The organism is Pseudomonas sp. FYR_2, assembly GCF_043106425.1.
GTDB classification, from domain to species: domain Bacteria; phylum Pseudomonadota; class Gammaproteobacteria; order Pseudomonadales; family Pseudomonadaceae; genus Aquipseudomonas; species Aquipseudomonas monteilii.
On the sequence record NZ_JBICMM010000019.1, the window covers coordinates 1 to 111987 of the forward strand.

General features: G+C 62.9%; 106 protein-coding genes (1 of these 106 only partly in view). 70 read left to right on the plus strand and 36 right to left on the minus strand.

Annotated features, from left to right (window positions below):
• Positions 1–8: 8 nt before the first annotated feature.
• Positions 9–650, minus strand: a complete 642-nt coding sequence (locus ACF8R4_RS09390; protein ID WP_060497355.1) for a TetR/AcrR family transcriptional regulator — start codon at positions 648–650, stop codon at positions 9–11.
• A gap of 239 nt (positions 651–889) precedes the next feature.
• Between ACF8R4_RS09390 and ACF8R4_RS09395 the strand changes: the two genes are divergently transcribed.
• From ACF8R4_RS09395 to ACF8R4_RS09440, 10 genes are all read left to right on the plus strand, one after another.
• On the plus strand, positions 890–2293 hold the full coding sequence (locus tag ACF8R4_RS09395; RefSeq protein WP_392492294.1) for an LLM class flavin-dependent oxidoreductase: 1404 nt from the start codon (positions 890–892) through the stop codon (positions 2291–2293).
• A gap of 19 nt (positions 2294–2312) precedes the next feature.
• On the plus strand, positions 2313–3275 hold the full coding sequence (locus ACF8R4_RS09400; RefSeq protein ID WP_060497353.1) for an AMP-binding protein: 963 nt from the start codon (positions 2313–2315) through the stop codon (positions 3273–3275).
• Positions 3272–4039, plus strand: a complete 768-nt coding sequence (locus ACF8R4_RS09405) for an ABC transporter ATP-binding protein (protein WP_392492296.1) — start codon at positions 3272–3274, stop codon at positions 4037–4039. Before ACF8R4_RS09400 ends, ACF8R4_RS09405 begins: the two co-directional genes overlap by 4 nt.
• Positions 4039–4920 (plus strand): branched-chain amino acid ABC transporter permease, encoded by an 882-nt coding sequence (locus tag ACF8R4_RS09410; protein ID WP_060497351.1) that lies wholly within the window; start codon positions 4039–4041, stop codon positions 4918–4920. The genes ACF8R4_RS09405 and ACF8R4_RS09410 overlap by 1 nt, the downstream gene beginning before the upstream one ends.
• Positions 4921–4924: 4 nt before the next feature.
• Complete coding sequence (locus tag ACF8R4_RS09415) at positions 4925–5989, plus strand: branched-chain amino acid ABC transporter permease (protein ID WP_060497350.1); 1065 nt, start codon at positions 4925–4927, stop codon at positions 5987–5989.
• An 80-nt stretch (positions 5990–6069) separates the two neighbouring features.
• Complete coding sequence (locus tag ACF8R4_RS09420; RefSeq protein WP_392492297.1) at positions 6070–7434, plus strand: ABC transporter substrate-binding protein; 1365 nt, start codon at positions 6070–6072, stop codon at positions 7432–7434.
• Entirely contained in the window at positions 7431–8210 is a 780-nt protein-coding gene (locus ACF8R4_RS09425) for an ABC transporter ATP-binding protein (protein ID WP_060497348.1), read from the plus strand. Before ACF8R4_RS09420 ends, ACF8R4_RS09425 begins: the two co-directional genes overlap by 4 nt.
• Positions 8211–8521: 311 nt before the next feature.
• Complete coding sequence (locus ACF8R4_RS09430) at positions 8522–9865, plus strand: OprD family porin (RefSeq protein WP_392492299.1); 1344 nt, start codon at positions 8522–8524, stop codon at positions 9863–9865.
• A 168-nt stretch (positions 9866–10033) separates the two neighbouring features.
• The gene (locus ACF8R4_RS09435; RefSeq protein WP_060497346.1) at positions 10034–11269 is read left to right on the plus strand and encodes an SfnB family sulfur acquisition oxidoreductase; all 1236 of its coding nucleotides are present in this window, start codon (positions 10034–10036) and stop codon (positions 11267–11269) included.
• A 10-nt stretch (positions 11270–11279) separates the two neighbouring features.
• Positions 11280–11657 (plus strand): hypothetical protein, encoded by a 378-nt coding sequence (locus ACF8R4_RS09440; RefSeq protein ID WP_060497345.1) that lies wholly within the window; start codon positions 11280–11282, stop codon positions 11655–11657.
• A gap of 44 nt (positions 11658–11701) precedes the next feature.
• Here the strand turns inward: ACF8R4_RS09440 and ACF8R4_RS09445 are convergent, their stop codons facing one another.
• Positions 11702–12943 carry an acyl-CoA dehydrogenase family protein gene (locus ACF8R4_RS09445; protein WP_060497344.1) on the minus strand — a complete coding sequence of 414 codons (1242 nt, stop codon included), beginning with the start codon at positions 12941–12943 and terminating at the stop codon, positions 11702–11704.
• Positions 12944–13225: 282 nt separating this feature from the next.
• Between ACF8R4_RS09445 and ACF8R4_RS09450 the strand changes: the two genes are divergently transcribed.
• Both ACF8R4_RS09450 and ACF8R4_RS09455 read left to right on the plus strand, forming a co-directional pair.
• Positions 13226–14326 (plus strand): efflux RND transporter periplasmic adaptor subunit, encoded by a 1101-nt coding sequence (locus ACF8R4_RS09450; protein ID WP_060497343.1) that lies wholly within the window; start codon positions 13226–13228, stop codon positions 14324–14326.
• 6 nt (positions 14327–14332) lie between these two features.
• The gene (locus ACF8R4_RS09455; protein WP_060497342.1) at positions 14333–17398 is read left to right on the plus strand and encodes an efflux RND transporter permease subunit; all 3066 of its coding nucleotides are present in this window, start codon (positions 14333–14335) and stop codon (positions 17396–17398) included.
• Positions 17399–17537: 139 nt separating this feature from the next.
• Here the strand turns inward: ACF8R4_RS09455 and ACF8R4_RS09460 are convergent, their stop codons facing one another.
• The 3 genes from ACF8R4_RS09460 to plsB all read right to left on the minus strand — a co-directional run bounded on the left by ACF8R4_RS09460 (position 17538) and on the right by plsB (position 21219).
• A complete protein-coding gene (locus tag ACF8R4_RS09460; protein ID WP_060497341.1) occupies positions 17538–18224 on the minus strand; it encodes a DUF4197 domain-containing protein in 687 nt (228 codons plus the stop codon).
• Between the two features lie 33 nt (positions 18225–18257).
• Positions 18258–18656 (minus strand): YbaY family lipoprotein, encoded by a 399-nt coding sequence (locus tag ACF8R4_RS09465; protein ID WP_060497340.1) that lies wholly within the window; start codon positions 18654–18656, stop codon positions 18258–18260.
• Positions 18657–18732: 76 nt separating this feature from the next.
• Positions 18733–21219: a glycerol-3-phosphate 1-O-acyltransferase PlsB gene (plsB, locus tag ACF8R4_RS09470; RefSeq protein ID WP_392492301.1), complete on the minus strand. Its 2487-nt coding sequence runs from the start codon at positions 21217–21219 to the stop codon at positions 18733–18735.
• A 232-nt stretch (positions 21220–21451) separates the two neighbouring features.
• On the opposite strand from plsB, the gene ACF8R4_RS09475 reads away from it, so the two are divergent.
• A complete protein-coding gene (locus ACF8R4_RS09475; protein ID WP_003252255.1) occupies positions 21452–21661 on the plus strand; it encodes a cold-shock protein in 210 nt (69 codons plus the stop codon).
• 76 nt (positions 21662–21737) lie between these two features.
• Here ACF8R4_RS09475 and ACF8R4_RS09480 read toward each other — a convergent pair whose 3' ends face one another.
• From ACF8R4_RS09480 to ACF8R4_RS09495, 4 genes are all read right to left on the minus strand, one after another.
• The gene (locus ACF8R4_RS09480) at positions 21738–22115 is read right to left on the minus strand and encodes a hypothetical protein (protein ID WP_016712948.1); all 378 of its coding nucleotides are present in this window, start codon (positions 22113–22115) and stop codon (positions 21738–21740) included.
• A gap of 17 nt (positions 22116–22132) precedes the next feature.
• Entirely contained in the window at positions 22133–22945 is an 813-nt protein-coding gene (locus ACF8R4_RS09485; protein WP_060497338.1) for a putative RNA methyltransferase, read from the minus strand.
• On the minus strand, positions 22945–24096 hold the full coding sequence (gene dapE / locus ACF8R4_RS09490) for a succinyl-diaminopimelate desuccinylase (protein WP_060497337.1): 1152 nt from the start codon (positions 24094–24096) through the stop codon (positions 22945–22947). Before dapE ends, ACF8R4_RS09485 begins: the two co-directional genes overlap by 1 nt.
• 97 nt (positions 24097–24193) lie before the next feature.
• A complete protein-coding gene (locus tag ACF8R4_RS09495) occupies positions 24194–26785 on the minus strand; it encodes a glycosyltransferase (protein ID WP_392492304.1) in 2592 nt (863 codons plus the stop codon).
• A gap of 119 nt (positions 26786–26904) precedes the next feature.
• Here ACF8R4_RS09495 and tcdA point away from each other — a divergent pair, with 119 nt between their 5' ends.
• Entirely contained in the window at positions 26905–27714 is an 810-nt protein-coding gene (gene tcdA, locus ACF8R4_RS09500) for a tRNA cyclic N6-threonylcarbamoyladenosine(37) synthase TcdA (protein ID WP_164524974.1), read from the plus strand.
• A 49-nt stretch (positions 27715–27763) separates the two neighbouring features.
• Here the strand turns inward: tcdA and ACF8R4_RS09505 are convergent, their stop codons facing one another.
• The 4 genes from ACF8R4_RS09505 to ACF8R4_RS09520 form a co-directional block, all read right to left on the minus strand.
• Positions 27764–28174, minus strand: a complete 411-nt coding sequence (locus ACF8R4_RS09505) for a SufE family protein (RefSeq protein ID WP_060497334.1) — start codon at positions 28172–28174, stop codon at positions 27764–27766.
• Complete coding sequence (locus ACF8R4_RS09510) at positions 28171–29376, minus strand: cysteine desulfurase (protein ID WP_060497333.1); 1206 nt, start codon at positions 29374–29376, stop codon at positions 28171–28173. The genes ACF8R4_RS09505 and ACF8R4_RS09510 overlap by 4 nt, the downstream gene beginning before the upstream one ends.
• A gap of 81 nt (positions 29377–29457) precedes the next feature.
• Entirely contained in the window at positions 29458–30492 is a 1035-nt protein-coding gene (gene dapD / locus ACF8R4_RS09515; RefSeq protein ID WP_164524973.1) for a 2,3,4,5-tetrahydropyridine-2,6-dicarboxylate N-succinyltransferase, read from the minus strand.
• 31 nt (positions 30493–30523) lie between these two features.
• Positions 30524–30871: an ArsC family reductase gene (locus tag ACF8R4_RS09520; protein WP_060497331.1), complete on the minus strand. Its 348-nt coding sequence runs from the start codon at positions 30869–30871 to the stop codon at positions 30524–30526.
• A 309-nt stretch (positions 30872–31180) separates the two neighbouring features.
• Between ACF8R4_RS09520 and ACF8R4_RS09525 the strand changes: the two genes are divergently transcribed.
• Positions 31181–32827, plus strand: a complete 1647-nt coding sequence (locus ACF8R4_RS09525) for a Na+/H+ antiporter (RefSeq protein ID WP_016712939.1) — start codon at positions 31181–31183, stop codon at positions 32825–32827.
• A 105-nt stretch (positions 32828–32932) separates the two neighbouring features.
• On the opposite strand, the gene dapC is transcribed toward ACF8R4_RS09525, so the two are convergent.
• Genes dapC through map form a run of 3 tightly spaced genes read right to left on the minus strand, consistent with a single transcriptional unit; the run spans position 32933 to position 37686 of the window.
• A complete protein-coding gene (gene dapC / locus ACF8R4_RS09530) occupies positions 32933–34129 on the minus strand; it encodes a succinyldiaminopimelate transaminase (protein ID WP_060497330.1) in 1197 nt (398 codons plus the stop codon).
• Between the two features lie 30 nt (positions 34130–34159).
• Positions 34160–36862, minus strand: coding sequence for a [protein-PII] uridylyltransferase (locus tag ACF8R4_RS09535; RefSeq protein WP_060497329.1), 2703 nt, complete (start codon positions 36860–36862; stop codon positions 34160–34162).
• 41 nt (positions 36863–36903) lie between these two features.
• Entirely contained in the window at positions 36904–37686 is a 783-nt protein-coding gene (gene map / locus ACF8R4_RS09540; protein WP_060497328.1) for a type I methionyl aminopeptidase, read from the minus strand.
• Positions 37687–38021: 335 nt separating this feature from the next.
• On the opposite strand from map, the gene rpsB reads away from it, so the two are divergent.
• The 23 genes from rpsB to ispD all read left to right on the plus strand — a co-directional run bounded on the left by rpsB (position 38022) and on the right by ispD (position 64002).
• Positions 38022–38759, plus strand: coding sequence for a 30S ribosomal protein S2 (gene rpsB / locus ACF8R4_RS09545; protein WP_003252287.1), 738 nt, complete (start codon positions 38022–38024; stop codon positions 38757–38759).
• A 185-nt stretch (positions 38760–38944) separates the two neighbouring features.
• Positions 38945–39808 (plus strand): translation elongation factor Ts, encoded by an 864-nt coding sequence (tsf, locus tag ACF8R4_RS09550; protein ID WP_104834100.1) that lies wholly within the window; start codon positions 38945–38947, stop codon positions 39806–39808.
• 180 nt (positions 39809–39988) lie between these two features.
• Positions 39989–40732 (plus strand): UMP kinase, encoded by a 744-nt coding sequence (gene pyrH, locus ACF8R4_RS09555; protein WP_003252294.1) that lies wholly within the window; start codon positions 39989–39991, stop codon positions 40730–40732.
• Positions 40729–41286, plus strand: a complete 558-nt coding sequence (frr, locus tag ACF8R4_RS09560) for a ribosome recycling factor (RefSeq protein WP_060497326.1) — start codon at positions 40729–40731, stop codon at positions 41284–41286. The genes pyrH and frr overlap by 4 nt, the downstream gene beginning before the upstream one ends.
• Before the next feature lie 15 nt (positions 41287–41301).
• Positions 41302–42057: a polyprenyl diphosphate synthase gene (gene uppS / locus ACF8R4_RS09565; protein WP_016712933.1), complete on the plus strand. Its 756-nt coding sequence runs from the start codon at positions 41302–41304 to the stop codon at positions 42055–42057.
• Positions 42057–42872: a phosphatidate cytidylyltransferase gene (locus ACF8R4_RS09570; RefSeq protein ID WP_016712932.1), complete on the plus strand. Its 816-nt coding sequence runs from the start codon at positions 42057–42059 to the stop codon at positions 42870–42872. The genes uppS and ACF8R4_RS09570 overlap by 1 nt, the downstream gene beginning before the upstream one ends.
• Positions 42869–44059 (plus strand): 1-deoxy-D-xylulose-5-phosphate reductoisomerase, encoded by a 1191-nt coding sequence (gene ispC / locus ACF8R4_RS09575; protein ID WP_060497325.1) that lies wholly within the window; start codon positions 42869–42871, stop codon positions 44057–44059. Before ACF8R4_RS09570 ends, ispC begins: the two co-directional genes overlap by 4 nt.
• Positions 44060–44092: 33 nt before the next feature.
• Complete coding sequence (gene rseP / locus ACF8R4_RS09580) at positions 44093–45445, plus strand: RIP metalloprotease RseP (RefSeq protein ID WP_223623133.1); 1353 nt, start codon at positions 44093–44095, stop codon at positions 45443–45445.
• A 73-nt stretch (positions 45446–45518) separates the two neighbouring features.
• Positions 45519–47879: an outer membrane protein assembly factor BamA gene (bamA, locus tag ACF8R4_RS09585; protein ID WP_060497323.1), complete on the plus strand. Its 2361-nt coding sequence runs from the start codon at positions 45519–45521 to the stop codon at positions 47877–47879.
• A 44-nt stretch (positions 47880–47923) separates the two neighbouring features.
• A complete protein-coding gene (locus tag ACF8R4_RS09590; RefSeq protein ID WP_003252311.1) occupies positions 47924–48427 on the plus strand; it encodes an OmpH family outer membrane protein in 504 nt (167 codons plus the stop codon).
• Between the two features lies 1 nt (position 48428).
• Entirely contained in the window at positions 48429–49484 is a 1056-nt protein-coding gene (lpxD, locus tag ACF8R4_RS09595; protein WP_060497322.1) for a UDP-3-O-(3-hydroxymyristoyl)glucosamine N-acyltransferase, read from the plus strand.
• Positions 49485–49598: 114 nt separating this feature from the next.
• The gene (gene fabZ / locus ACF8R4_RS09600) at positions 49599–50039 is read left to right on the plus strand and encodes a 3-hydroxyacyl-ACP dehydratase FabZ (RefSeq protein ID WP_003252314.1); all 441 of its coding nucleotides are present in this window, start codon (positions 49599–49601) and stop codon (positions 50037–50039) included.
• Entirely contained in the window at positions 50036–50812 is a 777-nt protein-coding gene (gene lpxA / locus ACF8R4_RS09605) for an acyl-ACP--UDP-N-acetylglucosamine O-acyltransferase (protein ID WP_016712927.1), read from the plus strand. The genes fabZ and lpxA overlap by 4 nt, the downstream gene beginning before the upstream one ends.
• A 1-nt stretch (position 50813) precedes the next feature.
• Positions 50814–51941 carry a lipid-A-disaccharide synthase gene (gene lpxB, locus ACF8R4_RS09610; RefSeq protein ID WP_156867814.1) on the plus strand — a complete coding sequence of 376 codons (1128 nt, stop codon included), beginning with the start codon at positions 50814–50816 and terminating at the stop codon, positions 51939–51941.
• A 1-nt stretch (position 51942) separates the two neighbouring features.
• Entirely contained in the window at positions 51943–52566 is a 624-nt protein-coding gene (gene rnhB, locus ACF8R4_RS09615; protein WP_060497320.1) for a ribonuclease HII, read from the plus strand.
• Between the two features lie 89 nt (positions 52567–52655).
• Positions 52656–56180 carry a DNA polymerase III subunit alpha gene (gene dnaE / locus ACF8R4_RS09620; protein ID WP_104834104.1) on the plus strand — a complete coding sequence of 1175 codons (3525 nt, stop codon included), beginning with the start codon at positions 52656–52658 and terminating at the stop codon, positions 56178–56180.
• A 106-nt stretch (positions 56181–56286) separates the two neighbouring features.
• Positions 56287–57234 (plus strand): acetyl-CoA carboxylase carboxyltransferase subunit alpha, encoded by a 948-nt coding sequence (locus ACF8R4_RS09625; protein WP_028698702.1) that lies wholly within the window; start codon positions 56287–56289, stop codon positions 57232–57234.
• Between the two features lie 140 nt (positions 57235–57374).
• Positions 57375–58658: a tRNA lysidine(34) synthetase TilS gene (gene tilS / locus ACF8R4_RS09630; RefSeq protein WP_104834105.1), complete on the plus strand. Its 1284-nt coding sequence runs from the start codon at positions 57375–57377 to the stop codon at positions 58656–58658.
• 269 nt (positions 58659–58927) lie between these two features.
• The gene (locus ACF8R4_RS09635; RefSeq protein WP_060497317.1) at positions 58928–60556 is read left to right on the plus strand and encodes a CTP synthase; all 1629 of its coding nucleotides are present in this window, start codon (positions 58928–58930) and stop codon (positions 60554–60556) included.
• 3 nt (positions 60557–60559) lie between these two features.
• Positions 60560–61405 carry a 3-deoxy-8-phosphooctulonate synthase gene (kdsA, locus tag ACF8R4_RS09640; RefSeq protein WP_060497316.1) on the plus strand — a complete coding sequence of 282 codons (846 nt, stop codon included), beginning with the start codon at positions 60560–60562 and terminating at the stop codon, positions 61403–61405.
• Between the two features lie 153 nt (positions 61406–61558).
• The gene (gene eno / locus ACF8R4_RS09645; RefSeq protein ID WP_060497315.1) at positions 61559–62848 is read left to right on the plus strand and encodes a phosphopyruvate hydratase; all 1290 of its coding nucleotides are present in this window, start codon (positions 61559–61561) and stop codon (positions 62846–62848) included.
• 168 nt (positions 62849–63016) lie between these two features.
• Complete coding sequence (gene ftsB, locus ACF8R4_RS09650) at positions 63017–63298, plus strand: cell division protein FtsB (RefSeq protein ID WP_016712918.1); 282 nt, start codon at positions 63017–63019, stop codon at positions 63296–63298.
• Positions 63295–64002, plus strand: coding sequence for a 2-C-methyl-D-erythritol 4-phosphate cytidylyltransferase (ispD, locus tag ACF8R4_RS09655; protein WP_060497314.1), 708 nt, complete (start codon positions 63295–63297; stop codon positions 64000–64002). Before ftsB ends, ispD begins: the two co-directional genes overlap by 4 nt.
• A gap of 57 nt (positions 64003–64059) precedes the next feature.
• On the opposite strand, the gene ACF8R4_RS09660 is transcribed toward ispD, so the two are convergent.
• Positions 64060–64956 carry a LysR substrate-binding domain-containing protein gene (locus tag ACF8R4_RS09660; RefSeq protein WP_156867812.1) on the minus strand — a complete coding sequence of 299 codons (897 nt, stop codon included), beginning with the start codon at positions 64954–64956 and terminating at the stop codon, positions 64060–64062.
• A gap of 107 nt (positions 64957–65063) precedes the next feature.
• Here ACF8R4_RS09660 and ACF8R4_RS09665 point away from each other — a divergent pair, with 107 nt between their 5' ends.
• The 8 genes from ACF8R4_RS09665 to rpoS all read left to right on the plus strand — a co-directional run bounded on the left by ACF8R4_RS09665 (position 65064) and on the right by rpoS (position 72510).
• Positions 65064–66176 (plus strand): S-(hydroxymethyl)glutathione dehydrogenase/class III alcohol dehydrogenase, encoded by a 1113-nt coding sequence (locus tag ACF8R4_RS09665; RefSeq protein WP_016712915.1) that lies wholly within the window; start codon positions 65064–65066, stop codon positions 66174–66176.
• 8 nt (positions 66177–66184) lie between these two features.
• Positions 66185–67039 (plus strand): S-formylglutathione hydrolase, encoded by an 855-nt coding sequence (gene fghA / locus ACF8R4_RS09670; RefSeq protein ID WP_060497312.1) that lies wholly within the window; start codon positions 66185–66187, stop codon positions 67037–67039.
• A gap of 341 nt (positions 67040–67380) precedes the next feature.
• Positions 67381–67854 (plus strand): 2-C-methyl-D-erythritol 2,4-cyclodiphosphate synthase, encoded by a 474-nt coding sequence (ispF, locus tag ACF8R4_RS09675; protein ID WP_164524967.1) that lies wholly within the window; start codon positions 67381–67383, stop codon positions 67852–67854.
• Positions 67851–68909: a tRNA pseudouridine(13) synthase TruD gene (gene truD / locus ACF8R4_RS09680; RefSeq protein WP_060501905.1), complete on the plus strand. Its 1059-nt coding sequence runs from the start codon at positions 67851–67853 to the stop codon at positions 68907–68909. The genes ispF and truD overlap by 4 nt, the downstream gene beginning before the upstream one ends.
• On the plus strand, positions 68897–69646 hold the full coding sequence (gene surE / locus ACF8R4_RS09685; protein ID WP_016712911.1) for a 5'/3'-nucleotidase SurE: 750 nt from the start codon (positions 68897–68899) through the stop codon (positions 69644–69646). Before truD ends, surE begins: the two co-directional genes overlap by 13 nt.
• 35 nt (positions 69647–69681) lie before the next feature.
• Positions 69682–70320: a protein-L-isoaspartate(D-aspartate) O-methyltransferase gene (locus tag ACF8R4_RS09690; protein ID WP_164525271.1), complete on the plus strand. Its 639-nt coding sequence runs from the start codon at positions 69682–69684 to the stop codon at positions 70318–70320.
• A 213-nt stretch (positions 70321–70533) separates the two neighbouring features.
• Positions 70534–71394, plus strand: coding sequence for a peptidoglycan DD-metalloendopeptidase family protein (locus tag ACF8R4_RS09695; RefSeq protein ID WP_060501901.1), 861 nt, complete (start codon positions 70534–70536; stop codon positions 71392–71394).
• Between the two features lie 108 nt (positions 71395–71502).
• Positions 71503–72510: an RNA polymerase sigma factor RpoS gene (rpoS, locus tag ACF8R4_RS09700; protein ID WP_003252351.1), complete on the plus strand. Its 1008-nt coding sequence runs from the start codon at positions 71503–71505 to the stop codon at positions 72508–72510.
• A 514-nt stretch (positions 72511–73024) separates the two neighbouring features.
• On the opposite strand, the gene fdxA is transcribed toward rpoS, so the two are convergent.
• Positions 73025–73348 (minus strand): ferredoxin FdxA, encoded by a 324-nt coding sequence (gene fdxA, locus ACF8R4_RS09705; protein WP_012270863.1) that lies wholly within the window; start codon positions 73346–73348, stop codon positions 73025–73027.
• Between the two features lie 140 nt (positions 73349–73488).
• Positions 73489–76062 (minus strand): DNA mismatch repair protein MutS, encoded by a 2574-nt coding sequence (gene mutS, locus ACF8R4_RS09710; RefSeq protein ID WP_060501900.1) that lies wholly within the window; start codon positions 76060–76062, stop codon positions 73489–73491.
• 186 nt (positions 76063–76248) lie between these two features.
• On the opposite strand from mutS, the gene ACF8R4_RS09715 reads away from it, so the two are divergent.
• The 4 genes from ACF8R4_RS09715 to recX all read left to right on the plus strand — a co-directional run bounded on the left by ACF8R4_RS09715 (position 76249) and on the right by recX (position 79517).
• Complete coding sequence (locus ACF8R4_RS09715; RefSeq protein WP_164524966.1) at positions 76249–77316, plus strand: hypothetical protein; 1068 nt, start codon at positions 76249–76251, stop codon at positions 77314–77316.
• Between the two features lie 55 nt (positions 77317–77371).
• Complete coding sequence (locus tag ACF8R4_RS09720) at positions 77372–77854, plus strand: CinA family protein (RefSeq protein WP_060501896.1); 483 nt, start codon at positions 77372–77374, stop codon at positions 77852–77854.
• 103 nt (positions 77855–77957) lie between these two features.
• Positions 77958–79025 (plus strand): recombinase RecA, encoded by a 1068-nt coding sequence (recA, locus tag ACF8R4_RS09725; protein WP_060501894.1) that lies wholly within the window; start codon positions 77958–77960, stop codon positions 79023–79025.
• Positions 79026–79046: 21 nt separating this feature from the next.
• Positions 79047–79517, plus strand: coding sequence for a recombination regulator RecX (gene recX, locus ACF8R4_RS09730; RefSeq protein WP_016715436.1), 471 nt, complete (start codon positions 79047–79049; stop codon positions 79515–79517).
• Between the two features lie 51 nt (positions 79518–79568).
• Here recX and ACF8R4_RS09735 read toward each other — a convergent pair whose 3' ends face one another.
• The gene (locus ACF8R4_RS09735; protein ID WP_060501893.1) at positions 79569–80687 is read right to left on the minus strand and encodes an LOG family protein; all 1119 of its coding nucleotides are present in this window, start codon (positions 80685–80687) and stop codon (positions 79569–79571) included.
• Between the two features lie 160 nt (positions 80688–80847).
• Here ACF8R4_RS09735 and ACF8R4_RS09740 point away from each other — a divergent pair, with 160 nt between their 5' ends.
• Complete coding sequence (locus ACF8R4_RS09740; protein ID WP_060501891.1) at positions 80848–81057, plus strand: hypothetical protein; 210 nt, start codon at positions 80848–80850, stop codon at positions 81055–81057.
• Between the two features lie 15 nt (positions 81058–81072).
• Here ACF8R4_RS09740 and ACF8R4_RS09745 read toward each other — a convergent pair whose 3' ends face one another.
• Positions 81073–81492 carry a quorum-sensing-regulated virulence factor family protein gene (locus ACF8R4_RS09745; RefSeq protein ID WP_104834109.1) on the minus strand — a complete coding sequence of 140 codons (420 nt, stop codon included), beginning with the start codon at positions 81490–81492 and terminating at the stop codon, positions 81073–81075.
• A 217-nt stretch (positions 81493–81709) separates the two neighbouring features.
• Here ACF8R4_RS09745 and ACF8R4_RS09750 point away from each other — a divergent pair, with 217 nt between their 5' ends.
• The 3 genes from ACF8R4_RS09750 to ACF8R4_RS09760 all read left to right on the plus strand — a co-directional run bounded on the left by ACF8R4_RS09750 (position 81710) and on the right by ACF8R4_RS09760 (position 83689).
• A complete protein-coding gene (locus tag ACF8R4_RS09750) occupies positions 81710–82420 on the plus strand; it encodes a tRNA-uridine aminocarboxypropyltransferase (RefSeq protein WP_392492320.1) in 711 nt (236 codons plus the stop codon).
• A gap of 179 nt (positions 82421–82599) precedes the next feature.
• Positions 82600–83250, plus strand: a complete 651-nt coding sequence (gene erdR, locus ACF8R4_RS09755) for a response regulator transcription factor ErdR (protein ID WP_392492321.1) — start codon at positions 82600–82602, stop codon at positions 83248–83250.
• Positions 83251–83323: 73 nt separating this feature from the next.
• Positions 83324–83689, plus strand: coding sequence for a diacylglycerol kinase (locus ACF8R4_RS09760; RefSeq protein ID WP_010952700.1), 366 nt, complete (start codon positions 83324–83326; stop codon positions 83687–83689).
• On the opposite strand, the gene finR is transcribed toward ACF8R4_RS09760, so the two are convergent.
• On the minus strand, positions 83686–84612 hold the full coding sequence (gene finR / locus ACF8R4_RS09765; RefSeq protein WP_016715443.1) for a LysR family transcriptional regulator FinR: 927 nt from the start codon (positions 84610–84612) through the stop codon (positions 83686–83688). The genes ACF8R4_RS09760 and finR overlap by 4 nt on opposite strands.
• A gap of 118 nt (positions 84613–84730) precedes the next feature.
• Here finR and fpr point away from each other — a divergent pair, with 118 nt between their 5' ends.
• The gene (gene fpr, locus ACF8R4_RS09770; protein WP_004375483.1) at positions 84731–85510 is read left to right on the plus strand and encodes a ferredoxin-NADP reductase; all 780 of its coding nucleotides are present in this window, start codon (positions 84731–84733) and stop codon (positions 85508–85510) included.
• 123 nt (positions 85511–85633) lie between these two features.
• Here fpr and ACF8R4_RS09775 read toward each other — a convergent pair whose 3' ends face one another.
• Positions 85634–86128 carry a SprT family zinc-dependent metalloprotease gene (locus tag ACF8R4_RS09775; protein WP_060501886.1) on the minus strand — a complete coding sequence of 165 codons (495 nt, stop codon included), beginning with the start codon at positions 86126–86128 and terminating at the stop codon, positions 85634–85636.
• Between the two features lie 131 nt (positions 86129–86259).
• Positions 86260–86859 (minus strand): Yip1 family protein, encoded by a 600-nt coding sequence (locus tag ACF8R4_RS09780; protein ID WP_003252385.1) that lies wholly within the window; start codon positions 86857–86859, stop codon positions 86260–86262.
• Positions 86860–87120: 261 nt separating this feature from the next.
• On the opposite strand from ACF8R4_RS09780, the gene ttcA reads away from it, so the two are divergent.
• Entirely contained in the window at positions 87121–87945 is an 825-nt protein-coding gene (gene ttcA / locus ACF8R4_RS09785) for a tRNA 2-thiocytidine(32) synthetase TtcA (RefSeq protein ID WP_060501884.1), read from the plus strand.
• Positions 87946–87948: 3 nt separating this feature from the next.
• Entirely contained in the window at positions 87949–88620 is a 672-nt protein-coding gene (locus ACF8R4_RS09790) for a DNA-3-methyladenine glycosylase I (protein WP_200928744.1), read from the plus strand.
• A gap of 30 nt (positions 88621–88650) precedes the next feature.
• Here the strand turns inward: ACF8R4_RS09790 and ACF8R4_RS09795 are convergent, their stop codons facing one another.
• From ACF8R4_RS09795 to arsC, 3 genes are read right to left on the minus strand one after another with little or no spacing between them, the layout of a single operon-like run.
• Entirely contained in the window at positions 88651–89064 is a 414-nt protein-coding gene (locus ACF8R4_RS09795) for a DUF2069 domain-containing protein (RefSeq protein WP_016715447.1), read from the minus strand.
• Positions 89057–89662 (minus strand): NAD(P)H:quinone oxidoreductase, encoded by a 606-nt coding sequence (gene wrbA / locus ACF8R4_RS09800; protein ID WP_060501880.1) that lies wholly within the window; start codon positions 89660–89662, stop codon positions 89057–89059. Before wrbA ends, ACF8R4_RS09795 begins: the two co-directional genes overlap by 8 nt.
• Positions 89659–90012: an arsenate reductase (glutaredoxin) gene (arsC, locus tag ACF8R4_RS09805; protein ID WP_060501877.1), complete on the minus strand. Its 354-nt coding sequence runs from the start codon at positions 90010–90012 to the stop codon at positions 89659–89661. Before arsC ends, wrbA begins: the two co-directional genes overlap by 4 nt.
• Before the next feature lie 85 nt (positions 90013–90097).
• Here arsC and ACF8R4_RS09810 point away from each other — a divergent pair, with 85 nt between their 5' ends.
• The gene (locus tag ACF8R4_RS09810; RefSeq protein ID WP_060501875.1) at positions 90098–90562 is read left to right on the plus strand and encodes a TlpA disulfide reductase family protein; all 465 of its coding nucleotides are present in this window, start codon (positions 90098–90100) and stop codon (positions 90560–90562) included.
• An 87-nt stretch (positions 90563–90649) separates the two neighbouring features.
• On the opposite strand, the gene ACF8R4_RS09815 is transcribed toward ACF8R4_RS09810, so the two are convergent.
• From ACF8R4_RS09815 to ACF8R4_RS09830, 4 genes are all read right to left on the minus strand, one after another.
• A complete protein-coding gene (locus ACF8R4_RS09815) occupies positions 90650–91054 on the minus strand; it encodes an META domain-containing protein (RefSeq protein WP_016715450.1) in 405 nt (134 codons plus the stop codon).
• Entirely contained in the window at positions 91051–91488 is a 438-nt protein-coding gene (locus ACF8R4_RS09820) for a hypothetical protein (RefSeq protein WP_060501873.1), read from the minus strand. Before ACF8R4_RS09820 ends, ACF8R4_RS09815 begins: the two co-directional genes overlap by 4 nt.
• A gap of 31 nt (positions 91489–91519) precedes the next feature.
• On the minus strand, positions 91520–92509 hold the full coding sequence (locus tag ACF8R4_RS09825; protein ID WP_060501872.1) for a 2-hydroxyacid dehydrogenase: 990 nt from the start codon (positions 92507–92509) through the stop codon (positions 91520–91522).
• Positions 92510–92795: 286 nt separating this feature from the next.
• A complete protein-coding gene (locus ACF8R4_RS09830; RefSeq protein ID WP_104834111.1) occupies positions 92796–95549 on the minus strand; it encodes a response regulator in 2754 nt (917 codons plus the stop codon).
• A gap of 193 nt (positions 95550–95742) precedes the next feature.
• On the opposite strand from ACF8R4_RS09830, the gene ACF8R4_RS09835 reads away from it, so the two are divergent.
• From ACF8R4_RS09835 to ACF8R4_RS09865, 7 genes are all read left to right on the plus strand, one after another.
• Complete coding sequence (locus ACF8R4_RS09835; RefSeq protein WP_060501868.1) at positions 95743–96462, plus strand: response regulator transcription factor; 720 nt, start codon at positions 95743–95745, stop codon at positions 96460–96462.
• Positions 96463–96465: 3 nt separating this feature from the next.
• On the plus strand, positions 96466–97851 hold the full coding sequence (locus ACF8R4_RS09840; protein ID WP_060501865.1) for a cell wall metabolism sensor histidine kinase WalK: 1386 nt from the start codon (positions 96466–96468) through the stop codon (positions 97849–97851).
• A 102-nt stretch (positions 97852–97953) separates the two neighbouring features.
• A complete protein-coding gene (gene cysM / locus ACF8R4_RS09845) occupies positions 97954–98853 on the plus strand; it encodes a cysteine synthase CysM (protein WP_060501863.1) in 900 nt (299 codons plus the stop codon).
• Positions 98854–100212 (plus strand): 23S rRNA (uracil(1939)-C(5))-methyltransferase RlmD, encoded by a 1359-nt coding sequence (gene rlmD / locus ACF8R4_RS09850; protein ID WP_060501861.1) that lies wholly within the window; start codon positions 98854–98856, stop codon positions 100210–100212. It abuts the gene before it with no gap.
• Positions 100213–100308: 96 nt separating this feature from the next.
• Complete coding sequence (gene relA, locus ACF8R4_RS09855; RefSeq protein WP_016715458.1) at positions 100309–102549, plus strand: GTP diphosphokinase; 2241 nt, start codon at positions 100309–100311, stop codon at positions 102547–102549.
• Between the two features lie 64 nt (positions 102550–102613).
• A complete protein-coding gene (mazG, locus tag ACF8R4_RS09860; protein ID WP_060501859.1) occupies positions 102614–103447 on the plus strand; it encodes a nucleoside triphosphate pyrophosphohydrolase in 834 nt (277 codons plus the stop codon).
• Positions 103448–103473: 26 nt separating this feature from the next.
• On the plus strand, positions 103474–104013 hold the full coding sequence (locus ACF8R4_RS09865; protein WP_060501857.1) for a DUF2058 domain-containing protein: 540 nt from the start codon (positions 103474–103476) through the stop codon (positions 104011–104013).
• Between the two features lie 46 nt (positions 104014–104059).
• Here ACF8R4_RS09865 and ACF8R4_RS09870 read toward each other — a convergent pair whose 3' ends face one another.
• The 4 genes from ACF8R4_RS09870 to purM all read right to left on the minus strand — a co-directional run bounded on the left by ACF8R4_RS09870 (position 104060) and on the right by purM (position 106856).
• The gene (locus ACF8R4_RS09870) at positions 104060–104242 is read right to left on the minus strand and encodes a hypothetical protein (protein ID WP_016715461.1); all 183 of its coding nucleotides are present in this window, start codon (positions 104240–104242) and stop codon (positions 104060–104062) included.
• Positions 104243–104425: 183 nt separating this feature from the next.
• On the minus strand, positions 104426–105136 hold the full coding sequence (locus ACF8R4_RS09875) for a DUF3108 domain-containing protein (RefSeq protein WP_016715462.1): 711 nt from the start codon (positions 105134–105136) through the stop codon (positions 104426–104428).
• An 8-nt stretch (positions 105137–105144) separates the two neighbouring features.
• Positions 105145–105798, minus strand: a complete 654-nt coding sequence (gene purN, locus ACF8R4_RS09880; RefSeq protein WP_060500788.1) for a phosphoribosylglycinamide formyltransferase — start codon at positions 105796–105798, stop codon at positions 105145–105147.
• On the minus strand, positions 105798–106856 hold the full coding sequence (purM, locus tag ACF8R4_RS09885; RefSeq protein ID WP_003252437.1) for a phosphoribosylformylglycinamidine cyclo-ligase: 1059 nt from the start codon (positions 106854–106856) through the stop codon (positions 105798–105800). The genes purN and purM overlap by 1 nt, the downstream gene beginning before the upstream one ends.
• Before the next feature lie 321 nt (positions 106857–107177).
• Between purM and ACF8R4_RS09890 the strand changes: the two genes are divergently transcribed.
• The 5 genes from ACF8R4_RS09890 to ACF8R4_RS09910 all read left to right on the plus strand — a co-directional run bounded on the left by ACF8R4_RS09890 (position 107178) and on the right by ACF8R4_RS09910 (position 111624).
• On the plus strand, positions 107178–108236 hold the full coding sequence (locus ACF8R4_RS09890) for a DUF2066 domain-containing protein (RefSeq protein WP_392492322.1): 1059 nt from the start codon (positions 107178–107180) through the stop codon (positions 108234–108236).
• Positions 108237–108248: 12 nt separating this feature from the next.
• Positions 108249–109322, plus strand: coding sequence for an AI-2E family transporter (locus ACF8R4_RS09895; RefSeq protein WP_019099297.1), 1074 nt, complete (start codon positions 108249–108251; stop codon positions 109320–109322).
• Between the two features lie 152 nt (positions 109323–109474).
• The gene (gene hda / locus ACF8R4_RS09900; RefSeq protein WP_003252443.1) at positions 109475–110182 is read left to right on the plus strand and encodes a DnaA regulatory inactivator Hda; all 708 of its coding nucleotides are present in this window, start codon (positions 109475–109477) and stop codon (positions 110180–110182) included.
• 127 nt (positions 110183–110309) lie between these two features.
• Positions 110310–110951 carry a C40 family peptidase gene (locus ACF8R4_RS09905; protein WP_392492323.1) on the plus strand — a complete coding sequence of 214 codons (642 nt, stop codon included), beginning with the start codon at positions 110310–110312 and terminating at the stop codon, positions 110949–110951.
• A gap of 139 nt (positions 110952–111090) precedes the next feature.
• On the plus strand, positions 111091–111624 hold the full coding sequence (locus tag ACF8R4_RS09910; RefSeq protein ID WP_104834115.1) for a C40 family peptidase: 534 nt from the start codon (positions 111091–111093) through the stop codon (positions 111622–111624).
• Positions 111625–111688: 64 nt separating this feature from the next.
• Here ACF8R4_RS09910 and ACF8R4_RS09915 read toward each other — a convergent pair whose 3' ends face one another.
• A protein-coding gene (locus ACF8R4_RS09915; protein WP_060500781.1) for a hypothetical protein crosses the window boundary here: on the minus strand, positions 111689–111987 show its 3' portion. It continues 280 nt past the right edge of the window; the window shows 299 of its 579 coding nt (coding positions 281–579); its start codon lies beyond the right edge, outside the window — the gene reads right to left on this strand; the stop codon is at positions 111689–111691.

Consider the following 111987-nt stretch of genomic DNA (forward strand, 5'->3'; position numbering starts at 1 on the left):
CCCGAATTTCAGGGTTTGAACGCCCGCACAAACACCCCCACCACCTCCCGCACATGCGCCTCGGCCTCTTCGCCTTCCAGCGGCCCCGCACAGCCCAGCAGCAAGCGATAATCCGGCGCGCCTTTCACCAGGCAGAAGAAGTGCTCCGCCGCCCGCAGCGTGTCGTCAATGCGCAGCAGCCCACGTTCATTCGCCCCGCGCAGCAGCGCTTCCATCCCCGCCAGCACACGCTTGGGCCCGGCCTCGTAGAAATACTCGCCAAAACTCGGGTCCAGGCTGCCCTGAGCCATGATCAGGCGGCTGAGCTTGACCGCTTCGTCACTGCTGATCAGTGCCTGGAAACCACGGGCAATGGTCAGCAGTACCTCTTCTATTGGTACACCTTCGGGGTACTCGAACAACAGGTCAGGCAGCTGGATCTGGCAGGTGGCCATGACCGCCGAGCAGAACAAGGTCTGCTTGTCGGTGAAGTGGCTGTACACGGTGAGCTTTGAAACACCTGCCGCCGCAGCGACCGCATCCATGCTGGTGTTGGCATAGCCAAGGCTAAGGAACAGCGCCTTGGCCGCTTCGAGAATCGCTTCGCGCTTGGCCAGGTCCTTTGGCCGGCCTGGGCCGATGGGTGCGTCGTTGGGCATTGTGGTCTGCATCTGGTTGAAGAGTCGTTCATCTTAACGGGTCAGGCGCCATCCGGCTAAAACCAACCCGCAAAACCTGCTGTTCGCCAGTAGACAGTTGATCGACACTGGTGTCGTCACGCAGGCATTGGACGTGTTGCTTTGTTTTGTAAAGTACTGATTTTTAACGACTAATTTGTTGGCATGAATCGTGTTGATAGAGCAGTAAGGGCACCTTGCAAGGGTGCCGAGCCTATCGAACAGGAGTCCCCATGCCACGTGAAATTCGTTTGAACGCCTTCGAAATGAACTGTGTCGGCCACCAGTCGCCCGGCTTGTGGCGCCACCCCAAGGACCGTGCCTGGCAGTACAAGGACCTGGACTACTGGACCGACCTGGCCAAGCTGCTGGAGCGCGGCAAGTTCGACGGCATCTTCATCGCCGACGTGATCGGCATCTACGATGTGCTGGGCGGCAATGGCGACGCGGCCATCCGCCAGGCGGCCCAGGTGCCGGTGAACGACCCGCTGGCACTGATCACACCCATGGCGCTGGTCACCGAGCACCTCGGCTTCGGCCTGACGGCCTCGCTTACCTTCGAGCACCCGTACCCGTTCGCCCGTCGGCTATCGACCCTCGACCACCTGACCAAGGGCCGCATCGGCTGGAACATCGTCACCTCCTACCTCGACAGCGGTGCGCGCAACCTGGGGCAAAAGGCGCTGAGTGACCATGACGCCCGTTACGACTACGCCGACGAGTACCTGGAGGTGCTGTACAAGCTGTTCGAAGGCAGCTGGGAAGACGGTGCGGTGGTGCGCGACCGCGAAACCGGGCTGTTCACCGACCCGCGCAAAGTCCACGAGATCCGCCATCAGGGCAAACACTTCCAGGTCCCGGGCATCCACCTGAGCGAACCGTCGCCGCAGCGCACACCGGTGTTGTACCAGGCCGGAGCGTCCAGCCGTGGCAAGCACTTCGCCGCTGGCCATGCCGAATGCGTGTTTGTCGCCGCGCCGTCCAAGGTCATTCTGAAAAAGACCGTGGCCGATATTCGCCGCCGCGCCGCCGAAGCCGGGCGCGACCCGCGCAAGGTGCTGATCTTCAACATGCAGACAGTGATCGTCGACGATACCGATGCCAAGGCCCAGGCCAAATGGCAGGAGCTGAAAAGCTACGCCAGCTATGAAGGCGCCCTGGCGCTGATTTCCGGCTGGACCGGCATCGACTTCAGCAAGTACCAGCCCGACCAGGTGCTGGAGCATATCCACACCAATGCCATCCAGTCGGCTGTCGAGGCGTTTTCCACCGCCGACCCGAACAAGCGCTGGACCGTGCAGGAGCTGGCCGACTGGGTCGGCATCGGCGGCTTTGGCCCCCTGATCGTCGGCAGTGCGCAGACCGTAGCGGACGAGTTGCAGGCCTGGGTTGAAGAAACCGATGTCGACGGCTTCAACCTGACCTATGCCCTGGCCCACGAAACCTTCCGCGATGTGGTCGAGCTGCTGGTGCCCGAACTGCAGCAACGGGGGGCCTACAAGACCGAATACCGCCCCGGCACCCTGCGCGAGAAGCTGTTCGGTGACGGCCCACGGCTGCCGGCCACGCACCCGGCTGCCGGTTACCGCGACCTGAGCCGCCAACCCACCCCGGCCAGCATTACCGAGCCGGCCTGAGCCGACAGGGAGCCACGCGATGAATGTGCATGAATTTACCCCGCCGCAGGCTGATGCCGTGGCCGACAGCCACTTGCAGGCCCTGCAGCGCTGGGCCCGGGAGCGCCCAACCCGGGTCGCCCTGCGCCATCGGCGCCTGGGCGTGTGGAAGGCCTGGCGCTGGATCGACGTACAGCGAGAGGTCGAACGCCTGGCCGATGGTTTGAGCCAGCAGGGTTTTGTGGCAGGCGCGCGGCTTGCCTTGAGCGGTGCCTACGAGCCCAGCCTGGTGTTGCTTGCGTTGGCCGCACGGCGCCTGAATGGCCATACCCTGCTGATCCCCGCCAACAGCCGTGGTGAAGACTTGCAACGCCAGCTGCGCCTGGCCCACCCGGGGTTCGCCTTTGTCCAGCGCCGCGAACAAGTGGCGCAATGGCTACAAACGGGGTTGCACGGCCAATGGCCGCTGCAGTTGTTTGTGCCGCAAGCCGACGCCGTGCTCACAGGCCAATGGCAGGTTCAGCCGCTGTCGGCGCTGTTTGTCGGTGCTGCACCTGCAGCGCAGCGTTTGGGGTGGGCACAGGTCACCCGGGACGAGGTGCTCTGGGTCGATGAAGGCAGTGAATGGCGCGAAGGCCTGACACACCTGCTCGACCGCTGGCTGGAGCGGGGTGAAGGCCTGGCGTTTCCGGAAACGGCCGAGTCGGCCAGCCGCGATCGCCGCGAAATCGCCCCGACGGCGTTGCTGCTGTCTGCTGAACGGGTGCAGGCACTGGCCGATGAAATAGAGGCACGGCTGCCGCCTGCTGGCAGTTGGCAACGGCGGCTGTGCGACTGGGTGCAGCAAGATCCGCAACGCGGCTTGCGGCGCTGGCTGAAAACCCGCGTGCGGCAATTGCTCGGCTTCCAGCGCCTGCAACGCATCGATGTGCCCAGCGCCCCTGTTGCCTCGGGCACGGCGCGGCCGGCCTGGCTGCGTGATTACCTGGAGCGTGCGGCATGAGCGCCTTGCTGGAGGTGCGCAACGTGTCGCTGTCGTTCAAGGGCGTCAAGGCAATATCAGACCTGTCATTCAGTGTAAGGCGTGGGGAGATCTGCGCCCTCATCGGGCCCAATGGCGCGGGCAAAAGCTCGCTGCTGAACATCCTCAACGGCGTCTATCGCGCTGATGCCGGCCAGCTGTTTTTCGCCGAACAGCCGCTGCGCCGCCCGCACCCGCTGACCGCCGCACGGCTGGGCATTGGCCGCACGTTCCAGAACAACGCGTTGTTCAAGAAGATGAGCGTGCTCGACAACCTGCTGACCGGGCTGTCGCGTTTTCAGCGCAGTTTCTTCCTGGAGCAGGCGCTGGGGTTGCCGCGTGCCCGCCGCGAGGCGCGGGCGTTTGCCGAACGCGCCGAGCAGGTGCTGGAGTTTCTGGAATTGCAGGCCTGGCGCGAGGTGGCCGTTGGCAGCCTGCCCTATGGCCTGCAGAAACGCGTGGAGCTGGGCCGTGCGCTGATCGCCCATCCGACGCTCTTGCTGCTCGACGAACCGATGGCCGGCATGAACACCGAAGAGAAGCAGGAAATGAGCCGCTTCATCGCCGATATCAATCTTGACCTTGGCACCACGGTGATCCTGATCGAGCACGACATTCAAGTGGTGATGGGCCTGTCCAGCCATGTGGTGGTGCTGGATTACGGGCGCAAGGTGGGGGATGGCTCGCCCGCCGACGTGCAGGCCAACCCCGATGTAATCGCCGCGTACCTGGGGGCCGCACACTGATGAACTTCTTCCTCGAAACCCTGATCGGCGGCCTGCTCGCCGGCACCATGTATTCGCTGGTGGCGATCGGCTTCGTGCTGATTTACAAGGCCAGCGGCGTGTTCAACTTTGCCCAGGGCGCCATGCTGCTGTTTGCTGCACTGACCTTCGTCAGCCTGCACCAGCAAGGCCTGCCGTTTGCCGTGGCGCTGGCCATTACCGTGGTGGTGATGATCATCGGCGCACTGCTGATCGAACGGCTGGTGCTGCGGCCACTGGTCAACCGCTCACAGATCACCTTGTTCATGGCCACGCTGGGCCTGTCGTTCATCATCGAAGGGTTGGCCCAAGGGCTGATGGGGGCTCAGGTGCGCGCGCTGGACCTGGGCATCGAAGACGTGCCGCTGTTCGTCGGCGACATCATGATCAGCCAGTTCGACCTGGTGGCCGCTGGTGTTTCCGCTGCACTGGTAGCGCTGCTGGCCGTGCTGTTCAACCGCACCCGTATCGGCCTGGCCTTGCGCGCGGTGGCCGACGATACCCGTGCGGCGTTATCGCTGGGCATCAACCTCAACCGCATCTGGCAGGTGGTGTGGGCCGTGGCGGGCGTGGTCGGGCTGGTGGCCGGGCTGCTGTGGGGCGCACGCCAAGGTGTGCAGTTCTCATTGTCGCTGGTGGTGCTCAAGGCGCTGCCGGTACTGATCATCGGTGGGTTCACCTCGATTGGCGGGGCGATTGTCGGCGGCCTGATCGTGGGTGCCGCAGAGAACCTGGCCGAAGCCTACATCGGGCCGTTGATCGGCGGTGGCATCACCCCTTGGTTCGCCTACTTCCTGGCGCTGATCTTCCTTTACATCCGCCCGGCCGGCCTGTTCGGCGACCGAGCCATCGAACGGGTATGACCGCATGACCACGACTGCCGCGCGCCTGACAGCGCGCTTCGACGATGCACCGCTGACCCTGGTGGCACGCCACCGCCCGTTGGGCCTGGCCCTGTTGCTGCTGGTGGCCTTTGTCGTGCTGCCCTGGTTGGGCAGCGACTACTGGCTGAATGCGATTCTCATCCCGTTCCTGGTGCTGTCGCTGGCCGGCCTTGGCCTGAACCTGCTGACCGGCTACACCGGGCAGACCTCGGTGGGGGCGGCGGGCTTCATGGCGGTGGGGGCCTTTGCCACCTACGGCTTGCTGCTGCGTGTGCCGGGGCTGCCATTGCCGCTGGCGCTGCTGGGCGGCGGCCTGATCGCCGGGGTGGTAGGGCTGGTGTTCGGCCTGCCCAGTTCGCGCATCAAGGGTTTCTACCTGATGGTCACCACCCTGGCCGCGCAGTTCTTCCTGGAGTGGGTGTTCGCCAAGTTCCCGTGGTTCTACAACTACGCCTCGTCCGGCACCATCAGCGCACCGCGCCTGGAACTGTTCGGGCATAACCTGGCCACGCCAGCAGGGCGCTACCTGCTGACCCTCAGTTGCGTGGTGGTACTGACCTGGGTGGCGGTCAACCTGGTGCGTAGCCAGGTGGGCCGTAACTGGATGGCGATCCGCGACATGGACACCGCCGCCGCTGTCATCGGCATCCAGGTGGAGCGCTACAAGCGCCTGGCCTTTGCCGTCAGCGCGTTCTACCTGGGCATTGCCGGGGCGTTGTGGGCCTTTGCCTACCTGGGCACGGCCAGCGCCGGCAGCTTCGACATCAACCGCTCATTCCAGATCCTGTTCATCATCATTATCGGCGGCATGGGCAGCATTGCCGGCAACTTCATTGGCGCGGCCTTCATCAGCCTTACGCCGATCTTGCTCAGCCATGCCGGGCAGTGGCTGTTCAACGGCCATGTCGATGCCGGGCAATTGCAGAACCTGCAGAAAATCCTGTTCGGCAGCCTGATCATCTGGTTCCTGATCAAGGAGCCCGAGGGTCTGGTGCGCCTGCTGGGCAACCTGCGTGAACGCATTCGCGTCTGGCCGCTGCGCTTCTGAGCGATCCCACACCCATCGACAGCACCTTGACCCGGCCACGGGAGAGGGGGTTCACAACCCTTCACCTAAAAGTATCGACCATGCGAAAAACCATCACTCACGTACCTTTCAAACGTCACGCCGCTGCCCTGGGGCTTGCTCTGGGCCTTGCCTCGGCCTGGCAGCCGGTGGCCCAGGCCGCCAGCAACGAACAGTTCTTCCCGTTGGCCACCTACCGGGTTGGCGCTTACGCCTCCAGTGGCATTCCGGTATGGGCCGGGATGATCGACTACCTGCGCTACATCAACGAGGTCGAAGGCGGTATCAACGGCGTAAAGCTGGTCTGGCAGGAATGCGAAACCGAATGGACGGCCGAGAAGGGCATCGAATGCTATGAGCGCTTAAAGAATGGCCTGAACGGTGCGCCGGTGGCGTTGTATCAGCCTAACGGCGCACCGGCAGCCTACGCCCTGGCGGAAAAGGCCGAGGCCGACAAGATTCCGCTGATCACCCTGGGCTATGGCCGCACCGAAGCCACCGACGGCCGGGTGTTTCCCTACAACTTCCCGGTGATGCTGACGTTCTACAGCGAGGCCTCGGCGTTCATCAACTACGTGGCCGAGCGCGAAGGCGGGCTGGACAAGCTCAAGGGTAAAAAGATTGCCACTGTCTACCACGACTCCGCCTATGGCCGCGAAACCCAAGGGCCAATGGCACTGCTGGCGCAGAAATACGGCTTCGAGAACATCCAGATACCGGTGGCCGACCCGGGCAACGAACAGGCCGGCCAATGGCGCCAGGTGCGCCAGCAGAAGCCGGACTGGGTGTTCTTGCGTACCTGGGGTGTGTCCACGCCGGTAGCGATCAAGACGGCGGCACGTTTCGGCTTCCCGGTAGACCGCATCGTCGGCGACATCTGGGCCAGCTCCAACGAAGACGTGCTGCCGGCGGGCGAGGCTGGCAAGGGTTACCTGGCATTGACGCCCTATCCCGGCGGCGCCGATTTCGACATTCACCAGCGTATCCGCAAGTACATCGTCGACACCGGCAAGAGCGACCTCAAAGACCCGAAAAGCTTCGGCAGCGTGTACTACAACTCTGGCCTGGTGAACGCGGCCATCGCCGTCGAGGCCATCCGCACCGGGCAGAAGAAGTTCGGCAGCCGCCCACTGACTGGTGAGGAAGGGCGCTGGGGCCTGGAGCACCTGGACCTGGGCGATGCCCGTCTGAAGGAAATCGGCTTCCTTGGCCTGATGCAGCCGCTGAAGCTGTCGTGCAGCGACCATGAAGGGGGGGGCGCGGCCAAGGTGCAGCAATGGGATGGCCAGAAGTGGACGCTGGTGACCGATTGGGTACAGGCCGACCGCGCCACCCTGCGCCCGCTGATCGATGCCAAGGCAGGCGAGTTTGCCCGTGAGAAAGGTGTTACCCCCCGCGAATGCGCCAAAGACGAGGCCACCCCATGACCCACAGCCCGCTTGCTGCCGAGCATGCCCACCCGCTGTTGGGCGTGCAGGATATCGAAGTGATCTACGACGGCGCGATCCTGGCCGTGGCCGGGGTTTCCCTGCGGGTCGGGCAGGGCGACATCGTCGCCTTGCTGGGTGCCAATGGCGCAGGCAAGAGCACCACGCTCAAGGCCATTTCCGGGTTGCTGCAAGCCGACCGTGCGCGGGTCAGCCGTGGCCACATCCTCTTCCAGGGCCAGGACACCGCCGGCATCGCTGCCAACCGCCTGGCGGCCCAAGGCATTGTGCATGTGCTGGAGGGGCGGCACGTGTTTGCTCACCTCACGATCGAGGAAAACCTGCGTACCGGGGGCTTTCTGCGCAAGCCGGCACGGCGCGAACTGGAACAGGCGCTGGAGCGCATCTATGCCTGGTTCCCGCGTTTGAAAACCAAGCGCAAGACCCAGGCCGGGCTGACCTCGGGTGGCGAGCAGCAGATGCTGGCCATCGGCCGTGCGCTGATGACCCAGCCACGGCTGGTGCTGCTGGACGAGCCCTCGATGGGGCTGGCGCCGATCATCGTCGAAGAAATTTTCGACATCGTCGCCCAGCTCAATGCCAAGGAAGGCATGAGTTTTCTGGTGGCCGAACAGAACATCAACGTTGCCCTGCGCCATGCCGACTATGCCTACATCCTGGAGAACGGCCGGGTGGCGGGTCAGGGGGCTGCTACGGAGTTGGCTGCGCGCGAAGACCTGCGGCATTTCTACCTGGGGGGGCAACTGAAAGGGTAATGCCGGTGGTTTATCGGCGCCTGTGCGATCGAGCGCCGCCCGCGCGGCGCATCGCGAGCTGCGCTCGCTCCTACGTTTGTTTCCGACCAGTAACGCCTGTGGCTGGCGTGCGCGACCGCTTGGTTAATACGACGCGATATCGCGCCATGCGCCAAGGCGTACGCGCACAAATCCCACAGGAATAACTGGCCCGAAACAAACGTAGGAGCGAGCGCAGCTCGCGATGCGCCGTGCGGGCGGCGCTCGATATCCGGCTCACCACAAAACTCCCCGCCCCGGCGGGGTTATCCAACTCATAAGGACGTTCTGCCATGCGCTCGCGCAACTACCCATCCGTCACCCTCGCCCTGGCCATCGGCTTGACCACGCCGGCATTCGCCGAAGACGAAGGTTTTCTCGGCGGCACTCAACTGCAAATCATCAACCGCAACTATTACTTCAGCCAGGACTACCGCAACGGCGATTTCACCCGTAACCCCAACACCGGCGAACGCCAGAGCCAGCACCGCGAATGGGGCCACGGCATCATCGCCAACCTGCAGTCGGGGTTCACCCAGGGCACGGTCGGCCTTGGCCTGGACGTGCAAGGCCTGGTCGGGCTGAAGCTGGACGGTGGCAATGGCACGGTGGGCAATGGTGTAGGGGGGCCGGGCATAGTCTCGCGCTCGGGCAGCAACTTCGATGGCGAGCCCAAGGATGCCTATGGCAAGGTCGGCGTAGCGCTGAAGGCGCGCGTGCGGGACACCGAACTGCGCTACGGCGATGTCAGCCCGACCAGCCCGGTGCTGCATGCCAGTGACATCCGCCTGCTGCCGCAGACCCTGCGCGGTTTCATGTTCAATGACCACTCACTGCAAGGCCTGAGCCTGCAGGGCGGCAAGCTGGAGTCCAGCAGCGACCGCAACGCCAGCAACCACCGTGGCGACCTTGGCACCGTGTACGCCGGGCGGCTGAAGGGCGCCAATGACGTGGTGTACCTGGGTGGCGACTACCGCTTCAACGACCAGCTGAACCTGCGCCTGCACGCCAGCCGGCTGGACGATGTGTGGAACCAACAGTTCTTCAACGTTGACTACGTACAGCCGCTGGTCGACAGCCTGACCCTGAAAACAGGCCTGGATTACTACCGCACCCGCGACAGCGGCCAGGCGCTGGCCGGCAAGATCGACAACGACTCATGGAGCGTGCATGCCGGGGTCAACGCAGGCGGGCATGGCTTCAAGCTGTCGTATACGCGCATCGACGGCGACACGCCGTTCGACTATGTGTGGAACACCTACGACATCCAGCTGGACGAGGCATCGCAGGTGTCCGACTTCAACAACCCCAATGAACGGGCCTGGGAAGCGCGCTACGACTACAACTTTGCTGTGCTCGGGCTGCCTGGCCTGTCGCTTACCGCCCGCTATGTGCGTGGCAGCGATATCGATGGTACCCGCGCAGGCGGCGCCTACAGCTACTACAACGGCATCGAGGATGGTCGCCACTGGGAGCGCAACCTGTGGGTGCGCTACGTGGTGCAGGGCGGGCCGGCCAGGAACCTGTCGTTCAACGTGATGCAAGCCACCCATCGGGTAGGCGGCGGCCATACCGCCGAGGCCAACGTCGACGAGTTGCGGGTGATCGTCGAGTACCCGCTGGACATCAGCCTTTGAGTGGCCCCGGCGAACTGTTTGCGGGGCAACAGACAATCTGCAGTTTGTCGGCCTCGGGGCTTTTCGAATGTCAGGATAATTCGCCTAACTATCTGAATTAAAAGAATTTTTAAGGTTGGCACAGGTTCTGCTCAACAACTGTGGAACCTGTTACGCATGGAGCAGCACATGACGACCTTTTCACCCGCATCCAGCCTGCCTGGGCAGGCCCGTTCGGCGCCACGGCGCGCCGCCCATGTCATCCGCAGCGATGCCGAAGCCATCGAAGTCGCGCAGCGCCTGGCCGAGGAATTTGCCCAGGAAGCTGCCCTTCGCGACCGTGAGCGGCGCTTGCCGTGGGATGAGCTTGACCGCTTTTCCGACAGCGGCCTTTGGGCAATCACCGTGCCCAAGGAGTACGGTGGCGCGGGCGTGTCCTACGCCACGCTCAGCGAAGTGATTGCAACCATTTCGGCGGCCGATTCGTCCCTCGGCCAGCTGCCGCAAAACCACTTTGGTGTACTCAGCAACCTGCGCCTGACCGGCAGCGAAACGCAGAAGCGTGACTACTTCGCCAAGGTGCTGCAGGGCTACCGCTTCGGCAATGCGTTTTCTGAGTCGCGTGGCCAGTATGTGACCACCTTCCAGACGCAAATCCGCTTCAACGGCGACAGCGCCGTGGTCGACGGCGAGAAGGCGTACTGCACCGGCGCCTTGTTTGCCCATATCGTTCCTGTTGCTGGCGTTGATGAAGAAGGGCGGCCGCATATCGCCTTTGTCCCGCGTGATGCCGCAGGCCTCACCGTGATCGACAGTTGGGACGGCTTTGGCCAGCGCATTACCGCCAGTGGCCAGGTGCGCCTCGATGGCGTGCGGGTTCCGGCGGGCGATGTGATACCGGCCTGGAAGGCCTACGACCAGCCCACCGCCGATGGCCCGATCTCGCAGATCATCCAGGCCGCTGTGGACACCGGTATCGCCCGTGGCGCTTTCGCCGCGACCTTGCAGGTGGCCCGCCAGGCAAGGCCATGGGCCGACAGTGGCCTGCAGCATGGCTGGCAGGACCCGTTGAGCCAGGCGCTGATCGGCGAACTGGCCTGGCGCCTGCAGGCAGCCGAAGCCATCTTGCGTCGTGCGGCGCAGGCCGTGGACCTGGCGGTTGCCCAGCCTGACGAAGCGCACGTGGCGCAAGCCTCGGTGATAGTCGGCCAGGCCAAGGTGCTGTCAACGGCCATTTCGCTGGAGGCTTCCAGCCGCCTGCTGGAACTGGGTGGTACGCGCAGTGTTTCGGCCAGCCGGGGGCTGGACCGCTTCTGGCGCAATGCCCGCACGCACACCCTGCATGACCCGGTGCGCTGGAAGTACCACTTGGTCGGTAACCAGTTGCTTAACGGCATCAAGCCGCAACGTCACGCCTGGAACTGAGGAGGCGCACATGTCCAATACACATTCCCACGGCCGGAACGATCTGGTCTATGCCCGTCAGGTGGAAGCGGCCCTGCTTGAGTTCTTGCGTGACCGCGATGCCCGCCACGAAACCCTGGTGATTGCCACGGTGGGTGAGGTGCGCATTGCAATTGATGCGGCCGATGCATTGCTGGAGCGGGCCGATGATTCGCAGGCATCGGCAATTGCGTTTCGCCTGGCGGCTGCCGAGGGCGCTCGGCTTGCTGGCGAGGCGTATTTCGAGTTGGCCGGTCGCAGCGTGGCGCGGCCAGAGGTGAGCGGTGGTGAGCCTGTGCTGGCAACCCAACGGCGGTTGTTGGGGGATCACTACCTCAACGGTGCGGCGTTGGCCGATGGCCTGGAGTAAACGCTGATATTGTCGGGGCTGCAAAGCAGCCCCAATCCGGCCATTCAGGACTGCTTGGCCCCCCCACCAATCTGCCACACATACGGCGGTTCAGTACCGTTCACATGCCAGTCGCCGACAATGCGCTCCTTGTAGATTACCGGGTTGTGCGAAGCCGCCGTGCGGGCGTTGCGCCAGTGGCGGTCGAGCTGGCGGCTGGTGCTGGTGGTGGACGCACCCAAGGCATTGAACAGGTCGCTGGTGGCGCGCAGTACCAGGTCGATGGCTGCCACCTGAGCCTGGGCCGACTCCAGTTCGGCCAGCACATTGGCCTGCTGCTCTGCGGCCGGGTCATTGGCAAAACGTGCCAGGTAAGCCTGTTGGCTAGCCTCGGCGGCGCGCAAGGTCGCGGCTTCGGCGGCATACACCTGGCCCGAGGCCTTGCCGATCACTTGCAATACCTGTGGGTCCTCACTGACTGCCGCGCCGTTGCCATGGCTGAACACCCGGGTGCGCTTGCGAGTCTCGTGGCTGAAGTCGCGCACGGCGGCACGCCCGGAACCGGTGATCACCGCCAGCAGCACCAGCTGGTAGAACGCGGTCTGGTATTTGAAGCGGGTGGCGAAGTCGATGATGTTCTCTTCCTCGACCACGGCATTTTCGAACACCGAGGTACCGCTGCCGGTGGTGCGCTGTCCGAATCCGTCCCAATCGTCGCTCTGGCGGATGCCGGGTTGTCGGGTGCGAATGGCGGCGATCACGTCGGCCCCGGTGTCGTCGCGGCGGGCGAACAGGTCGATCCAGTCGGAGAAAAGGCTGCCGGTGCTGTAGTACTTGGTGCCGTTGACCACCCACTGTTCGCCCTGACGCGAGACGCGGGTGATGACATCGCCAATCTTCACCGCGCCTATCTCGGTCCAGGCGCAGCCCACCAGGTCACCCGCAACGAAGCGCTTGAACCACACATTTTGTGGCGCGCTGGCATGGGCGTTGAGGCGGTCCTCGACGAAGGCGAAATGGCCGCGCAGGGCCTGGGGCACGTTGGAGTCGGCTTCGGCCAGTTCGATCAACAACTGGAACAGCTGTGGCAACGAAGCGCCGCCACCGCCGTGCTCGACCGGTACGCGCACGGCACCAAAGCCGGCCTCCTTCAGCCAGCGGATCGGGTCGTGGGGCAGGGTGCGGTTGCGTTCGCGTTCCACGCTGCTTTCGGCAATGCGCGTGAAGATGGGCCTGAAGCGTGCCGCGAGCGTGGCGTAGTCGGCGCCGTTGGCGGGGACGGGCAGGTGTTGTTCGAGGGCAGTCATCGGAGTACTCCAAGTACATGAAGGAGGGGGTGTACCTTTGATTGCACAGGTCGTGCCGGTTGGTGGAACGCCCGTGATACGGGGCTTTCGGCGTATACAAAGGATTTCTGGCTGTGGCGGGGCGGGGCAAGTTGTTGATTGGCTGTGGGCTGTGCAACAGCTGGCGGCCGTTGAAAATCCGTCTGGATTTCTTTGTAACGCCAGCTTCCCGGCACCGACTGCCTGATTTAATATACTTGCCAGTATAAATATTCGATGTGCACCTCTGCGAAAGGATTCATCATGTTGCGCCATGCCTTGTCCATCGCTCTGCCCGCCGTTGCCGTGCTGTTACTGGCGGCGTGCGGTCAGGAAGCCACACCACCTGCAGCGCCGCGCCCGGCGCTGGTGGTGCAGCCGCAGCCGGCTGAAGCCGCTGCCGACAGTTACCCCGGTGAAGTGCGTGCGCGCTTCGAGCCGGAGCTGGCTTTCCGCATTGGCGGCAAGGTCAGCAAACGTCTGGTCGAGGAAGGGCAGCGGGTCAAGGCCGACCAGCCGCTGGCTGAACTGGACCCGCAGGACGTGCGCCTGCAACTGGAAGCCAACCGCGCCCAACTGGCAGCCGCCGAGGCCAACCTGGCACTGGTGCGCGCCGAGCGCGACCGCTACCAGAAACTGCTGGACCGGCAGATGGTCAGCCATTCCCAGTTCGATAACGCTGAAAACCTCTACCGTGCCGGCCTCGCCCGCTTGAAGCAGGCCAAGGCCGAATTCGATGTGGCCGGCAACCAGGCCGAATATGCCGTGCTGCGTGCCCCACAGGCCGGGGTGATCGCCAAGCGCCAGGTTGAAGTGGGCCAGGTGGTCGCCGCCGGGCAGACCGTGTTCACCCTGGCCGCCGATGGCGAACGGGAAGTGGCTATCGGCCTGCCAGAGCAGCAGTTCGCCCGCTTTGCCGTGGGCGAGCCGGTGAGTGTGGAGCTGTGGTCGCACCCACGGGAGCGCTTCCAGGGCCGTATCCGCGAGTTGTCGCCGGCCGCCGACCCGCGTTCGCGCACTTTCGCGGCGCGCATCGCTTTTACTTCGGCGGCTGCACCGGCCGAACTGGGCCAGAGCGCCCGGGTGTTCATCGCTCATGATGGGCTGATTCCGTTGGCAGTGCCGTTGTCGGCGGTGACGGCCGAAAACGGGGAGGCCTATGTCTGGCGGGTTACCAAGGACAGCCGCTTGGAGCGGGCCGTGGTGCGCCTTGGCGCCTATGGCAGCGACAGCGTGCCAGTGCTCGAAGGCCTTGCCCCGGGCGACTGGGTGGTCGCCGCCGGCGGTCATGTGCTGCGCGAGGGCCAGGAGGTTCGCCCTGTGGACCGCAGCAACCGTGTAGTGAACCTGACGGCCAAGGAGTAAGTCCCGATGGGTTTCAACCTTTCTGCATGGGCGCTGCGCAACCGCCAGATCGTCCTGTTCCTGATGATCCTGCTGGCGGCCATTGGCGCCATGTCCTACACCAAGCTGGGCCAGAGCGAAGACCCGCCGTTCACTTTCAAGGCCATGGTCATCCGTACCCTGTGGCACGGTGCCAGCGCCGAGGAAGTGTCGCGCCAGGTTACCGAGCGCATCGAGAAGAAGCTGATGGAAACCGGCGAGTACGAGAGGATCGTCTCGTTTTCACGCCCCGGCGAATCGCAGGTCACCTTCATGGCCCGCGACTCGCTGCATTCCAAGGACATCCCCGAGCTGTGGTACCAGATCCGCAAGAAGGTCGCGGACATCCGTCACACCTTGCCACCGGAAATCCAGGGCCCGTTCTTCAACGACGAGTTCGGCACCACCTTCGGTAACATCTATGCGCTGACCGGTGAGGGCTTCGACTACGCGGTGCTCAAGGATTACGCCGATCGCATCCAGATCCAGCTGCAGCGGGTCAAGGATGTGGGCAAGGTCGAGCTGGTCGGCCTGCAGGATGAGAAAATCTGGATCGAGCTGTCCAACCTCAAGCTGGCCACCCTTGGCGTGCCACTGCAGGCGGTGCAACAGGCCCTGCAGGAGCAGAACGCGGTGAGCACCGCCGGCTTCTTCGAAACACCCAGCGAGCGCCTGCAACTGCGGGTGAGCGGGCGCTTCGACAGTGTCGAGCAGATTCGCCAGTTCCCCATCCGCGTGGGTGACCGCACCTTCCGCATCGGCGATGTCGCCGAAGTGCACCGCGGCTTCAACGATCCGCCCGCGCCGCGCATGCGCTTCATGGGTGAGGATGCCATTGGCCTGGCCGTGTCGATGAAGGACGGCGGCGACATTCTGGTGCTGGGCAAGGCCTTGGAAGGCGAATTCGAGCGCCTGGCGCGCAGCCTGCCGGCCGGCATGGAGCTGCGCAAGGTGTCGGACCAGCCAGCGGCGGTCAAGGCCGGCGTGGGTGAGTTCGTGCAGGTGCTGGTCGAGGCCCTGGTCATCGTGCTGCTGGTGAGCTTCTTCTCGCTGGGCCTGCGCACCGGCCTGGTGGTGGCGCTGGCCATCCCGCTGGTGCTGGCCATGACCTTCGCCGCCATGCATTACTTCGGCATCGGCCTGCACAAGATCTCCCTCGGCGCTTTGGTGCTGGCGCTGGGCTTGCTGGTGGACGATGCGATCATTGCGGTAGAGATGATGGCGATCAAGATGGAGCAGGGCTACGACCGCCTCAAGGCGGCCAGCTATGCCTGGAGCAGTACTGCCTTCCCGATGCTCACCGGCACCCTGATTACCGCAGCGGGCTTCCTGCCCATCGCCACGGCTGCGTCCAGCACCGGCGAATACACCCGCTCGATCTTCCAGGTGGTGACCATCGCCCTGCTGACTTCATGGGTGGCGGCGGTGGTGTTCGTGCCTTACCTGGGCGAGCGCCTGCTTCCAGATCTGGCCAAGTTGCATGCCGCACGCCACGGCAAGGACGGCCACGCGCCAGACCCTTACACCACGCCGTTCTACCAGCGTGTGCGGCGAGTGGTGGAGTGGTGCGTGCGGCGGCGCAAGACCGTGATTCTGCTGACCATCGCCGCCTTTGTCGGCAGCATCCTGCTGTTCCGTTTTGTGCCCCAGCAGTTCTTCCCGGCCTCCGGGCGCCCGGAACTGATGGTTGACCTGAAGCTGGCTGAAGGGGCCTCGCTGACCAATACCGCCGAGCGGGTCAAACAGTTGGAGGCGCTGCTCAAGCAGCAGGACGGTATCGACAACTACGTGGCCTATGTAGGCACTGGCTCGCCACGCTTCTACCTGCCGCTGGACCAGCAGTTGCCGGCCGCCAGCTTTGCCCAGTTCGTGGTGCTGGCCAAGTCGATGGAAGACCGCGAGCGCCTGCGCAGCTGGTTGATCAGCACCGTGGACCAGCAATTCCCCGACCTGCGCGCCCGCGTTACGCGCCTGGAAAACGGCCCGCCCGTGGGCTACCCGGTGCAGTTCCGGGTGACCGGCGAACACATCGAGAAGGCCCGCGCGCTGGCGCGTGAAGTGGCTGACAAGGTGCGGGAGAACCCGCATGTGGTCAACGTGCACCTGGACTGGGAAGAACCGAGCAAGGCGGTGTTCCTGGAGATTGACCAGGACCGCGCCCGTGCCCTGGGCGTGAGCACCGCGCAATTGTCCAGCTTCCTGCAAAGCTCGCTAACCGGTACTACGGTCAGCCAGTACCGCGAAGACAACGAACTGATCGAGATTCTGCTGCGCGGTACACAACAGGAACGCGGCGAACTGGGCAACCTCGGTAGCCTGGCATTGCCCACCGATAACGGCCAGAGCGTGGCGCTGTCGCAGGTAGCCACCCTGGAATACGGCTTCGAGGAGGGCATTATCTGGCACCGCAACCGCTTGCCGACCGTGACCGTGCGTGCCGATATCTACGACAAGGAGCAACCGGCCACGCTGGTGAAGCAGATCGAGCCTACCCTGCGTGACATCCGCGCCAAGCTGCCGGATGGCTACCTGCTGGAGGTCGGCGGCACGGTAGAGGACTCCGAGCGCGGTCAGAAGTCGGTCAACGCCGGCATGCCGCTGTTCGTGGTGGTGGTGCTGAGTTTGCTGATGATCCAGCTGCGCAGCTTCTCGCGCACGGTGATGGTGTTCCTCACCGCGCCGCTTGGGCTGATTGGCGTCACCCTGTTCCTGCTGGTGTTCCGCCAGCCGTTCGGCTTTGTCGCCATGCTCGGCACCATTGCCCTGGCGGGGATGATCATGCGCAACTCGGTGATTCTGGTGGACCAGATCGAGCAGGACATCGCAGCGGGCATGGAGCGCTGGCAGGCAATCATCGAAGCCACGGTGCGGCGCTTCCGCCCGATTGTGCTGACCGCGCTGGCGGCGGTGCTGGCGATGATTCCGTTGTCACGTAGCGTGTTCTACGGGCCGATGGCGGTGGCGATCATGGGTGGGTTGATCGTGGCCACGGTGTTGACCCTATTGTTCCTGCCGGCGTTGTATGCGGCGTGGTTCAGGGTGAAGAAAACCTGAAGACCGCAGGGGAGGGCTTTGCCCTCCTTTCGCAACACAAGGCCGCTCCTACAGACGATCGCATACCCATGAAGTATCGCGTTCCGGTGTAGGAGCGGCCTTGCGTCGCGAGAGGGCTGCAAAGCAGCCCCCGGGGCTATCACAGGGCGCCGAATACCTTCTTGGCCAGGCTGGTAGCTGCCTGGGCCGGGTTCTGGCGAATGCTCTGCTCCTGCTTGCCGATCATCTCGAACAGGCCATCCAGCGCCTTCTCGGTCACGTAGTTCTCGATGTTGGCGTCATCTTTGACCAGCCCAAGGCCTTTGGCCTGTGCGGCAAAGGCATTGTACTGCTGCGCCACGCCAACCTTGTCGGTAGCTTGCTTCACAATCGGCAGGAACTTGGCGCGGATCTGCTCGCGGCTGCTCTTGTTCAGGTACTGGGTGGCCGAGTCGTCACCGCCGCTGAGGATGCCTTTGGCATCGGTCACGCTCATGTTCTTCACAGCATCCACCAGAATTGCCTGGGCCTGCGGCACGGCAGCTTCGGCGGCCTTGTTCATGCTGGTTTCCAGGGCTTCGACCTGTTCACCTTTGCCGAACATTTTCATTGCCTTGGCGGCTTTGCCCAGGTTGCCCGGCAATTCGATGCGCACGTCCGGGTTGTTGCTGAAACCGCCCGGGGTGCTCAGTTGCTTGACGGCCAGTTGCGCGCCTTGGGTCAGGGCATCTTTCAGGCCGCCGGTGGCGTCTTTCTGGGTCAGGTCACCCAGCGACAGGGCCAGGGCACTGGCCGACAGCAGCAGGCCGGCGCACAGGGTGGTGAAACGCAGGGAGGTGCGGATCATGAAGCTTTCCTTGTAAACAGATAGAGGCGGGTATCAGCGAACCGGGTCGACCTTGATGCGTACAGATTTCGGGTCGCTGCCGTCGAGCGTCACACCATGGTGCTCGGTACTGATAAACAGCAGTTTGCCATCCAGCTCGATGCGCGCACTCACCGAGTAGCGGTGGCCGGGCTTGACTTGCGCAGGGTCGTAGGTGAGGTGGAACGGCAGCGGCACGTTGCCTTTGACCGGGCCGGCCTGGCGGGCCAGGGTCACGGCAGGGGCGTCCATCAGCGAAACATCCTGCAGTTCCACGCTTAGGGTAGCGGCAGGTGGCAGGGCAATACGTTGCAGGTAGAAGACTTCACCGTCCAGGCTGGCCTGGGTGGATGGGGTTTGGCTGGAACAGGCTGCGAGCAGTGATGCGCAACACAGCATAAAGAGTTTTTTCATGGAGTCTCCGGTGTCCTTGGCGTTGGCTTGTGGCCAACCCCAGGGACTTTAGCGGATTTTCCCGGCAGATAAAGCGTTAGAGGGTCGAAGTTTCCAGGCCATCGTCACGGTGCAGGGCCACTTGGCGGATCGACAGGCGTAGCTCCGCAGACAGCACACGCTTGGCCACGCCCTCGGCCAGTTCGCCGAGCTTGTCGTGGTAACCCAGCTTGCCTTGAGCGTCGGCATGCAGCACGCCTTGCTCAAGCAGGGTCTGGATGAAGTGGCGGAACAGCGTTTTGTCGAAGAACTCCGGTGCATTCAGGCCATGCAGGATCGACAGGCGTTGGGCCATCATCACGCACAGGTCCTCCAGCGCCTCGGCGCTGAGGCTGTTCTGCCCGTTGTTGAGCAGCAGCGAAGTGGCCATGTAGAAGCGCTGCAGGGTCTGGGTGATGGTGCGGGCGAGCAGGGTCAGCAACACGAACTGCCGCGAGCTGGGCGCCGGGCGTACATACACCTCGCCGTCCAGACGCAGCAGGCCTTGCTCCACCAGCGCGGCCAGCCACTGGTCGATCACTTCCTCCAGCTGCTCTGGCGTCCAGCGCAAGAACAGTTCGGCCTGCAGGTACGGGTACAGCGCCTGTACATACTGGCCCAGCAATTCGCGGCTCATGCGCGAGCTGCTGAGGAAGAAGCTGGCCAGCAGCGCCGGCAGGGCGAAGATGTGCAGCACGTTGTTGCGGTAGTAGGTCATCAGGACCGCATTGCCTTCATCCAGGTACAGGATGCGGCCCAGGGCGTCCTTCTGTTCGGCCACCAGGTTCATGCTGCGCACATGTTCGATCAGTGCCTGGCCGTCGCCGTCGGGCAGGGTGGTATGGGGCGAGTAAGGCACTTGGCGCAGCAGCGCCAGGTACAGGTCCAGTACGCGGGTCAGGGCACGTTCGTCCAGGGCCATGCGGCTGGTGGACAGCAGCGCCAGGGCCACCAGGTTGACCGGGTTGATGGCAGCCGCCTCGTTCAGATGACGGGCCACGGTTTCACCCAGGCGGGTGGTGGCAGCGTTGAGCCATTCCGGGCGGTACTGCGGGCCATGGTCTTGCTCACGCCAGCCGGGCTGTTGTTCGTCGAGGAAGCCGGCCAGGCGGATCGGCTCGCCGAAGTTGACGTAAACCTGGCCAAAGCGCTGCTTGAGCGCGCCAAACACCTTGAAAATGTCGAACACCGACTCCTTCTTCTTGCTGGCGCCGCGCAGTTCGCCCAGGTAGGTGCGGCCTTCGAGTACGCGCTCGTAGCCGATGTACACCGGCACGAATACGATCGGCGTGCGCGACGAGCGCAGGAAACTGCGTAGGCTAATGGCCAGCATCCCGGTACGTGGTTGCAGCATGCGCCCGGTGCGCGAGCGACCGCCTTCAACAAAGTACTCGACCGGGAAACCCTTGGTGTACAGGGTGTGCAGGTACTCGTTGAACACGGCGGTGTACAGCGGGTTGCCCTTGAACGTGCGGCGCATGAAGAACGCACCGCCACGGCGCAGCAGGTTGCCCACTACCGGCATGTTGAGGTTGATGCCCGCGGCCACGTGCGGCGGGGTGAGGCCGTTGCGGAACAGCAGGTATGACAGCAGCAGGTAGTCGATGTGGCTGCGGTGGCACGGCACGTAGATCACTTCGTGGCCGGGGGCGATGCCCTGCACGTGCTCGATGTGGTTGACCTTGATGCCGTCGTAGATCTTGTTCCAGAACCAGCTCAGCACCACTTCAAGGAAGCGGATGGCGGTGTAGGTGTAGTCCGAGGCGATCTCGTTGCCGTAGCGCAGCGCCTGGGCTTCGGCCTTGGCCAGTGGCAGGTTTTCGCGCTGCGCCTCGTCGACGATGGCCTGGCGCACCTGCGGTGCGTGCACCAGGCCTTTGACCAGGTTGCGCCGGTGCGAGATGTCCGGGCCGATGACCGCCGTCTTGAGGTTGCGAAAATGCACGCGCATCAGGCGTTGGGCCATGCGCACGGTGCGCTCGTGCCCCTTGTTGTGCTGCACCAGTTCGCGCAGGTGGATAGGCGCGGAGAACTGCACCCGGGTCTTGCGCCCCAGAATCAATACGGTCAGCAGCCGGCGCAGGCGCCCGGTAACCGCCCAGCTGTCGGCGAACAGCAGCTTCCACGGGCTGGATTCACTGGCCGGGGTCTGGCCCCAGAACACACTGACGGGAATGATCTGCGCATCTTCCTCGGCATGCTGGGTGACGGCAGCGACCAGGCGCTCAAGCGTTGGTGGCGCGCCGCGTTTGTCCTGGCGGCCCAGCCAGTCCGGGTCGGGGGTGAGGTAGAAGAACCCGGCCGGCTCCTGCAGTGGGCCCACGGCTACCGGCAATACCGGGCGCGGCAGCCCCGCTTTGGTGCATTCGTGGTCGAGCACGGCCAGGTCGGTGAGCGCGGGCGACGGCAGCGCATAGAACACCGGCCGACTGCGGTCGAGGTTGAGGGACATGGACGACTGGTTGATGGTCTCGGAGCGCACCCACAGGTACAACAGGCGACGCAGGCCGCCGAAGATCAGGCGGTGCAGGGGGGAACGGGTCATGGGGTGTGTGCCCTGGGTGTGATGTTCAGGTGAGTATCCAGCTAATTAGTCTGCCGTATCGGCGTAAGTTCAGCAAAAATCGGCCAACTGCGGGACCGTCATCAATTTTTTTTGTTCTGTGTCATATACTCGGCCTGCCACTTGCAGGATATTTCGGCAAGCGGCGTTGGCACGGGGCCGTGAGCTCATGCCTACAAGGCGATCTTCACAATAAAAATCCGGAGTAGTTCAGATGTCGTCTCGTGAGACTGGGAATGTAAAGTGGTTCAACGATGCCAAGGGTTATGGCTTCATTCAGCGCGAAGGTGGAGCGGATGTATTCGTCCACTATCGGGCGATCCGCGGTGAGGGGCATCGTACCCTGGTCGAAGGGCAGCGCGTGGAATACGCCTGCGTGCAGGGCCAGAAAGGCCTGCAAGCCGAAGACGTAGTAGGGCTCTGAGCCTCAAGCTGTAAGCCTCAAGCTGCAAGTGACCGTGTACTTGCAGCCTGATGCGATCCCTCTTGTAGCTTGCTGCTCAAGAAGTACGCCAGGTGATTTCCTCTTCACCGTCGGCGCTGATGCGGACCCAGCGGTCGGCATCTTCTTCCCCGTCTTCCTCCACCCAGCCACCCGGCGCACAGCGCACTTCCACACCCAGTGCGGCGAAGGCGGCGCGGGCACAGGCGACATCATCCGCCCATGGCGTCTGGTCGCTTTCCAGGTACAGGCTGTTCCATTTCCCTACAGCCTTGGGTAACCAGGTGACCGGAATGTTACCGGCCTGGCATTTGAAGGTATGACCTTTCTGCTTCCATTCGCTGCACGGGCCGATTGCCTGGGCGAGCCACTCGGCAATCTGCTTGTGGTCGACGTCGGCGTCCTTCAGGTAGATCTCGATATCAGGTTGGCGCATAAGGGCTCCGGGTGTGCTCAGTCTTGGCGCACGAAATAGTCATAACGCATGGAAACCGTAACCTCGAACGGCTCGGCCTGGTCGATGACCCGCGCGCGTTTTTCGGCGCTGGCGCGCCAGCCGTGCGGGGTCATGGCCAGCAGGTCGGCGCGGGCCTTGGGTTCGGCCAGGCTCAGGCGGAACTCAAGGGTTTCGCTGTGGGCATGGGCCATCCCGTCGGGGACCAGGACCAGGTGTTTGTCGTCGGCGTAAGGGCGTACTTCATCGTAGAGCACTTCGCGCAGTTCCATCAGGTGGCCGCTGGTAGGGCCGACCCGCATCAGGCCGCCGCCGGGGCTGAGCAGGCGCTTGGCCTCGGCCCAGTCCAGTGGGCTGAATACACTGGCGATGAACTGGCAACTGGCGTCGGCCAGGGGCACGCGGGCCATGCTGGCGACCATCCAGGTGACTTCCGGTGCACGACGGCAGGCACGCTTGACCGCCTCGCGGGAAATGTCCAGCGCGTAACCGTCGGCGGCCGGCAGGGCCTGGGCGATCTGCGCGGTGTAGTAACCCTCGCCGCAGCCGATGTCCAGCCAGGCGCCGGGCTGGCGCTCGGCGGCAAGCTCGGCCAGGCGACTGGCCACCGGGGCATAGTGCCCGGCATCGAGGAAGTCGCGACGGGCCTCGACCATGGCCTGGTTGTCACCCGGGTCGCGGCTGTTCTTGTGCTGTACCGGCAGCAGGTTCAGGTAACCCTGGCGGGCGCGGTCGAAGTGGTGGCCGGCCGGGCACACCACACCGTTGTCGAGCCGGCTCAGCGGCGCCTGGCAAAGGGGACAGGCGAGCATCAGGCGAGCAACCGGACCAGGGTCTGGTAGTAGATTTCGGTCAGCAGGTCGAGGTCGCTGGCCAGAATCCGCTCGTCCACCTGGTGAATGGTGGCGTTGACCGGGCCCAGCTCGACCACCTGCGTACCCATGGTGGCGATGAAGCGGCCATCGGAGGTACCGCCGCTGGTGGACGGCTGGGTGTCGCGGCCGGTGACGCCCTTGATGCTGGCCGCCACAGCGTCCAGCAGTTCGCCCGGTTCGGTGAGGAATGGCAGGCCAGACAGCGCCCAGTCGATCGACCAGTCCAGTTCATGCTTGTCGAGAATCGCCGAGACGCGCGCCTGCAGGCCTTCGACGGTGGACTCGGTAGAGAAGCGGAAGTTGAACAGTGCAGTCAGCTCGCCCGGGACCACGTTGGTGGCGCCGGTGCCGGAATTGAGGTTGGAGATCTGGAAGCTGGTCGGCGGGAAGAACGCGTTGCCTTCGTCCCAGTGCTCGGCTGCCAGCTCCGCCAGGGCCGGGGCGGCCAGGTGGATCGGGTTGCGTGCCAGGTGCGGGTAGGCCACGTGGCCTTGCTTGCCGCGCACGGTCAGTTTGGCACCCAGCGAACCGCGACGGCCGTTCTTGACCACGTCACCCAGCAGGGTGGTGCTGGAGGGTTCGCCGACGATGCACCAGTCCAGGCGTTCGTTGCGCGCTTTCAGGCGTTCGACCACCGCCTTGGTGCCGTGGTGAGCCGGGCCTTCCTCGTCGCTGGTGATCAGGAAGGCGACCTTGCCACGGTGGTTCGGGTAGTCGTGCACGAAGCGCTCGCTGGCGATCACCATGCAGGCCAGGCTGCCCTTCATGTCGGCAGCGCCACGGCCGCAGAGCATGCCGTCGGCGTCGATCAGCGCTTCGAACGGTTCATGCTGCCATTGCTGCACCGGGCCGGTCGGCACCACGTCGGTGTGGCCGGCAAAGCACAGCACCGGGCCCTCCTGGGTGCCGTGGGTGGCCCAGAAATTGTCGACGTCTTCAATGCGCATCGGCTCCAGCTGGAAGCCCACAGCGCCTAGACGGTTCATCATCTGCGCCTGGCAATCGGCGTCGACGGGGGTGACCGAGGGGCGACGGATCAGGTCGCAGGCCAGTTGAAGGGTAGGCGAGAGCTCGGCAGGGGCCGTCATGGGGGACTCCGGGGCAAGGCAAGGCGGGGAAATCTGAGGGGCGTTATCTTATATCAAACAGACAGTCCAGTGGGGCCGCTTTGCGGCCCCACTAGTCTCAAGCTTGTTGCGGTTCCGCAGCCTTTTCCACCGGCTTGGGCAGCGAAGACAGCAAGGCCATCACCAACGCCGCGACATACGGCAATGACTGTACCAGCAGCATCGCCACCCAGAAGCGCATGTCCGAACTCGGCAGCCCCTGCACCAGGTAGATGCCCAGCGCCGCGCCCCACAGCAGCAACATGATGAACAGCTCTTCGCGCGCTTCGGAAAGCGCCACCAGCAACCCATGGCTGTCGGCATTCTTCGGTGTGCGGAAGAACGGCATGCTGCTGGTGAAGAACCCGTACAGCACCGCCTTGGCGATGGTGTGCGACAGCGCCAGGCCAGCCAGCGCTGCGGCGAAGGCGTCTTTCAAGTTCACGCCTACTGCACGGCGATACAGGAAGATGATCTTGCCCACCTTGAAGAAAAACAGCGCCAGCGGCGGGATGGCGAAGATCATCAGCGGCGGGTCCACGCGGTGCGGGACGATGATCATCGCCGCCGACCACAGCAGCGCGCCGATGGTGAAGAAGATGTTCATGCCATCGGCGATCCATGGCAACCAGCCGGCCAGGAAGTGATAACGCTGGCCCCGGGTCAGCTCGCTGTCCTTGCCGCGCAGCAGGGCGCTGGCGTGGTGCTTGATGATCTGGATGGCGCCATAGGCCCAGCGGAAGCGTTGCTTCTTGAAGTCGATGAAGGTGTCAGGCATCAGGCCCTTGCCGTAGCTGTTGTGGGCGTAGGCCGCCGACAGGCCTTTTTCGAACACACGCAGGCCCAGTTCGGCGTCTTCGCAGATGCACCATTCGGCCCAGCCCAGCTCTTCTAGCACCGTGCGCCGGGTCATGGTCATGGTGCCGTGCTGGATGATCGCGTCACGGTCGTTGCGGGTGACCATGCCAATGTGGAAAAAGCCCTTGTACTCGCTGTAGCACAGCTTCTTGAACGCGCTTTCGTGCTGGTCGCGGTAGTCCTGCGGCGACTGCACCACGGCAATTTTCGAGTCGGCGAAGTGCGGCACCATGTGCTTGAGCCAGTTGCGGTCGACGCAGTAGTCCGAGTCGATCACCGCGATCACTTCGGCGTCCTTGGCGGTGTGCGGGATCAGGTAGTTCAGCGCGCCACCCTTGAAACCGGCCAGGGGCGCGACGTGGAAGAACTTGAAGCGCTCGCCGAGCTTCTCGCAGTGGGCCTTCAGCGGCTCCCATACGGCTGGGTCCTTGGTGTTGTTGTCGATCACCAGCACTTCGTAGTCGGGGTAGTCCAGTGCGGCCAGGGCATCGAGGGTCTGCTTGACCATCTCGGGTGGCTCGTTGTAGCACGGCACATGCACCGACACCTTGGGCCGGTAAGCGCTGTCGGCCTGCACCGGCAGGAATTCGCGGCGGCGCTTGTGTATCCATACCGCCTCGGCCAGTTCGTGGGCTTCGGTCAGCAGCACAATGAACACGCCCAGCGCGCCAAGGGCCAGCAGCACGCCCACGGTCAGGCTGAACCAGGTGCTGTATTGCTGGCTGTAGTCGTAGGCGATCCACACCAGCACCGACCCGCACAGGAAGGTGATGAAGGTGAGGAAGGTGCGGCCGCGCTGACGCAGGGCCGAGCCGTCGATGAACAGCACCATCAGGGCGATCATGGCCAGCACGACCGACGCCACGGCCAAAGCACGCCACTGCGGGATCGCCACCACCGGGCCGTCGAAGTTGAACTTTTGCTGGCGCTCGGCGTTGTACACGCCCCAGTAGGCCCCTACCGAGCCTTCATCGCTGGCCTTCCACGGCTGGTCATAGGCTTCGATGACGAAGTAGTTGTAGCCACGGCGGTTGAGGGTGTTGACCAGCGTTCGCAGGTAGATGGCCTGGTCGGCCTGGGTGGCATCGGCACCTCCGCGCATGCGGCCGTTGCTCGGCCAGCCGACCTCTGACAGCAGCAGGGGTTTACGCGGGAACTGGTGCCGCAGTTCACGGGCACGGTCGAGCACGAACTCGACCGAATCCTTCATTGGCACGAACTCCCAGTAGGGCAGGATGTGCGCAGCAATCAGGTCGACGTGCTTGGCAATTTCCGGGTTTTCCTTCCAGATGTGCCATTGCTCACTGGTGGTCACGGGCACCTTCACCGCTGCACGCACCCGGTCCAGGTACTTGATGAGGTTTTCCGGGGTAACCTCTTCACGGAACAGCGCCTCGTTGCCGACCACGACCCGCACCACACTGCGAGAGGTGTTGGCCAACTGGATGGCGGTGGCGATTTCGCGCTCGTTGCGTTCCAGGTCCGGGCTGATCCAGATGCCCAGCGTTACCCGCAGGCCGAACTCCTCGGCCAGGCGCGGGATGTCGGCCTGGGTGCCCTCCACGGTGTAGATGCGGATGCTGTCGGTCAGTTTGCTCAACTGCTCCAGGTCCTGGCGCATCTCGTCGTCCGTGGGGTACTGGCCTTTTTGCGGGCTTTCACCCAGGCGGAACGGCGAATACGAAAAGCCAGAGATCTGCTCTGGCCAGGCGGGGGCGGAAACCGGGCGGTTGATCAGCGCCCAGAACCCGGTGAACAACGCGGCGATGGCCAGGACCACGACCAGGTTCAGGCCAAATTTACGTGAAGACATTGTCGTCCATTTGTGTCGAAGTGATAGGACATTAAAGCAGGGTTGGCAGTGTCTTTCCTAACGATGCAGGCGATGGGCCGGCTGGCATATAATGCGCGCCGGTTTTTTGGGGTATGAAGATGAGCACAGAAGATCCACGCTTCGCCGGCGTTGCCCGGTTATACGGCGACCAAGGGCTGCAGCGCCTGGGCCAGGCCCACGTGGCTGTGGTCGGGATTGGCGGGGTAGGCTCGTGGGTGGCTGAAGCGCTGGCCCGCAGCGGCGTAGGGGAAATCACCCTGTTCGACCTGGACGATGTGTGCGTCAGCAACACCAACCGCCAGGCCCATGCCCTGGAAGGCCAGGTGGGGCGGCCCAAGGTCGAGGTCATGGCCGAGCGCCTGCGGGCGATCAACCCGGCATGCACGGTGCATGCGGTGGCCGACTTCGTTACCCGCGAGACCATGGTTGAGTACATTACCGAAAACCTCGACTGCGTGATCGACTGCATCGACAGCGTCATGGCCAAGGCGGCGCTGATCGCCTGGTGCCGTCGGCGCAAGATCGCCATCGTCACCACCGGGGGTGCCGGTGGGCAGATCGACCCCACGCAAATCCAGATTGCCGACCTGAACAAGACCTTCAACGACCCGCTGGCTTCGCGGGTGCGTTCCACCTTGCGTCGCGATTACAACTTCTCGCGCAATGTCAGCCGCAACTATGGCGTGCCATGCGTGTTCTCCAGCGAACAGCTGCGCTACCCCAAGGGCGATGGCAGCGTTTGTCTGCAGAAGAGTTTCGTGGGTGAGGGGGTGCGGCTGGACTGCTCGGGTGGCTTTGGTGCGGTGATGATGGTGACCGCGACCTTTGGCATGGTGGCGGCGAGCAAGGCGATCGAGAAGCTGGTGGCCGGTGCGCGGCGGCCTTCGGAGCGGGTCAAAGCTGAATAAATTGCGTGGGCTTCTTCGCGGGCGAGCCCGCGAAGAAGCCAGCGCCGATTTAGCGGTTGGACGCCAACTCCGCCATCCGCTGCAGCACTGCATGCAGCCCATTACTGCGCGATGGCGACAGCTGACGCTCCAACCCCAGCTGGGTGAACCAATCGCGCAAGTCGAGCCCAACCAGCTCTTCACTGGGCAAGCCTTGCACTCGCACCAGCAACAACGCCAGCAAGCCGCGTAATAAGCGCGCATCGCTACTGGCCTTGAACCGCCAAAGCCCGTCAACGTGCTCGGCCACCAGCCAAACCAGGCTTTCGCAGCCATGCACCCGGTTGGCGTCGGTCTTCTCGGCATCATCCAGCGGTTCCAGCCGCTCTCCCCACTGCATCAGCAGCCGCGCCCGCTGTTCCCAACCCTTGCCCTGTTCAAAAGCCTCCAGCGCCTGACGTGCTTGCTCCGGCATGCTCATCGCAGCAGCTCCAGGCACTGATCCAGCGCAGCGAAGAAGCGCTGAAGGTCATCGCTGTCGTTGTACACGCCCAGCGACACTCGAATTGCGCCTTCAAGGCCCAAGCCTTTCAGTAGTGGCATGGCGCAATGGTGCCCGGCTCGTACGGCAATGCCTTGCTCGGTGAGCAGGTGGGCGATATCGGCATTGTGCACCCCCTCGATGACGAAGCTGGCCAAGGCCGCTTGTGGCGCACCGAGCACCCGCACGCCCTCGCGGTCGGCCAGCCCACGGAGCAGGTGCTGGTGCAGGCTGGTTTCGTGGGCTTCGAGCGCCTGGGCGTCGAGGCTGGCCAGATAGTCCAGGGTTGCGCCCAGACCAATCACCCCGGCGATTGGCGGCGTACCCGCCTCGAAGCCCAGCGGGGCCGGGCGGAAGCTGGCGCTCTGGTACTCGGCCAGTTGCACCATCTCGCCCCCGAACTGCCAGTGGCGCAACAGTTCCAGTGCCTGAGGGCGGCCATACAGCACGCCAACCCCGTCCGGGCCATACAGTTTGTGGCTGGAGAACACATAGAAGTCGCAACCCAGGTGCTGCACATCATGGCGACCATGCACCACCCCCTGGGCACCGTCGACCACGGTCAGTGTGCCCTGGGCGCGGGCATGGGCCAGTAGCGCCGGCAGTGGCTGCCAGGTGCCCAGCACGTTGGACAGCTGGCTGACCGCCAGCACCCGGGTGCGGGGGCCGATCAGTTGCAGCGCCTGCTCCAGGTCGATGCGGCCTTGGGTATCCAGCGGCAGCACCACAAGGCGCAGGTTGCGCCGACGCGCCAGCTGTTGCCAGGGCAGCAGGTTGGCATGGTGCTCCAGCGCGCTGACGGCGATTTCGTCACCGGCTTCGAAGCGATGTTCCAGGCCGTAGGCCAGAAGGTTCAGCGCCGAGGTGGCGCCGTGGGTGAACACGATCTGCCGGGAGTCCGCGGCATTCAGCCAGGCGGCGACCTTGTCGCGGCTGGTCTCGAACGCCTGGGTTGCCAGTGCGCCGGGCAAGTGCTGGGCACGGTGCACGTTGGCCGCGCCATGGCCGTAATAATGGCTCAGGGCGTCAAGCAGGGCTTGCGGCTTCTGGGTGGTGGCGGCACTGTCCAGGTAGGTCTGGTGCTGCCGTTGCAGGGCGGCGATGGCGGGGAAGTCGGCACGCCAGGGGGAGGGCTGGAACATGTTCACGGGGCCTGGAATGAAAATCGGGTCTGGCGCGGTGGCGCCAGACCCGATCTTAACACCTCAAACCCGGGAAGGTTCTCAGTTGTGGGCGTGCAGCGCTTCGTTCAGCTCGATGGCCGACTTGTGGGTCTTGCACTCCACGGCGCCGTTCAGCGAGTTGCGGCGGAACAGCAGGTCGGTCTGGCCAGCCAGGTCGCGGGCCTTGACCACTTTGACCAGCTCGTTGTTCTCGTCCAGCAGGTTCACCTTGGTGCCCGCGGTGATGTACAGGCCGGCTTCGACGGTGTTGCGGTCGCCCAGCGGAATGCCGATACCGGCGTTGGCGCCGATCAGGCAGCCTTCACCCACCTTGATGACGATGTTGCCGCCACCGGACAGGGTGCCCATGGTCGAGCAACCGCCGCCCAGGTCCGAGCCCTTGCCAACGAATACGCCAGCGGACACGCGGCCTTCGATCATGCCAGGGCCTTCGGTGCCAGCGTTAAAGTTGACGAAGCCTTCGTGCATGATGGTGGTGCCTTCGCCGATGTAGGCGCCTAGGCGCACACGGGCGGTGTCGGCGATACGCACGCCGGCAGGGACCACGTAGTCGGTCATTTTCGGGAACTTGTCCACCGAGAACACTTCCAGCAGCTCGCCCTTCAGGCGCGCTTCCAGTTGCAGCTCGGCCAGTTCGGCCAGATCGACCGCGCCCTGGTTGGTCCAGGCCACGTTCGGCAGCAGCGGGAAGATACCGGCCAGGCTCACACCGTGCGGCTTGACCAGGCGGTGCGACAGCAGGTGCAGCTTCAGGTAGGCCTCTGGGGTGGAGGTCAGGGCAGCGTCTTCGGCCAGCAGGGTGGCGACCAGCGGCTTGTGGCTCTCGGCCAGGCGGGTCAGCAGGGCGGCCTGGGCCGCGTCAACGCCTTTCAGGGCTTCGGCCAGTTGCGCGGCCTGGGCGTTGCTGAAAGCGATGGCCTGGTTGCCACCTTCATAGCCCAGCACCGGGGCTACAGCAGCGACCAGTTCGACGCTCGGGTTGAGCAGGGGTTGTGCGTAGAACACTTCAAGCCAGGCGCCCTGGCGGTTCTGGGAGCCGACACCGAAGGCCAGGCTGAACAGGGTATTGGACATGTGATTACCTCGTGCGAAATAGGGGAGGGGCTCAGGCCAGGGCAGCGGCGTACAGGTCGGGCTTGAAACCGACCAGGGTACGCGCGCCAAGGTCCAGCACCGGGCGTTTGATCATCGACGGCTGGGCCAGCATCAGCTCGACGGCCTTGGCCTGGTCGAGGTCGGCCTTGCTGATGTCGTCCAGCTTGCGGAAGGTGGTGCCAGCACGGTTGAGGATGACTTCCCAGCCGTGTTCGTCGCACCAGCGGTTCAGGCTGTCACGGTCGATGCCTTGGGTCTTGTAGTCGTGGAATTCGTAGGCGATGGCCTTGTCTTCGAGCCAGGTACGCGCCTTTTTCATGGTGTCACAGGCTTTGATGCCGTAGAGCGTGTAGGTCATTGTGTGCATTGGGGTCACAGGTTGCCCCAATCTCTCCGTTTTCCGAATGTCAGTCGCGGGATTATGCGGGAACGAACCTGTGAGCGCCACGGGTGTGCTTGTCTTGAGCCTTACAGTGTGTCGGAGATCGAGCGCCGCCCACGCGGCGCTCGATCTCCGATCTACCGAGGTATCATCATGTTACATATTCCAGGGCGACCTGCGACTATCGTGCAGCGGCCCCAAACCGCCGCTCGCCGCTAACATATTGTTTCAATGGCGATGTTTCGCCCTGCTATCGTTTCTGGTTCACAAAGGAAGCTTTCCCGGATGCAGTCCGCTTACACCGTCCTCATCCTGCTGACGCTGGTCAGCCTGTCGAAGCTGGTTGGCCGCATGGTGCCGCTGCCCTTGCCGTTGGTGCAGATTGCCGCCGGTGCCTTGCTGGCCTGGCCGACATTGGGCCTGCATGTGGCCCTGGACCCCGAATTGTTCCTGTTCCTGTTCTTGCCGCCGCTGCTGTTTGCCGACGGCTGGCGCATCCCCAAGCGTGAGTTGTGGCGAATCCGTGGGCCGGTGGTGGCATTGGCCGTAGGGTTGGTGTTGTTCACCGTGGTCGGAGCCGGTTACTTCATTCACTGGTTGTTGCCGAGCATCCCGCTGCCGGTGGCCTTTGCCCTGGCGGCAGTACTGTCACCCACCGATGCTGTGGCCGTGTCGGCCATCACCCAGGACCGCCTGCCCACGCCGCTGATGCACATGTTGCAAGGCGAGGCGCTGATGAACGATGCGTCTGGCCTGGTGACCTTCAAGTTTGCCCTGGTGGCGGCAATCACCGGGGTGTTCTCGCTGGCTGATGCGAGCTTCACCTTTGTTCTGGTGGCGTTGGGCGGCCTGGCGGTGGGTGTCGCCCTGAGCTGGCTGATCGGCCGCCTGCGTGCCTGGATGATCGCCCGCGGCTGGGATGATCCGGCCACCCACGTCGTGTTCATGTTGCTGCTGCCGTTTGCCGCTTATGTATTGGCAGAGCGCCTGGGCGTATCGGGCATCCTTTCGGCGGTGGCGGCCGGCATGATGCAAAGCTGGCTCGACCTGTTGCCACGGCAGACCAGCACGCGGCTGCTCAACCGCAGTGTGTGGTCACTGCTGGAGTTCGCCTTCAATGGGCTGATCTTCCTGCTGCTGGGCCTGCAATTGCCGGACATCATCAAGGCCGTGGTCAGCCACGAACCCACTGTTTGGCCGACCCTGGCCTACCGTTGCCTGGATGTAGTAGCGATCTTTGCTGCGCTGATCTTGCTGCGGTTCATCTGGGTACAGAGCATCTGGCGGTCGATTGGCGTGGTCCGCCGCTGGCGCGGCAAGCCCGCGCTGGTGCTGATGCCCACGGCGCGCTCCTGCTGGTTGCTGACGCTGGGTGGCGTTCGCGGTGCCGTTACCTTGGCCGGTGTGATGTCTATTCCGTTGTTGATAGGGGCGGGCAAGGCCTTCCCGGAACGTGACCTGCTCATCTTCATTGCCGCAGGGGTGATCTTGTTGTCGCTGATAAGCGCCTGTATCGCGCTGCCGTTCTTGTTGCGCGGGGTAACCAAGAGCGCAGACGAGCGCTTGCACCAGGAGGTGCAGGAGGCCTGGCGGCGTACGGCCGAGGCGGCGATCCACGCCCTGGAGGCTGAAGAGGTGATTGACAGCAATGCCCCGCAGGACGCCGCGCAGGCGACACTGGCAACCGAGCTGAAGGCGCGGTTAATGGCGGAGTACCGGGATGAGCTGGACAGCTATAACGACAGTGCCGAGGCGAAGGCGCTGGCCGAACAGATGGACTTGCTGGAGCGGCGTTTGCGCTTGCGTGCGCTGCGGGCGCAGCGGCTGGAGCTGTATAACCTGCATCGCCAGCACGAGGTGGGGGATGAGGTGGTGCGGCAGGTGCTGGGGGAGCTGGATATGAGCGAGGCAAACCTGGGGCCGGTCAAGTAGACCCTATCAAGGCCATTCGCGGGCAAGCCCGCTCCCACAGGTACTGCGCTGATTATGAATGCAGCGTAGTACCTGTGGGCGCGGGCTTGCCCGCGAATAGGGCTGTCAGCGGCTTTGCAGGAATGCGCGAATCCGCTCTGCCGCCTCGATGCATTCAGCCAGCGGTGCAACCAGCGCCATGCGCACACGCCCGGCACCCGGGTTTACGCCGTCCACCTCACGCGACAGGTACGACCCCGGCACCACGGTCACATGTTGGGCTTCGAACAGGTCACGGGTGAATTCGGCATCGTCACCCGGCACCTTGGCCCACAGGTAGAAGCTGCCGTCCGGGCGCTGCACGTCCAGCACCGGCTGCAGAATGTCCAGCACGGCATCGTACTTGGCGCGGTACTGGTCGCGGTTCTCGCGCACATGCGCCTCGTCCTGCCAGGCGGCAATGCTGGCCAGCTGGGTTTGCACCGGCATGGCGCAGCCGTGGTAGGTGCGGTACAGCAGGAACGGCTTGATGATCTCGGCGTCGCCCGCCACGAAGCCCGAACGCAGGCCCGGCAGGTTGGAACGCTTGGACAGGCTGTGGAACACCACGCAACGTTTGAAGTCGCTGCGGCCCAGTTCGGCGCAGGCGGTCAGCAGGCCTGGAGGCGGCGCATCTTCGTCGAAGTACAGCTCGCTGTAGCATTCGTCGGCAGCGATCACGAAGTCGTGCTCGTCAGCCAGGGCGATCAGCTTCTTCAGGGTCTCCATCGGCACCAGCGCGCCAGTGGGGTTGCCTGGCGAGCACAGGAACAGGATCTGGCAATGTTTCCACACTTCGGCTGGCACCGCGTCGAAGTCGGGGTTGAAACCATTGCTTTCCAGGCACGGCAGGTAGTGCGGAGTGGCCCCGGCCAGCAGCGCTGCGCCTTCGTAGATCTGGTAGAACGGGTTGGGGCTGACCACCAGGCCATCATCGGCGCGGTTGACCACGGCCTGGGTGAAGGCGAACAGCGCTTCGCGGGTACCGTTGACCGGCAGGATGTGGCGGTCGGCGTCCAGCCAGCCGGCGGGCACGCCAAAGCGCCTTTCGCACCATTGGCCAATCGCCTGGCGCAGCGCCGGCAGGCCGATGGTGCTGGGGTATACCGCCAGCTTGTCGAGGTTGTCGGCCATGGCCTGGGCGACGAACGCCGGCGATTCGTGCTTCGGCTCACCGATCGACAGGGCGATGGCGCGTTTGTCCGCCGCAGGCTTCACACTGCCCAGCAGGGCGCGGAGCTTTTCGAAGGGGTAGGGCTGAAGCTGGGTTAAGGCATGGTTCATCGGCGCAAGGTCTCGTCAATCGTCTAATCGTTAAAAGGTCACGCGGGTCGGGCTGGCGTCGCTACCTTGGCCGGCCTGCAGTTGCTGCACGATGGCTTCCTGCAGGCGGCTGCACAGCTGCGGGTCGGACAGCGGCTGGTTGTCGGCATCGGTGATGAAGAACACGTCTTCCACCCGTTCGCCGAGGGTGGCGATCTTGGCGTTTTGCAGCGACAGGTCGAACTCCAGGAAAATCCGCCCAAGCCGGGCCAGCAGCCCCGGGCGATCGGGCGCCGTGATTTCGAGGATGGTCACCGGGCGCTGGGCATCGTTGAGGATGGTCACCTGCGGCGGGAAGTCGAAGTGCTTGAGCTGGCGCGGTACCCGGCGCTGGATGATGGTCGGGTAGTCCTCGGGGTTGCGCAGTGCTTCGGTCAGGCCGTCGCGAATCTGTTTGACCCGCTGCGGGTTGTCGCCGATCGAGCCGCCGTCGTTATCCAGCACGATGTAGGTGTCGAGGGTGAACTGGCTGCTCGACGTGATGATCCGCGCGTCATGAATGTTCAGGTTCAGCTGCGACATGGCGGCCACCGTCACGGCGAAGAAATCATGCTGGTCGGGGGCATAGATGAAGATCTGCGTGCCGCCTTCGAACTCGCGCTGGGTGGTTTCCTTGATCAGCACCAGCGGCCCGCCATCGGCGGGTTGCTGCAGAATCGCGTCACTGTGCCAGGCCACGTCGGCGGCGTTGTGCTTGAGGAAGTAGTCATCGCCCAGTTGCGACCACAGCTGCTCGACGTCGTCCGGGTCGGTGCCTTCGCGCACCAGGATGTCCAGCGCTGCGGATTGTGTCTGGCGAATTTGCTCTTCGCGGTCCAGCGGGTTTTCCAGGCCCCGGCGCAGGGCACGCTTGGTCTCGGTATACAGCTGACGCAGCAGGCTGGCCCGCCAGGAGTTCCACAGGCTGGGGTTGGTGGCGTTGATGTCGGCCACGGTCAGCACATAGAGGTAGTCCAGGCGTGTCTCGTCACCCACGTGCAGGGCAAAGTCGTTGATCACCTGCGGGTCGGACAGGTCCTTGCGCTGGGCGGTGGTCGACATGACCAGGTGGTTCTGCACCAGCCAGACGATCAGGCGGCTGTCCCAGGCCGGCAACTGGTGGCGCTCGCAGAACTTCTTCGCATCCACTGCACCCAGTTCGGAGTGGTCGCCCTGGCGGCCTTTGCCGATGTCGTGGTACAGGCCAGCCAGGTAGATCAGCTCGGGCTTGGGCAGGCGGCCCATGAGCTTGCTGGCCAGCGGGAATTTCTCGGACACCGGCGTGTATTGCAGCTTGCGCAGGTGCTTGATGAGGTTGAGGGTGTGCGCATCGACCGTATAGATGTGGAACAGGTCATGCTGCATCTGCCCGACAATCAGCCCGAACTCCGGCAGGTAGCGGCCAAGGATGCCGTAGCGGTTCATCCGACGCAGGTTGCGGTGGATACCGATTTCGCACTTGAACAGCTCGATGAACAGGCTGGTGTTGCGGATATCGGTGCGGAACGTGTCATCGATCAGGTGCCGGTGCTCGCGCAGCAGGCGCACGGTATCGGCACGCACGCCTTTGATTTCCGGGTGTTGGGCCATCAGCACGAAGATTTCCAGCATGGCGAACGGCGTGCGCTTGAACACGTTCGCGTGGGTGGCCTCGATATAGCCATCATGCAGGCGGAAACGCGCATTCAGCGGCTGGGTGGTGCCGCTGTCGTCGTCGGCGAGGATCACTTCCTCGAAATGCTGGATGATCAGGTCGCACAGCTGGCTGATGCTCATCACCACCCGGTAGTACTGCTGCATGAACTGCTCGATTGCCCGCTTGGGGTTTTCGTCGCTGTAACCCAGCAGTGCGGCCAGGCTGCGCTGATGATCGAACAGCAGTCGGTCCTCGGCGCGCCCGGCCAGCATGTGCAGGGCGTAGCGCACCTTCCACAGAAAGTCCTGGGAGGAGGCCAGCAGCTCGTTCTCGCTTTCCAGCAAAAAGCCTTCGCCAGCCAGTGCATGCAGGTTCAGGGTGCCGTACTGGCGGCGCGCCACCCACAGTACCGTCTGGATGTCGCGCAGGCCGCCTGGTGAACCCTTGACGTTGGGTTCGAGGTTGTACTCGGTGTCGTTGTACTTGTGGTGGCGGGCCTTGAGTTCGGCGCGCTTGGCCAGGAAAAATTCCTTGCTCGGCCACATGTGTGCGGTGCTGGTTACCTCCAGCATGCGCTGGCGCAGAGCCTCGGGGCCGGCAATGGTGCGGCTTTCCATCAGGTTGGTGATGACCGTCAGGTCAGCGCGGGCCTGTTCGGCGCACTCGTCGACGGTGCGCACGCTCTGGCCCACTTCCAGGCCGATGTCCCACAGCAAGGTGAGAAAACGTTCGATGGCATCGCGGTACTGCTCGTGCTCGGCGGCGCCCAGCAAGATCAGCAGGTCGATGTCCGAATGCGGGTGCAGTTCACCGCGCCCGTAGCCGCCCACCGCAACCAGGGCGATGCCGCTGTGGTCGCCCCAGTCGAATTGGTTCCACGCCTGTTGCAGGATGTTGTCCACGAGCCAGGCGCGGGCTTCGATCAGTGGGCGGATTTCGCCGCCCGCGCGAAAACGCTTGTCGAGCACCTCGCCGGCCAGGCGGATGGCTTTCTTGAAGGCGGCGATAGGGCTCGCCTTGAGGGCCAGTTCCGCCTGGAACTGGCCGCGGTCGAACAGCTCGGGATCCACCTGTGGCATCGCGTCACGTTCCTGTCGTGGGGTGGCCTGTCGGAGTACGGTCAGGCCGAGGTGCGCGGGATGGTGTCGTCCTTGCGCAGGGTGAAGATCTCGTAGCCGGTCGCGGTCACCACCAGGGTGTGCTCCCATTGGGCCGAGAGCTTGCGGTCCTTGGTGATGGCGGTCCAGCCATCGCCCAGTACCTTGGTGTCGGCCTTGCCCTGGTTGATCATCGGCTCGATGGTGAAGGTCATGCCTTCTTTCAGTTCCATGCCGGTGCCGGCACGGCCGTAGTGCAGGATTTGCGGCTCTTCGTGGAACACCTTGCCGATGCCGTGACCGCAAAACTCGCGCACCACCGAGAAGCCGTTCTTTTCCGCGTGCTTCTGGATCACTTCACCGATGTCGCCCAGGCGGCAGCCCGGCTTGACCAGCTCGATGGCCTTGTACATGCACTCCTGGGTCACCTTGGACAGGCGTTCGGCCCATACCGGTACGGTACCCACGTGGAACATCCGGCTGGTGTCGCCGTGGTAGCCGTCCTTGATCACGGTGACGTCGATGTTGAGCGTGTCACCGTCTTTGAGCGGCTTGTCGTTGGGGATGCCATGGCAGACCACATGATTGATCGAGGTGCAGATCGACTTCGGGTAGCCCTTGTAGTTGAGCGGTGCCGGGATGGCCTGCTGGACGTTGACGATATAGTCGTGGCACAGGCGGTCGAGCGCTTCGGTGGTGATACCGGGCTTGACGTGCTCTTCGATCATTTCCAGCACGTCGGCGGCCAGGCGGCCAGCGATGCGCATCTTTTCGATGTCTTCTGCGGTCTTGATGGTGACGGTCATTACAGGCTCTCTACGGCGCCGTATACGGCGCGAACAAACGGGAAAGGCCTTATTCTATCAGAGCGTCAAGGATCAAGCTGCAAGCTGCAAGAAGAAGCGGATCGCGTGCAGGCTGCTTTTTCTTGCAGCTTGTCGCTTGCAACTTGCAGCTGTTCTCACCGGGTTCCGTTCGGCCGCGGTCTGTGGTATAAAATGCGCCGCTTTCGGGGACGACCCCGTCAGCACTTAAACCCACACACGTGTCGACACGATGACCTGGGTGCCCCGAGTTGCGAGATTCGCGGGTTGGTCATTGGGATACGTGGAGGCCCAACCCGACTTATCAAGGAACTATCATGTCCCAAGTCAACATGCGCGATATGCTGAAGGCCGGTGTGCACTTCGGCCACCAGACCCGTTACTGGAACCCGAAAATGGGCAAGTACATTTTCGGCGCGCGTAACAAGATCCACATCGTCAACCTGGAAAAAACCCTGCCAATGTTCAACGACGCTCTGTCGTTCGTTGAGCGCCTGGCCCAGGGCAAGAACAAGATCCTGTTCGTCGGCACCAAGCGTTCCGCTGGCAAGATCGTCGCCGAGCAAGCTGCTCGTTGCGGTTCGCCATACGTTGACCACCGTTGGTTGGGCGGCATGCTGACCAACTACAAGACCATCCGCGCTTCGATCAAGCGTCTGCGCGACCTGGAAACCCAGGCCGAAGACGGCACTTTTGCCAAGCTGACCAAGAAAGAAGCCCTGATGCGCTCCCGCGACCTGGAAAAACTGGATCGCAGCCTGGGCGGCATCAAGGATATGGGCGGTCTGCCAGACGCTCTGTTCGTTATCGACGTTGATCACGAGCGCATCGCGATCACCGAAGCCAACAAGCTGGGCATCCCGGTTATCGGCGTTGTCGATACCAACAGCAGCCCTGAAGGTGTTGACTACATCATCCCGGGTAACGATGACGCCATCCGCGCTATCGAGCTGTACATGACTTCGATGGCTGACGCAGTCATCCGCGGCCGCAACAACGTTGCCGGCGGCACCGAAGTTTACGCTGAAGAAGCGGCTGCACCTGCTGCTGAGTAATAGGCGCTAGCGTCTACTTGGCACGCAAAAAGGGGGCTCTGCCCCCTTTTTGCCACCTTGAAATCCTGCTGTCAGCATCGGCCCCGCATCATGGGCTCGCTGAACTGAAAACAGCGGATTAGCAGAATTGAACGCCCGTGACGAACGGGTGGAATGGTTGAAAAACTTTCCAAGAGGATTTTGAAATGGCAGCAATTACTGCAGCGCTGGTAAAAGAACTGCGCGAGCGTACCGGCGAAGGCATGATGGATTGCAAGAAGGCCCTGGAAAAGGCCGGCGGCGACATCGAGAAAGCCATTGACGACATGCGTGCCTCGGGCGCCATCAAGGCCGCCAAAAAGGCTGGCAACGTCGCTGCTGAAGGCGCTATCGCGGTCAAGACCGACGGTAAATCCGCCGTCCTGCTGGAAGTGAACTCGCAGACCGACTTCCTGGCCCTGCAAGACGACTTCAAGAGCTTCGTCGCCGAAAGCCTCGAGCAAGCCTTCGCCGAGAAGCTGACCGACGCTGCTCCGCTGATCGCTTCGCGTGAAGCTGCTCGTGAAGCCCTGGTTGCCAAGTGCGGCGAGAACGTCAACATCCGTCGCCTGGTGCGCGTTGAGGGTGACGTTGTCGGTGCCTACCTGCACGGCAACAAGATCGGCGCTGCCGTTGTCCTGAAAGGCGGCGACGTCGAGCTGGCCAAGAACATCGCCATGCACGTTGCGGCTTCGAACCCTGAGTTCCTGGATTCGTCGGAAATCTCCGCCGAGGCCATCGAGCGCGAGAAGGGTGTCTTCCTGCAGCTGAACGCCGACAAGATCGCCGGCAAGCCGGAAAACATCGTTGAGAACATGATCAACGGCCGTATCACCAAGTTCAAGGCCGAAGCCTCGCTGAAAGAGCAAGCTTTCGTCATGAACCCGGAAGTCAAGGTTGGCGAACTGGCCAAGAAAGCCGGCGCTGAAATCGTTTCCTTCACCTACTTCAAAGTAGGCGAAGGCATCGAGAAGCCAGTCGACGACTTCGCTGCTGAAGTTGCCGCTCAGGTAGCTGCTGCCAAGCAGTAAGACAGCCCCGTCTGTCGCCCAAAAGAGGCTGCCCGCTCACGCGCGCAGCCTCTTTGTCAAAACGGCGAAGGGTTTATAAAACTCGCCGCCGCTGGCACCAAAACGGTGCCACGCTACAGTTAGCAGGCTGCAAACAGCCCGCACGAATTTTCTAAAAGTACGCCGCAGGAGAGACTCGCAATGGCTCAGCAGGTGAGTGGTCGCCAACCTCGCTATAAACGCATTTTGCTCAAACTTAGCGGCGAGGCCCTGATGGGCTCGGAAGACTTCGGGATCGACCCGAAAGTGCTGGATCGCATGGCCCTTGAAGTTGGCCAGCTGGTAGGGATCGGTGTCCAGGTCGGCCTGGTGATCGGTGGTGGCAACCTGTTCCGCGGCGCCGCGCTCAGCGCAGCCGGCATGGACCGCGTCACCGGCGACCACATGGGCATGCTGGCCACCGTGATGAACGGCCTGGCCATGCGCGATGCGCTGGAGCGCTCGAACATCCCGGCCCTGGTCATGTCGGCCATTTCCATGGTCGGTGTCACCGATCATTACGATCGTCGCAAAGCTATTCGCCACCTCAACTCCGGGGATGTGGTAATTTTCTCCGCCGGTACCGGCAACCCGTTCTTCACCACCGACTCCGCGGCCTGCCTGCGCGCCATCGAAATCGATGCCGACGTGGTGCTGAAGGCGACCAAGGTCGATGGTGTGTACACTGCCGATCCATTCAAGGACCCACACGCCGAGAAGTTCGATCACCTGACCTACGATGAGGTCCTGGATCGCAAGCTAGGTGTGATGGACCTGACCGCAATCTGCCTGTGCCGTGACCACAAGATGCCATTGCGGGTATTCAACATGAACAAGCCTGGCGCCCTGCTGAACATCGTGGTGGGTGGCGCTGAAGGTACTCTGATCGAGGAAGGCCAAGCATGATCAACGACATCAAGAAAGACGCGCAGGAGCGCATGGGCAAGTCCATCGAAGCCCTGGCTCGCAACCTTGCGGCGATCCGCACCGGTCGCGCTCACCCAAGCATCCTGGACAGCGTCAAGGTCACTGCCTGGGGTAGCGAGATGCCGCTGAACCAGGTGGCCGCGATCACCGTCGAAGATGCCCGCACCCTGAAGATTGTCGCGCACGACAAAAACCTCAGCGCTGCCATCGAAAAGGCCATCCTCACCTCCGACCTGGGCCTGAACCCGTCCAGCGCCGGTACCACCATTCGCGTGCCAATGCCGGCCCTGACCGAGGAAACCCGCAAGGGTTACACCAAGCAGGCCAGCGGTGTGGCCGAGGATGCCAAGGTCGCTGTGCGCAATGTGCGCCGCGATGCCCTGGGCGACCTGAAGAAGCTGACCAAGGACAAGGAAATCAGCGAAGACGAAGAACGTCGCGCGGCGGACGAGATCCAGAAGCTGACCGACAAGTACATTGCTGAAGTCGATGCTGCTTACAAAGCCAAGGAAAAGGACCTGATGGCCGTCTAAGGCCGGGGTTTTTTAATGGAAAAGTCCAAGTTGGCGGCACCGTCCTCGGTGCCGCGTCATGTCGCGATCATCATGGATGGCAACAACCGCTGGGCGAAAAAGCGCCTGCTGCCCGGCGTTGCCGGGCACAAGGCGGGTGTCGACGCCGTTCGCGCGGTCATCGAAGTCTGTGCCAAGTCCGGGGTCGAGGTACTGACCCTGTTCGCCTTCTCCAGTGAAAACTGGCAGCGCCCGGCCGAAGAGGTTGGTGCGTTGATGGAGCTGTTCTTCTCGGCCCTGCGCCGTGAGGCCAAGCGCCTCAACGAGAACAACATCAGCCTGCGCATCATCGGTGACCGTTCGCGTTTCCACCCTGAATTGCAGGCCGCCATGCGCGAAGCCGAGGCGCTGACCGCCGGCAACAATCGCTTCATCCTGCAGATCGCAGCCAACTACGGTGGCCAGTGGGATATCGCCCAGGCCGCCCAGCGGCTGGCGCGGGAAGTGCAAGCCGGTCACCTGCGCCCGGAAGACATCACCCCGGGGCTGCTGCAGACGTGCCTGGCAACCGGCGAGCTGCCGCTGCCGGACCTGTGCATCCGCACCGGTGGCGAGCACCGCATCAGCAATTTCCTGTTGTGGCAACTGGCCTACGCCGAGTTGTACTTCTCCGACCTGTACTGGCCGGACTTCAAACACGAGGCCATGCGCAATGCCCTGGCCGATTTCGCTTCGCGCCAGCGCCGCTTCGGTAAGACCAGCGAGCAGGTCGAGGCTGGAGCTCGTGCTTAATGCTTAAACAACGCATCATTACCGCGCTGATCCTGCTGCCGATCGCGCTGGGCGGTTTTTTCCTGCTCAACGGTGGGGACTTTGCCCTGTTCATCGGCTTCGTGGTGACCCTTGGCGCCTGGGAGTGGGCGCGCTTGGCCGGGCTCATGGCCCAGCCGCTGCGCATTGCCTATGCCTTGGTGGTCGCCGGGGCGCTGATGCTGCTGTACATCCTCCCGGAACTGGCGCCCTGGGTGTTGGGCGCTGCGGTGATCTGGTGGGGCCTGGCCACCTGGCTGGTGCTTACTTATCCGCGCAGCAGCGAGCTGTGGGCCAGTGCCGCCTGTCGGTTGCTGATTGGCCTGCTGGTGTTGCTGCCAGCCTGGCAGGGGTTGGTGCTGCTCAAGCACTGGCCGCTGGGCAACTGGCTGATCCTCTCGGTCATGGTGCTGGTCTGGGCCGCCGACATCGGCGCGTACTTCTCTGGGCGGGCGTTTGGCAAGCGCAAGCTCGCCCCGCAGGTCAGCCCTGGCAAGAGCTGGGAGGGTGTGTATGGCGGCCTGGCCGTCAGCCTGTTGATTACCCTGGGTGTCGGCATCAGCCGCGACTGGGGCTTTGGCCAGCTCTTGCTGGGCCTGCTGGGCGCCGCGTTGCTGGTGATGTCCTCGGTGGTCGGTGACCTGACCGAGAGCATGTTCAAGCGCCGCTCCGGCATCAAGGACAGCAGCAACCTGCTGCCTGGCCATGGGGGTGTGCTGGACCGCATCGACAGCCTGACCGCAGCGATCCCGATCTTCGCTGTGCTGCTGTGGGCTGCCGAATGGGGTGTGATGTGAGTCGCCCGCAGCGTATTACCGTGCTCGGAGCCACTGGCTCCATCGGCCTGAGCACGCTGGATGTGATTGCGCGACACCCCGATCGCTACCAGGTGTTTGCCCTCAGCGGCTATTCGCGTATCGATGAATTGCTGGCCCTTTGCGTGCGCCATCGTCCGGCGTTCGCCGTGGTGCCGAGCGCTGAGGCCGCTTCGCGGCTGCGCGAAGGCCTGTCAACGGTCGGTTGCGCTACCGAAGTGCTGGAGGGGGAGGCCGGGCTTTGCCAGGTGGCGTCGGCAGCGGAAGTAGACGCCGTGATGGCAGCCATTGTCGGTGCGGCCGGCCTGCGTCCTACCTTGGCCGCCGTCGAGGCGGGCAAGAAGGTGTTGCTGGCCAACAAGGAAGCCCTGGTGATGTCTGGCGCGCTGTTCATGGAGGCGGTACGGCGCAGTGGTGCCGTGTTGTTGCCAATCGACAGCGAGCACAACGCGATTTTCCAGTGCATGCCCGGCGATTATGCGCGCGGTTTGAGCGCGGTCGGCGTACGCCGGATTCTGCTCACGGCGTCCGGTGGCCCGTTCCGTGAAACACCGGTCGAGGCACTGCTGGACGTGACCCCGGAACAAGCCTGCGCGCACCCTAACTGGTCGATGGGGCGCAAGATTTCCGTCGACTCGGCCAGCATGATGAACAAAGGGCTTGAGCTGATCGAAGCCTGCTGGCTGTTCGACGCCGCGCCGGCCAAGGTAGAGGTGGTGGTGCACCCGCAGAGCGTGATCCACTCCCTGGTCGACTATGTGGACGGTTCGGTGCTGGCGCAGCTGGGGAACCCGGACATGCGCACGCCGATCGCCAATGCCCTGGCGTGGCCCGAGCGGATCGACTCCGGAGTGGCACCGCTGGACCTGTTCGCCATCGCCCGTCTGGATTTTCAGGCGCCCGACGAACAGCGCTTCCCTTGCCTGCGCCTGGCGCGGCAGGCTGCGGAGGCCGGTAACAGTGCGCCCGCTGTGCTCAACGCAGCCAACGAGGTGGCGGTCGAGGCATTTCTCGGGCGGCGTATCCGCTTCCCGGAGATCGCGGGTATGATCGAGCAGGTGCTCGACCAAGAGCCCGTCGTGCCGTTGCCATCGCTGGATGCGGTGTTTGCCGCCGACCAGCGTGCCCGGGAGCTTTCCCGTGAGTGGCTGAGGCGTCACGGTCGCTGAAGCCGGCCTGCTGAACATCATTCGGAGATGGACATGACAGCGCTCTACATGATTATCGGCACCCTCGTGGCCTTGGGTGTGCTGGTCACCTTCCACGAATTCGGCCACTTTTGGGTGGCGCGCCGCTGCGGCGTCAAGGTGCTGCGCTTCTCGGTGGGCTTCGGCACGCCGTTGCTGCGCTGGCATGACCGCCACGGGACCGAGTTCGTAGTCGCGGCGATTCCGCTGGGTGGCTACGTCAAGATGCTCGACGAGCGCGAGGGCGATGTGCCGCCTGCGCTGGCCGGGCAGTCGTTCAACCGCAAGTCGGTTCGCCAGCGTATCGCGATCGTCGCGGCAGGCCCGATTGCCAACTTCCTGCTGGCCATCCTGTTCTTCTGGGTGCTGGCAATGCTGGGTACCCAGCAGGTCCGTCCGGTGATCGGTGCGGTCGACAGTGACAGCCTGGCTGCGTCGGCTGGCCTGACCGCAGGTCAGGAAATCGTCTCCATTGACGGCAAGCCGACCAACGGTTGGTCGGCGGTCAATCTGCAGCTGGTTCGCCGTCTGGGTGAGAGCGGCACTTTGCAGGTTGGCGTGCTCGACGAAGGCGCCACTGCCGAGCGCCAGTTGCAGGTCAAACTGGACAGCTGGCTCAAGGGCGCCGACGAGCCGGACCCGATCCAGTCGCTTGGTCTGCACCCTTGGCGCCCGGCGATCGTGCCCGTACTGGCCGAGATCGATCCGAAGGGGCCAGCTGCCGCTGCGGGCCTAAAATCCGGTGACAAACTGCTGGCGGTCGATGGCGTGGCCGTGACCGAATGGCAACAGGTTGTCGACAGCGTGCGTGCGCGCCCGGATGCCAAAGTAGTCGTGCGCGTGGAGCGTGATGGCGCGGCCCTGGACGTTCCGGTGATCCTGGCCCGCAAAGGCGAGGGCAAAGCAGTCGGTGGCTATCTGGGTGCCGGGGTAAAAGGTGGCGAATGGCCTGCCAGCATGCTCCGCGAAGTCAGCTATGGCCCGCTGGAAGCGGTGGGTGAGGGCTTGTCGCGCACCTGGAACATGAGCGTCCTGACCCTTGAGTCGCTGAAGAAAATGCTGTTCGGAGAGCTCTCGGTAAAAAACTTGAGTGGACCGATAACCATTGCTAAAGTGGCGGGCGCTTCGGCCCAGTCCGGCGTGGGGGATTTCCTGAATTTCCTGGCCTACCTGAGCATAAGCCTGGGGGTTCTTAACCTGCTGCCCATTCCGGTACTGGATGGGGGGCATTTGCTGTTTTACCTGGTCGAGTGGGCGCGCGGTCGTCCGCTGTCGGATCGGGTGCAAGGTTGGGGGGTCCAGATCGGTATCAGTTTGGTCATAGGGGTGATGTTGCTCGCCCTGATCAACGATCTGGGTCGACTATAAAGCTTCGCTCAATTGCGAACCTGCCGTGTTGTAGCGGCGGGTTGTTTATTGCCAGTTGGAATAAAAGGACTTCATGAAACGTCTGCTGCTAACTGCGGTCATGTCCGCACTGATGATCGCTGAAGTTCACGCCGAGTCCTTCACCATCTCCGATATTCGCGTCAACGGCCTGCAGCGGGTTTCCGCCGGCAGTGTGTTCGGTGCCCTGCCGCTGAACGTCGGCGACCAGGCGGACGACCGCCGCCTGGTGGACTCGACCCGTTCCCTGTTCAAGACTGGGTTCTTCCAGGACATTCAGCTGAACCGCGATGGCAATGTGCTGATCATCAACGTGGTCGAGCGCCCGTCGGTGTCGAGCATCGAGATCGAAGGCAACAAGGCAATCAGCACCGAAGACCTGATGAAGGGCCTGAAGCAATCGGGCCTGGCCGAAGGCGAGATCTTCCAGCGTGCCACCCTCGAAGGCGTGCGTAACGAGCTGCAACGCCAGTACGTGGCCCAGGGCCGCTACTCGGCCGAGGTCGACGCCGAAGTGGTGCCGCAACCGCGCAACCGCGTCGCGCTGAAGATCAAGATCAACGAAGGCACCGTCGCTGCCATCCAGCACATCAACATCGTTGGCAACAACGTGTTCGACGATGAAACCCTGGGGCAGTTGTTCGAGCTGAAGACCACCAACTGGCTGTCGTTCTTCAAGAACGACGACAAGTACGCCCGCGAAAAATTGTCCGGCGACCTGGAGCGTCTGCGCTCCTACTACCTGGACCGCGGCTACATCAACATGGACATCGCCTCCACCCAGGTGTCCATCACGCCAGACAAGAAACACGTCTACATCACCGTCAACATCAACGAAGGCGAGAAGTACACCGTTCGCGACGTGAAGCTGTCCGGTGACCTGAAAGTGCCGGAAGACCAGGTCAAGTCGCTGCTGCTGGTGCAGCCGGGCCAGGTGTTCTCGCGCAAGGTGATGACTACCACGTCCGAGCTGATCACCCGCCGCCTGGGTAACGAAGGCTATACCTTCGCCAACGTCAACGGCGTACCTCAGCCGAACGACCAGGACCACACGGTCGACATCATGTTCGTGGTCGACCCGGGCAAGCGTGCCTACGTCAACCGCATCAACTACCGCGGCAACACCAAGACCGAAGACGAAGTGCTGCGTCGCGAAATGCGCCAGATGGAAGGCGGCTGGGCCTCGACCTACCTGATCGACCAGTCCAAGACTCGTCTGGAGCGCCTGGGCTTCTTCAAGGAAGTCAACGTAGAGACCCCGCCGGTCCCGGGCACCGACGACCAGGTCGACGTCAATTACAGCGTCGAAGAGCAAGCTTCGGGCTCGATCACCGCCAGTGTCGGTTTCGCCCAGAGCGCCGGCCTGATCCTCGGCGGTTCGATCAGCCAGAGCAACTTCCTCGGTACCGGTAACAAGGTATCCGTCGGCCTGACCCGTTCGGAATACCAGACCCGCTACAACTTCGGCTTCGTGGACCCCTACTTCACGGCCGACGGCGTCAGCCTGGGCTACAACGCCTTCTACCGCAGCACCAACTACGACGACCTCGATGTCGACGTGGCCAGCTATGCGGTGGACAGCTACGGCGCGGGCGTTAGCCTGGGCTACCCGATCAGCGAAACCTCGCGCCTGACCTATGGCCTGAGCGTGCAGCAGGACAAGATCAAGACCGGTAAGTACACCGTTGACGAGATCTTCGATTTCCTCGAGCAGGAAGGCGACAACTTCCTGAACTTCAAGGCCTCGATCGGCTGGTCCGAGTCGACCTTGAACAAAGGTGTGCTGGCTACCCGTGGTCACTCGCAAAGCCTGACTCTGGAATCCACCATTCCGGGTAGCGACCTGTCGTTCTTCAAGCTCGACTACCGTGGTCAGCTTTTCAAGCCGATCACCAACGACTACACCCTGCGCCTGCACACCGAGCTGGGCTATGGTGACGGTTACGGCAGCACCTCCGGCCTGCCGTTCTACGAGAACTACTTCGCGGGTGGCTTCAACTCCGTCCGTGGCTTCAAGGACAGCAGCCTGGGCCCACGCAGTACGCCGAGCCGCGGCGCGGCCGACGGTGGCAAGCCAGGTACCATCCGCGACCCGGATCAGGATCCGTTGCCGTTCGGTGGTAACGTGCTGGTGCAAGGTGGTGCCGAGTTGCTGTTCCCGCTGCCGTTCGTCAAGGACCAGCGTTCGCTGCGCACCTCCGTGTTCTGGGACGTCGGTAACGTGTTCGACACCAATTGCGGCAACAAGCCTGATTGCGAGAAAGTCGGTTTCTCGGGCATGGCCAGCTCGGTTGGTCTTGGTGTGACCTGGATTACCGCACTGGGCCCGCTGAGCTTCAGCTTGGCAATGCCGGTGAAGAAGCCGGACGATGCCGATACCCAGGTGTTCCAATTCTCTCTGGGCCAGACCTTCTAAGGTCGGCCCTTGCTTAATGACAACGGTTTATCCAGGAGTGCATCGTGCGTAAATTGGCTCAACTGGCCGTAGTGGCCGCGGCGCTGGTCGCCACCCCGGCTTTCGCCGAAATGAAGGTTGCCGTGCTGAACTATCAGATGGCCCTGCTGGAATCGGATGCTGCCAAGAAGTACGCAGTTGATGCCGAAAAGAAGTTCGGCCCGCAACTGACCAAGCTGAAAAGCCTGGAAAGCAGCGCCAAGGGCATCCAGGACCGCCTGATCAAGGGCGGCGACAAGATGCAGCAGCAGGAGCGTGAGCGCCTGGAGCTCGAGTTCAAGCAAAAGGCCCGTGACTTCCAGTTCCAGTCCAAGGAACTGAACGAAGCCAAAGCCGTTGCCGATCGCGACATGCTCAAGCAACTGAAGCCAAAGCTGGATGGTGCTGTCGAGGAAGTGATCAAGAAGGGCGGCTACGACCTGGTCCTCGAGCGTGGTGCGGTCATCGATGTCAAGCCTCAGTACGACATCACCCGCCAGGTCATCGAGCGCATGAACCAAGCCCGTTGATATGAGTGTGACCATGACGCTAGGCCAGCTGGCCGAGGCCCTCGGTGCCACCCTCAAGGGGCCCGAGGCGTTGCAGATTACCGGGCTGGCCACCTTGCAGGAGGCAGGCCCCGGTCAATTGAGCTTCCTCGCCAACCCGCAGTACCGCAAGTACCTGGATAACTGCCAGGCGGGTGCGGTATTGCTCAAGGCTGCGGATGCCGAAAGCTTCGCTGGCAATGCCCTGATCGTGGCCGACCCGTACCAGGCGTATGCGCGTATTTCCCACTTGTTCGACCCCAAACCCAAGGCTGTGGCGGGAATCCATCCCAGCGCCGTGGTGGCTGAGGACGCGCAGGTGGACGCCAGCGCCAGCATCGGGCCGTTCGCGGTTATCGAAAGCGGTGCGCGCATCGGGGCTGATGTCAGCATCGGCGCACATTGCTTCATCGGTGCGCGTTGCGTTGTAGGTGAAGGCGGCTGGCTGGCGCCGCGGGTGACGTTGTATCACGACGTCACCATCGGCAAGCGAGTGGTCATCCAGTCAGGTGCTGTGATCGGCGGCGAAGGCTTCGGCTTTGCCAATGAGAAAGGCATCTGGCGCAAGATTGCCCAGATTGGCGGCGTCACCATTGGTGATGACGTTGAAATCGGCGTCAACACTGCCGTCGACCGTGGTGCGCTGTCCGACACGCGGATCGGCGACGGGGTAAAGCTCGACAACCAGATCCAGATCGCCCACAACGTGCAGATCGGTGACCACACGGCCATGGCGGCTTGCGTGGGCATCTCCGGCAGTACGCGCATCGGCAAGCATTGCATGCTGGCCGGCGGCGTAGGCCTGGTAGGGCACATTGATATTTGCGATAACGTATTTGTTTCCGGGATGACAATGGTAACCCGTTCGATCACTGAACCCGGTTCCTATTCTTCCGGCACAGCCATGCAGCCTTTGGCTGACTGGCGCAAGAGCGCTGCGCGTATCCGTCAGCTCGATGACATGGCCAAGCGTCTTCAGCAGCTGGAAAAACGCGTCGATACCGTGACCTCAGGTGGCCTGCCGACATCAGAAGGCTGATACCATTCCCTGAGCAAGAGTGAACAGTCGCTAGCTGGCTCCTCTTTGGATTGCAAAAGGAGCGTGTGGTCAGCACCTGCGCTCCCTATTCTTATTACAGGCTTCCCCCCCGAAATGATGGACATCAACGAGATTCGCGAATACCTGCCTCACCGTTACCCGTTCCTGCTGGTGGACCGAGTGACGGATCTGGACTTCGAGGCCCAGAGCATTCGTGCCTACAAGAATGTCAGCATCAACGAGCCGTTCTTCAATGGCCACTTCCCGGCGCACCCGATCATGCCGGGTGTCCTGATCATCGAAGCCATGGCCCAGGCGGCCGGCATCCTTGGCTTCAAGATGCTCGATGCCAAGCCGGCCGACGGCACCCTGTACTACTTCGTCGGCTCCGACAAGCTGCGTTTCCGTCAGCCGGTACTGCCGGGTGACCAGTTGGTGCTGGAAGCCAAGTTCCTCAGCCGCAAGAGCATGATCTGGAAATTCGAGTGCCGTGCCCTGGTCGACGGCAAGCCGGTTTGCTCGGCAGAGATCACCTGCGCGGAACGCTCCCTATGAATTCGATTGATCCTCGGGCCATTATCGACCCGTCGGCCAAACTGGCCGATGGCGTCGAGGTCGGCCCTTGGTCGATCGTTGGCCCCGATGTGGAAATCGGGGAGGGCACCGTTATCGGCCCGCATGTTGTGCTCAAAGGCCCGACCCGCATCGGCAAGCACAACCGTATCTTTCAGTTTTCCTCGATCGGTGAAGACACCCCGGACCTCAAGTACAAGGGTGAACCGACGCGCCTGGTGATCGGTGACCACAATGTGATCCGTGAAGGGGTGACCATTCACCGTGGTACCGTTCAGGACCGCGCCGAAACCACCGTGGGTGACCACAACCTGATCATGGCCTATGCCCACATCGGCCACGACAGCGTCATTGGCAATCACTGCATCCTGGTCAACAACACAGCCCTGGCCGGCCATGTGCATGTGGGTGACTGGGCGATCCTGTCTGGCTACACCCTGGTGCACCAGTACTGCCATATCGGCGCCCACGCGTTTTCCGGCATGGGTACGGCGATTGGCAAGGACGTTCCGGCTTTTGTTACCGTGTTTGGCAGCCCGGCCGAAGCCCGTAGCATGAACTTCGAGGGCATGCGCCGTCGCGGTTTCAGCGACGAGGTGATCCATGTGCTGCGCCGTTGCTACAAGATTGTCTACCGCCAGGGCCTGACCGTCGAAGACGCGCTCAAGGAGTTGGCGGAAATGGCCGCGCAACACCCTGAGGTCGAACTGTTCCGCCAGTCGATCGTGAACTCCGCCCGCGGCATCACCCGCTGACATGGCCCCGCTTTGCGTAGCCTTGGTCGCAGGTGAGGCCAGCGGCGATATTCTGGGGTCCGGCCTGATGCGTGCCCTCAAGGCGCGCCACCCGGATGTGCGTTTCATAGGCGTTGGCGGCCCGTTGATGGAAGCCGAAGGCCTGCAATCGTACTTCCCCATGGAGCGCCTGGCTGTCATGGGCCTGGTCGAAGTGCTGGGGCGCCTGCGCGAGTTGCTCAAGCGCCGCAAGCTGCTGATCCAGACGCTGATCGCCGAAAAGCCGGATGTATTCATCGGCATCGACGCCCCTGACTTCACCCTTAACATCGAGCTCAAACTGCGTCAGGCCGGGATCAAGACCGTGCACTACGTCAGCCCGTCGGTCTGGGCGTGGCGGCAGAAGCGTGTGCTGAAGATTCGCGAAGGCTGCGACCTGATGCTGACGCTGTTGCCGTTCGAGGCGCGGTTCTATGAAGAGCAGGGCGTGCCGGTACGTTTTGTTGGCCACCCGTTGGCCGACACCATACCGCTTGAAGCCGACCGCCCGGCTGCGCGCGCTGCGTTGGGCTTGGGCGAGGGGCCGGTAGTGGCACTGATGCCGGGTAGCCGGGGTGGGGAAGTCGGGCGACTGGGCGTATTGTTCCTTGATGCCGCAGAGCGCTTGTGCCAACAGGTGCCGGGCGTGCGCTTCGTGCTGCCGTGCGCCAATGCCGCGCGCCGTGCCCAGGTCGAGCAGATGCTCGAAGGGCGGCAGCTGCCGCTGACGCTGCTGGATGGCCAGTCGCATCAGGCCCTGGCGGCCTGTGATGCCGTACTGATCGCCTCTGGCACCGCCACCCTCGAAGCGTTGCTGTTCAAGCGGCCTATGGTGGTGGCCTATCGCCTTGCGCCCTTGACCTACTGGATTCTCAAGCGCCTGGTGAAAAGCCCCTACGTCTCATTGCCGAACCTGCTGGCCCAGCGCGAGCTGGTGCCCGAGTTGCTGCAGGATGACGCCACCAGCGAAGCGTTGGCCAATACCCTTGCGCCGCTGGTGCGTGATGGCAGTCGGCAGACCGAGCGTTTCGACGAAATTCACCGCACCCTGCGCCGCGACGCCTCCAATCAGGCGGCCGAGGCGGTACTGGCCCTGCTCAAGGACCGCTGACATGCAAATTGGACTGGACTTCAACCTGGTCGAGGACCTGGTCGCCGGCGTTGACGAAGTGGGCCGTGGCCCACTGTGTGGCGCGGTGGTGACGGCGGCGGTGATCCTCGATCCTGCGCGCCCGATCCTGGGCCTGAACGATTCGAAGAAGCTCACCGAAGCCAAGCGCGAGGCGTTGTTCGACGAAATCCGTGAAAAGGCGCTGAGCTTCTGTATCGCCCGTGCCGAGGTCGATGAAATCGACCGCCTGAACATCCTGCAGGCCACGATGCTGGCCATGCAGCGTGCGGTGGAAGGCCTGCACATCACGCCGAAACTGGCCCTGATCGATGGCAACCGCTGCCCGAAGCTGGCCGTACCGGCCTCGCCGGTGGTCAAGGGCGATAGCCAGGTGCCGGCGATCGCGGCGGCTTCGATCCTGGCCAAGGTGACACGAGACCGGGAGATGAGTGCATTCGAGCTGATCTACCCGGGTTATGGCATTGGCGGGCACAAGGGCTACCCGACCCCAGTGCACCTCGAGGCGCTCGCACGATTGGGGCCTACGCCCATTCATCGGCGTTCCTTTGCCCCGGTGCGGGCGGCCTGGGACGCACGTGAAGGCGTCATCGATTCCCTGATCTGACCCGTTGGGGCTGCGACGCAGCCCAAAAACCCTCTCGCAATTAAGCTACAATCCCGCCCTTGTCGTTCAGCACTGCTACAGGATTTTCCATGTCGGTTCCCTTCGTTCACCTGCGCGTCCACTCCGAATTCTCGCTGGTCGACGGCCTGGTGCGGGTCAAACCGCTGGCCAAGGCGCTGGCGGGGATGAACATGCCGGCGGTGGCGATCACCGACCAGAGCAACATGTGCTCGCTGGTGAAGTTCTATAAGACCGCCATGGGCGCCGGCATCAAGCCGATCTGCGGCGCCGACCTGTGGCTGGCCGGTGCCGACCCGGAAGCGCCGCTGTCGCGCATCTGCTTCCTGGCCATGGACCCCAAGGGCTATCGCAACCTCACCGAATTGATCTCGCGTGGCTGGACCGACGGCCAGCGCAATGGCCTGGTCATCCTGCAGCGTGAATGGATCGCCCCTGTCAGTGAAGGCCTGATTGCCCTGTCTGCGGGCAAGGAAGGCGACATCGGCATGGCCTTGCTGGCTGGCCGGGACGACGAAGCCCAGGCCCTGCTGCAAGACTGGATGGGCATGTTCCCCGATCGCTTCTACGTTGAAGTGCAGCGCACCAACCGCGCCCGTGACGAAGAGTACGTGCACGCTGCGGTAGCGCTGGCAGACAAGCTCGGCGCCCCGCTGGTGGCCACCAACGACGTGCGCTTCCTCAAGCAAGCCGACTTCGATGCCCACGAAACCCGCGTGTGCATTGGCGAGGGCTGGACCCTCGACGACCCGCGCCGCCCGCGTAGCTACAGCGATCAGCAGTACCTGAAGTCGGCCGAGGAAATGGCCGAGCTGTTCAGCGACCTGCCTGATGCCATCGCCAACACGGTCGAAATCGCCAAGCGCTGCAATATCCAGGTTCAGCTGGGCAAGTACTTCCTGCCCGATTTCCCCACGCCCAATGGCATGGGTATCGACGATTACTTGCGGCATGTGTCCCACGAAGGCCTGGAAGAGCGCCTGGCGGTGCTGTGGCCGAAAGAGACCACGCCCAATTACGAAGAAAAGCGCCAGGTGTACCTGGACCGCCTGAAGTTCGAGCTGGACATCATCATCCAGATGGGCTTCCCCGGCTACTTCCTGATCGTTATGGACTTCATCAAGTGGGCCAAGAACAACGACGTGCCGGTAGGCCCGGGCCGTGGTTCGGGTGCTGGCTCGTTGGTGGCCTACGTACTCAAGATCACTGACCTCGACCCGCTGGCCTACGACCTGCTGTTCGAGCGCTTCCTTAACCCTGAACGTATTTCCATGCCCGACTTCGACGTCGACTTCTGCATGGACGGCCGTGACCGGGTGATCGACTACGTGGCCGAGGCTTACGGCCGCAACGCGGTGAGCCAGATCATCACCTTCGGTACCATGGCCGCCAAGGCAGTGGTGCGTGACGTGGCGCGGGTGCAGGGCAAGTCCTACGGCCTGGCCGACCGCCTGTCGAAGATGATCCCGTTCGAAGTGGGCATGACCCTGGAGAAGGCCTACGAGCAGGAAGAGATCCTGCGCGACTTCCTCAAAGGCGACGAAGACGCCCGCGAAATCTGGGACATGGCCCTGAAGCTGGAAGGTGTGACCCGGGGTACCGGCAAGCACGCCGGTGGTGTGGTTATCGCGCCGACCAAGCTCACCGACTTTTCGCCGATCGCCTGTGACGAAGAGGGCGGTGGGTTGGTAACCCAGTTCGACAAGGATGACGTCGAGGCTGCGGGCCTGGTGAAGTTCGACTTCCTCGGCCTGCGTACGCTCACCATCATTAAGTGGGCGATGGAGATCATCAACCGCGAGCAGGCCAAGAAGAACCTGCCGGATCTCAACATCGACTTCATCCCGCTGGACGACCGCAAGACGTACGAGTTGCTGCAAAAAGCCGAGACCACGGCGGTGTTCCAGCTCGAATCGCGCGGCATGAAGGAGCTGATCAAGAAGCTCAAGCCCGACTGCCTGGAAGACCTGATCGCACTGGTGGCACTGTTCCGCCCGGGCCCGCTGCAATCGGGCATGGTGGACGACTTCATCAACCGCAAGCACGGCCGCGCCGAGCTGGCTTACCCGCACTCCGACTACCAGTATGAAGGCCTCAAGCCGGTACTGGCACCGACCTACGGCATCATCCTGTATCAGGAACAGGTGATGCAGATTGCCCAGGTGATGGCGGGCTATACCCTGGGCGGCGCCGACATGCTGCGCCGGGCGATGGGTAAGAAAAAACCCGAGGAAATGGCCAAGCAGCGCGGTGGTTTCATCGAAGGCTGCGTGGCCAACAATATCGATGCGGACCTTGCCGGTAACATCTTCGACCTGGTCGAGAAGTTCGCCGGTTACGGGTTCAACAAATCCCACTCCGCGGCTTATGGCCTGGTGTCGTACCAGACCGCCTGGCTGAAAACCCACTACCCGGCGCCGTTCATGGCTGCGGTACTGTCGGCGGACATGCACAACACCGACAAGGTGGTGGTGCTGGTCGAGGAAGTGCGCAGCATGAAGCTGCGCCTCGACGCGCCGGATGTGAACTTCTCCGACTTCAAGTTCACCGTCAACAACGACGGCCGCATCGTCTATGGCCTGGGTGCCATCAAGGGCGTGGGTGAAGGCCCGGTGGAGGCAATTGTAGAGGCCCGTGCCCAGGGCGGCCCGTTCAAGGACCTGTTCGACTTCTGTGAACGTATCGACCTCAAGCGGGTCAACAAGCGTACCCTGGATGCGTTGATCCGAAGTGGCGCGCTGGACCGCCTGGGGCCGCATTTCCATGACGAGATCAAGGCCTATCACGCCAACATCGACATCAACCGTGCAACCTTGATCTCTGCGTTGGGTGAGGCCATCAAGGCTGCCGAGCAGGCAGCCCATACCGCTGACAGCGGCCATGTCGACCTGTTCGGCAGCATGTTCGACGCGGCGGATGTCGATGTTTATGCCAACCACCGCAAGGTGCGTGAACTCACCCTCAAGGAGCGCCTGAAGGGGGAGAAGGACACCCTCGGCCTGTACCTCACCGGCCACCCGATCGACGAGTACGAGGCCGAAATCCGCCGCTTTGCCCGCCAGCGCATCGTCGACCTGAAGCCGTCGCGTGAAACCCAGACGATCGCCGGCATGATCATTGCGCTGCGGGTGATGAAGAACAAGAAGGGCGACAAGATGGGCTTTGTCACGCTGGATGACCGCTCCGGGCGCATCGAGGCATCGTTGTTCGCCGATGCGTTCATGGCGGCACAGTCCTTGCTGCAGAACGATGCCATGGTGGTGGTGGAGGGTGAGGTCAGCAACGACGACTTCTCCGGTGGCCTGCGCCTGCGGGTCAAGCAGGTGATGACCATGGAAGATGCGCGCACCAAGCTGGCCGAAAGCTTGCGCCTGAAGGTGGCGCACGACGCATTGAAGGGCGACCGCCTGAAGTGGCTGGGCGAACTGATTACCCGCCATCGCGGTGCCTGCCCGATTACCCTGGAATACACCGGCAGTGATGCCAAGGCCATGCTGCAGTTCGGCGACCAGTGGGCAATCGACCCGGCCGACGGGCTGATTCAGGCGCTGCGTGACCAGTTCGGACGTGAGAACGTCTTCCTGCAATATCGTTGAACCGAAAAAAATTTAATCTCGACCTGAATGCGCCTGATCCCTTAAGGTAGGGCGCCAAACGGATCAACCGGCCGGCCGCCTGGCCGTAGACCCAAGACGGATGACTATGAACCCGAATTTTCTCGATTTCGAACAGCCGATTGCCGACCTGCAAGCCAAGATCGAAGGCCTGCGCCTGGTAGGCAACGACAACTCGCTGAACATCAGCGATGAAATTGCCCGTCTGCAAGACAAGAGCAGCACCCTGACCGAAAGCATCTTCGGCAACCTGACCAGCTGGCAGATCGCCCGTCTGGCCCGTCATCCGCGTCGTCCTTACACCCTGGACTACCTGGAACACATCTTCACCGAGTTCGAAGAGCTGCACGGTGACCGCCACTTCTCCGACGACGCCGCCATTGTGGGGGGTACCGCACGCCTGGACGGCAAGCCGGTCATGGTCATCGGCCATCAGAAGGGCCGTGAAGTGCGTGAGAAGGTGCGCCGCAACTTCGGCATGCCGCGCCCGGAAGGCTACCGCAAGGCTTGCCGCCTGATGGAAATGGCCGAGCGCTTCAAGATGCCGATCCTGACCTTCATCGACACCCCGGGTGCCTACCCGGGTATCGACGCCGAAGAGCGCAACCAGAGCGAGGCAATCGCCTGGAACCTGCGTGTGATGGCTCGCCTGAAAACCCCGATCATCGCGACCGTAATTGGCGAGGGTGGTTCTGGCGGTGCATTGGCCATCGGTGTGTGTGACCAGCTCAACATGCTGCAATATTCCACCTACTCGGTGATCTCGCCGGAAGGTTGCGCTTCGATCCTGTGGAAGACTGCCGACAAGGCAGCTGATGCGGCCGAGGCCATGGGCATCACTGCCGAGCGCCTGAAGAGCCTGAACATCGTTGACAAGGTGATCCAGGAACCGCTGGGCGGCGCCCACCGCGACCCGGCCAAGATGTCGGAAAGCATCCGCGCCGACCTGGTGCAGCAGCTGGACATGCTCAGCAAGTTCGACAACGACGCGCTGCTGGCCCGTCGTTACGAGCGCCTGATGAGCTACGGCCTCTGATAGCGAGATGAATGGCACCGGCTTCGCCGGTGTTCGCGGGCAAGCCCGCTCCCACAGGGACAGCGCTCTTCTGCACTGAGCGAGCAACTTGTGGGAGCGGCCTTGCCCGCGAATGCATTCTTGAATGGAGTGCGGGTTCGATGATCAACCTCACCCCTTGGCTCAACGCCCCAGCCTGGTACATCGCCTTTTCAGGCGGCCTCGATTCCACCGTCCTCCTGCACCTGCTGGCCGACTACGCTCGCCATCACACATCCCCCCCGCTGCGTGCGATCCACATCCATCACGGTCTGCAAACCGCCGCCGACGCCTGGCCCGCACACTGCCAAGCCATCTGCGACAATCTCGGCATTGAACTCCAGGTCATCCACGTCCAGGTCGCCCCCGGCGCCAGCCTCGAACAGGCCGCTCGCGACGCCCGCTATGCCGCGTTCAAACAAGCCCTGAGCCCCGGCGACATCCTGTTCACCGGCCAGCACCGTGACGACCAGGCCGAAACCCTGCTGTTTCGTCTGTTGCGCGGCGCCGGTCTGCGTGGCCTGGCTGCAATGCCGATGCAGCGGGCGCTAGGGCAGGGCAGTCTGGTCAGGCCTTTGCTGGCTTGTGCTCGGCAGCAGCTGCAAGCCTATGCCCGAATGAAGGGGCTAGCCTGGATCGAAGACCCGTCAAACGCCGACACACATTTCGCCCGCAACTTCCTGCGTGGCGAGGTGCTTCCGCATTTGCAGCAACGTTGGCCGCAAACCACCCAGAACCTCGCCCGCGCCGCAGAGCACCTGGGCGAAGCCTTGGGGCTGCTGGACGAGCTCGCCCAAGGTGACCTTGCGTGCGCAGAAAGGGGGGCGCCGAAGGCCTGGGCCGGGTTGGACTCGCTCGATCTGGCATCTCTGGTCGCGTTGTCGCCCGCCCGTCAGCGCAATGCCCTGCAGTATTGGCTGAGCCTTCGCACCCGTTTGCCAGACACCCGCCACTGGGCCGGCTGGGCGGACCTGCGTGATGCTGCCGGGGATGCGCAGCCGGTCTGGCGGCTCGCCGACGGGCACCTGCTGCGCAGCCATGGGCGCATCTGGTGGCTGAGTGGTGACTGGCTACAGCTGCCCGTCGGCGAGTTGGTATGGGGGAACCCCACCGTGCCGCTGTTGCTGCCAGGTAACGGCAGCGTGCGTCTTGCGGTCGCACAGCCGCTCGCAGACCTGCGCATCGCCTACCGCCAGGGCGGCGAAATGCTGGACATCCCCGGCCGTGGGCGGCGCGACCTCAAGCGCCTGCTCAACGAGTTGCAGGTGCCGCATTTCCTGCGCTCACGCCTGCCGCTGCTGTATCAGGGCGAGTGTTTGCTGGCGGTGGCCAACCTACCGGGGTTGGTGCAGGCGGATTGCCAGCTGCACTGGCAGTTACCGACGAACGCGCAAGGTTTGAGCTGAAGGGTACATTCGGGTAGACTACCCTCCCTTCTTGATACAGCTTCTGTGGGTTCCGCGAAAACACAGGAGTTGCCGATTACCAAGCAGTTTTTTGCTGGGCTGATTCTGGAAATGACGAGCGAGCTCCATGCCGGGGATACCCCTGGTCTGTACAGACGCGGCAGTTTTTCGAGATGCACTGTGATTGACGCAGGTGATCGGGGGCTTCGGCCTTCCTTCGCTTTCTCCGGCGGCGCTGGCCGCTTTAACGCAGACTTCTAGGGTTTTTCATGACGCGCTACATATTCGTCACGGGCGGTGTTGTTTCTTCATTGGGGAAAGGCATTGCCTCGGCTTCCCTGGCGGCCATCCTGGAAGCGCGGGGCCTGAAGGTCACCATGCTCAAGCTGGATCCGTACATCAACGTCGATCCGGGCACCATGAGCCCGTTCCAGCACGGTGAAGTGTTCGTCACCCACGATGGCGCCGAGACCGACCTCGACCTGGGTCACTACGAGCGGTTCATCCGCACCACCATGACCCAGAACAACAACTTCACCACCGGCCGCATCTACGAGCACGTGCTGCGTAAAGAGCGTCGTGGTGATTACCTGGGCGCGACCATCCAGGTCATCCCGCACATCACCGACGAGATCAAACGTCGCATCATCAAGGGTGCCGGCGATGCCGACGTGGCCCTGGTGGAAATCGGCGGTACCGTGGGTGACATCGAGTCGCAGCCGTTCCTCGAGGCCATCCGCCAGCTGCGCGTCGAAGTGGGCTCCAAGCGCGCCATGCTGATGCACCTGACCCTGGTCCCGTACATCGCCACCGCTGGCGAAACCAAGACCAAGCCGACCCAGCACTCGGTCAAGGAGCTGCGCTCCATCGGCCTGCAGCCTGACGTGCTGATCTGCCGCTCCGACCACCCGGTCGATGCCTCGTCGCGTCGCAAGATCGCGCTGTTCACCAACGTTGAAGAGCGTGCGGTGATTTCGCTGGAAGACGTCGACACCATCTACAAGATCCCGGGCGTACTGCACGCACAGGGCCTGGACGACTTCGTCGTCGAGCGTTTCGGCCTGCAGTGCAATGGCGCCGACCTGTCCGAGTGGGACAAGGTGGTCGATGCCAAGCTCAACCCTGAGCAGGAAGTGACCATCGCTATGGTCGGCAAGTACATGGAGCTGCTGGACGCGTACAAGTCGCTGATCGAAGCGATGAGCCACGCCGGCATCACCAACCGTACCAAGGTCAACCTGCGCTACATCGATTCGGAAGACATCGAGAACCAGGGCACCAGCCTGCTCGAAGGCGCCGATGCCATTCTGGTGCCGGGCGGTTTCGGCCTGCGCGGCGTGGAAGGCAAGATCACTGCGGTGCAATACGCCCGTGAAAACAAGGTGCCGTACCTGGGTATCTGCCTGGGCATGCAGGTGGCCGTGATCGAATTCGCCCGTAACGTCATGGGCTGGAAAGACGCCAACTCCACCGAGTTCGACCGCAACAGCGGCCACCCTGTGGTCGGCCTGATCACCGAGTGGGCCGATGCCACCGGTGCCGTCGAAACCCGCAACGAGGCTTCCGACCTGGGCGGCACCATGCGCCTGGGCGCACAGGACTGCCAGCTGGCTGCCGGTTCCAAGGTGCACGACTGCTACGGCAAGGACGTGATCACCGAGCGTCATCGCCACCGCTACGAAGTGAACAACAACCTGCTGCCGCAACTGGTCGACGCTGGCCTGGTGGTTTCTGGCCGTTCCGAAGACGGCGCGCTGGTGGAAGTGGTCGAGTCCAAGGACCACCCATGGTTCGTCGCCTGCCAGTTCCACCCGGAGTTCACCTCCACCCCGCGTGACGGCCACCCGCTGTTCAGTGGTTTCGTCAAGGCAGCCCTGGCTCAGAAGAACAAGGCCTGATCAATGACCCAGAAGATCATCCGCGTCGGTAACATCGAGATCGCCAACGACAAGCCGTTCGTCCTGTTCGGCGGCATGAACGTCCTGGAGTCCCGTGACCTGGCAATGAAGGTCTGCGAGGAGTACGTGCGGGTGACCGAGAAGCTCGGTATCCCCTACGTGTTCAAGGCCAGTTTCGACAAGGCCAACCGTTCGTCGGTGACGTCTTACCGTGGCCCGGGCATGGAAGAAGGGCTGAAGATCTTCGAAGAGATCAAGCGCACCTTCAACGTGCCGGTGATCACTGATGTGCACGAGCCCTACCAGTGCGAGCCGGTGGCCAAGGTGTGTGACATCATCCAGTTGCCAGCCTTCCTTTCGCGCCAGACCGACCTGGTCGTCGCGATGGCCAAGACCGGCGCTGTGATCAACATCAAGAAGGCGCAGTTCCTCGCGCCGCACGAGATGAAGCACATCCTCGCCAAGTGCGTCGAGGCCGGTAACGACCAGCTCATCCTGTGTGAGCGCGGTTCGAGCTTCGGCTACAACAACCTGGTGGTGGACATGCTCGGCTTCGGCATCATGAAGCAGTTCGAGTACCCGGTGTTCTTCGACGTGACCCACGCCCTGCAGACGCCGGGCGGTCGCGCTGATTCCGCCGGTGGCCGCCGCGCCCAGGTCACCGACCTGGCCAAGGCGGGCATGAGCCAGGGCCTGGCCGGCCTGTTCCTCGAAGCCCACCCGGACCCGGACAACGCCAAATGCGATGGCCCATGCGCCCTGCGCCTGGACAAACTGGAGCCATTCCTGGCCCAGCTCAAGCAACTGGACGACCTGGTGAAAAGTTTTCCGACGGTAGAAACCGCGTAAAGCTCATTTCTCGGGTAAAGTACCGCCCGATCCACCCCTGACCAATCGGTCAGGGGCTCCCTTCACCCGGCCTGTCCCCTGCAAATCCGCCTGGTGAACGGCAAGAATTTCTTAAGCTAAGTTGTTTTCGTCAATTCTGGAGTGCTTACAACAATGGCAAAAATCGTCGACATCAAAGGTCGTGAAGTTCTCGATTCGCGTGGCAACCCCACCGTGGAAGCCGATGTACTGCTCGACAACGGCATCATCGGCAGCGCTTGCGCGCCGTCCGGTGCTTCCACCGGCTCGCGCGAAGCGCTGGAGCTGCGTGATGGCGACAAGAGCCGTTACCTGGGCAAGGGTGTGCTGAAGGCTGTCGCCAACATCAACGGCCCGATCCGTGACCTGCTGCTGGGCAAGGACCCTTCCGACCAGAAGGCCCTGGACCACGCCATGATCGAACTGGACGGTACCGAGAACAAGGCCAAGCTCGGCGCCAACGCCATCCTGGCTGTTTCCCTGGCTGCCGCCAAGGCCGCTGCCCAGGACCAGGACCTGCCGCTGTACGCGCACATCGCCAACCTGAACGGCACTCCGGGCCAGTACTCGATGCCGGTTCCGATGATGAACATCATCAACGGTGGCGAGCACGCCGACAACAACGTCGACATCCAGGAGTTCATGGTTCAGCCGGTTGGCGCCAAGACCTTCTCCGACGGCCTGCGTATGGGCACCGAAATTTTCCACCACCTCAAAGCCGTGCTGAAGGCCCGTGGCCTGAACACCGCCGTGGGTGACGAAGGTGGCTTCGCCCCTAACCTGGCTTCCAACGAAGACGCCCTGGGCGCCATCGCCGAAGCGGTCGAAAAAGCCGGCTACAAGCTGGGCACCGACGTGACCCTGGCCCTGGACTGCGCGGCTTCCGAATTCTACGAAGACGGCAAGTACAACCTGTCCGGCGAAGGCAAGTCGTTCGACGCCGAAGGTTTCGCCGAATACCTGAAAGGCCTGACCGAGCGCTTCCCGATCATCTCGATCGAAGATGGCCTGGACGAGTCCGACTGGGCTGGCTGGAAGATCCTCACCGACAAGATTGGTGAAAAGGTACAGCTGGTGGGCGACGACCTGTTCGTGACCAACACCAAGATCCTGAAGGAAGGCATCGAGAAGGGCATCGGTAACTCGATCCTGATCAAGTTCAACCAGATCGGCTCGCTGACCGAAACCCTGGAAGCCATCCAGATGGCCAAGGCTGCTGGCTACACCGCAGTGATCTCGCACCGCTCCGGTGAAACCGAAGACTCGACCATTGCCGACCTGGCCGTGGGTACCGCTGCTGGCCAGATCAAGACTGGTTCGCTGTGCCGTTCCGACCGCGTTTCCAAGTACAACCAGCTGCTGCGCATCGAAGAGCAACTGGGTGCCAAAGCGGTTTACCGTGGTCGTGCCGAGTTTCGCGGCTAAGCAAGAGATGGTAAAAAGACAGCAGCCGGAGTTGTAGGAACGTTCGTACTGATCTTTCCTTCATCCCAACGGGTTTCTGTCAACGAAGCCTGGCCTCGGCCAGGCTTCGTGCTATTCGAGGCCCCGAAGTAACAAGTACGCGGCAGCCTTTTTAACCTGGATAACGTGATGCGCAGTCCCTATTGGGTGTTCCTCGTTCTGCTCCTGCTGCTGGGTGGCCTGCAGTACCGCCTGTGGGTGGGTAATGGCAGCCTGGCGCAAGTGACCGAACTGAAGCAGCAGATTGACGAGCAGCATGCCGAGAACGAGCGCTTGCTTGAGCGCAACCGCGTGCTCGATGCCGAAGTGCTGGAGCTGAAAAAAGGCATGGAGACCGTTGAAGAACGGGCTCGCCACGAATTGGGAATGGTCAAAGAGGGCGAAACCCTCTTCCAGTTGCCACAGAAATGATCGATACCTTACCGGCCTTCTGGGCCGTGATTCCTGCTGCGGGCGTAGGTGCCCGCATGGCTGCCGACCGCCCCAAGCAATACCTGGAGCTGGCTGGGCAGACCATCCTCGAGCACAGCCTCGACGGTTTTCTTGGCCACCCGGCACTCAAAGGTGTGGTGGTCAGCATTGCTGAAGATGACCCGTACTGGCCGGCCCTGCGTTGCGCCAGCGACCCGCGCATCCAGCGCGCAGCGGGTGGGCGCGAGCGTGCCGATTCGGTGCTCAATGCCTTGCTGTTGCTGCATGCACATGGCGCCTCGGACAGCGACTGGGTGCTGGTGCATGATGCTGCGCGGCCGAATTTGGCGCGCAGCGACCTGGACAAGCTGTTGTCGGAGCTGGCGGACGACCCGGTGGGTGGCCTGCTGGCGGTACCGGCGCGCGATACCCTCAAGCGTGCCGATGGCAGCGGCCGGGTAAGTGCTACCGTGGACCGTAGCACCATCTGGCAAGCGTATACGCCGCAGATGTTCCGCCTTGGCGCGTTGCACCGGGCGCTCGCTGAGTGCCTGGTGTCGGATGTGGTAGTTACCGATGAAGCTTCTGCCATCGAATGGTCCGGCCAGGCGCCGCGTTTGGTGGAAGGGCGTAGCGACAACATCAAGGTGACCCGGCCGGAAGACCTTGAATGGTTGCGCCAGCGCTGGGCTGGGCGGCGCTGAAGGCTCAAACCGGTGTTGGCTTGCCCGCGAAGAGGCCGGTAAAGCCAGCATATCCCTTCAGCCGAAACGATATTCCGGCAACCCCGCCAACCCCTCCTTCAGGTAATCCACCAGCCGCCGCACTTTGGGCGACAGGTGCCGCTGCTGCGGATACAACGCCCACACCGCCGTATTCGGCGGCTGGTGCGCTTCCAGCAACGACACCAGAGCCCCCGTATTCAGGTGCTCCAGCACGTAGTAATCCGGCAACTGGCACAACCCCATCCCCTGCAATGCCGCATCCAGCACCGCCTGCCCGCTGTTGCAGCGCCAGTTACCCTGCACCCGCTGGCTTATCTCGCGCCCATCCTGCTGCAATGCCCACAAGTCCGAACTGCCCACCAGGCAATTGTGCCGCGCCAACTCTGACAGGCTGTGGGGTCGACCATAACGTTCCAGATAAGCCGGCGAGGCACACACGTACATGCGCCGGGGGGCGAGGCGGGCGGCCACCAATCGAGAGTCGGCCAGCCGCCCCAAACGGATGGCCAGGTCCATGCCTTCGTGCAGCAGGTCGAGGGTGTGGTTGCTCAACTCCACCTCCACCCGCAGCTGCGGGTACAGCGCTATGAACCGTGTCACGAGCGGCACGATGAAGCGCTCGCCGTACGCTACCGCGCACGTCATGCGCAGCAATCCCTTTGGCTCGCTGGCTAAGTCGCCCATGGCGCGCAGGGCTTCCTCGCGGCCATCCTGAAGACGTTGGCAATGCTGCAGAAAGGTTTGCCCGGCCTCGCTCAAGGTCACCCGACGTGTACTGCGGTAGAGCAGGCGTGTTTGCAGGCGCTCCTCTAGCCGGGCGATCTGGCGGCTGATGTGCGACGAAGAAACCCCCAGGCGTTCGGCCGCCGCCGTGAACTGGCCAGATTCGGCCACGGCGACGAATTCGTCGATACCTTCCCAGCGGCTGCTCATTGATTATCCCTGTATGGCAATAATGTTTTGTCTTTGCCTGGATTATTCATCAAAAGGCACTGAATTACACTGCAAGCCTGAATCGACACTCTGTCTGGAGACCTTTGATGATCAAGTCCCGTGCCGCCGTAGCCTTCGAAGCCAAGAAACCCCTGGAAATCGTCGAAGTCGACGTGGCCATGCCCAAGGCCGGTGAAGTGCTGCTGCGCGTGGTCGCCAGCGGTGTCTGCCACACCGACGCCTACACCCTGTCCGGTGCCGACCCGGAAGGCATCTTCCCGTCGATCCTCGGCCACGAAGGTGGCGCGATCGTTGAGGCGGTAGGCGAGGGCGTGACCTCGGTGGCCGTTGGCGATCATGTGATTCCGCTCTACACCCCGGAATGCGGCAAGTGCAAGTTCTGCCTCTCGGGCAAGACCAACCTGTGCCAGGCCATCCGTGCGACCCAAGGCAAGGGTCTGATGCCAGACGGCACCACGCGCTTCTCGTACAAGGGCCAGCAGCTGTTCCACTACATGGGGACCTCGACCTTCTCCGAGTACACCGTGCTGCCGGAAATCTCCGTGGCCAAGATCCAGAAAGAAGCCCCCCTGGAAAAGGTGTGCCTGCTGGGCTGTGGCGTCACCACCGGTATTGGTGCGGTGCTCAACACCGCCAAGGTCAAGCCGGGTGATACCGTGGCCATCTTCGGCCTGGGCGGCATCGGCCTGTCGGCGGTGATCGGTGCGGTCAAGGCCAAGGCCTCGCGCATCATCGCCATCGACATCAACCCGGCCAAGTTCGAGATCGCCCGCCAGCTGGGCGCCACCGACTGCATCAACCCGAAAGACTACGACCGCCCGATCCAGGAAGTGATCGTCGACCTCACCGACGGTGGCGTGGACTTCTCCTTCGAGTGCATCGGCAACGTGCAACTGATGCGTGCGGCGCTGGAGTGCTGCCACAAGGGCTGGGGCGAGTCGGTGATCATCGGCGTGGCCGGTGCCGGCCAGGAAATCGCCACCCGTCCGTTCCAGCTGGTGACCGGCCGGGTATGGCGCGGTTCGGCGTTCGGTGGCGTGCGTGGCCGCAGCGAGCTGCCAAGCTACGTGGAAATGTCCGAGAAGGGCGAGATCCCGCTGGATACCTTCATCACCCACACCATGGGCCTGGAGGATATCAACAAAGCCTTCGACCTGATGCATGAAGGCAAGAGCATCCGCAGCGTGATCCACTTCTGAGGTACGCCATGAGCCTGGATAACATCTCCTGCCAGAAAAGCTTCGGCGGTTGGCACAAGCGTTACCGGCATCACTCCAAGGTGCTGGGCTGCGACATGGTATTTGCCGTGTACTTGCCGCCGCAGGCCGAGCTGGGTGAGAAGCTGCCGGTGCTGTACTGGCTTAGCGGCCTCACCTGCACCGACGAGAACTTCATGCAGAAGGCCGGCGCCCAGCGCCTGGCCGCCGAGCTTGGGCTGATCATCGTCGCCCCCGACACCAGCCCGCGTGGCGAGCAGGTGCCGGGCGACCCGGACGGCGCCTGGGACTTCGGCCTGGGCGCGGGCTTCTACCTCAACGCCACCCAGCAACCTTGGGCCAAGCACTACCACATGCACGACTATGTGGTGGAGGAGTTGCCCGCGCTGATCGAGGCGCACTTCCCGGCATCGGGCGAGCGCAGTATCAGTGGCCACTCCATGGGCGGGCATGGCGCACTGGTGTGCGCCTTGCGCAACCCGGGGCGCTACCGTTCGGTGTCGGCGTTCTCGCCGATTAGCAACCCGATGGATTGCCCCTGGGGCGAAAAGGCCTTCAGCCGGTACCTGGGTGACGACCGTGCGCGCTGGCGTGAGTGGGATGCCAGTGTGCTGTTGGCCGAAACGCCGGCCGGCGAGTGCCCGCCGTTGCTGGTGGACCAGGGCGACCGTGACGACTTCCTCGAAAAGCAGCTCAAGCCTGAAGCGCTGGAGCAGGCGGCACGCAAAGGGGGGCATGAACTGACCCTGCGCCTGCAGCCGGGCTATGACCATAGCTACTACTTCATTGCCAGCTTCATCGAGGAGCACCTGCGCCATCATGCGGTGGCATTGGGGCGGGTGTAAGACGTAGCGTTTTTGGTGCCTGTGAGATCGAGCGCCGCCCGCGCGGCGCATCGCGAGCTGCGCTCGCTCCTACGTCTGTTTCGCGCCAATTATTCCTGTGAAGATTGCGCGCGAACGCTTTGGCGCATGGCTCGATATCGCGTCGTACAAACAAGGCGGTCGCGCGCGTCTGTCACAGGCGTTACTGGCTCGAAACAAACGTAGGAGCGAGCGCAGCTCGCGATGCGCCGCGCGGGCGGCGCTCGATCTGCCAGACGCTGAAAATCCCAAGGCGATCACCTCCAGCCCAATGCCTCAAAAGCAGGTAGAATCACGCCCTGACTTATTCAGGGCGTTTTCTTATGCGTATTGGCCACGGCTACGATGTGCACCGTTTCTGCGACGGTGATTTCATTACCCTGGGCGGGGTGCGTATCCCCCACAAATACGGCCTGCTGGCCCACTCCGACGGCGACGTGCTGCTGCACGCCCTGAGCGATGCCTTGCTGGGTGCTGCGGCGCTGGGCGATATCGGCAAGCACTTCCCCGACACCGACCCACAGTTCAAGGGTGCCGACAGCCGCGTGCTGCTGCGCCATGTGGTCGGCATCGTCAAGGCCAAGGGCTGGAAGGTCGGCAATGTAGACGCCACCATCGTCGCCCAGGCGCCGAAGATGGCCCCGCACATCGAGACCATGCGCCAGCTGATCGCCGAGGACCTGCAGGTCGAGCTCGGCCAGGTCAACGTCAAGGCCACCACCACCGAAAAGCTGGGCTTCACCGGCCGCGAGGAGGGTATTGCCGTGCATTCGGTCGCCCTGCTGCTGCCAGCATGACCGAACTGGAACTGCTGGGCCCGCGCGCATCGGGCGAACCACTGGGCACCGCCGTCCTTAAGGCGGTGGCCGAAGACTTCCAGGTCGACGAAGTGCTGGATATTCCACTGTCCGGCCAGGGCGAGCACTTGTGGCTGTGGGTCGAGAAGCGTGAGCTGAACACCGAAGAGGCCGCTCGCCGCCTGGCGCGCGCCGCCGGTGTGCCGGTGCGCACCATCAGCTATGCCGGGCTCAAGGACCGTCAGGCCCTGACCCGTCAGTGGTTCAGCCTGCACCTGCCAGGCAAGGCCGACCCGGACCTGTCGCGTGCCGAGGATGCCAGCCTGCGCGTGCTCAAGCAGGTGCGTCACCAGCGCAAGCTGCAGCGTGGCGCGCATTCGGCCAACGGCTTCACCCTGCGCCTGACGGCCCTGGCGGCGGATCACCAGGCGCTGGACGCGCGCCTTGAACAGCTGAAGCAGCACGGTGTACCCAACTATTTCGGCACCCAGCGCTTCGGTCACGGCGGCGGCAACGTCCATGACGCCCTCGACTGGGCGGCGCGCAACGCCTTGCCCGAGCAGCGCAATGTGCGTTCGCGGCTGCTTTCGGCCGGGCGCAGCTACCTGTTCAATCAGGTGCTGGCTGCGCGTGTCGCCGAAGGTAGCTGGGCGCGGGCGCAGGTCGGCGACCTGCTGGCATTCACTGACAGCCGTAGCTTTTTCCCGGCGGGAGAGGCGGAATGTGCCGACCCGCGCCTGGCGATTCTCGATCTGCACCCGACCGGCCCGATGTGGGGCGAGGGCGCTTCGCCTGCTGACGGGGCCACTGCCCGCCTGGAAAACGCCGTCGGTGCAGATCAACCGGCACTTTGCCAGTGGTTGGCCCAGGCGGGCATGGATCACGAACGGCGCATTTTGCGGCTCCCTATTGGCGGCCTGACATGGCATTATCCCGAGCCTGATATCCTGCAACTGGAATTCGTCCTGCCGGCCGGATGCTTCGCCACCGTGGTGGTGCGTGAAGTCGTGGATCTGGTGTCGGCAGGGCAGACGGACAGCCCATGCGTATTCTGATTTCGAACGACGACGGTGTTACCGCGCCCGGCATCGCCGCGCTGCACGCTGCGCTGGCGGATTACGCCGAGTGCTCGGTGATCGCCCCGGAGCAAGACAAGAGCGGCGCCAGCAGTTCGCTGACGCTGGACCGGCCACTGCACCCGCAAACCCTGGCCAACGGTTTCATCAGCCTCAACGGCACGCCGACCGACTGTGTGCATCTGGGGCTCAATGGGCTGTTGCCGCACACGCCGGACATGGTCGTGTCGGGGATCAACCTCGGTGCCAACCTGGGCGATGACGTGCTGTATTCGGGCACGGTCGCCGCCGCGTTGGAAGGCCGCTTCCTGGGTGGCACGTCGCTGGCGTTTTCGCTGTTGTCGCGCCAGCCGGACAACCTGCCGACCGCGGCCCATATCGCCCGCCGCCTGGTCGAGGCCCAGTCGCGCCTGGCGCTGCCACCCCGCACCGTGCTCAACGTAAACATTCCCAACCTGCCGCTGGAGCACATTCGTGGCATCCGGCTCACCCGCCTCGGTCACCGGGCGCGGGCGGCGGCACCGACCAAGGTGGTCAACCCGCGCGGCAAGGAAGGTTACTGGATCGCCGTGGCCGGCGATGCCGAGGACGGCGGTCCGGGTACCGACTTCCACGCGGTGATGCAGGGCTATGTATCGATCACCCCGTTGCAACTCGACCGCACCTTCAATGATGCCTTCGAGCAGCTCGACGGTTGGCTGGAGGGCCTGCTCTGATGCGCGAGGACGATATGCTGCGCCGCGGCATCGGCATGACCTCCCAGCGTACCCGGGAGCGGCTGATCCAGCGCCTGTGCGAAGAGGGCGTTTCGAACACCAAGGTGCTCGACGTGATTCGTCGTACCCCGCGCCACCTGTTCGTCGACGAGGCACTGGCGCATCGTGCCTACGAAGACACCGCATTGCCCATCGGCCACAACCAGACCATCTCGCAACCGTTCATGGTTGCCCACATGAGCGAGCTGCTACTCGAGGCCGGGCCGCTGGACAAGGTGCTGGAGATTGGTACCGGCTCAGGCTACCAGACGGCGATCCTGGCCCAGTTGGTGGAACGGGTGTTTTCGGTGGAGCGTATCAAGGTGCTGCAGGACCGGGCCAAAGAGCGCCTGGTGGAGCTGAACCTGCGCAACGTGGTATTCCGCTGGGGCGATGGCTGCGAAGGCTGGCCGGCGCTGGCGCCGTACAACGGCATCATCGTCACGGCGGTGGCGCCAGAAGTGCCGCAGGCATTGCTTGACCAGCTTGCCCCCGGGGGGCGCATGGTGATCCCGGTGGGGGCGACCGGTGAAGCGCAGCAACTGATGCTGATCGTGCGCGAGGAGCATGGATTCTCTCGGCGCGTGCTGGGGGCCGTGCGCTTCGTTCCGCTGCTCAATGGTCCGCTGGCCTGAGGCGTGCGGGTATGAGCCGCGCGGTATTTTTGCGCCAGCGGCGAATTCTTGCCGCTTCGCCCTGTCTATCTGGCGGTAGAAAGCGCTAGCTCGCTCCGGGTATTGCAACAGCCTTTTCACCCGCCTGCCAATACTGGCCGGCTTGGTTATAATTGCAACAATATTGCATTTTTTGTCTTCATATCGTTTTTCGGCACCATGAGGGGAGCGCGGGTGGGTCACACAGTCATTCGGCAGCGCAAGGACGGGTCGGGTTTCAAGCTTCTGGTGATTGCACTGGCCATGGGCACGCTACTGGTGGGTTGCTCGAGCACCAGCAGCAACAGCAGTGCGCGGGTGGTCGACCGCAATAACACCGTGCCCAAGCGCCCGGCGGTGACGTCCGGGCAGTACATCGTCAAGCCGGGTGACACGCTGTTCTCCATTGCCTTCCGCTATGGCTGGGACTACAAGGAGCTGGCCGCACGCAACGGCATCGCGGCGCCTTATACCATTCGCCCAGGGCAAGCGATTCGTTTCAGCAGCGGTTCCAGCAGCAGTACCACGGTGGTGTCCAGCCCCTCTTCATCGAGCCGCACCACGGTCACCCGCAGGCCTGTGGGCACGACTGCCGTGACGCCTGCCAACACCAGCAAACCGGCAACGCCGACAACCTCCACCCCTACACCGGTTGCCACCACCGTGCCTGCGGCAGAGCGCGCCGCAGGCGGCTGGACCTGGCCTGCCAACGGCGTGCTGATTGGAAAATTTGCTTCAAACGGTAGTTTGAATAAAGGCATTGATATCGCCGGTGATTTGGGACAGCCTGTTTTTGCTGCGTCTGATGGTGCGGTGGTTTACGCCGGGAGTGGTTTAAGGGGCTACGGCGAGCTGATCATCATCAAGCACAGTGATACCTACGTCAGTGCCTACGGTCATAACCGCAGGCTGTTGGTTCGGGAGGGGCAGCAGGTCAAGGCAGGGCAGTCGATTGCTGAAATGGGGTCTACGGGCACAGATCGGGTGAAGCTGCATTTCGAGATTCGCCGCCAGGGCAAACCCGTCGATCCACTCCAGTTCCTGCCACGCCGTTGATCGTTGTACCCGGCCTGTTCCTGTGATGTAGAGGGGACAGGCTCAAGCGCTGCCAGGGATAAAGGTGCCGCTCGAGTCTGAGTTCGAACTCAGCAAAGGACTATAACAATGGCTCTCAGTAAAGAAGTGCCGGAGTTTGACATCGACGATGACGTCCTCCTGATGGAGACGGGTATCGTTTTGGAAACGGATGTGGTGTCAGACGAACCTGCTGTATCTTCGGTTCGGACGAGGGCCAAGTCGGGCTCTTCGCTCAAGCAACACAAGTACATCGATTACAGCCGGGCGCTCGATGCCACCCAGCTGTATCTGAACGAAATCGGCTTCTCGCCGCTGCTTTCGCCGGAAGAGGAAGTGCATTTTGCGCGTTTGTCGCAAAAGGGTGACCCTGCTGGCCGCAAGCGCATGATCGAAAGCAACCTGCGCCTGGTTGTTAAAATTGCCCGTCGTTACGTGAACCGTGGCCTGTCGCTGCTCGACCTGATCGAGGAGGGCAACCTGGGGCTGATCCGTGCGGTCGAGAAGTTCGACCCGGAGCGTGGTTTCCGTTTCTCGACCTATGCGACCTGGTGGATTCGCCAGACCATCGAGCGGGCGATCATGAACCAGACCCGCACCATTCGCTTGCCGATCCACGTGGTCAAAGAGCTGAACGTCTACCTGCGTGCGGCCCGAGAGCTGACCCAAAAGCTGGACCACGAACCCTCCCCGGAAGAAATCGCCACCTTGCTGGAGAAGCCCGTCGCCGAGGTCAAGCGCATGCTCGGCCTGAATGAACGGGTGTCTTCGGTGGATGTGTCGCTTGGCCCGGATTCGGACAAGACCCTGCTCGACACCCTGACCGACGACCGCCCCACAGACCCGTGCGAGCTGCTTCAGGATGACGACCTGTCGCAGAGCATCGACCAGTGGCTGGGGGAGTTGACCGACAAGCAGCGGGAAGTGGTGGTGCGCCGCTTTGGCCTGCGCGGGCATGAAAGCAGCACCCTGGAGGATGTTGGGCTGGAGATCGGCCTGACCCGGGAACGGGTGCGGCAGATCCAGGTGGAAGGGCTCAAGCGCCTGCGTGAGATCCTGGAGAAGAACGGCCTGTCCAGCGAGTCGTTGTTCCAGTAGCGAAAGCCTGTAATGCAAAACGCCCCGATGACCTCGGGGCTTTTTTGTGTGTCGCGATGGGCTGCAAAGCAGCCCCAAAATCTGCCAGCCACAGCAGATGTCGAATATGTACTGCGCCACCCCAGTAACATTGCATGTAAGCCTTTTCTTACTTGTTTTGTAGGCCATCTATGCAAATCTCAGTAAATCATTGTCGTTTTTAGCCCCGGTATTTTTCCAACTCATTGAAAATCAAGTGTTATTCGCCTGTGTGGAAATGTGTCCCGTGTAATACCTTGTGAGGTTTCGCGCTTGCCGGCCCGGCTCAACCCGCTAGTATTCGAACTGTGCACACGGACATGCACAGGCTTCCAGGGAGGAGGCCAAGGACATCGCAAGACGCGATTTCATCAGGATGATGTTTGGGACAAGCAGGGACTACGGAAAAAATGTGGGCGGGTCAAACCGCCCCTTTTTTTTGCTCGCAGAAAAACAAAAAAAGGCCCCGAGGGGCCTTTTTCGTGTCCGGGCGCTATCAGCGCTCCAGGTCTGCAATCTTGCCAGTCTTGCCGTCCCACTCTTCAGCGTCCGGCAGGGCGTCCTTACGTTCGGTGATGTTCGGCCAGACTTCCGCCAGTTCGGCGTTCAGCTCGATGAAGTTCTCCATCCCGGCTGGGATTTCGTCTTCCGAGAAGATGGCTTGTGCTGGGCACTCCGGTTCGCACAGGGCGCAGTCGATGCACTCGTCCGGGTGGATGACCAGGAAGTTCGGGCCTTCGTAGAAGCAGTCCACCGGACAGACTTCCACGCAGTCGGTGTATTTGCATTTGATGCAGTTGTCGGTGACGACGAAGGTCATTTCTAGTTCTCTCCTCAGGCGACGGCGGCGGCCCTTCCTCTCAGGGCCGCGCGGTTTACAGGTATGTGGCTGCAGGCCAGGCTAATAACCTGCAGCACCAGCAAACCGCGGCGGATTCTACCAGCTTGTAGTGGCTGCCGTTATAACAGGTTCTTTAGTTGATATAGCATTTCGATAGCTTGACGCGGGGTCATGTCGTCCAGTTGCAGCTTGCCCAGCTTCTCGATGGCCGGGTGCGGCAGGCTGGCGAACAGGTCGCTCTGGTGCGGCACCTGTGGCGTGTCCTTGGCTTTTTGCGCCGGGGACGGCTCATGCGGCAGGCTGGTGGTTTCCAGGCGCCCCAGGTGTTCGCGGGCGCGCTGGATGACCGCCGTCGGCACGCCGGCCAGTTGCGCCACGGCCAGGCCGTAGCTTTGGCTGGCAGGGCCAGGCAGAACGTGGTGCAGGAACACGATGCGTTCGTTGTGCTCGGTGGCATTGAGGTGCACGTTGGCCACCAGCGGCTCGCTCTCCGGCAGCACGGTGAGCTCGAAGTAGTGGGTGGCGAACAAGGTGTAGGCACGCAATTGCGCCAGGCGCTCGGCGGCGGCCCAGGCCAGCGACAGGCCGTCGAAGGTACTGGTGCCACGGCCTACTTCATCCATCAGCACCAGGCTGCGGTCGGTGGCGTTGTGCAGAATGTTGGCGGTTTCGCTCATCTCGACCATGAAGGTCGAGCGCCCGCCAGCCAGGTCGTCGCTGGAGCCGATGCGGGTGAAGATGCGGTCGACCAGTGACAGCTCGCAGCTGGCTGCCGGTACGAAGCTGCCGATGTGCGCCAGCAGCACGATCAGGGCCGTCTGGCGCATGTAGGTGGACTTACCGCCCATGTTCGGGCCGGTGATGATCAGCATGCGCGTGCTGTTGTCCAGGCCCAGGTCGTTGGCAACGAATGGCGTGGTCAGCACCTGTTCCACCACCGGGTGGCGGCCCTGCTCGATGCGCAGGCACGGCTCGTCGACGAAGCGCGGGCAGTTCAGGTCGAGGTTAAGCGCACGTTCGGCCAGGTTGCTGAGTACATCCAGTTCGGCCAAGGCGGCGGCGCTGTCCTGCAGCGGCGCCAGGTGGCTGATCAGGGTTTCCAGCAAGGCGTCGTAGAGCATTTTCTCGCGAGCCAGGGCACGGCTTTTGGCTGACAGTGCCTTGTCCTCGAACGCTTTCAGCTCAGGGGTGATGAAGCGCTCGGCACCCTTGAGCGTCTGGCGGCGGATGTAGTCGCCCGGTGCCTGCTCGGCCTGCTTGGTTGGCAGCTCGATGAAGTAGCCGTGCACGCGGTTGTAGCCGACCTTGAGGTTGGCCAGGCCGGTGCGGGCCTTCTCCCGGGCTTCCAGGTCAATCAGGAACTGGCCGGCGTTTTCGCTGATGGCCAGCAGCTCGTCCAGCTCGCTGTCATAGCCGGCCTTGAGCACGCCGCCGTCGCGGATCACCGCCGGCGGGTTATCGATGATTGCACGCTCCAGCAGGCTGGCCAGCTCCGGGTAGGTGCCGGTAATCGCTGCCAGGCGCGCCAGATGCGGCGCCTCAAGCTCGGTCATGGCGTTCTGCAGCTCGGGCAATGCGCCCAAGGCATCGCGCAGGCGCGCCAGGTCACGAGGGCGGGCATTGCGCAGGCCGATACGGGCGAGGATGCGCTCGATATCGCCAATTTCCTTCAGCTGTGGCTGCAGCTTCTCGAAGCGGTAGCCGTCGAGCAGGCAGCGGATCGAGTCCTGACGTGCTTGCAGTACTTTGAGGTCGCGCAACGGGCGGTTCAGCCATCGGCTCAGCAGACGGCTGGCCATGGCGGTCTGGCAACGATCGACCACCGATTGCAGGGTGTTGTCACGCCCACCCGCCAGGTTGATGTCCAGCTCCAGGTTGCGCCGGCTGGCGCCATCGAGGATGACCGTGTCGTCCAGGCGCTCGTGGCGCAAGCTACGCAGGTGCGGCAGGGCCGTGCGCTGGGTTTCCTTGGCGTAGGTCAGCAGGCAACCGGCGGCGCCAATGGCCAGGGTCAGCTTGTCGCAGCCAAAGCCTTTGAGGTCCTTGGTTGCGAACTGCTGGCACAGCGCCTTGCGCGCCGAGTCGCGGTCGAAGTCCCACGGGGCGCGGCGGCGGGCGCCTGGGCGCTTCTCGGCCGGCAGGTCGCGGGGCCAGTCGTCGGGGATCAACAGCTCGACCGGGTTCAGGCGCTCGAGTTCGGCCAGCAGGTTTTCCCAGCCTTTGATCTCCTGCACGCTGAAGTTGCCGCTGGTGATGTCCAGTACAGCCAGGCCGAACAGGCGTTCGTCGCCGAGCAGCGCGGCAATCAGGTTGTCGCGGCGCTCGTCGAGCAGGGCTTCGTCGCTGACCGTGCCGGGGGTAATGATGCGCACCACCTGGCGCTCCACCGGGCCCTTGCTGGTGGCCGGGTCGCCGATCTGTTCGCAAATCACCACCGATTCGCCGAGCTTGACCAGCTTAGCCAGGTAGCCCTCCAGCGAGTGGAACGGAATGCCGCACATAGGGATGGACTGGCCAGCCGACTGACCGCGCGCGGTCAGGGTGATGTCCAGCAGTTTCGCGGCCTTCTTGGCATCTTCGTAGAAGATCTCGTAGAAGTCGCCCATGCGGTAGAACATCAGCTGGTCCGGGTGCTGGTTCTTCAGCTTCCAGTACTGCTGCATCATCGGGGTGTGTGCGGAAAGATCTGACATTCAGGGCCTTACAGCGGGTGATCTGGTTGGCGATGGTAAACCCGCAATGGTACAGGCTTTTTTGTTGTGATGCAGGCGCAGGCTTCGGGGCATACGCACATGCTTGGCGGGCAATGGTGGAGCTGCGCCGCGTTACCCTCTAGAATGCGCGGCCCTCGACGAACGCCCCTAGCCGTGACCTGCACGATGAATGTGTCCAGCCCTGTCCCTCATGTTAAGCAACAGCTGATCTACCTCCTGTACGGCGAGCGCCGTATCTATCAGCTGGAGGCCAAACTCAGCATCCTCACCGCCATTGCGCGCTGCAAGCCGGCAGAGCTGCCGGTGATCCGTGTGCTTACCGACCAGCCGAAGGCCTTTGTCGGCTGGCCGGTGGAAGTGATTGCCCTGAACGAGCAGACCCTGCAGGCCTGGACCGGCGACGGCGGCTACACCCACCGGCGCAAGGCCTGCGCCATTGCCCAGGCCGGGCAGTGGGCGGACAAGACCGTGTTCATCGATACCGATACGGTGTTCCTGCAGTCACCGCTGAAGTTGTTCAGCCAAGTCGATGCCGGGCAGTTCCTGGTCGACGAAGTGGAAACGAGCTGGGCCGAGGCTTCGCGCAGCAACGACTACCTTCGCTTCAGTGCCGGGCTCGCCGAGGCTGGACATGCGCCGGCCGACGATTTGCGGCTCTGCAACAGTGGCGTAATGGGCTTCACCCGCTGCAACGTCGGCATTGCCGAGCGCGCCATCCCGCGCATCGATGCCTGGCTACCCTATACCGGCGACCTGCACACCATCGAACAGATTGCCTTTTCCTTCGAGTTGCACGGGGCGCAGGTGAATGAAGCACGTGGCGTGATCAGCCATTACTTCGCGATGAAGCAGTACGTGCATGCCGTCCTGGAAATTTTCTTTGCCAGGCACGGCGAAGGTTTCCATCCGCGTATGCCTGGCTTGGCCCTCAAGGTGCCGGCACATCGCCCCGTCCCTTCGTGGTGGGCGCGGCTTTCGGTGAAGTGGAGCCTCAAGCGTGTGCCGCGGGAGCTGCGTGGTATCGGCCGCAAGCTGCTGTACGGCAGTGTGATGAGCGGCGACGACTACCAGCGTGCGTGCAAGGTGATCTGGTGGCGTTCGGCAATCGAAGACATGCGCAAGCTGGGCGGCTTGGACTGGAGCCGGGAATGGCCGGAAGGGCTGCCGCGCCTTGGACGGCGTGACGAACGTGCGTTCAGCGAAATAGCCCGGGGCAGCCTGGAGGTTTCCTGAGCCAGGGCCTACCGCAGGGTGATAGGGTAGAGGCCCGCCTTCAAGGAGCCCTGACATGGACCCGATCACCACGCTTGCCACGCGTCTGGGTGAGCATCTGCGCCGCTTCAGCGCGCAGGTGACCACTGCTGAATCCTGCACCGGCGGCGGCATCGCCGAAGCCATCACCCGTGTACCCGGTAGCTCGGCCTGGTTCGAGGCCGGTTATGTCACCTATTCCAATGCCCAGAAAACCCGCCAGCTGGGGGTGCCAGAGGTGCTGTTCGGCCAGGTGGGCGCGGTTAGCCAGGAAGTGGTCGAAGCCATGGTCAAAGGCGCCCAGGCCGCCAGTGGCGCGCGCTTTGCCGTGGCGGTAAGCGGAGTGGCCGGGCCGGACGGTGGCTCGCCCGCCAAGCCGGTGGGTACCGTGTGGCTGGCCTGGGGCGATGGCAGTCGGGTCTTCAGCGAGCGCCGGCAGTTCGACGGTGACCGCGAGGCGGTGCGCCGACAGACGGTGATCGCCGCGTTAGACGGCTTGTTACAGCTTGGTGCCGAGTAAATCGACGACAGGGGTTTGCGTGAGCGCCGGCCTGTGGAATAATACTGGCTACTTATACAGGTATTCCGGCCGTCAGGGCCACGTCGAACACGTGAGGATTTCAATGGACGACAACAAGAAGCGCGCCTTGGCTGCGGCCCTGGGTCAGATCGAACGCCAGTTCGGTAAAGGTGCAGTCATGCGCATGGGCGACCACGAGCGCCAGGCGATCCCGGCCATCTCCACCGGCTCGCTGGGCCTGGACATCGCACTGGGCATTGGCGGCCTGCCAAAAGGCCGTATCGTCGAGATCTACGGCCCGGAATCGTCGGGTAAAACCACGCTGACCCTGTCGGTCATTGCCGAAGCCCAGAAAAACGGCGCCACCTGCGCCTTCGTCGACGCCGAGCACGCCCTCGACCCTGAATACGCGGGCAAGCTGGGCGTCAACGTCGACGACCTGCTGGTTTCGCAGCCGGACACCGGCGAACAGGCCCTGGAAATCACCGACATGCTGGTGCGTTCCAACGCTGTTGACGTGATCATCGTCGACTCCGTGGCCGCCCTGGTGCCGAAGGCCGAAATCGAAGGTGAAATGGGTGACATGCACGTAGGCCTGCAGGCTCGCCTGATGTCCCAGGCGCTGCGCAAAATCACCGGTAACATCAAGAACGCCAACTGCCTGGTCATCTTCATCAACCAGATCCGTATGAAAATCGGCGTAATGTTCGGCAGCCCGGAAACCACCACCGGTGGTAACGCCCTGAAGTTCTACGCCTCGGTGCGCCTGGACATCCGTCGTACGGGTGCGGTCAAGGAAGGCGACGAGGTGGTCGGCAGCGAAACCCGCGTCAAGATCGTCAAGAACAAGGTTTCGCCACCGTTCCGTCAGGCCGAGTTCCAGATCCTCTACGGCAAGGGTATCTACCGCAATGGCGAAATCATCGACCTGGGTGTTTCCCAAGGTCTGGTCGAGAAGTCCGGTGCCTGGTATGCCTACCAGGGCAACAAGATCGGCCAAGGTAAAGCCAACGCCGCCAAGTACCTGGCTGAGAACCCGGCGATTGGTGCCGAGATCGAGAAGCAGATTCGCGACAAGTTGCTGACTTCTGGCGCTGTCGCTGCGGCTGGTAAAGCTGCGGCTGCCGAAGCAGATGCCGACGACATGGCCGACGCTGAAGCCGGTTATTGATTGCGCGGTAGATAGCTGAACATGTCCGCCGTACTCGACACCCCCGTCGCCATTCGGCGGACAGCCATGGACCTGCTCGCGCGACGTGAGCACGGTCGCGTCGAGCTGACGCGCAAGCTGCGTCAGCGCGGCGCTTCGGATGAGCTGATCGAGCCTGAGCTCGATCGGCTTGCCGAAGAAGGGCTGCTGAGTGAAGCCCGCTACCTTGAAAGTTTTATCCGCTACCGTTCCGGCTCTGGCTATGGCCCTGCGCGTATTCGCGAAGAGCTTGGGCAGCGTGGTTTGGCGCGTGCTGATATCGAGCAGGCGCTACGCGAGAGCGAGGTGGATTGGGCAGAGCGTATGCGCGATGTGTGGCAGCGCAAGTTCGCCGGGCAGCGCCCGCAAGACCCGCGCAGCCGTGCCCAGCAGACCCGGTTTCTCGCTTACCGGGGCTTCCCCATGGATTTGATCGGTCGCCTGCTCAGTGGGCGTGATCTCGACGATTATTGATCGGTCAGTTAGCGCTATTGGGGCTGCGCAGCAGCCCCAAACGACGCGTTATCAACTCACTTTCAATGCCTCCCTGGCCCGTTGCGTGGTATGCATCGGCTGCGGCTTGGCCCAGTTTTCCGGCAGGTTGATGAAATCCACCAGCTCGCGCAGCCGGCCCTGATCCCGGCCATTGAAGGCGAACGACAGACGGGTCAGGTGGCTGAAATTACCCACCTCATGCTCGGCGCCACTGTCTGGCTGCTGGTGATACTTACCACTCAGGCGCAAGTCGGCAAAATCTTCCTGGATGTCATACAGCGCTGCTTCGCTGAGCGGGTGGTGCATGCGGATTACGAACTGGCTCTTCAGCCAGCGGCTGGAGTGGTAGTTGCTGTAGAACTGGTTGATTTCCTTCACCGCCTCGTCGGCACTGTGCACCAGGCGCACCAGCTTCAGATCGCTCGGCAGGATGTAGCGGTTTTCTTCCAGCTGGCGGCTGATGAAGTCCAGGCAGTCTCGCCAGAAGCTGCCACCAGGCGAGTCCAGCAGTACCACCGGCACCAATGGGCTTTTGCCGGTCTGGATCAGGGTCAGAACCTCCAACGCTTCGTCCAGGGTGCCGAAACCGCCTGGGCACAGCACCAGGGCATCAGCCTCTTTGACAAAAAACAGCTTGCGGATGAAGAAAAAGTGGAACGGCAACAGCTTGTCGGTACCGCCTACCGTGGGGTTGGCATGTTGTTCGAAGGGCAGGGTGATGTTGAACCCCAGGCTGTGCTCGCTGCCGGCGCCTTCGTGGGCGGCCGCCATAATGCCGCCACCCGCTCCAGTAATGACCATCAGATCGGAGCGTGCCAGGGTGGCGCCCAGTTCGCGGGCCAAGGCATACATCGGGTGTTCCAGCGGGGTACGTGCCGAACCGAACACGGTCACCTTGCGCCGACCCTTGTAGCGCTGCAGGGTGCGGAACGACTGGTCCAGTTCGCGCAGGGCTTGCAAGGTGATCTTGGCGCTCCAGCGGTCGCTGTCGTCATGGGCCATGCGCAGGATGGTCAGCATCATGTCGCGGTACAGCGGCAAGTTGGGGCTGTCGGGTGCTACCAGTTGCAGTTGTGCGTCGATGTTGCTCAGGTCGATGTTGTTGTCGCGGAAGTGGTTGAACAGCAGTTCATTCGATTGGTAAGGCATGCAACGTCTCCTTCTGCACCAATGCCTATGACCTCAATCTAGACCGTCGCGCCCGATCGTGCCGGGTTGTTTGGCAGCGCCGCCCGTCGGCATGCACCCCTCGGCGGTACGGGTTTGGTTAACTGGTAAAGCGAAACGTGTCGATGCAGGAGGTGGCGGTATGCATCGCTTGATCATCGAAGTGGACGGGCAGCTCTACCGGATGCTGGAGCGCGCGGCCCAGGTGCATCACCTGAGCCTTGAGGCCGAGTGCCGCCGCAGGTTGGAGGGGCTGGAGTGCCAGTCGCGTTACCTGCAGGCTTTGTTGGCCGAGATGCGCGCCGATGCCGCCGGAGGGCGCTGGTGCGCCCGCGAGAAGGAGCAGGTGTAGCGTGATGCGCGGCGGTTACTTCTTCTTGTTGCCGGCCACGCAGCTGGCACTGTCGAAGGCTTGATCCATGATTGGCTGGTTGGTCTTGTAGACCGTGAAACGGTAGACCATGACCGCACCCTTGGACATCAGGTTACGGAACCCGCTGTTGCGGCAAACGCTGTCGCCCAGCTGGCTGCGTACCTGCTCGGGGTTGGCCTGCATGCGTTCGGCGTGGCTCTGGCGCACGCTCAGGTGGTTGACCAGCGCCTTGCCCTCTACGGTGTAACCCTGGTCGAGGATGTCCTCGTTGATGGCGCGCGGGGTGCCGATGCTGCTTTCTTTGGCAACCTTCTGCAGCATCTTGTTAAGGTCGTAGTCCTGCTTGGATGCCGCCTGTGCTGCCAACGGCAGGGCAAGCAACAGGGTCAGGGCGGGGGCGATAAGGCGCAGCATGAATCTCTCCTGGTTCGATGACTGGCGCTTTGACATGCGCGGGTCGACGGTGTTCCGTGAAATCGCGCAAGGCAAGATCCGGGCACGGTAAAGGCCCGATTATAAAGACCGCCTTGCAGCCTGCACAGCAATTGCCCCCTGTTCTGGTAGACTGGCGCCCTTGTGTTCTCCGAGCCATCCTTGTGCCCATTTCCAAATCGACCAGAGGCCTGCCGGCATGAGCCATGCGGTAGCGCGCCTGCGCGCCGAACGCCTGGCCCGCAGCAACAAGCCATTCATCGCCCGTGGTTCGCGTGCAGAGCGTTGCCCGGATTGCCGGGTGATTGCCACCCATTGCCTGTGTGCCTGGAAACCCCGTGTACAGGCTGACTCCGGCGTGTGCCTGCTGATGCATGACACCGAGCCGTTGAAGCCTACCAACACCGGCTGGCTGATTGCCGACCTGATCGAAGACACCTCCGCTTTCGGCTGGCTGCGCACCTCGGTGGACGAGCGTTTGCTGGCCCTGCTCGACGACCCACGCTGGCAGCCCTATATCGTCTTCCCGGGCGAGTTCGTGGCTGAGCAGCGGGTGGTCAGCGAGGTGGTGCGCGAGCCGGGCAAGCGCCCGTTGTTCATCCTGCTGGATGCCACCTGGACCGAGGCGCGCAAGATGTTCCGCAAAAGCCCGTACCTGGACCGCTTCCCGGTGTTGAGCCTGCAGGCCAAGCAGATGTCGCGTTACCGCCTGCGGCGTTCCAAGCGTGACGATCACTTCTGCACGGCAGAGGTGGCCGCCATGTGCCTGGACCTGGCCGGCGACAGCCAGGCCTCGCAGGCACTGGATGCCTACCTGGATGTGTTCAGCCTGCATTACCTGAGCGGCAAGCGGCGCCTGCCGCTGGATGATCAGGACGACACCCACCAGCGGTTGCATACCTTCCTATAGTCCAAGGGGCATAACCCCTGCTTTGGTTCATAATGACGGGGCTGGCAGCCAGGGTGGGCGAGACGGCAGGGCGATCGGCTTGACCACCCTTGACCGTGCTCGGCATCCTTGGCGCCGATTCCCCGCCGGACGCTTCCCTTACCCTCGAGCGCCTGGCACAGAACAGGATCCTTAGATCGATGGCCACTTACGAAATCCTGATTGCCGATGACCACCCACTGTTCCGTGGCGCTCTGCGCCAGGCCGTTACCGTCGGCCTGGGCCCGGATGTACGCCTGGTCGAAGTCGCGAGCATTGCCGAACTGGAAACCCGTCTGAGCGAAAAAGCCGACTGGGACCTGGTGCTGCTGGACTTGAACATGCCGGGTGCTTACGGTTTTTCCGGGCTGGTGCTGTTGCGCGGGCAATACCCGCAGATTCCCGTGGTGATGGTATCGGCGCAGGAAGAGGCTGCCGTGGTGGTCAAGTCCCGCGAGTTCGGCGCCAGTGGCTTCATTCCCAAGTCCAGCACCCTGGAAGTCATCCAGGATGCCGTGCGCAAGGTGCTCGATGGCGAGGTTTGGTGGCCGCCGCAGGCGTTCGAAAAGGTGGATGTGTCGGCTGAGGCCAAAGCCGCCAGCGAAGGCCTGGCCAGCCTTACGCCGCAGCAGTTCCGCGTACTGACCATGGTCTGCGAAGGCTTGTTGAACAAGCAGATCGCCTATGAGCTGAACGTGTCGGAAGCAACCATCAAGGCCCACGTGACCGCGATCTTCCGCAAGCTGGGCGTGCGCACCCGCACACAGGCTGCGCTGCTGCTGCAACAACTTGAATCGGTTGCCAGCAACTGACTGCGCGTGGCTTCACGCTTTTTTGACCCGTGCCGGTCTAGTCTGCTGGCCTTTCCGTTGTGAAGTGACTCACATGACATCGCCATTCAAGGGCCAGACCGGCCTCAAACGCATCTTCAACGCCGCCGGCTACTCACTGGACGGCCTGCGCGCCGCCTTCAAGGGGGAGGCTGCGTTCCGCCAGCTGGTACTGCTCAACGTGCTGCTGATCCCGATCGCCTTCTGGCTGCCGGTCAGCCGTGCGGAACGGGCGATCATGATCGCGGTGTGCCTGTTGGGCTTGATCGTCGAGCTGTTCAACTCGGCAGTGGAAGCGGCCATCGACCGCATCTCGCTGGAGCGTCACCCCCTGTCGAAAAACGCCAAGGACATGGGCAGCGCCGCACAGCTGGTGGCGCTGACCATGGTCGCGCTGGTGTGGGGTGTGATCCTGCTTTAAGCGATTGGCGGCAGCACGATTTCATCACTGCGGGTAAAGCCCGCGGTGAAGCTGCGGCAAAGTTCCAGAAACTCACGCATGGCCGAGGTCTGGTATTTTTGTTTGTGCCAGATGAAGTAGAACTGGCGCATCAGATCCAGCTCGGGGGTTTCGACCGCTACCAGGCTGCCTCGGCGGAAAGCATCCCGCAGCGCCAGGCGTGAAATGCAGCCAATGCCCAGGCCCGACTCGACGGCGCGCTTGATGGCTTCTGTGTGTTCCAGCTCCAGGCGGATATTGAGGTTGGCGCGGTGATGGCGCATGGCCTGGTCGAAGGTCAGGCGCGTGCCTGAGCCTTGCTCGCGCAGTATCCACGCTTCTTGCGACAAGCTTTCGATATCGGCGCGGCCCAGCGTGGCCAGCGGATGCTGCGGCGCGCAGAACACCACCAGTTCGTCCTCCACCCAGGGCTGCACTTCCAGGTCCGGGTGGTTGCAGTCACCTTCGATTAGACCCAGATCAATTTCGTAGTGCGCCACCTGTTGCACGATATGCGCAGTGTTCTGTACATGCAGCTTCACTTGGCTTTCCGGGTGGGTCTGCATGAAGCTGCCGATCAGCAGGGTGGCCAGGTAGTTGCCGATGGTCAGTGTGGCGCCGACCGCCAGCGAGCCGAAACCGGACTTGCCATTGAGCAGGTCTTCGATTTCCTTGGCCTGGTCGAGCAGGGCCACCGCCTGCGGTAGCAGCTGATGGCCCAAGGCGTTGAGGGCCAGTCGCTTGCCGGCACGGTCGAACAGCTGGCAGCTCGATTGCCGCTCCAGTTCGGTAATTGAAGTGCTGGCGGCCGACTGCGACAACGCCAGCAGGCTAGCGGCCCGAGAGACGCTTTGATGCTGGGCGACGGCGACGAAGACCTGCAGTTGACGAAGTGTGAATCGCATATCGATATAACCGATAACACATATCTTGATAATCCAGTTAACAGATATTGTCGCTGCCCCTAAACTATCGCGCAACTGCGCGTTTTGCGCGCCGCGTTTTTCTTCAGGAGCCCCATCGATGAGCAACATGAACCACGAACGTGTCCTCAGTGTGCACCACTGGAACGACACCCTGTTCAGCTTCAAGTGCACCCGCGACCCGGGCCTGCGCTTCGAGAACGGTCAGTTCGTGATGATCGGCCTGCAGCAGGAAAGCGGCCGTCCGCTCATGCGTGCCTATTCCATCGCTTCGCCGAACTGGGAAGAGCACCTGGAGTTCTTCAGCATCAAGGTGCCGGACGGCCCGCTGACCTCGCAGCTGCAGCACCTGAAGGAAGGCGATGAGATCATCATCAGCAAGAAGCCTACCGGCACCCTGGTACTCGATGACCTGAACCCGGGCAAGCACCTGTACCTGCTGAGCACCGGTACTGGCCTGGCGCCGTTCATGAGCGTCATCCAGGACCCGGAAACCTACGAGCGCTTCGAAAAAGTGATCCTGGTGCACGGCGTGCGTTACGTGAACGAAGTGGCCTACCGCGAGTTCATCACCGAGCACCTGCCGCAGAACGAGTTCTTCGGTGAGTCGGTTCGCGACAAGCTGATTTACTACCCGACCGTGACCCGCGAGCCGTTCGAGAACCAGGGCCGCCTGACCGACCTGATGCGCAGCGGCAAGCTGTTCAGCGATATCGGCCTGCCACCGATCAACCCGCAGGATGACCGTGCGATGATCTGCGGCAGCCCGAGCATGCTCGACGAGACCAGCGAAGTGCTGGACAGCTTCGGCCTGAAGATCTCCCCGCGCATGCGTGAGCCGGGTGACTACCTGATCGAGCGTGCCTTCGTCGAGAAGTAAGGCGCATGCTGGTACAAGAAGGCGACCCTCGGGTCGCCTTTCTTATGCCTGGAGGCTTTGTATCGCTGTACCGGCCCTTTCGCGGGCAAGCCCGCGAAAGGGCCGGTACAGAAAACACACAATCTATTCGACGCGCGTCTCGCCGCTGTACACCAATATCCCCCGGCACCGCTTGCACAGGTACCGCCGCCCCTGGCGCACCAGCTTGTGCCGCTGCGCCGTAAACGGGAAGTCACCCTGCGGGCACGGGCAACGGTAAATGTAGCGGGTGACCGCGCGCCGTTGCACTTCGTAGTTGTGGCACCGGTTGGGCGGCAGCTCGTACACCCCGCGCATGATCAGCTGCCACTCCTCGCCATGGGCCTGGATGCGGTCGCCGAACAGCTGGTGGGCCACCAGGTGTGCCACTTCATGGGCCACGGTCTGGCGCAGGAAGTCTTCTTGGTTTTCGCGGTAGAGCTGCAGGTTGAAACGCAGCAGGTTCTCGTGCAGGTGGGCAACCCCGGCTTTTTGCCCGCGCAGCTTGAAGCTGACTTCCGGGCGCGGGAAGGGGCGTTTGAAGAAGGTTTCGGCTTGCTGGTAACAGGTTTCGACGCGTTGTCTGAGCAGCTCGGGCATGGCGGGGTGGTTCTCCTGACCGGGCATTATGCCGCAACTGCAGCGGGGGTGCCGAGCCACCGGTCAGCGCACAGCCAGAGGCCGCCTTGCGGCGGCCCCTGGTTGATGCCCCAGTGTTGGTTGAATCTGTTCTAGTTGGTGTAGACGGGCCCCACGCCCAATCCCCATATAATCACCGTGGCGGCCATTATCGCCACCAGTACCACAAGGCCCACCGCCAGCACGGAGCTTGAGAACAGGAAGCCTTCGTCGGAGGGTATGTTCATGAACGTCGGTAAGCCGACATACAGCAGGTACACCGTGTAGCAGATGGCGGCCGTGCCGATCAGCATGCCCAGCCACAAGTGCGGGTAGAGCGCTGCCAGGCCGCCGATGAACAAAGGGGTGGCGGTGTAGGTGGCAAAGGCGATGCACTGCGCCATGGACGGGTTGGCATCGTAGGTGCGGGCCATCCAGTGGATGAATGCACCCATTACCGCCACCCCGGCGAGCATTGCCAGGTACGACATGATGCTCATCCAGATGGCGCTTTCCATGGTCAGCATCACGGCTGGCCGGTCGCCGATCACCCAGCCGACCTGGGTGGTGCCGATGAACGCCGAAACGGCGGGAATCGCCGCCAGGATAAGGGTGTGCGTCAGGTACATGTGGCTGATGGTTTCTTCTTCGCCACGGATTTCCCGCCATTCCTGGTCGGGATGGGTAAATAGCCCCACAACGTGATGAATCATGCCGTCACTCCTCTCAATGTTGCCAAACGCCCCCCAGATGGAGCGCAAGCGGCCCGAGGCCCGAACACCGATGCAAGCGGTAATGTGGCCTTATGTCGCAGTATAGGAAGCTGTTGCCGGCATAAACCGTGCTTTTTAGAGCAAATTGCGCTGTCAGGCGTACTGTTGATTACAACGAAGTCTTTATCGGAATGCCTACAGCGGCGCCGCGTTTGTGCGTAAAATAGCCGCCTTTTGTCACACCTCGCGGATTCAAGCGCTATGGGCACCCTCTCGGTCAACCAGAACAAACTGCAAAAACGCCTGCGTCGTCTCGCCGGCGAAGCCATCACCGACTACAACATGATCGAGGATGGCGACAAGGTCATGGTCTGCCTGTCTGGCGGCAAGGACAGCTACACCATGCTCGACGTTCTGTTGCACCTGCAGAAGGTGGCACCGATCACGTTCGAGATCGTTGCGGTGAACATGGACCAGAAGCAGCCTGGCTTCCCCGAACACGTGCTGCCAGCCTACCTCAAGGAGCTGGGCGTCGAGTACCACATCGTCGAGAAGGACACCTACTCGGTGGTCAAGGAGCTGGTACCCGAGGGCAAGACCACCTGCTCGCTGTGCTCGCGCTTGCGCCGTGGCACCCTGTACACCTTCGCCGATGAAATCGGTGCGACCAAGATGGCCCTAGGACACCACCGCGACGATATCGTCGAAACCTTCTTCCTCAACATGTTCTTCAACGGTGCGCTCAAGGGCATGCCGCCGAAGCTGCGCGCCGATGATGGCCGCAACGTGGTGATCCGCCCGTTGGCCTACTGCAGCGAGAAGGACATCCAGGCTTACTCGGACATGAAGGAATTCCCGATCATCCCGTGCAACCTGTGCGGCTCGCAGGAAAACCTGCAGCGCCAGGTGGTCAAGGACATGCTGCTGGACTGGGAGCGCAAGCACCCGGGCCGTACCGAGAGCATTTTCCGCGCCCTGCAGAACGTGGCACCGTCGCAACTGGCCGACCGCAACCTGTTCGATTTCACCAGCCTGAAGATCGACGAAAACGCTACCCCGCGCTTCCTCGACGTTGTGAACATCTGACCTATGCGCGATTACCAGTGGCTGCATGAGTACTGCCTGAACCGCTTTGGCTCGGCCCAGGCGCTGGAGGCATTCCTGCCGCAGCCGCGCACGCCGGCGCAGCTGCGGGGCATCAGTGATGACCGCTACCTGTCGACCCTGGCCTTGCGTGTGTTCCGCGCCGGGCTCAAGCACAGCCTGGTGGACGCCAAGTGGCCGGCGTTCGAGCAGGTGTTCTTCGGTTTCGACCCGGAGAAGGTGGTGCTGATGGGCGCCGAGCACCTGGAGCGGCTGATGCAGGATGAGCGCATCATCCGTCATATGGGCAAGCTCAAGAGCGTGCCGCGCAATGCGCAGATGGTGCTTGATATCGCCAAAGAAAACGGCAGCTTTGGTGAGTTCATCGCCGATTGGCCGGTGACCGACATTGTCGGGTTATGGAAGTACCTGGCCAAGCATGGCAATCAGTTGGGCGGGTTGTCGGCGCCGCGCTTCCTGCGCATGGTCGGCAAGGATACCTTCATCCCTACCGATGACATGGCGGCGGCGCTGATTGCGCAGAAAGTGATCGACAAGCAACCGACCAGTCAACGTGACCTGGCCCTGGTGCAGCAAGCCTTCAATCAGTGGCACGAAGAGAGCGGACGGCCGCTGTGCCAGTTGTCGGTGATGCTGGCGCATACCGTCAACCATTGAGATTTTGGGGCCGCAAAGCGGCCCCAGATGTTAATTACCTTCGCCCGCCAGGCGCCGCTCATGCTGGAACTTCCAGCGCACATACAGCAGCCCGGCAATGAACAACCCCAGGCTCACCAGCACTTCAACCCAGCCGAACACCGCCCGCGCCGGGTCGAACGCCGCCAGCACGCCCTTGATGAAATAGATGTTCACCACGAAGCAGGTCCAGGCATGTGCCCGGGCGCTGCCTGTCAGCATGCCCGGCAGCAGCAACAGCAGCGGCACCAGTTCGATCGCCAGGATCACCTCGACCCGTGCGCCATGCAGGTTGGCGAACCAAAGGTTGTTCACCACCAGCAAAGCGATCAGACCGAAGAAGAACGCCAGGCTCAACGCCCTTGTCAGGCGCAGGCGCGGTGCCAGCCATTCCAGTGGCGGCAACACCTTGGGCTTTTTAGCCACGCGCGGCCTCCAGGGCCTTGGCGGTGGTCGCCAGGCGTTGGCCAAGGGCGCGGCACAGGGCAATCTCGTGTGGGTCCAGTTCGCGCTTGCCGTCGGCACCGGCATGGTGGCTGGCGCCATAAGGGGTACCGCCGCCACGGGTTTCCAGCAAGGCCGATTCGCTGTAGGGCAGGCCCATCACCAGCATGCCGTGGTGCATCAACGGCAGCATCATCGACAGCAGGGTGGTTTCCTGGCCGCCGTGCAGGCTGGCGGTGGAGGTGAACACACCCGCTGGCTTGCCGACCAGCTCGCCCCCCAGCCACAGGCTGCTGGTGCCATCCAGGAAGTACTTCAGCGGCGCCGCCATGTTGCCGAAGCGGGTCGGGCTACCGAGTACTAGGCCGGCGCAGTGGCGCAAGTCGTCCAGGGTGGCGTACAGCGCACCACTGGCCGGAATGTCCGGCGCAACGGCTTCACATTCGGTAGAAATCGCAGGCACTGTGCGCAGGCGCGCCTCCATGCCGGTCAGTTCGATGCCACGGGCGATGTGCCGGGCCATTTCGCTGGTTGAACCGTGGCGGCTGTAATAGAGCACCAGGATGTAGGGCGCGCTCACGGCAGGATCTCCAGCACTTTTTCCGGTGGACGGCCGACCACGGCCTTGTCACCGGCAACGAGGATTGGCCGCTCGATCAATTTGGGGTGCCGGGCCATGGCATCGATCAGTTGTGCGTCGGTCAGCGCCGGGTCGGCCAGGTTCAGGTCCTTGTACTCATCCTCGCCAGTGCGCAGCAGTTGGCGCGGGGCGATGCCCAGCTTGCCGAGCACTGCCTTGAGGGTGGCGGCGTCGGGCGGGGTTTCCAGGTAGCGCACAATGGTTGGTGCCAGGCCGCGGGCTTCGAGCAGTTCAAGCGCGCCGCGGGATTTCGAGCAGCGCGGGTTATGATAGAGCGTCAGGTCAGTCATGTCGGGTCGCATCCAGCTGGGTGTGGCGGCTATTCTAACCGCAGCGACTGACCCATTTGCTCTAAAACTCGAGAAGGATTGACCCATGGCAAGGCGTCTGGCAGCAGTACTGGCCATCACCGCGAGCCTGTTGCTCGGTGGTTGCGGTGCCGATTATGGCGTGGACCAACACGGTAATACGGTTAAGGCCGAACAGATCGACGGGCACTGGCTGGTGCTCAACTACTGGGCTGAATGGTGCGGGCCGTGCCGTACCGAAATCCCTGAACTGAACGCGGCGGCCAAGCAGTGGGCGGCCGATGGCATCAAGGTGGTGGGGGTGAATTTCGATGGCTTGCAGGGGCAGGACCTGAAACAGGCCGCTGAAACCCTGGGCATCGGTTTTACCGTGCTGGCCCAGGACCCGGCCGAGCGCTACGACCTGCCACGCAGCGAGGCGCTGCCGGTGACCTACATCATCGATGACAAGGGCAAGGTGCGTGAGCAGCTGTTGGGCGAGCAGACCCTGGAAGGGCTACAGGCCAAGATCAAGGCCCTCAAACAGGGGTGAGTTGCAAGCTGCAAGCACCAAGGAAAGGCAGATCGGTGCTCACTCTGCTTTTTCTTGTGGCTTGAAGCTCGCAGCTTGTAGCTGTTTTCAGCCTTCCTCCGGCCAGAACCGCAGCGGTTTACCCTGGGCTGGCCAGAAGCGCATCTGCTCCACCGGCGACACATCCCAGCGCTGCACCGTTTCCAGTGCCTGCAAGAAGCGCTTTTCCTGCTCCATCAACGCTGGCGCGCACAGCTTGCGGGTCTTGCCGACCTTGCCAAAGCTCAGGTGCTCACCGTCCAGCGTGTACGGCGCAAACCAGTGGTTGCAACCGCCATTGCCATAGGCGCGGCCGTCGCTGGCCAGGGTCAGCGTGAGGTGGCTGTAGTCGATCAGCGGGCGTTCGCCAATCCATTCCAGCACATAGCTGCGTTCCTGCTGCAGCTTCGAAGGTTCTGCGGCGCAGCCGAGCAGGCCGGTGGCAATCAGCACGCCGGTCAGCAGATTTTTCACTCGGCGCTCTCCTGGCAACGCGGGCACAGGTGTTTGTCGCCACGGCTGGCCCAGCCCAGTTCGGCAATGCGCGCGCTGGCGGCGGGTTGGCGGGCTTGTTTGCCCAGCTTGGCGTCCACGGCAAACTCGAAGTCCAGCACGGCATCGCAGCTGTCGCACTCGACCTGCCAGGTGAGGATTTCCAGCTCGTTGAACACCGGGCCGCTGGCCACGGCAACCCACTGGCCGCGCGGGTTGATCAGGTGACGCACGCTTTCCACGGTCAGGCGCATGGACAGGTCCTTGCTGCCTTTGAGGGTGACCAGCAGGGTGTCGCCTTTGTGCATCGAGCCGCCGTTGCCAGTGACCTGGTAGCGGCCTGGCACCAGTGCGCGGCACTCGATCAGGGTGTGTTGCGGGTTGAAAAGGGTGTAACGGAAATCGTGCTCGACCATGGGTCCTCCAGAAATGCCGCGTATCCTAGCATTAACCCATCACCAGATTCTGTGGATTGCCTGCCGCCCAGCGGTTGATGTTGTCCAGCGTGATCGCGGCGATGGCATCCAGCGCCTCACGGGTGAGGAAGGCCTGGTGAGCCGTGATGATCACGTTGGGGAAGGTCAGCAGGCGCGCCAGCACATCGTCCTGCAGGGGCAGATCGGAGCGGTCTTCGAAGAACAACTGGGCTTCTTCTTCGTAGACATCCAGGCCCAGGTAGCCGAGTTGGCCGCTTTTCAGCGCATCGATCAGTGCCGGGGTGTCGACCAGCGCGCCACGGCCCGTGTTTATGAGCATGGCTCCGGGTTGGAGGTGGGCCAGGCTTTGTGCATTGATCAAGTGGCGAGTGTGCTCGGTCAGCGGGCAGTGCAGGCTGATGATGCGGGCTTCGCGCAGCAACTCGGGCATGCTCAGGTAGCGTGCACCCAGGGCCAGCAGTTCCGGGTTGGGGTAGGGGTCGTAGGCCAGCAGTTGGCAGCCGAAACCGGCCATGATGCGGGCAAAGGCCGCGCCGATCTGGCCGGTGCCGACGACACCGACGGTTTTGCCGTGCAGGTCGAAGCCGGTCAGCCCATGCAGGGTGAAATCACCTTCGCGGGTACGGTTGTAGGCCCGGTGCAGGCGCCGGTTGAGGGCCAGGATCAACGCTACGGCGTGCTCGGCCACGGCGTGTGGCGAGTAGGCCGGCACGCGAACCACCGCAAGGCCCAGCCGCTGGGCTTCGGCCAGGTCGACGTGGTTGTAGCCGGCCGAACGCAGGGCGATCAGGCGTGTGCCACCGGCGGCCAAGCGCTGCAGCACCGGGGCGTCGAGTTCGTCGTTGATGAAGGCACAGACAACTTCGTAGCCGCTGGCCAGGGCGGCGGTGTCGAGGGTCAGACGGGCAGGCTGGAAATGCAGCTCCAGGGTGCTGCCACTGGCGGCCCGGGTGAAGCTTTCCTGATCGTAGTGCTGGCTGCTGAACAACAGGGCGCGCATGGTGGGGGCTTCCTTTGTGGTGCATGTCTTGGGTGGGCGTTGCTTGTGAGATCGAGCGCCGCCCGCGCGGCGCATCGCACGCTCCTACGTTTGTTTCGGGCCAAATATTCCTGCGGATTTTGCGCGCGAACGCTTTGGCGCATGGCTCGATATCGCGCCGTACAAACAAGGCGGTCGCGCGCGCTTGTAACAAGCGTTACTGGCCGAAAACAAACGTAGGAGCGAGCGAAGCTCGCGATGCGCCGCGCGGGCGGCGCTCGATCTCACAGGCGCCAAATTCATCCAGTCAAGCGCTCAATCTGGCCTGCGCCGCCAGCCGGCTGATCGCACCGTCCAGCTCATCCAGCGCCTGCTGTGCCTGCGGACTTTCCTGTTTGAGCAAGGTCTCGCTGCGCTGGCAGGCCGCGCGCAACTGCGGCACACCGCAATAGCGCGAGGCGCCGTTCAGGCGGTGTACCTGCTCGATCAGGCCATTGCGGTCGTCTGCATCGCGGGCCGCACGAATGGCTTCGCGGTCTGCCTCCAGCGAAGCCAGCAGCATGCTCAGCATATCGGCTGCCAGGTCCGCCTTGCCAGCCGCCAGGCGCAAGCCTTCTTCGGGGTCGAGTACCTTGAGCTCGTCGCTGTTGGCCAACAGCTCGGTTTGCGCCTGCTGCGGTGTGCCCAGGCTCAGGCCCGTCCATTTCATCACCACCTGGGCCAGTTGCCGTTCGCTGATAGGCTTGGTCAGGTAGTCGTCCATGCCGCTGTGCAGCAATGCGCGTTTTTCATTGGCCATGGCGTGGGCGGTTAGGGCGACGATCGGCAGCGGGTTGCCGCTTTGGGTATTTTCCCAAAGCCGAATCTGCTCTGTGCAGGCGCGGCCATCCATGCCGGGCATCTGCACGTCCATCAGTATCAGGTCGAAGGGCTCGTCCTGTACGGCCTTCACCGCGGCATAACCGTTGTCTACGGCCAGCACCTCGGCGCCAAGGTCCTCAAGCAGGGTCTGTACCAAGAGCAAGTTGGCGGCATTGTCGTCGACGCACAGGATTTTCGGCTGCCGCTGGCCGTTGATGCTGTTCGCTTCGCCCAGCGGGCGGCGTGGTTGCACCAGCTCCAGCAGCAGACGACGCAGTTTGCGGGTGCAGGTCGGCTTGGACAGCAACTGGCCATGACCATTGGGCAGGAACGGGTGGTAAAGGGCTTGCTCGGTGGTCGGGCACAGTACCACGCATTGGCAGTGGTAGCGCTCAAGCTGCTGGTGGTAGCGGCCCAGTTGCTCGGGCGACAGGTTGCCCAGGTTGGCCCCGAGTACGGCGAACTCGAACGGCTGGCCGGCCTGGCTGGCAGCTTGCACCGCCTGCAGCAACTGGTCGTAGGAGGTGAACAGGCTGACGCTGAGGCCACAGTCTTCCAGTTGGTGTTCCAGCGCCTGACGGGCCAGCTCGTGGCCATCGACGATGGCGGCGCGCCGGCCCAGCAGCGGCTGTAGCGCAAACGCCTCGACATCGTCGTGGGCTTTGGGCAGGTTGAGGCTGATCCAGAACTGCGACCCTTCGCCCGGGGTGCTGTCGACGCCGATTTCGCCGCCCATCTGCTCGATCAGGCGTTTGGAAATCACCAGCCCCAGGCCGGTGCCGCCGGGTTGGCGTGCCAGCGAGTTGTCGGCCTGGCTGAAGGCCTGGAACAGCGTACGTACATCCTGCGGCGACAGGCCGATACCGGTGTCCTGCACACTGATGCGCAGCTGTGCGCTGTCTTCATGCTCGTCTTCGAGCATGGCGCGTACGACGATGGTGCCTTCGCGGGTGAACTTGATGGCGTTGCTGACCAGATTGGTCAGGATCTGCTTGAGCCGCAGCGGGTCGCCGATCAACGAAGCGGGCGTGTCGCGATAGATCAGGCTAAGCAATTCCAGCTGCTTGGCGTGGGCGGCCGGTGCCAGGATGGTCAGCGTGTCCTGAACCAGGTCACGCAGGTTGAACGGGATGCTGTCGAGCACCAGTTTGCCGGCCTCGATCTTGGAGAAATCGAGGATCTCGTTGATGATCCCGAGCAAATTGTCGGCGGATTTCTCGATGGTGCTCAGGTAGTCCAGCTGGCGCGGCGTCATTTCGCTTTTTTGCAGCAGGTGGGTAAACCCCAGAATGCCATTGAGCGGGGTGCGGATCTCGTGGCTCATGTTGGCCAGGAACTCCGACTTGATGCGGCTGGCCTCAAGCGCCTCCTTGCGCGCCATGTCCAGCTCGATGTTCTGGATCTCGATGGTTTCGAGGTTCTGGCGCACGTCTTCGGTGGCCTGGTCGATGCTGTGCTGCAGTTCTTCATGGGCATTCTGCAGGGTTTCGGCCATGCGGTTGATACCGCGTGCCAGCTCGTCCAGCTCATGGCTGCCCATGGTTGGCAGGCGTTCTTCCAGGTGGCCGTCCTTGAGCTGGTTGACCGCGTGCTTGATGCGCTCGATGGGGCCGTTGATGGTGCGGCTCATGCGCAGCGCCAGCAGGCCGCTGAGGGCCAGGCAGGCGAGGATCAGCAACAGGCTGGTGAACAGGTTGCGATAACCGCGCAGGAGCGTGCCGTCGTGCGACAGCTCGATCTCGACCCATCCCAGCAGGCGCTCGGCCTCGGCCGGTATGGCATCGGTGGCCAGATCTCGGTGATGGCCGAACACGGGCATCAGGTAGCGGGTGGCGTCATTGCCGCTGCGCTCCAGCAGTTGGGTGCCCGTGCCACCGCTGGGGGGCTGGTTGAGCATACTCGGGCCGGCGTGGGCCAGGCGTGTGCGGTCCGGGGCCAGGAAGGCGACGGCCCGTACGTCGGACTGTTCCAGGGTTTGCGCGGCGATACGCTCCAGTTGCGCTGGCGCGAGCCGGGCCATGGCGGGGGCGGCCAGTGGCGCCAGTTGTTCGGCAATCATCTTGCCACGCTGCAACAGCTGGGTGCGCAGGTCGTTCTGTTGCAGCCAGGTGAAGTAACTGCCCAGCACCAGAGCCATCAGGCCAGCCGGCAGCAGTGCCAGCAGCAGGACCCGGCTGCGGATTCCCAAGCGATCGAGCACACTCGCCTCCTGTGATGTGCCTGGATGCCATCAAGTGGTGACGGCCAAGCCGCGAAGTTACTCCGCCTGCGGCACCATTGCACCTCTTTAGTACGTGTTTTGCGCCATTGCCGGTGCATTGGTCGCAGGGCGGTTGCCTGGCAGGCGGTGGATGCTCAATAATTGCGCAATTGAGAATGCATGGCAGTTGCTAATGAATCCTGTAGCTATTCACAACTCCAATATCCTCGCCATCGAGGATGATCCGGTGCTCGGTGCCTACCTGCACGAAGAACTGCAACGCGGCGGCTTTCAGGTGACCTGGTGCCGCAATGGGCTGGAGGGCCTGGAGACGGCAGGGCGTCAGGTGTTCGATGTGGTGCTGATGGACATCCTGTTGCCCGGGCTCAATGGCCTTGAGGCGCTGGCACAGTTGCGCAAGCGCAGCGCCACGCCGGTGATCCTGATGTCGGCGCTAGGTGCCGAGGCCGACCGTATCAGTGGTTTCCAGCGTGGGGCCGATGACTACCTGCCCAAGCCGTTCAGCATGGCCGAGCTGCAGGTGCGCATTGAGGCCATCCTGCGTCGGGTGGCCCTTGAGCGGCGTCATCAGGCGCCGCAGGAGCAGGCCGGCGGCGGTGAGCTGCAGTTCGACGAGGGGCTGTGCGATGTGCGGCTGGATGGCCGCCTGGCAGGCCTTACGCCCAGCGAGTTCCGCCTGCTCGATATCCTCAACCGTAACCTCGATGACGTTCTGAGCAAGCCATTCCTTTACCAGCAGGTGTTGCAACGCGGCTATTCGCGGCATGACCGCAGCCTGGACATGCATGTCAGTCAGATCCGCCGCAAGCTCAAGGGCATCGGCTATGACGAGCGGCAGATCCGCACCGTGTGGGGCAAGGGCTACGTGCTCAGCGCCACCGAGGCGGAGTGAGCCATGCTCGACCGCCATTCGTTGTTCTGGAAGCTGGCCATCTTGCTGGTGGGCTTCTGCCTGCTGATGATTGGCCTCAGTTATACCTGGGGCCGGCACATGGAAATCCAGAACGCTTTCCTCTCTGAGCCGGCGCGGCAAACGCTGCGCGGCTATGCCGCCGAGGCCGAGCAAGCCTGGCGTAGCGGTGGGCGGGCGGGGCTGGACCAGTGGGTGGCGGCGATGCACCAGCGTGAAAGGGGCTGGGTGGGTGTGCTGGATATCAACCTGCGGCCCCTCGACAGTGCCACCCTCAACCCGCAGATCATGCAGCGGCTGACGCGCCTGCGCGGGGTCGATTGGCCTATGAGCCGTCGCAGCGTCGACCAGCCTTGGGTGCGTGTACCCTTCCCGTCGGCGCCGGAGCAGGGCATGCTGGTGATTGAACTGCCGCAGCGGTTCAATCCGGACCAGTACCGCTTGCTGTGGCGCATCGTCACCAACGGCATCATCCCCGGCCTGTTCACCTTGCTGCTGTGCGTGGGGTTGTACCGCATGTTGATCGTGCCCCTGAACCAGCTGCGCGAACAGGCCAATGCCTGGCGTGCCGACCAGCTGTCGGCACGCCTGGATTCGCGCACCATCGCCCGGCATGACGAGCTGGGCGAGCTGGCCCGCGCCTTCGACCAGATGGCCGAGCGGCTGCAAGGCACGGTGGCCATGCAGCAGCAATTGTTGCGCGACTTGTCGCATGAAATGCGCACGCCGCTGAGCCGGCTGCGGGTGGCCTGTGACGGTGAAACCGACTTGCAACGCTTGCGTGAGCGCCTGACCCGTGAAGTGGACGGCATGCAGCAACTGGTAGAAGACACCCTGCAGTTGGCCTGGCAGGACGCCGAACGTGCGCCGATGAACCTGGAGCCGATCGAAGTCCATGCGTTGTGGGAGCTGCTGGCCGAGAATGCCAGCTACGAGAGCGGCTGGTCGCTTGAACGCTTGCGCTGTGAAGTGCCGGCCGACTGCTGGGTGCAGGGCAACCTCAACCACTTGGCCCAGGCACTGGAAAACATGTTGCGCAATGCCATTCGTCACTCGCCGGCCGAGGGTGTGGTGCGCCTGGGTGGGCAGCGCGAAGGCAGTTACTGGTGGTTGTGGCTGGAAGATGAAGGCGGCGGGGTGGCGGAAGAGGATCTGGAACGGATCTTTGCACCCTTTTCGCGTCTGGACGGTTCGCGGCCGGGGGATGGTGGTTTTGGCTTGGGCCTGAGCATTGCCCGGAGTGCCATCCAGCGTCAGGGTGGCACCTTGTGGGCGGAGAATGGCAAGGATGGGCTGCGGTTGTGGATGAGGTTGCCGTTACATGTGCCAGCCTCTTCGCGGGCACGCCCGCGAGAGGCCAGCACAGGCTAACGTTATAGCTTGTAGCTATATCGACCACAGATTGCGTGATATGGCCGCGAAGGGTTTGCCGGTATGATAGGCGCCCCTGCCGTCCGGATTGTGAAATACGCCATGACCTTGCAGTACCCAACCATCGCCGATTGCGTCGGCAATACGCCACTGGTTCGCCTGCAGCGCATTGCTGGCGAAACCAGCAACACCCTCCTGCTCAAGCTCGAAGGTAACAATCCTGCCGGCTCGGTGAAGGACCGCCCTGCGCTGTCGATGATCACCCGCGCCGAGCTGCGTGGCCAGATCAAGCCCGGTGACACCTTGATCGAAGCCACCTCCGGCAACACTGGCATCGCCCTGGCGATGGCGGCGGCAATCAAGGGTTACAAGATGATCCTGATCATGCCCGACAACTCCACCGCCGAGCGTAAGGCCGCGATGACTGCCTACGGCGCCGAGCTGATTCTGGTGACCAAGGAAGAGGGCATGGAAGGTGCCCGCGACCTGGCTGAGAAGCTGCAGGCCGAAGGCCGCGGCCTGGTGCTCGACCAGTTCGCCAACGGCGACAACCCGATCGCCCACTACAACAGCACTGGCCCGGAAATCTGGCAGCAGACCCAAGGCACCATTACCCATTTCGTCAGCTCCATGGGCACCACCGGCACCATCATGGGCTGCTCGCAGTACCTCAAGGAGCAGAATCCGGCGGTGCAGATCATCGGCCTGCAGCCCATGGAAGGCTCGGCCATTCCAGGCATTCGCCGCTGGCCCGAGGAATACCTGCCGAAAATTTTCGACGCCACCCGCGTAGACCGCGTGGTCGACATGTCGCAGCAGGAAGCCGAAGACACCACCCGCCGCCTTGCCCGTGAAGAGGGCATTTTCTGCGGCGTGTCTTCCGGTGGTGCGGTCGCAGCCATGCTGCGCCTGTCCCACGAGGTGGAAAATGCCGTGATGGTCGCGATCATCTGCGACCGCGGCGACCGTTACCTGTCCACCGGCCTGTTCGACCCGAGCTAAATGTCCAAGAAAAAAAGCAACAGCGGCCTGCGCTTCCAGCCGGCCGGCGGCAACCGTAGCCCCCAGGTCCCCGTGGGGAAGAAGCAGCGCCTGGATATCGAGCGCCTGGCCGGTGACGGCCGTGGCATTGCCTTCCTTGACGGGCGCACCTGGTTCGTCAGTGGCGCTCTGGCCGGTGAGGCTGTGGAGGCGCGCGTGCTCAATGCCCGTGGCAAAGTGGTCGAGGCCCGCCTGGAGCGCCTGCTACAGGCCAGCCCCGAGCGCCGCGAGGCGCCGTGCCGCTATTACGACCGCTGCGGAGGCTGCAACCTGCAGCACCTGCCGCACGAAGCGCAGCTGGCGCTCAAGCAGCGCACGCTGGCCGAACAGCTGCAGCGAGTAGCTGGCGTGCAGCCCGAGGAATGGGCCGCACCGCTGAGCGGGCCGGAATTTGGCTACCGACGCCGTGCCCGCGTGGCCGTGCGCTGGGACGTCAAGGCGCGTCAGCTGGAGGTCGGCTTCCGTGCCGAAGCCAGCCAGGCCATCATTGCCATCGACGATTGCGCGGTGCTGGTACAGCCTTTGCAGTCGATTCTGCGCCACTTGCCGACGGTGCTGCGTTCCTTGAGCAAACCGCAGGCGCTGGGCCACGTAGAGCTGTTCAGTGGTACCGCCGAGGCGGTGCTGGTGCGGCATGTCGCGCCGCTGCCGGCAGAAGACCTGGCGAAACTGCAGGCGTTTTGCGAGCAGGCCAATGCCCAGCTGTGGTTGCAGGGTGAAGGTGAACCCGCGCCGGTGGACGCTACCGCACAACTGGGCTTTGCCCTGACACCGTGGCAGCTGGAGCTGGCCTGGCGCCCGGGCGACTTCGTACAGGTGAATGCCCAGGTCAACACGGCGATGATCGAGCAGGCCCTGGCCTGGCTCGCACCGCAGGCCGACGAACGTGTGCTGGACCTGTTCTGCGGCTTGGGCAACTTCGCCCTGCCGCTGGCCCGCCAGGCGCGCGAAGTGGTGGCTGTGGAAGGTGTACAGGCCATGGTCGATCGGGCCGCGGCCAATGCCCGAAACAACAATGTGCATAACGCACGGTTTTTTCAGACCGATTTATCGCAGCCTTTGGCAGGCACCGGATGGGCCGCCGAGGGCTTTTCTGCGGTACTCTTGGATCCACCGCGCGACGGTGCTTTCGAGGTGGTGCAAGGCATCGCACGCCTCCAGGCCAAACGGCTGGTCTACGTATCGTGCAACCCGGCCACGCTGGCGCGAGACGCCCAGGTGCTGGTCGGTCAGGGGTACCGGTTAAAAAGGGCCGGGATTCTCGACATGTTTCCTCAAACGGCGCATGTCGAGGCCATGGCGTTATTCGAAGCGGGCTAGCAGACTGGCCCCTTGGTGCGGCTTCCATGGAATGGCAGCCGCACGGTGATCGCCAGCGCACCCGCGTGGTGCGCTGTATGGAAAGGTAAAACAAAGATGGTACAGGTGAGAGTGCACCAGCCGGTCAACACCGACGGCAGTATCAATCTCGAAGCATGGTTGGACCATGTGGTAAGCGTCGATTCGGCACTGGATCGCGCAGCGCTGAAAGAGGCCTGCGAGTTTGCCCATGAAGTCGAGAAAAAGGGCAACCCGGCCAAGCATTCCTGGGCGGACGGTACGTCCAGCTTCCAGGCGGGGCTGGAGATCGCCGAAATCCTCGCCGACCTCAAGCTCGACCAGGACTCCCTGGTGGCAGCGGTCATCTACCGCTCGGTGCGCGAAGGCAAGGTCACCCTGGCTGAAGTCAGCCAACGTTTTGGCCCGGTGGTGTCGAAGCTGATCGACGGCGTGCTGCGCATGGCTGCCATCAGTGCCAGCCTCAGCCCTCGGCAGTCGCTGGTGCTGGGCTCGCAGGCGCAGGTCGAGAACCTGCGCAAGATGCTCGTGGCCATGGTCGACGACGTGCGCGTGGCCCTGATCAAGCTGGCTGAGCGCACCTGCGCGATCCGTGCGGTCAAGGCTGCTGACGACGAGAAACGCCTGCGTGTCGCGCGCGAGGTGTTCGACATCTATGCGCCGCTGGCGCACCGCCTGGGTATCGGCCACATCAAGTGGGAGCTGGAAGACCTGTCTTTCCGCTACCTCGAACCCGACCAGTACAAGCAGATCGCCAAACTGCTGCACGAGCGCCGGCTGGACCGTGAGCGCTTCATCAGTGACGTGATGAACCAGTTGCAGAACGAGCTGCTGGCCACGGGCGTGAAGGCCGATATCAGCGGTCGGGCGAAACACATCTATTCGATCTGGCGCAAGATGCAGCGCAAAGGCCTGGAATTCAGTCAGATCTACGACGTGCGTGCGGTGCGCGTGCTGGTGCCGGAAATCCGCGACTGCTACACCGCGCTGGGCATTGTGCACACGCTGTGGCGGCACATCCCCAAAGAGTTCGACGACTACATCGCCAACCCCAAGGAGAACGGCTATCGCTCGCTGCACACGGCGGTGATCGGCCCCGAGGGCAAGGTGCTGGAAGTGCAGATCCGTACCCACGGCATGCACGAAGAAGCCGAGCTCGGTGTATGCGCCCACTGGCGCTACAAGGGCACCGACGTCAAGCCAAGCTCCAACCACTACGAAGAGAAGATCTCCTGGCTGCGCCAGGTGCTGGAGTGGCACGAAGAGCTGGGCGACATCGGTGGCCTGGCCGAGCAGCTGCGCGTCGACATCGAACCGGACCGGGTTTACGTGTTCACCCCGGACGGCCATGCCATCGACCTGCCCAAGGGTGCCACGCCACTGGACTTCGCCTACCGCGTGCACACCGAAATCGGCCACAACTGCCGTGGCGCCAAGATCAACGGCCGTATCGTGCCGCTGAACTACAGCCTGCAGACCGGCGAGCAGGTCGAGATCATCACCAGCAAGCACGGTAACCCCAGCCGCGACTGGTTGAACTCCAACCTGGGCTATGTCACCACCTCGCGGGCGCGGGCCAAGATCGTTCACTGGTTCAAGCTGCAGGCGCGCGACCAGAACGTCGCCGCTGGCAAGACTTTGCTCGAACGTGAACTCAGCCGCCTGGGCCTGCCGCAGGTCGACTTCGAGCGCCTGGCCGAGAAAACCAACGTCAAGACCGCCGAGGACATGTTCGCCTCGCTGGGGGCGGGTGACCTGCGCCTGGCCCATCTGGTCAATGCTGCCCAGCAGTTGCTGGAACCCGAGCGTATCGAGCAAATCGAGCTGGTGCCGCGCAAGCCTACCGGCCCGCGTACTGGCAAGCGTGGCGATATCCAGATCCAGGGGGTCGGCAACCTGCTGACGCAGATGGCCGGCTGCTGCCAGCCGCTGCCGGGCGATGCCATTGTCGGCTACATCACCCAGGGCCGTGGCGTGAGCATCCACCGCCAGGACTGTGCCTCGGTGCTGCAGCTGGCGGGCAAGGAGCCGGAGCGCATGATCCAGGTAAGCTGGGGGCCGATCCCGGTGCAGACCTACCCGGTCGATATCGTCATTCGTGCCTACGACCGCCCGGGCCTGCTGCGCGATGTTTCGCAGGTGCTGCTGAACGAGAAAATCAACGTGCTGGCGGTGAACACCCGCTCGAACAAGGAAGACAACACCGCGCTGATGTCGCTGACCATCGAGATCCCGGGCCTGGACGCGCTGGGGCGCCTGCTGGGGCGCATCTCGCAGTTGCCGAACATCATCGAGACGCGGCGTAATCGTACCCCTTGATAACCTGCATTGGGGCCGCTGTGCGGCCCATCGCCGGCAAGCCCCCGCCGAGGAGTTGCTGACAATGACCTACACCCTCGAAGACCTGCTGCACCTCATGGCCCGCCTGCGCGACCCGCAGTACGGCTGCCCATGGGACCTCAAGCAGAACTACGCGAGCATCGTCCCGCACACCCTCGAAGAGGCCTACGAAGTCGCCGACACCATCGAGCGCGGTGATTTCGAGCACCTGCAAGGTGAGCTGGGCGACTTGCTGTTCCAGGTGGTCTACTACAGCCAGCTGGCCCGGGAGGAGGGGCGTTTCGAGTTTGATGGCGTGGTCGACAGCATCACCCGCAAGCTGATTCGTCGCCACCCGCATGTATTCCCTACCGGCGAGCTTTATGCGCCGCTGGATACCCCCAGCCTGAGCGAGGCCCAGGTCAAGTCCCGTTGGGAGGAGATCAAGGCCGAGGAGCGGGCCGAGAAAAGCACGCCCGAGCAACTGTCGCTGCTCGATGACGTGCCGTCAGCCTTGCCGGCCCTGTCCCGGGCAGCCAAACTGCAAAAGCGCGCGGCCACGGTCGGTTTCGACTGGCCGTCGGCATTGCCGGTGCTGGACAAGGTGCGCGAAGAACTGGACGAGGTGTTGCAGGCCATGGCCGACGGCGATGCCGATGCCCTCGAAGATGAAGTGGGCGACCTGCTGTTCGCCACCGTCAACTTGGCCCGCCACCTCAAGCATGACCCGGAAAACGCCCTGCGCCGCGCCAACCGCAAGTTCGAGCGACGTTTCCGTTTTATCGAACAGGCATTGCGCGACAGTGGTCGCCCCATTGAAGATTGTAACCTTGACGAACTGGATGCCCTTTGGGGTGAGGCCAAGCGTCAGGAAAAGAACCTGCCCAGCTGCGGCTGAGCTGTTGCATAAGTGAGTGAACATTCATGAGCCTTTCCCTTCGCGACCAATTGCTCAAAGCCGGTCTGGTCAACCAGAAACAGGTCTCGCAGACCAACAAAGCTGAAAAGAAACAGAAGCGCATGGAGCACAAAGGCCAGGTCGAAGTCGACGACAGCCAGCAGCGCATGGCCAAGGAAGCCATGGCCGAAAAGGTCAAGCGTGACCAGGAGCTGAATCGCCAGCAGCAGGAAAAGGCCGAGCAGAAGGCCCGTGCCGCCCAGATCAAGCAACTGATCGAAGCCACGCGCCTGCCCAAGCTGAGCACCGAGGATTACTACAACTTCGTCGATGACAAGAAGGTCAAGCGCATTGCCGTCAATGCCTTGATGCGTACCAAGCTGAGTAACGGCGCGTTGGCCGTGGTGTCGCATGCTGGTGGCTACGAGGTTATCCCTCGCGAAGCGGCGATGAAGATCCAGGAGCGCGACCCTGGCCGTATCCTGCTGCTCAATACCCATGTCGAGGAAGCGGACGAAGACGACCCGTACGCCGCCTACAAGATCCCTGATGATCTGATGTGGTAAACACGAAAAACCCCGCCTTGGCGGGGTTTTTTATTTGAAGGCTGGGTCATTGCGTGGTGCGCTGGTTTTCCAGGTCTTCCAGCTCTACGCGGTACTGGTGCGCTTCGTGTTCATTGTGGAACATCCCCACCAGTTGACCTTGTTGGTGCACATCCCAGATCCGCATGCCGGCGGCCAGGCTTTCGTGGGACATTTTCGATTCGTCGCGTTCGGTTACTTGGACAGTCATCGGTAAACTCCACTTCTTCAGTTGGCTGCGACAGTGTGTCGCACACCCTCTTTATAGAGTTTGTTAGCAGGCTAAGTAAATAAAACGGGCATGAAACAAGTTTCATGAAGGCCTGTGCCTTTGCACAAGGGCATAAAAAGCCCCGCACTGGGCGGGGCTTCGGTTACTGCTTGCAGTGCTGGATCAATTGCCTTTCACCGGCTTGCCATCGACCGTGCCATCTTGCAGCACGATCACGTACTCCTTACCATCGGTCTCTACCTGGCGCAGTTGCACCAGCAGGTAGTCCCAGTTCTTGGCGAACCACAGCTCGGTGATGCGCTTGCTCTGGCTTGGATCGCGCACGCGCTCGACCTTCACCGCATCGACCTGGCCGGTCTTGGTGGTGACTTTTTCGGTGCCGAGCACGCGGAAGTCGTAGGTGTCGATCTCGTCACCATCAACCACCTGGTAGGTCATGCTCTTCTTGCCGGCGGCCACGTCATGCTGCAGGGCCAACTGGTAGGACGACTTGTCCAGCACGCCACGGTTCAGCGGCAGGCTGACGGCATCGCCACGGTCGCTGCCGGTGACTTTCTTGCCAGTCCAGTCGAAGTTCAGGTCGACCTTCTTGGCCTTGCCCAGGCCGCCGCGCTCGAAGTGGTACTTCTGCGGCAGCAGGGTGTCGTTTTCCATGCGCAGGGTGCTTTGCTCGGTCAGGCTGGCGATCATCATGGAGGCCTTGAAGTTAAGGTCCCAGGTACCATTGGCATTCTTGACCAGGCTGCGCTCGGCGGTGCCGCTCATGGGCAGCTGCTTCCAGTCGGCGGTGTAGCTGGCCGAGAAAGGCTTCAGATCAGCTGCCTGGAGGGGCAGGGCGAGCACGGCGAGAGCCAAAAGCAGGGCGCGACGCATAAATTCTCCTAGGATCGAATCAAGTGACCGCTGGCCGCCAGGGGCTGGCCATCCAGTAATGCACCCTGTTCGCCAAGACGCAAGCGCCCTTCAGCGAACCAGTGCACCGCCAGCGGGTAGATCAGGTGTTCCTGACGGTGTACCCGTTGGGCCAGGCTTTCGACAGTGTCGTCAGACGCCACCGGTACCACAGCCTGTACGACCAGTGGGCCGCCATCGAGTTCCTCAGTCACGAAGTGTACGCTGCAGCCGTGCTCGGCGTCGCCTGCCTCCAGTGCCCGGCGGTGGGTATGCAGGCCCTTGTACTTGGGCAGCAGCGACGGGTGGATGTTGAGCAGGCGGCCCTGGTAGTGGCGCACGAAGTCGCCACTGAGGATGCGCATGAAGCCGGCCAGCACCACCAGGTCTGGCGCAAAACCGTCGATGCGCGCAACCAGCGCGGCATCGAAGGCTTCACGGCCGTCGAACTGGGTGTGGTCGAGCACCACGCTGTCGATACCGGCCGCCGCGGCACGTTGCAGGCCGTAGGCATCGGCGCGGTTGGAAACCACCGCGCGGATGCGCACCGGGCTGTCCTGGCCTTGGCAGCTGTCGATCAGGGCTTGCAGGTTGCTGCCGGAACCCGACAGCAGTACCACTACATTGCAGGTCTTGCTCGGCATCAGTGTGCCTTGAGGTTCTGCAGCTCGACCTGGGCGGCGCCTTCGGCGGCTTCGGCGATGTGGCCGATGACCCACGGCTGCTCACCGGCGGCGCGCAGTTCGTTCAGGGCAGCTTCAACCTGGTCCTGGGCCACGCAGATGACCATGCCCACGCCGCAGTTCAGGACACGGTGCATTTCGTGCTCGTCGACGTTGCCTTTTTCCTGCAGGAAGTCGAACACCGCCGGACGCTGCCAGCTGGCCACGTCAACCACGGCCTGGGCGTTTTTCGGCAGTACGCGCGGGATGTTGTCCAGCAGGCCGCCACCGGTGATGTGGGCCATGGCCTTGACGGCGCCGGTGTTCTTGATCAGTTGCAGCAGCGGCTTGACGTAGATGCGGGTCGGCGCCATCAGCAGGTCGGTTAGCGGCTTGCCGTCCAGCTGGGTGTTCTCGATGTCGGTAGCGGACACTTCGAGGATTTTGCGGATCAGCGAGTAGCCGTTGGAGTGCGGGCCCGAGGACGGCAGGGCGATCAGCGCGTCACCAGTGGCAACCTTGGAGCCGTCGATGATTTCGGCTTTTTCCACCACGCCGACGCAGAAGCCGGCCAGGTCGTAGTCTTCACCTTCGTACATGCCAGGCATTTCGGCGGTTTCACCACCGACCAGCGAGCAGCCGGCCAGTTCGCAACCGGCGCCAATGCCGGTGACAACGGTGGCGGCCACGTCAACGTTCAGCTTGCCGGTGGCGTAGTAGTCGAGGAAGAACAGCGGCTCGGCACCGCATACCACCAGGTCGTTCACACACATGGCGACCAGGTCCTGGCCGATGCTGTCGTGCTTGTTCAGGTTCAGCGCCAGGCGCAGCTTGGTGCCGACGCCGTCGGTGCCGGAGACCAGCACCGGCTGCTTGTAGCCGGCCGGGATCTCGCAGAGGGCGCCGAAGCCGCCCAGGCCACCCATGACTTCAGGGCGTGCGGTGCGTTTTGCCACGCCCTTGATGCGTTCGACCAGTGCTTCGCCGGCGTCGATGTCTACACCGGCGTCCTTGTAGCTCAGGGAGGGTTGCTTGCTCATTGATCCAGGCCTTTAGGAGGGAGGGATTCTTAAAAACGACCATGGCGGCCAAGGCCGGCGGGTAAGCGGCGGCTGCCTGAAACGTCAGTGGTCTGTGAAGGCGCGCGATTTTATCAGGGTTGCCGGGCAGCGGCCATCCTCAGGCCGACGGGCAGGGCGGTAAATTGTTGAAAAAGGGCTGAGGGTGGTTGATGCGGTTGCTTGTGTATAAGCTGCAAGTAGCGAGCTTCAAGCTGCAAGATAGTGCGGCTTCGCGCTCGGCCTGCTTTTTCTTGCGGCTTGAAGCTTGGTGCTTGAAGCTCGACTGGACAGGAATCCTCCATGCGTTTGTTCAATATTCTGGCGGTCGGCGGCCTTGCCCTGATATCGGTTGCAGCCCAGGCTGAAAATGTCGCCGGCCTGTATCAGGTGCGCGAGCCAATGGCCGGGCAGGGCGCCGAAGCCCGTACTGCCGCCACTGCCAAAGCCCTCGACACCTTGGTGCTACGTCTGACTGGCGACCCCAAGGCAGCGCAAAGCCCGGCACTTGCTGAGTTGCGCAAGGACCCGCAGCAAATCATCAACCAGGTTGGCAGCGAGGCCGGCCCGCCCGAGTCGGTGGTGGTCGAGTTCGACCCCGGTAGCACCGAGCGGGCCTTGCGCAAGGCCGGCCTGGCGCTGTGGGGCAGCAATCGGCCTTCGATTCTCGGCTGGTGGCTGAACGACAGTGCCGAGGGCAGCAGCCTGGTCGGTGACGGCCAGGCCAGCGCCCAGCCCCTGCGCCGTGCCGCCCAGCACCGTGGCCTGCCGTTGCGCTTGCCGCTGGCCGACTTGCAGGAGCAACTGGTAGCCAATGCCAAGCAGATCGAAGCCAGCGACCCGGCACCTTTGCGTGAGGCCGCCGAGCGCTATGGCGCCGATGCCTTGCTGGCGGTGCATGCGCAGGAAGCCGACGGCACATGGCAGGGCAAGTGGCAGCTGTGGCTGGGCGACCAGCGTGAGCAAGGTACGGCCGAAGGGGGCGACCCGGCTGCCCTGGCTGACGCGGTCATGTTGGCGGTCAGCAGTCGCCTGGCGCCGCGTTATGTCACCCGTCCGGGTGCCAGCAGCCAGATGCAGGTACAAGTGCAGGGGATGAACCTGCAGCGCTATGCCGAGCTTGCCCGTGTGCTCGAACCCTATGGCCCACGCCTGCAAATGGCTGAAGGCACCACCCTGACCTATGGCGTGACCGGCAACCGCGAACAGTTGCGTGCCCAACTCGGCCTGGCCAAGTTGCAGGAGCTGCCCGCTGAGCAGGTGCCGGTAGCGCCCGCCACGCCAGCACCGGCAGCCGGTGAGCAACCTACGCCGGCCCAACCTGCACCCAAGCCGTTCGACGGCCTGCGTTTTCGCTGGTAAGGGGAGCATACCGTGACCGACGTTCGTCGCTGGATCTGGCTGGGCGCTGCCCTGCTCGTCGCTGTGCTGCTTTATAGCTTGCACAACATTCTTACCCCGTTTCTGGTTGGCATCCTGCTGGCCTACCTGGCCGACCCGTTGGTTGACCGCCTGGAGCGTCTGGGGCTGTCGCGCACCTGGGGTGTGGTGGTGGTGTTCGGCCTGTTCACCCTACTGTTGCTGGCCCTGCTGCTGGTGCTGGTGCCGATGCTTGCCAAGCAGCTGGTGCGCTTGTACGAGCTGGCGCCACAGATGCTCGACTGGCTTGAGCATGTTGCGTTGCCTTGGGTGCAGAGCCGCTTGGGCCTGGCTGATGGCTTCTGGAAGTTTGACAAGATCAAGGCTGCCATCGCTGGCCACATGGGCCAGACCACCGACATCGTCGGCATGCTGCTGTCGCATGCCACGGCTTCGAGCCTGGCGCTGATGGCGTGGCTGGCTAACATGGTACTGATTCCGGTGGTGGGCTTTTACTTGCTGCGTGACTGGGACCTGATGATGGCCAAGCTGCGCAGCCTGCTGCCACGTCAGCGTGAGCCGCAGGTGGTCGGGTTGGCGGGCGAATGCCACGAAGTGCTCGGGGCGTTCGTGCGTGGGCAACTGATGGTGATGCTGGCCTTGGGCGTCATTTATTCGGCTGGGCTGATGCTGGTCGGGCTGGAACTGGGCCTGCTCATCGGTATGCTCGCAGGGTTGGCCGCCATCGTGCCCTATATGGGCTTCATCATAGGTATTGGTGCGGCCTTGGTGGCGGGGCTGTTCCAGTTTGGGGGCGACCTGTATCCGATGCTGGGCATCGTCGCGGTATTCATGGTCGGGCAGGCGCTCGAAGGCATGGTGTTGACGCCGCTGCTGGTAGGGGACCGAATCGGCCTGCACCCGGTAGCGGTGATCTTTGCCATCCTGGCCGGTGGCGAACTGTTCGGCTTTACCGGGGTGCTGTTGGCGCTGCCGGTGGCGGCCGTGATCATGGTGCTGCTGCGGCATGTGCATGACATGTACAAGGAATCGGACATGTATGCCGGGGATATCGACCCGCAGTTGTGATGTTGGGGCTGCGATGCAGCCCCCACTTGGCGCAACTTGTTGATTTTGCTTGTGCTATCTGTTGCCGTGATTGTGCGGCCCGCCTTGCGGGTATAGACTTTGCAACATTGTTCACCAAAGGCCCCCTGCGGTCCTGCTGACCGCCCGCGAGCATGAAACCACCGATCCAGTTGCCCCTGGGTGTGCGCCTGCGCGATGACGCCACCTTCATCAACTACTATCCGGGCGCCAATGCTGCGGCATTGGGCTACGTCGAGCGGCTATGCGAAGCCGACGCCGGCTGGACCGAGAGCCTTATCTACCTGTGGGGCAAGCAGGGTGTTGGCCGTAGCCACCTGCTGCAGGCTGCCACCCACCGCTTCCAGCAACGCGGCGAACCTGCTGTCTATCTGCCATTGGCGCAACTGCTCGATCGCGGCGTAGAACTGCTTGACTACCTGGCCCAGTACGAACTGGTATGCATCGACGACTTGCACGTGATTGCCGGCAAGGCGGACTGGGAAGAGGCCATGTTCCACTTGTTCAACCGCCTGCGTGACAGTGGCCGGCGCTTGCTGCTGGCCGCCTCGGCATCCCCGCGCGAATTGCCAATCAAGTTGCCGGACCTGAAATCGCGGCTGACCCTTGCCCTGGTGTTCCAGATGCGTGGTTTGTCTGACGAAGACAAGCTGCGAGCCCTGCAACTGCGTGCTTCGCGCCGTGGCCTGCACCTCACCGACGAAGTCGGCCACTTCATTCTCACCCGCGGTGCGCGCAGCATGAGCGCGCTGTTCGACCTGCTGGAACGCCTCGACCAGGCCTCGCTGCAGGCACAACGCAAGCTCACCATTCCGTTCCTCAAGGAAACCCTCGGCTGGTAACCCCCTGAAAACGCTGGGCCAGAGCGGCAAAACAAAAAAGTCACATCTTTTTCGATAAAATTTGCAAATGGCCATGATAGAGGGCATAGTTTCACCCTTCTAAAGGATTACAGACACGGTCGTGCCCATGCTAAAGCGCTTCGCACCCCTCGTGCCACTCGCACTCGTGACCCTGCTTTTTGGCTGCGCGGCCCAAGGCCCGGCTTCTCAGCCTCAGGATCACACCCCGGTCGCCGCACAATCGGTGATCAAGGCTAAAGCTTCGTCCTCGTCGGTGTTCGGCGAACCGGAAGAACTGGCCACTGAAGATGACCTGGAGGCCTTCTCCAGCAGCAGCAAGCCTTACCAGCTGCCAGTGCTGGCGGACAGTATTCTCGAGCGTGGCATGTCGTTGATCGGCACTCGCTACCGCTTCGGTGGTACCTCGGAACAGTCCGGTTTCGACTGCAGCGGTTTCATCGGCTATCTGTTCCGCGAAGAGGCGGGCATGACCCTGCCACGCTCGACGCGCGAAATGATCAACGTCGATGCACCGAAAGTGGCGCGCAACAAGCTCAAGCCGGGTGATCTGCTGTTCTTCAGCACCAACGGTCGCGGCCGCGTCAGCCATGCCGGCATCTACCTGGGTGACAACCAGTTCATCCACTCCAGCAGCCGCCGCAGCGGTGGCGTGCGCATCGACAGCCTCGGTGACCGCTACTGGAGCAAGACCTTCATCGAAGCCAAGCGTGCCTTGGCCATGGCGCCGACCAACATCGCGCGCAACTGATGGCAAAATGCTGTACCCTGCCACGGCGGCGATGCTTTGAAAAAAGCTCGCCGCCGTGCGTATTTACAGAAAGCGTCTAATCTAAATTCTCAACTCTTTTTGGCTGCGGCGCAGCAATCTCAGACAGGATGTTCTGGCCATGGTAAAGATGGCGCGCTTCGCATTTCTCTCCTTGGCAGCCTTGCTGGCTGCTTGCTCTAGCCGTGCCCCTGCGCCGGCCCCTGTGGTTCAACCGCAGGTCACGTATAGCCAGCCCAGCCCTTCGCCGATTGCCGATGACGTGTTGATCCGAGCCATCGGCCTGGTGGGTACGCCCTACCGTTGGGGTGGCAATACGCCGGACTCCGGCTTCGACTGCAGTGGCCTGATCAAGTACGTCTACCGTGATGCTGCCGGCATCAGCCTGCCGCGTTCGACGCGGGAGATGATCGTCATGCGCGCACCTACGGTGGATGCCCAGTCGCTGCAGTCCGGTGATCTGGTGTTCTTTGCTACCAGTGGTGGCTCGCAGGTCAGTCATGCCGGCATTTATGTCGGCGAAGGGCGCTTCGTGCATGCACCTTCCACGGGCGGGACCGTGCGCCTTGACTACCTCTCCAACAGTTATTGGGCCAAGGCCTACCTGCAAGCCAAGCGCGTGATTCCACAAGGGCACCTGGCACAGAACCCCTGATCCGCTCCTACAGGGAGCCGCGATCAGGTTGAGGCCGGTACGGGCCTGATGCCAGCCCCTGCCGTCACGCTTGCTTGAGCAGCAGTGCCACCCCCGGGAAATACTGCCCCAGCTCGTTGTGCAAGTTGCGGTAGGCATAGGGGAAGTACCAGGCGATGGCGCAGGCGGTGTGTTTCTGCAGGTCGTCGACTAGGTCTTGCAGCTCCTCGGGGCTGGCATGCTGGCCTGCCTTCCAAGGGCTGATGAACAGCGCCCCGGCCTTCAACTGGCTGGGGTAGGCCACCTGGTGGGCGAGGGCAGCGGTTTGCTGCAGGGCGGCCGCCATGTCCAGCCGGGCGATTTTGGGCCAGCGCTGGCTGACAC

Coding starts and splice junctions, on each gene's coding strand:
- ACF8R4_RS09420 (WP_392492297.1), top strand. CDS start 6,070: ATGCGAAAAACCATCACTCACGTACCTTTCAAACGTCACGCCGCTGCC.
- ACF8R4_RS09905 (WP_392492323.1), top strand. CDS start 110,310: ATGCTAAAGCGCTTCGCACCCCTCGTGCCACTCGCACTCGTGACCCTG.
- ACF8R4_RS09520 (WP_060497331.1), bottom strand. CDS start 30,871: ATGACCTACACGCTCTACGGCATCAAAGCCTGTGACACCATGAAAAAG.
- rlmD (WP_060501861.1), top strand. CDS start 98,854: ATGTCCAAGAAAAAAAGCAACAGCGGCCTGCGCTTCCAGCCGGCCGGC.
- finR (WP_016715443.1), bottom strand. CDS start 84,612: ATGCGATTCACACTTCGTCAACTGCAGGTCTTCGTCGCCGTCGCCCAG.
- dapD (WP_164524973.1), bottom strand. CDS start 30,492: ATGTCCAATACCCTGTTCAGCCTGGCCTTCGGTGTCGGCTCCCAGAAC.
- ACF8R4_RS09835 (WP_060501868.1), top strand. CDS start 95,743: ATGAATCCTGTAGCTATTCACAACTCCAATATCCTCGCCATCGAGGAT.
- ACF8R4_RS09790 (WP_200928744.1), top strand. CDS start 87,949: ATGCGCGATTACCAGTGGCTGCATGAGTACTGCCTGAACCGCTTTGGC.
- ACF8R4_RS09400 (WP_060497353.1), top strand. CDS start 2,313: ATGAATGTGCATGAATTTACCCCGCCGCAGGCTGATGCCGTGGCCGAC.
- ACF8R4_RS09450 (WP_060497343.1), top strand. CDS start 13,226: ATGTTGCGCCATGCCTTGTCCATCGCTCTGCCCGCCGTTGCCGTGCTG.
- tilS (WP_104834105.1), top strand. CDS start 57,375: ATGATCAACCTCACCCCTTGGCTCAACGCCCCAGCCTGGTACATCGCC.
- recA (WP_060501894.1), top strand. CDS start 77,958: ATGGACGACAACAAGAAGCGCGCCTTGGCTGCGGCCCTGGGTCAGATC.
- purM (WP_003252437.1), bottom strand. CDS start 106,856: ATGAGCAAGCAACCCTCCCTGAGCTACAAGGACGCCGGTGTAGACATC.
- truD (WP_060501905.1), top strand. CDS start 67,851: ATGACCGAACTGGAACTGCTGGGCCCGCGCGCATCGGGCGAACCACTG.
- lpxB (WP_156867814.1), top strand. CDS start 50,814: ATGGCCCCGCTTTGCGTAGCCTTGGTCGCAGGTGAGGCCAGCGGCGAT.
- cysM (WP_060501863.1), top strand. CDS start 97,954: ATGACCTTGCAGTACCCAACCATCGCCGATTGCGTCGGCAATACGCCA.
- ACF8R4_RS09780 (WP_003252385.1), bottom strand. CDS start 86,859: ATGATTCATCACGTTGTGGGGCTATTTACCCATCCCGACCAGGAATGG.
- ACF8R4_RS09740 (WP_060501891.1), top strand. CDS start 80,848: ATGCATCGCTTGATCATCGAAGTGGACGGGCAGCTCTACCGGATGCTG.
- ACF8R4_RS09910 (WP_104834115.1), top strand. CDS start 111,091: ATGGTAAAGATGGCGCGCTTCGCATTTCTCTCCTTGGCAGCCTTGCTG.
- ACF8R4_RS09510 (WP_060497333.1), bottom strand. CDS start 29,376: ATGTTCCAGCCCTCCCCCTGGCGTGCCGACTTCCCCGCCATCGCCGCC.
- ACF8R4_RS09865 (WP_060501857.1), top strand. CDS start 103,474: ATGAGCCTTTCCCTTCGCGACCAATTGCTCAAAGCCGGTCTGGTCAAC.
- ACF8R4_RS09440 (WP_060497345.1), top strand. CDS start 11,280: ATGTCCAATACACATTCCCACGGCCGGAACGATCTGGTCTATGCCCGT.
- ftsB (WP_016712918.1), top strand. CDS start 63,017: ATGCGCAGTCCCTATTGGGTGTTCCTCGTTCTGCTCCTGCTGCTGGGT.
- ACF8R4_RS09820 (WP_060501873.1), bottom strand. CDS start 91,488: ATGGTCGAGCACGATTTCCGTTACACCCTTTTCAACCCGCAACACACC.
- ACF8R4_RS09425 (WP_060497348.1), top strand. CDS start 7,431: ATGACCCACAGCCCGCTTGCTGCCGAGCATGCCCACCCGCTGTTGGGC.
- ACF8R4_RS09625 (WP_028698702.1), top strand. CDS start 56,287: ATGAACCCGAATTTTCTCGATTTCGAACAGCCGATTGCCGACCTGCAA.
- ACF8R4_RS09750 (WP_392492320.1), top strand. CDS start 81,710: ATGAGCCATGCGGTAGCGCGCCTGCGCGCCGAACGCCTGGCCCGCAGC.
- ACF8R4_RS09535 (WP_060497329.1), bottom strand. CDS start 36,862: ATGCCACAGGTGGATCCCGAGCTGTTCGACCGCGGCCAGTTCCAGGCG.
- ACF8R4_RS09410 (WP_060497351.1), top strand. CDS start 4,039: ATGAACTTCTTCCTCGAAACCCTGATCGGCGGCCTGCTCGCCGGCACC.
- ACF8R4_RS09415 (WP_060497350.1), top strand. CDS start 4,925: ATGACCACGACTGCCGCGCGCCTGACAGCGCGCTTCGACGATGCACCG.
- ACF8R4_RS09445 (WP_060497344.1), bottom strand. CDS start 12,943: ATGACTGCCCTCGAACAACACCTGCCCGTCCCCGCCAACGGCGCCGAC.
- ACF8R4_RS09735 (WP_060501893.1), bottom strand. CDS start 80,687: ATGCCTTACCAATCGAATGAACTGCTGTTCAACCACTTCCGCGACAAC.
- ACF8R4_RS09465 (WP_060497340.1), bottom strand. CDS start 18,656: ATGAAAAAACTCTTTATGCTGTGTTGCGCATCACTGCTCGCAGCCTGT.
- ACF8R4_RS09715 (WP_164524966.1), top strand. CDS start 76,249: ATGAATGTGTCCAGCCCTGTCCCTCATGTTAAGCAACAGCTGATCTAC.
- dapE (WP_060497337.1), bottom strand. CDS start 24,096: ATGACGGCCCCTGCCGAGCTCTCGCCTACCCTTCAACTGGCCTGCGAC.
- ispD (WP_060497314.1), top strand. CDS start 63,295: ATGATCGATACCTTACCGGCCTTCTGGGCCGTGATTCCTGCTGCGGGC.
- ACF8R4_RS09455 (WP_060497342.1), top strand. CDS start 14,333: ATGGGTTTCAACCTTTCTGCATGGGCGCTGCGCAACCGCCAGATCGTC.
- ACF8R4_RS09460 (WP_060497341.1), bottom strand. CDS start 18,224: ATGATCCGCACCTCCCTGCGTTTCACCACCCTGTGCGCCGGCCTGCTG.
- tcdA (WP_164524974.1), top strand. CDS start 26,905: ATGAGCACAGAAGATCCACGCTTCGCCGGCGTTGCCCGGTTATACGGC.
- recX (WP_016715436.1), top strand. CDS start 79,047: ATGTCCGCCGTACTCGACACCCCCGTCGCCATTCGGCGGACAGCCATG.
- lpxD (WP_060497322.1), top strand. CDS start 48,429: ATGAGTGTGACCATGACGCTAGGCCAGCTGGCCGAGGCCCTCGGTGCC.
- ACF8R4_RS09890 (WP_392492322.1), top strand. CDS start 107,178: ATGCGTTTGTTCAATATTCTGGCGGTCGGCGGCCTTGCCCTGATATCG.
- tsf (WP_104834100.1), top strand. CDS start 38,945: ATGGCAGCAATTACTGCAGCGCTGGTAAAAGAACTGCGCGAGCGTACC.
- ACF8R4_RS09635 (WP_060497317.1), top strand. CDS start 58,928: ATGACGCGCTACATATTCGTCACGGGCGGTGTTGTTTCTTCATTGGGG.
- arsC (WP_060501877.1), bottom strand. CDS start 90,012: ATGACTGACCTGACGCTCTATCATAACCCGCGCTGCTCGAAATCCCGC.
- erdR (WP_392492321.1), top strand. CDS start 82,600: ATGGCCACTTACGAAATCCTGATTGCCGATGACCACCCACTGTTCCGT.
- ACF8R4_RS09775 (WP_060501886.1), bottom strand. CDS start 86,128: ATGCCCGAGCTGCTCAGACAACGCGTCGAAACCTGTTACCAGCAAGCC.
- fabZ (WP_003252314.1), top strand. CDS start 49,599: ATGATGGACATCAACGAGATTCGCGAATACCTGCCTCACCGTTACCCG.
- fpr (WP_004375483.1), top strand. CDS start 84,731: ATGAGCAACATGAACCACGAACGTGTCCTCAGTGTGCACCACTGGAAC.
- fghA (WP_060497312.1), top strand. CDS start 66,185: ATGAGCCTGGATAACATCTCCTGCCAGAAAAGCTTCGGCGGTTGGCAC.
- ACF8R4_RS09665 (WP_016712915.1), top strand. CDS start 65,064: ATGATCAAGTCCCGTGCCGCCGTAGCCTTCGAAGCCAAGAAACCCCTG.
- ACF8R4_RS09525 (WP_016712939.1), top strand. CDS start 31,181: ATGCAGTCCGCTTACACCGTCCTCATCCTGCTGACGCTGGTCAGCCTG.
- ACF8R4_RS09760 (WP_010952700.1), top strand. CDS start 83,324: ATGACATCGCCATTCAAGGGCCAGACCGGCCTCAAACGCATCTTCAAC.
- rseP (WP_223623133.1), top strand. CDS start 44,093: ATGACAGCGCTCTACATGATTATCGGCACCCTCGTGGCCTTGGGTGTG.
- ACF8R4_RS09480 (WP_016712948.1), bottom strand. CDS start 22,115: ATGCGCCAACCTGATATCGAGATCTACCTGAAGGACGCCGACGTCGAC.
- rnhB (WP_060497320.1), top strand. CDS start 51,943: ATGCAAATTGGACTGGACTTCAACCTGGTCGAGGACCTGGTCGCCGGC.
- dapC (WP_060497330.1), bottom strand. CDS start 34,129: ATGAACCATGCCTTAACCCAGCTTCAGCCCTACCCCTTCGAAAAGCTC.
- ACF8R4_RS09745 (WP_104834109.1), bottom strand. CDS start 81,492: ATGCTGCGCCTTATCGCCCCCGCCCTGACCCTGTTGCTTGCCCTGCCG.
- mazG (WP_060501859.1), top strand. CDS start 102,614: ATGACCTACACCCTCGAAGACCTGCTGCACCTCATGGCCCGCCTGCGC.
- ACF8R4_RS09870 (WP_016715461.1), bottom strand. CDS start 104,242: ATGACTGTCCAAGTAACCGAACGCGACGAATCGAAAATGTCCCACGAA.
- ACF8R4_RS09570 (WP_016712932.1), top strand. CDS start 42,057: ATGCTTAAACAACGCATCATTACCGCGCTGATCCTGCTGCCGATCGCG.
- rpoS (WP_003252351.1), top strand. CDS start 71,503: ATGGCTCTCAGTAAAGAAGTGCCGGAGTTTGACATCGACGATGACGTC.
- hda (WP_003252443.1), top strand. CDS start 109,475: ATGAAACCACCGATCCAGTTGCCCCTGGGTGTGCGCCTGCGCGATGAC.
- ACF8R4_RS09810 (WP_060501875.1), top strand. CDS start 90,098: ATGGCAAGGCGTCTGGCAGCAGTACTGGCCATCACCGCGAGCCTGTTG.
- ispF (WP_164524967.1), top strand. CDS start 67,381: ATGCGTATTGGCCACGGCTACGATGTGCACCGTTTCTGCGACGGTGAT.
- ACF8R4_RS09435 (WP_060497346.1), top strand. CDS start 10,034: ATGACGACCTTTTCACCCGCATCCAGCCTGCCTGGGCAGGCCCGTTCG.
- ACF8R4_RS09395 (WP_392492294.1), top strand. CDS start 890: ATGCCACGTGAAATTCGTTTGAACGCCTTCGAAATGAACTGTGTCGGC.
- lpxA (WP_016712927.1), top strand. CDS start 50,036: ATGAATTCGATTGATCCTCGGGCCATTATCGACCCGTCGGCCAAACTG.
- ACF8R4_RS09840 (WP_060501865.1), top strand. CDS start 96,466: ATGCTCGACCGCCATTCGTTGTTCTGGAAGCTGGCCATCTTGCTGGTG.
- ACF8R4_RS09660 (WP_156867812.1), bottom strand. CDS start 64,956: ATGAGCAGCCGCTGGGAAGGTATCGACGAATTCGTCGCCGTGGCCGAA.
- ACF8R4_RS09390 (WP_060497355.1), bottom strand. CDS start 650: ATGCAGACCACAATGCCCAACGACGCACCCATCGGCCCAGGCCGGCCA.
- purN (WP_060500788.1), bottom strand. CDS start 105,798: ATGCCGAGCAAGACCTGCAATGTAGTGGTACTGCTGTCGGGTTCCGGC.
- plsB (WP_392492301.1), bottom strand. CDS start 21,219: ATGACCCGTTCCCCCCTGCACCGCCTGATCTTCGGCGGCCTGCGTCGC.
- mutS (WP_060501900.1), bottom strand. CDS start 76,062: ATGTCAGATCTTTCCGCACACACCCCGATGATGCAGCAGTACTGGAAG.
- ACF8R4_RS09495 (WP_392492304.1), bottom strand. CDS start 26,785: ATGTCTTCACGTAAATTTGGCCTGAACCTGGTCGTGGTCCTGGCCATC.
- rpsB (WP_003252287.1), top strand. CDS start 38,022: ATGTCCCAAGTCAACATGCGCGATATGCTGAAGGCCGGTGTGCACTTC.
- ACF8R4_RS09720 (WP_060501896.1), top strand. CDS start 77,372: ATGGACCCGATCACCACGCTTGCCACGCGTCTGGGTGAGCATCTGCGC.
- ACF8R4_RS09475 (WP_003252255.1), top strand. CDS start 21,452: ATGTCGTCTCGTGAGACTGGGAATGTAAAGTGGTTCAACGATGCCAAG.
- kdsA (WP_060497316.1), top strand. CDS start 60,560: ATGACCCAGAAGATCATCCGCGTCGGTAACATCGAGATCGCCAACGAC.
- surE (WP_016712911.1), top strand. CDS start 68,897: ATGCGTATTCTGATTTCGAACGACGACGGTGTTACCGCGCCCGGCATC.
- ACF8R4_RS09690 (WP_164525271.1), top strand. CDS start 69,682: ATGACCTCCCAGCGTACCCGGGAGCGGCTGATCCAGCGCCTGTGCGAA.
- ACF8R4_RS09485 (WP_060497338.1), bottom strand. CDS start 22,945: ATGCTCGCCTGTCCCCTTTGCCAGGCGCCGCTGAGCCGGCTCGACAAC.
- eno (WP_060497315.1), top strand. CDS start 61,559: ATGGCAAAAATCGTCGACATCAAAGGTCGTGAAGTTCTCGATTCGCGT.
- fdxA (WP_012270863.1), bottom strand. CDS start 73,348: ATGACCTTCGTCGTCACCGACAACTGCATCAAATGCAAATACACCGAC.
- ACF8R4_RS09430 (WP_392492299.1), top strand. CDS start 8,522: ATGCGCTCGCGCAACTACCCATCCGTCACCCTCGCCCTGGCCATCGGC.
- bamA (WP_060497323.1), top strand. CDS start 45,519: ATGAAACGTCTGCTGCTAACTGCGGTCATGTCCGCACTGATGATCGCT.
- ACF8R4_RS09825 (WP_060501872.1), bottom strand. CDS start 92,509: ATGCGCGCCCTGTTGTTCAGCAGCCAGCACTACGATCAGGAAAGCTTC.
- pyrH (WP_003252294.1), top strand. CDS start 39,989: ATGGCTCAGCAGGTGAGTGGTCGCCAACCTCGCTATAAACGCATTTTG.
- map (WP_060497328.1), bottom strand. CDS start 37,686: ATGACCGTCACCATCAAGACCGCAGAAGACATCGAAAAGATGCGCATC.
- uppS (WP_016712933.1), top strand. CDS start 41,302: ATGGAAAAGTCCAAGTTGGCGGCACCGTCCTCGGTGCCGCGTCATGTC.
- ttcA (WP_060501884.1), top strand. CDS start 87,121: ATGGGCACCCTCTCGGTCAACCAGAACAAACTGCAAAAACGCCTGCGT.
- dnaE (WP_104834104.1), top strand. CDS start 52,656: ATGTCGGTTCCCTTCGTTCACCTGCGCGTCCACTCCGAATTCTCGCTG.
- ACF8R4_RS09405 (WP_392492296.1), top strand. CDS start 3,272: ATGAGCGCCTTGCTGGAGGTGCGCAACGTGTCGCTGTCGTTCAAGGGC.
- ACF8R4_RS09505 (WP_060497334.1), bottom strand. CDS start 28,174: ATGAGCATGCCGGAGCAAGCACGTCAGGCGCTGGAGGCTTTTGAACAG.
- relA (WP_016715458.1), top strand. CDS start 100,309: ATGGTACAGGTGAGAGTGCACCAGCCGGTCAACACCGACGGCAGTATC.
- ACF8R4_RS09875 (WP_016715462.1), bottom strand. CDS start 105,136: ATGCGTCGCGCCCTGCTTTTGGCTCTCGCCGTGCTCGCCCTGCCCCTC.
- frr (WP_060497326.1), top strand. CDS start 40,729: ATGATCAACGACATCAAGAAAGACGCGCAGGAGCGCATGGGCAAGTCC.